Genomic DNA, 115,343 nt, shown 5'->3' with positions numbered 1-115,343 from the left:
AAACAATCTAGGTTAGAAAAAATTAGTCCAATGATATTGCAAGGTGTAGGCCTACATGATAAATATAAAAACTGTTAAGACAATATAAAATGAAATTTAATAATGTACTAGAAAGTATAGGAAACACGCCAGTTGTAAAACTTAGTAAAATGTTTCCTGAAACAAATGTTTGGTTAAAATTAGAAAAAGCCAACCCAGGAGGTAGTATCAAAGATCGTATCGCTTTAGCTATGATAGAAGACGCCGAGGAAAAGGGGTTAATCAATAAAAACACCGATATTATTGAACCCACCTCTGGTAATACAGGTATTGGTTTAGCTATGGTAGCAGCGGTAAAAGGTTTAAAACTTACACTTGTTATGCCAGAATCTATGTCTGTTGAAAGAAGACGATTAATGGCAGCTTATGGAGCTAATTTAGTATTAACTCCTAAAGAGCAAGGCTTGGGCGGAACCATTGAAAAAGCTAATGAACTGGTTGCTAACAATACCAATGCATGGATGCCATCTCAATTTACCAATAAGGCAAATCCGGAAATTCACATTAGAACAACAGCTCAAGAGGTTTTAACTGACTTTCCTGATGGGTTAGATTACTTAATCACAGGAGTTGGAACTGGAGGCCATATAACGGGTATGGCTAAAGTTTTAAAAGATAAAATGCCCGATTTAAAAGTATTTGCTGTAGAACCAGACGATTCTCCAATAATTTCTGGTGGCGAACCAGGGCCTCACCCAATTCAGGGTATTGGACCAGGTTTTTTCCCTGAGGTTTTTGATGTTGACTTAATTGATGGCGCAGTAAGAATTACTAAAGAAGAAGCTTTTGCCGAAGTACAAAATATAGCCAAGACTGAAGGTATACTAGTTGGAATTTCTAGTGGTGCTTCTTTAGCTGCTGTTAGAAAGAAACTAACAGACATTGATTCGGATGCAACAGTTCTAACAATGAACTACGACACAGGAGAACGTTACTTATCTATTGAAGGTTTGTTATAACAACAATACTAAATTCATAAAAAAAGGCTTCATTTAAAATGAAGCCTTTTTTATATCTCTATATTTCCGCTAATTTATTTAGCTGGAGCATTTAATTTATTACTCATCTCCATTGAAATAGCAGAACGGTCAAATTTAATTTTACCAGACATAGTTTCAATGACACAACTATTGTCTTTTTCATTTAACTCTAAAACCTTACCGTGCATTCCGCTTTTAGTAATAATTCTATCCCCTTTTTTAAGTTCGGCTGCAAATTTCTTTTCTTTTTTAGCACGCTTCATTTGTGGAGCAATCATAAAGAAATAAATAACCACAAACATTAAAATAAATGGCATAAAAGCCCCTAATCCACCTTCTCCCATTACTGTACTGGTTTGTTTTGAGCATTTGGATCTTTTACAAATGCTTTAATTTTTACTAATTCTTTTCCTTTTTCTGTATTAGCTGTTACTGTGATGGTTTTAGACACTGTACTAGAACCACTACCATTGTAGGTAACAGTAAATTCTCCAGAGCCTCCTACTGCTAAAGGCTTTCTACTCCAGTCTTGAGGAACTGTACAACCGCAAGTACTTTTTATATCCGTAATAACTAATGGTGCATCTCCAACGTTTTTATATTTAAACACAGTAGAAACACTTTTCCCTTTTTCTATCTCTCCAAAATCGTGCTCTGTTTTATCAAACTCAAGAACAGGAAATTTAGAAGCATCTGCATCTCTTTTAGCCGCTGCTGCAATATTAGCTTCATCTATTTTTTGGGCTGCATTTTCTTTACAAGAAGTAAATGCTATTAAGCACATTGCACTTAAACCTAAAACTATTTTCTTCATTTTATTAGTTATTTATCTATTTAAAGTGTAAAAATAATAATTATTTAATCTATTAAAAACTTTTAAAGAACTCTTAACTATAAATTACATAAGACCTCTTCCAATCTTATTTAATGTGCCGTTAGCAGTATATTCCTTAACAAGCTTATCTAGAATTCCATTTATAAAAATACTGCTTTTTGGCGTGGAGTATTCTTTAGCTATTTCTAAGTATTCGTTAATAGTTACTTTAACTGGTATTGAAGGGAAATTTTGTAACTCATTTATAGCCATTTGAAGAAGGATATAATCTATATCTGCAATTCTCTCAGCATCCCAGTTTTTAGTCTTTTTATCTATTTCTGTATTTAAAGCAGATCTGTTTAAAAGGGTTTTCTTAAACAAATCTATAGCAAATTGCTTATCCTCTTCTTCTTTAAATAATTTTGGAGTAAAGTGTGTTTCATCAGTAGTTTGTTTTACCTTCCTAAGCAGTTTTAGAATTGTGGTATTTACAGTTGGTAAATCATCTAACCACGTTAAATTCTTGTCCTCAATATAATCATATAACTTATCATTAGGAGCAATAATTTCTTTGTAAATATCTATAACAAACGCCTTGTCTTCTTTAAAATCTGATACCCTTGTTTGCATGTACTCTTTATAGATATCACTATTTAAAATATCTTTAAAGATAATTTCAATATATTCTGTATCTAATTCCCAATTATTAATCTTATACAAATCTAAATGGTCTTTTAACCTTAAGTTATCGGCCAAGACTTTTAATAATTGATTATTTACAAACTTCTTATTTGGGTCCTTGTCTTCTTTAGTGGCAAGGTGCTTCTTTTGTTTCTTTTGAAGATCTACATCTGCTCTTTTCTTAACCTCTAGTAGTAAAGAAATTAACAGCAAATACAAATTGTACATGTTATTAATACTAAATAGTAAAAACTTCTGATCTTTACTAAAATCATCACTTTCGCCTCCTTTATAGGCGTACAAAGTTTGCATAACTTTTACACGAATATGTCTTCTATTTAGCATAATTACAAAGAACTTAAATTAAGTTATAGTAAAGTGTTTACTGTTTATTACGCTGCAAAAATAATATTATTTTGAAAAGAATCTTCATTTTTAATTTTTATTATTTCATTAAAATTTTGGGCTATTTTTAACAATATCAAAACGCTTCAAATCACCATTTATAGTTTAATATAGCTTATATTTGCTTTCTTGTTTCCTTATTATAGATGAAAGAACTAAAACACCTAAACAAATATTTTTCTAAGTATAAAACGCATCTTATTATAGGTGGAATTATTACAGTTGCAGCTAGGATATTTTTACTTTATACGCCTAGGTATGTTAAGAGGATTTTTGTTGCAATTGAAAGATATGACGAAGCTAAAATAACAAGTGATGTATTTAAAACTGAGCTAACACAAGCTATTATTTGGATAATAGGAGCTGCTTTAATAGCTGGTGTACTTACCTTTTTTATGCGTCAAACCATTATAAATGTATCGAGATATATAGAGTTTGATCTTAAAAACGAAATCTACGAACAGTATCAAAAATTGTCTTTAAACTTTTATAAAAACAATAGAACTGGCGATTTAATGAACCGCATTACAGAGGATGTTGGTAGAGTAAGAATGTATGCCGGTCCTGCTATAATGTACAGTATTAATACTGTTGCACTATTTGTTGTGGCATTAATTTATATGTTTAAGGCTGCGCCTACTTTAGCTATGTACACTATTCTTCCATTACCAATTCTTTCGGTAATTATATATAAGCTTAGTAGAGAAATTCACAATAGGAGTACTATTGTGCAAGAGTATTTATCTAAGCTCTCTACGTTTACGCAAGAATCGTTTAGTGGAATCTCTGTAATTAAAGCTTATGGTATAGAAGGACAAACATCGTCAAATTTTAATTCATTAGCATTAGAAAGTAAAGAGAAACAAGTAAACCTTGCTAAAGTACAGGCTTGGTTTTTTCCTATGATGATTTTACTCATAGGAACAAGTAATCTTTTGGTTATTTACTTTGGAGGTATGCAATATATCAATGGAGAAATAGAAAGTATAGGTACCATTGCAGAATTTATAATTTATGTAAATATGCTCACATGGCCAGTGGCTACAGTGGGTTGGGTTACATCTATAGTTCAACAAGCCGAAGCCTCGCAAAAACGTATCAATCAGTTTTTAAAATTAGAACCTGAAATTAAAAACACAGTTGAAACGGCAACCGAAATTACTGGAGATATAACCTTCACTAATGTTTCGTTTACCTATGATGATACGAACATTCAGGCACTAAAAGGCGTAAGCTTTAATGTTAAGCAAGGAGAAACTTTAGCCATTTTAGGTAAAACTGGTTCTGGTAAATCAACGATATTAGACTTAATTGGGAGGCTATACGATATTGATAGTGGTGCAATTGCAATAAATGATACCAACATTGAAAAACATAATCTATATACCCTGAGAGATAATATCGGCTATGTGCCGCAGGATGCTTTTTTGTTTTCAGATTCCATTAAAAACAACATTAAATTCGGGAAAGAAGACGCTACAGATGAGGATGTTATTGAAGCTGCTAAAAACGCTCAGGTTCATAAAAACATCAAGAAATTTAGTAATGGTTATGATACCGTATTAGGGGAACGTGGTATTACACTTTCTGGTGGACAAAAGCAACGTGTTTCAATTGCAAGAGCAATTATAAAATCTCCTAAAATTCTTTTATTTGATGACTGTCTTTCTGCGGTTGATACGGAAACCGAAGAGAAAATCCTTAAAAACCTCAACAAAATCTCTAAAGGAAAAACATCAATAATTGTAAGCCATAGAGTTTCTTCTGCTAAAAATGCAACTAAAATTATTGTTTTAGACGATGGTAAAATTGTTCAAGAAGGCACACATGAAAGCCTTATAAACCAAGATGGATACTATAAAGATTTATATTTAAAACAGATAAGTGAAGGCTCTTCTAAGTAGTCTAAAAATCAATAATTTATATTAATTTTTATTAAAAAAATTGCAGTAAAACCGAACATTTCAAAAAGAAAGTTCATAAAATGTTGGTTAGTAACGGTTTTTTTTAGATTTTTGATACACAAACTATAATTTAAATAAATTTCTATTTAACCATGAATAATAATGATATGATGGAGCGAGAAGAGATATTTTCGAAAGTATTGAGAGCTGGTAGACGCACATATTTCTTTGACGTGAGGGCTACTAAAGCAGATGATTATTACTTAACTATTACGGAAAGTAAAAAGTTTACAAATGACGATGGATCTTTTCACTACAAAAAGCACAAAATATACATTTACAAGGAAGACTTCTCTGAGTTTAAAAGTATTCTAGGTGAAATGACAGATTATATTATAGAACAAAAAGGTGACGAAGTTATTAGCGAACGTCATCAAAAGGATTTTAAGAAAGAATATAACAACGATTATTCTTCTGCTAAGTCTGAAACTGAAGACACACTTAAAACTACCGAAAGTTTTACAGACGTAGATTTTGATGATATTTAATCACTTCTACCCTTACTAAATAATTAAGAGCAGCGTTTTTCGCTGCTTTTTTTATTCATTTAAGATACTACTGTCCCATTTTTAATCTTTTTCTCTGGGTTTAGAAGTATAACGTCATTTCCTTGAACTGCTCCTAAAACTAAACATTCACTCATAAACTTAGCTATTTGTTTTTTAGGAAAGTTTACCACTGCCAATACCTGCTTATTAAGTAATTTATCCTTGTTATAAAGCGTAGTGATTTGTGCCGAAGTTTTTCTAATTCCTAATTCTCCAAAATCAATTATTAATTTATAAGCCGGATTTCTGGCTTCAGGAAAGTCTTTTACTTCAATAATAGTTCCTATTCTTATGTCTACTTTAGTAAAATCCTCAAAAGTTATTGCAGTGTTCATTTTTTAAAAATATAAATATTTACGAACTTTGACTAAACAAAATATTATGGCAAGAACACCTTCAAACATGCTACCGTTAGGAACTACGGCTCCAGACTTTTCTTTACTAGACACCATTTCTGGCGCTTTTAAAGCCCTAAACGATATTAAAGGTGAAAAAGGAACCGTTGTAATGTTTATATGCAATCATTGCCCTTTTGTAATTCATGTAAATTCTGAAATTGTAGCCTTAGCCAATAGTTATTCTGAAAAAGGCATCGGGTTTGCTGCTATTTCAAGTAATGATGTTGTGAACTATCCACAAGATAGTCCCGAAAAAATGACAATTCACGCTAAGACTCAAGGTTATCCTTTTCCATATCTATATGATGAGACACAAGAAGTCGCAAAGGCTTATGATGCAGCATGTACGCCAGATTTTTACCTTTTTAATTCTGAAAATAAATTAGTTTACAGGGGGCAGTTAGATGATTCCAGACCAGGAAATGATAAACCTTTAAATGGCGAAGATTTAAGAAATGCCTTAGACCATGTTGTTGAAGGTAAGGAAAATAAAGCATTACAAAAGCCAAGTATTGGGTGTAATATTAAGTGGAAATCTTAGTTTAACTTAAGCTGATACATCCCTACATCCTGCCATTTCCCAAATTTTAGTCCTACCTCACTAAGGTGCGCTACCTTTTTAAAGCCTAGTTTCTCATGTAACTTTTCACTGGCTGTATTAGGTAATGTAAGTGCCCCCAGGGCTATATGATAATTTTGTGTCTTAAGTTCTGCTATTAATTCCTCATACAACTTGGTTCCAATCCCCTTACCATGTGCATTATTTGCTACATAAACCGTAAGCTCTACTGTATTTTTATAAGCTGGTTTTGGTCTAAACTTACTGCCGTAAGCAAAACCTGAAAGCTTACCTTCATCTTCATACACTAAAAAAGGAAATTCAGAATTTATTCGAGTTACCTTATCCGAGAATGTTTCAAAAGACAACGCTACATCATCGAATGTGGCAACAGAATTTAGCACGTAATAATTATAGATATCCAAGAGTTCTTGGATATCTTTCTCTTGAAAAGCCCTAATCATAGTTTATAACCAACCATTTTCTTTAAGTACATTTTCTATATGTGCATAATGATGATTACTATGCCAAGCATAATTTCCAATATTATAAGACAACTGCACTTCGGAATTAGTTTCTGGATGTATAAACCCCTTGTTTAAATCATCATCAGATAACTTCTTAAGTAAATTAACTAACTTATAGTGAATTGCCTTTATATGTTCTAAGGACATCTGGATGGGATCTGTTTTACTATCTTCCAATTCTGCCCATAGTTTTTCGTCATAGGCTTTTATTAAAGGTTTATCTTCTGTTAAAGCCCATTTAAAACGCGTGTAACTATGATGGTGACTATCTGAAACATGATGAACAGTTTGCCTAACCGTCCAACCACCTGGTCTATAAGGGGTATCTAATTGTTCTTTAGTAAGATGCTTTACCAGAGCTTCAAACTTTATTGGAAAATGTTCCAAGGTAGTAATCCAGTTATTTATATCTTTCTTTGTAACTGGAGATGGACATTCAAATTGCCCAATAGGATACTTTAATTTTTCTAAGTCGCTTTCTTTCAAAACAGTATATTCTTTAGTTTGTTAACTAAATATATACTTTAAATTATACTTAAACAACTTCTTCAGAATTGCTTTTGGCAGAATTAATGGCTTCGTAAAGAGAAGTAAACTTTTTTATCTTATTCTTAAAAAACAAACGTTCAAATGTTGTATTTAGGTTTCCTTGATTGGTATTAGTAACCACGTAATACCCCTTAAGCCCATAATTAAACTTAAAGAACTTTAGCCAATCTTGAGGTGTTACAGAATACGAGTTAATTCTATTAGATATATAAATTATATTGGTGCCATCGGTACCCAAATAACAAGAGATATCTTCTACTATCTGTTTAGCATGCTCATCCCATGTAAAATTAATACCGCCTTTTATTTCGGAAATAACTATTCCTTTAAACACATATACATCACCAAAGGCGTAATTAAGTTCTTTAATAACCTCTTTATAAAACTCGGTATCTTTTACTCTAATCATAGTTCACAAGTTATATTTTACCAAAGAGTTTTGGAAAAAATATCGACTAAACATAGTTTTAAATCTATAACACAAAAGCAAAAAAAAAGCACTCTAATTAAAGAGTGCTCTATCCTTTTATTATAGAAGAATTTATTACTTCACATTCATTAATTCTACATCAAAAATTAATGTAGCATTTGGTGGAATTACACCACCAGCACCTCTGCTTCCGTACCCTAAATTACTTGGTATTACTAAACGTGCCTTATCTCCAACCTTTAATAATTGGATACCTTCATCCCAACCAGGAATTACTTGTCCAACACCTAATGGAAAATCTATAGGTTGGTTTCTTTTGTATGAAGAATCAAAAACAGTTCCGTCAGATAGTTGACCTTTGTAATGTACTGAAACTGTTTGGCCCTTTTCGGCTTTTACACCATCTCCGTTTTGAATGATTTGATATCTTAGTCCACTATCAGTTTTTTCAAATCCAGCGGCTAATTTATCCAATTCAGCTTCTGCTTTTGCCTTTTCTTCTGCAACTCTCTTTTCTCTGGCTCCTTCAAATGTTCTAAAAGCTTCAATAGCATTAAAACCTTCAGCTTCTGCACCAACTCTAACTATTTCTAAGCTTTCAATTGCATCACCCTGAGCAATTGCATCAACAACATCTTGTCCTTCTTTAACTTTTCCAAAAACGGTATGATTACCATCTAACCATGATGTTTCTACATGAGTAATAAAGAATTGACTCCCGTTAGTACCAGGGCCTGCATTAGCCATAGATAAAACTCCTGGACCGTCATGCTTTAAATCTGGGTGAAACTCATCATCAAATTGGTAACCTGGATTTCCGGTACCAGTACCTTGAGGACAACCACCTTGAATCATAAAATCTGGAATAACTCTGTGAAATTTTAATCCATCATAATAAGGTGTTCCTTGAGGTTTTGCTGAGTTCTCTAAATTACCTTCAGCTAAAGCTACAAAGTTACCTACTGTACCTGGAGTTTTTTGATACTCTAGAGCAACTAATATTTCACCTTTTGTTGTATTGAATTTTGCGTATAAACCGTCTTGCATTGTTCTGTTTTTTAAGAAAGTGCAAAGATAGACTTAAAAGTTATAAGTGAAAAGTTTAAGAGAAGGAATTACTAATTAGCAACTTCGCTTATAAACTTAATTCTGTATAAACGCAATTCTTCTTCGTCATAATCACCATCAAACTCATCTATAGCGTCATTTATACCATCAGATTCAGATTCCATAAAGTACTCATGAATTTCTTCTTGTTGATCTTCATCTAAAATCTCATCAATCCAATAACTAATGTTTAATTTCGTCCCGGAATAAACAATAGCTTCCATCTGTTTAATGAAATCTTCCATTTCTAAACCTTTTGCAGAAGCAATATCATCTAAAGGTAATTTTCTATCAATATTTTGAATGATATAAAGCTTGTTTGCAGAATTAGTTCCAGTAGATTTTACCACCAAATCATCTGGTCTTACAATATCATTTTCTTCAACATATTTGGCAATGAGGGCTACAAAATCCTTACCATACTTTTTAGCTTTACCTTCTCCAACACCGTGTACATTTCCTAACTCAGATAAAGAAACAGGATATTTTAGTGCCATATCTTCTAGAGACGGATCTTGAAAAATCACAAATGGAGGTACTCCTAATTTCTTTGCATTCTTCTTACGCAAATCTTTAAGCATACCCATTAAATTTTCATCAGCCGCAGCTCCACCTCCTTTGGCTGCTGTAATTATGTTTCCATCTTCTTGTTCCGAATCATAAACATGATCTTCTGCCATCATAAATGAAGATGGTTTCTTTATAAAATCCTGTCCTCCATCGGTTAAATTAATTACACCATATGTTTCAATATCTTTTTTAAGATACCCTGCAACTAATACCTGCCTTAAAAGCGCCATCCAATACGTCTTCTCTTTGCTTTTTCCTCTTCCAAAGAAAGGTCGCTCATTGGTTTTATGAGAATTAATCATAGCGTTTTCAACACCAACAATAACGCTTACAAGGTCTTTAGATTTATACTTTTGGTTAGTATCTCTAATGGTTTCCAATAATACTACTACATCATCCTGAGATTCTACTTTCTTTTTGGGATGCCTAACATTATCATCCATATCGCCTCCCTCTCCTGTCTCAACATCAAACTCCTCTCCAAAATAATGTAAAATGAATTTTCTTCTTGATATTGAAGTTTCAGCAAAAGCAACAACTTCCTGCAATAAAGCATGTCCTATTTCCTGTTCAGCAACAGGTTTTCCAGACATAAATTTCTCTAACTTTTCTATGTCTTTATAAGAGTAGAATGCTAAACAATGCCCTTCTCCTCCATCTCGTCCAGCTCGCCCGGTTTCTTGATAATAACTTTCTATACTCTTGGGTATATCATGGTGAATTACAAACCTAACATCTGGCTTATCTATTCCCATACCAAATGCTATTGTGGCCACTACAACATCAATATCTTCCATTAGGAACATATCTTGATGGCTAGATCTTGATTTTGCATCTAAACCTGCGTGATAAGGCACCGCTTTAATACCATTAACCTGTAGAACTTGAGCTAATTCTTCAACACGTTTTCTACTTAGACAATAGACAATGCCAGATTTACCTTCATTCTGTTTTACAAACCTAATGATATCGGCATCTACATTCTTAGTCTTTGGTCTTACTTCGTAGTATAAATTTGGTCTGTTAAAGGATGCTTTAAATGTATTAGCCCCAGTAATTCCCAAGTTTTTAATTATATCTTCTTGAACTTTAGGAGTTGCCGTTGCAGTTAAACCAATAATTGGAATGCCTTCTCCAATTCTTGCTATAATATGCCTTAGATTTCTGTATTCTGGTCTAAAATCATGCCCCCATTCACTTATACAATGGGCTTCATCAATAGCCATGAATGAGATTTTAACTGACTTTAAAAAATCTACATTTTCGTCTTTGGTTAAAGACTCTGGAGCTACATATAGTAGTTTAGTAACTCCATTAATTATATCTTCCTTTACACGTTTAACTTCTGTTTTATTTAAAGATGAATTTAAAACGTGAGCAATACCTTCTTCATTAGAGACTCCTCTTATAGCGTCTACTTGATTCTTCATTAAAGCAATTAATGGCGACACAACAATTGCGGTACCTTCTTGCATTAAGGCAGGTAATTGATAACAGAGCGATTTACCTCCCCCTGTTGGCATAATTACAAATGTATGATTACCTGATAAAATACTTTCAACAACATCTTCTTGCAACCCTTTGAATTTATTAAATCCAAAATACTTTTTTAGCGCAGAATGTAAGTCATTTTTTGCTATCAACATGAATTAATTAAAATTTATTAACTACCCAAAATACTTATAAACCTTCAAAAAATTGAACAATTTAAAATAGTATTTTAAAGAACCCTCATATTTTTTTTCGTTAGTTTTGTAACGAGAAACCAAAATACAATAAAATTTAAATTTGAATACCTTTAAAGATAATAAATTCTTTAAAAGCATCAACTAAAAACATATAAATTTTGAATAGCGAGAAATCTATTATAAAAATTGCTAAACAAACAATTGAAGAGGAAAGTAAAGCAATTTTTAATCTCTCAAATTTGATTACAGAAGATTTTGAAGCATCTGTAAAACTTATATATAATTCTAAAGGACGGGTTATTATAACTGGCATAGGAAAAAGTGCTATTATTGCCCAAAAGATTGTAGCTACTTTTAACTCTACTGGCACGCCTGCTATATTTATGCATGCGGCTGATGCCATTCATGGAGACTTAGGCTTAATTTTAAAGGACGATGTGGTTATTTGTATTTCTAAAAGTGGTAATACCCCAGAAATAAAGGTTTTAGTTCCTTTAATAAAAAATGCAAACAATAAAATGATTGCTATTACTGGGAATAAAGATTCCTTTTTGGGCCAGCAAGTAGATTATGTTTTAAATGCGTTTGTTGAAAAAGAAGCTTGCCCGAATAATTTGGCTCCAACAACAAGTACTACGGCTCAATTAGTTGTTGGTGATGCTTTAGCTGTTTGTTTATTGGAAATGCGTGGTTTTTCTAGTAATGATTTTGCTAAATACCATCCTGGAGGTTCATTAGGAAAAAAACTGTATCTAAGAGTTCAAGATATTTCTTCGGTTAATGAAAAACCTCAGGTGTTTTTAGATACTAATGTAAAAGATGTTATTGTTGAAATATCAAAAAAACGATTGGGTGTAACCGCTGTTGTTGAAAATAAAGAAATTGTGGGTATTATAACCGATGGTGACATAAGGCGTATGTTAAGTGATACAATAGATTTTTCTACTTTAACAGCAAAAGATATAATGGGTAAAACTCCCAAACGCGTGAGTGCCGACACTATGGCTGTTGATGCCCTTGATATTATGGAAACTAATGGAATTTCGCAATTGCTAGTTGAAGAAAATGGAAAATATGCAGGTGTGGTACATCTACATGATTTAATAAAAGAAGGCATTATATAATGGCAAAAAAGAATATTAACGAGATGTCTTTTTTAGATCATCTTGAGGATTTAAGGTGGCATTTAATTAGAATTTGTGCAGCCGTAATGATTGTAGCCACTTTGGCTTTTATTTTTAGTAGATTCATTTTTCAATCCATAATTTTCGCGCCTATAGACATGAGTTTTCCAACTTATGAGTTACTGTGTAGAGCAGCAACCTATATTGGGGTAGAAACTACATTCTGTAACGAAGAGATACCTATGATCATTCAAAACAGAACCATGGCAGGCCAATTTTCTGCTGATGTATGGACAGCTATTTTAGGAGGCTTTATCATTTCCTTTCCTTATGTTATTTATCAACTTTGGAAATTTATTAGTCCTGGTTTACATGATAACGAAAGAAGACATTCAAAAGGGTTTATCATTATTTCATCCATCTTATTCTTTTTAGGGGTTCTATTTGGTTATTATATTGTAACACCATTATCCATTAACTTTTTGGCCAATTATAATGTGGCCGATGTAGTAGATAATCAGATTGATATTAGCTCTTATATAGCCCTGGTAAGATCATCTGTTTTAGCTTCTGGATTAATTTTTGAGCTACCAATTATAATTTATTTCTTAACTAAAATAGGCCTTGCAACACCAGAAGGACTTAGAAAATATAGAAAATATGCTTTGGTTATAGTTTTAATTCTTTCTGCTATAATTACGCCTCCGGATATAGCAAGTCAGGTTATTGTAGCTATTCCAATTTTAATCTTGTATCAGGTAAGTATATACATTTCTAAAATTGTTGTTAAAAACGAAAGAAAAAAACAAGCTGCAAAAGCCTAGTGCTTTAAAGCCAATAATTAATTAAATTTTACGTTATTGCAAGTATGATTTTAAGAGCTGAAAATTTAATGAAGTCCTATAACGGACGAAAAGTAGTAAAAGGCGTGTCTTTAGAAGTAAACCAAGGGGAAATCGTTGGTTTATTAGGACCTAATGGCGCTGGGAAAACTACGTCTTTCTACATGATTGTTGGTTTTGTAAAACCTAATGGTGGAAATATTTTTTTAGACAACACTGAAATCACTAATTACCCCATGTACAAACGTGCTCAAAATGGTATAGGGTATTTAGCACAAGAAGCTTCTGTTTTTAGAAAACTAAGTATAGAAGATAATATATTAAGCGTTCTACAACTTACAAAACTAAGTAAAAAGGAACAGCACCATAAAATGGAATCTCTTATTGAAGAGTTCGGTTTAGGACATATTAGAAAAAACCGTGGTGATTTATTATCTGGTGGTGAACGCAGACGTACTGAAATTGCCCGTGCGCTTGCTACAGATCCTAATTTTATTTTGTTAGATGAACCTTTTGCTGGTGTAGACCCTGTTGCTGTTGAAGATATACAGCGAATTGTGGCACAGTTAACAAAAAAGAACATTGGGATTTTAATCACGGACCACAACGTGCAAGAAACACTTGCCATTACAGACAGAACCTACCTTATGTTTGAAGGTGGAATTCTAAAACACGGTATTCCTGAAGATTTAGCCAATGATGAAATGGTGCGTAAAGTTTATTTAGGTCAAAACTTTGAGCTGCGTAAAAAGAAGATTAGGGACTAAAACCCAAGACTACATTCTTCTACTATTCAAAAAATTCTAGTCTTATATAGAATTCTTCTCTTTTAGAGCATTGCCTCTATCTCTACACATTTTACAAAAGAGGTTTTTATCTATACCTTTTATACATTGCTATTTAATTAGAAATGTTTTAATAGCTATTAGTTTGGTGAAGTGGTCTATGTTTTAAATTAAAGAGTTGTTCTTTAAAATCATGAATTCAATTATTTATTCATATCTTTATGATATCATTTTAATATCATTTTAAATTTCAAATATCATGAAAGAAGAAAAAATCATTACACCCGTAGATGGATACTTAATACTCTTTGTCTTCATATTATTAATAATTCTGGGAGGTATAGTATTGGCAATGCAAAATCCAATAGGGGTTTTTATGATAATCTTTGCAGTTATCTTAGTAAAAGGATTTGTTATGGTTCAACCAAACAATTCAAGAGTTTTAGTCCTTTTTGGAAAATATGTAGGTACAATTAATAAAAACGGATTTTATTGGGTAAATCCATTTTTCACGAAAAAGAAAGTTTCTCTTAGAGCCAGTAATTTTGATAGTGAGCGGTTAAAAGTAAATGATAAGTTGGGTAATCCAATTATGATAAGTACCATTTTGGTTTGGCGGGTTAAAAACACATATAAAGCTGCATTTGACGTTGATAATTTCGAAAACTTTGTACGAGTACAAACCGATGCCGCCGTTCGAAAACTAGCCAGTATGTATCCATACGATAATTTTGCAGATGAAGGACATGAAGAAGATATTACCCTCCGCTCTAGTGTAAATGAGGTTAGCGAAGCACTTGAAAAAGAAATTCAAGAACGCCTGTCTATAGCTGGTATAGAAGTTTTAGAAGCTAGAATTGGCTATTTAGCCTACGCCCAAGAAATAGCAAATGCCATGTTAAAACGTCAACAAGCTACAGCTATAGTTGCTGCAAGACATAAAATAGTTCAAGGTGCTGTGAGCATGGTAGAAATGGCTCTAGAAGAATTAAATAAAAAAGATGTTGTTGATTTAGATGAAGAACGAAAAGCCGCTATGGTTAGTAATTTAATGGTCATTTTGTGTGGAGACAAAGAAGCTTCTCCCGTATTAAATACTGGTACTTTAAATCAATAAATAATACATTTGCACTTAAATTTATAATCAAATGGCCAAAAAAAAAGCTTTTGCATTGCGCATAAATGAAGATATGCTTAAAGCAATTGAAAAATGGGCTGCGGATGAATTCCGCAGCACTAATGGTCAAATTGAATGGATGTTAAATGAAAGCCTAAAAAAGTCTAAGCGATCTCCCAAGAAAAAATCAGAAGAATAAAACTTTATCTTTCGAATCATTAATTCTTCTTAGAAAGAAAAATGGTTTTAAAACCTTTCACTAAAATTAAAGTCACTATTCCAACTAATAATCCAACAATAAAATCTCTTAGGATAGAAGGTAGGGTCTCTAGAAAATGATGTAAATATTCTATATTATGGACAAAAATACCACCTGCCACTAAAATAAGTGCTATGGTGCCAATTACGGCTAAACTTTTTATCACCAAAGGTAAAGCTCTAACCAAAAAGTTACCCAATAAAGCTAAAACACCCTTTCCATTTGAGCTTAGTCTTATTAATCTATAACCAAAATCATCCATCCTTACTATTAATGCCACAATCCCATAAACACCTACAGTAGCAATAATACAGACTATTGATACTACGAGCACTTGAAATAAAATGGGCTTTTCTAAAACAGTACCTAAGGCAATTATTACTATTTCAACGGACAAGATAAAATCTGTGAAAATAGCAGATTTTATTTTCTTTTTTTCAGCTTCTCTCTGCTCTTCTTCGCTTAATGTTTTATCGGCATAAACATGATTTGGAGACGCTTCTTTTCGGTGAAAGAAAAACTCATATATTTTCTCTACACCTTCATAAGCTAAATACAATCCGCCTAAAACTAATGCAATTGTAACTGCAATAGGCAAAAATGCACTTAACAAGAATGCAATGGGCAAAATAATAAGTTTGTTCAGAGCAGAACCTTTAGTAATTGCCCATAAAACAGGCAACTCTCTGGACGCAACAAAACCAGTAGCTTTCTCTGCATTAACGGCTAAATCATCTCCTAAAATACCTGCTGTTTTCTTTGTAGAAATCTTACTCATAGCAACGACATCATCCATTAGAACAGCAATATCATCTAGTAGTGCAAAAAAACCTGAAGCCATAAATTTTATTTAGAAGTTAAATTGTCTAAAACAGACATAATTATATATAGTAATATTACCAAAGGAATAGCTGCAAACTTAAGAACAACAAGCAATACTACACATAGAATTATAAAAATATATCGTGTTGCATTTTCTTTAAATCCCCATGTTTTAAACTTTAAAGCAAACAACTTTATCCCAGAATTTAGTAGCCAACAACTCAAAATTGTTACACCAATTAAGAACCATTTATTTAAAATAATAGTATTTATGCTATCATTATTTTGAAACTCTAAAATTAAAGGTAAAGAAACAATTAGTAAGGTATTTGCTGGTGTTGGCAATCCTTTAAAATAGGTTTGTTGTTCCGTATCAACATTAAATTTTGCTAACCTATAAGCCGAAGCTAAGGTTATTGCAAGTCCCAACACTGGTAATATTAGAAATTTACCTCCTATCCACATCATAGTTTCGGTCCTTTCATAAAAGGAGCCAGAGGATTCAGAGTATACATTTATAGACAGGTGTAATAATTTATACATTACAATCCCAGGAACTAAACCACTGGTAACAACATCGGCCAAAGAATCTAATTGTAAGCCGACTTCACTTTGAACATTTAACTTCCTAGCTGCAAATCCGTCAAAAAAATCGAAAAATATACCAAGAAACACGAAGTAAGCTGCTAAAATTAACTCGTCATTTACTGCGAGAATAACAGCAATACTTCCACATAATAGGTTTAAAAGTGTAAGTGCGTTTGGTATGTATCGCTTCATATAAATTCTTATAATTTTTGTAAAAATAACAAACAAATTGAGTCATAGACAAGGAATAAACAATATCTATTATTTTTTACAGTTTATAGGGTTATATTTGTATAAAAATAATTGCTTTTGAAGGCTTACTTAACAACCTTTATTTGTTTTACATCATTGCTAGTTTTTGGTCAGGCTACTAGAAAATATTCTAACGAATTTATGAATATTGGGGTGGATGCTGCTGCGTTGGGTATGAGTGGTGCCGTAACTTCTCATACAGGAGATGTTAATTCTGGTTATTGGAATCCTGCTGGACTTTTAGCTCTAGAAGACAATCAATTAGCCTTAATGCATTCCAGCTATTTTGCAAATATTGCAAATTACGACTATGCTGCCTATGCCATGCCTATAGACGATAGAAGCGCAATGAGTATCTCTTTAATTCGTTTTGCGGTCGATGATATTTTAAATACTACGCAGTTAATTGATGATCAGGGTAATATTAATTACGACAGAATTAGTCTTTTCTCTACCGCAGATTATGGCCTAACATTTTCTTATGCTAGAAAACTACCCGTACAAGGTTTAAATTATGGAGTTAATGCCAAGGTCATTAGAAGAGTTATTGGTGATTTTGCTTCCTCTTGGGGCTTTGGTATTGATGCTGCCATTCAATTTGAAACTGAAAATAACTGGAAATTTGGTATAATGGCTCGAGATATTACAACAACCTTTAACGCTTGGGCTATAGATGAAGGTGAATTTGAAACTATTAGAGATGCTGTTGAAGGACAAAATCAAGAGTTACCAGAAAACACAGAAATTACAATACCTAAACTTCAAATTGGGCTTTCTAAAAAATTCAACTTTAATTATGACTATACGCTTTTAGCTGCGGCCAACTTAAATGTTCGTTTTGAAGAAAATAACGATATTATTTCTACTTCGTTTGCTAGTATAAACCCTGCTTTGGGTTTAGAATTTGGATATATAGATATGGTTTACCTACGCGCAGGTATGGGTAACTTTCAAAATGAATTACAACTAGATAATACAGAGCAGTTAACCTTTCAGCCAAGTTTTGGAGTTGGTTTTAAATACAGTGGTATTCAAATAGATTACGCATTTACGGATATTGGAGATCAAAGTGTAGCTTTATATTCCAATGTATTTTCTTTAAAACTAGATTTTAGTATTTTTAGGTAATGGCAAAACAACTATTCTTACTTCTTTTTATTTGTTCATCGTTAGCATTTTCTCAACAACTGACACTTTCTGACACTGCTGAAATAAGTGTACTCACTGTTGGACCGGGAAATTCTCTAAATGATGCTTTTGGGCATAGTGCTTTTAGAATTAAAGACCCAAACAATGGTTTAGATATTGTTTACGGTTATGGAGAATACGATTTTGATGCGCCTAATTTTTACTTAAAATTTGCTCAAGGCAAATTAAATTATTTAGTAAGTAGAGATAAGTTTAGTAGATTCTATCAAATTTATGTTTACTACAACAGAACGGTTAAAGAACAAGTTTTAGATTTATCGCAAAGCGAAAAACAAAATCTTTATAATTACCTAGTTAATAATTATAAGCCCGAAAATCGTGGGTATTTATATGAGTTCTTTTTTGATAATTGTGCCACAAGAATTAAGGATGTTGCAAATATCTCTACTGGAGAAAATATTGTATATAACCTTCCAAAGAATTATAAAGAAAAAACCTTTAGGTCTTTAATTTATGATAATGTTGATAAAAACACCTGGGGAAGTTTTGGAATAGATGTGGCCTTAGGCTCTGTTATAGATAGAAATGCGCTTCCTGAAGAGCAAATGTTTTTGCCAGAAAACATTTTTAAATTCTTTGAAGTTGCAAAACACAAGTTAACAGACAAACCTTTGGTTAAAGCTAATTTCATCATTTACGAGCAGAAGCCAACTGTAGCGGTTAATTCATTTTTTACTAGTCCATTATTTGTTATTGGTTTAGTCGCCTTATTTATTCTTTTTATCACCTATAAAGACTTTAAAAAGGGTAAGAGGAGTAAATGGCTAGATGCTGCTTTATTTACAATTACTGGCTTAATAGGTATCTTAATTTTATTGCTTTGGTTTGCAACAGACCATACTGGAACGCATCAAAACTATAACTTGCTTTGGGCCTTTGCCCTGAATATTTTAATGATAGGACAAACTCTAAAAACTAAGACAAAATCTTGGTTTGCTAAATACTTAAAGTTCTTAGTAATTATGCTGTGTTTGTTAACAATGCATTGGATAATTGGAGTTCAGATATTTGCTATTGGATTAATTCCTTTACTTCTTGCATTACTTATTAGGTACCTTTACCTTATTAAACATTATTCTACTATCAATAGTCAATAGTCAATAGTCAATAGTCAATAGTCAATAGTCAATTTAACTATTGCCCTCTAAAGAAGATTACGGTACTCAGTGTTTTAAATAGAATATTAATATCTAATAAAAAGCCACGATGTTTTATATAAAACAAGTCATATTGCAGTTTTCTTAAGCTATCGTCTACAGATGAGCCATATCTTGTTTTAACCTGAGCCCATCCTGTTAGTCCTGGTTTTACAACGTGTCTGGTCTCATAAAATGGGAGCATTTTAGATAATTCTTTAACAAAATAAGGACGCTCTGGCCTAGGTCCTATAAGACTCATTTCGCCTTTTAAGATGTTAATAAACTGAGGAATTTCATCTAATCTGGTATTTCTCATAAACTTGCCGAATGGTGTAATTCTAACATCGTTCTTTTGTGCCCAAGTAATACCATCTTTTTCGGCATTTTTCACCATAGTTCTAAACTTAACTATTCTAAACACCTTACTACTTTTACCTATTCGCTCTTGGGTATAAAATAAAGGGCCTCTATTGGCAAGTAAATTACCAAGTAAAACAAAAGGAAGAAGCGCCACACCAATTAGTAAGCCTAAAATTGAAAATATAACATCAAATAAACGATGAAAAAACAGGTATAACTTATTTTGATTACTTCTACTAAATGGAAAATATCTATAAAAGTCCTTTCCGATATACTGAATTGGAATACGTTGTGTTAGGTCTTCATAAACATGGGTGTATTCTTTAATTGGAATACCTTCTTCTAATAGAGAAATAAGAGCATAGTGAATTTCGTAGGAGATAGATTCCGAAGTGTAACTTGAAACTACAATTTCAGAAACCTTTTGATCTCTTACTATTTCTTTAAGTTGTTTAGGAGTATACTCTTCTACACCATTAAAGTTTATGTTTTCCTCATTTTCTTTTTTACTGTTAATAAAGCCTACTACCTTATAATTGGGATCGGCAGAACTAAACGCTTCCATTATAGCTTCAACTGTAGAAACCTCTCCAACAATAAGTGCTTTTTTATAGAATCTTGCAGAAACAATAAAGGTGATGTAGCATAAACGCCATAATACCAATGCAAACAAAATAGAGAAATAGAAATATAAGATTTGAAGTCTATTATCTGGTAATACTGGCGTGAAGTAAGGTGTTAAAAAATAGAATAAAACTGTTGTTGAAACGGTAAAAACTATACTTGTTGTAATCTTGTCTATTTTACTTGATTTTTGCAAATCATACATTTCAAAAATAGATCCGAAAATTATGATATACAGAATGAGGACAAATACCCATTTCCAATTCTCTTGATTTATTGTAAAGTAATCAAAATCGAAAGTATTCCCCACAAAATACAATACCGAGAGAATGGAAAGAATATCAAAAATACGTAAGAGTACTTTACGTTCAGATAAGTTAAAATGGATACTATTTCTAGCCACTTTTAGTTGGGTAAAATTTGTTGGTAAATATAAAAAGTTTAAACTAGACTAGCATTAAGATAATACTTTCAACCATTCTTTTTTAACTATGTTCCAATCAAAATTCTCAACCTTATTTTTAGCATTTTTTGTTATTTTGATGGTCATATCTTTATCTTCGATAAGCTTTTTAATAGCTAAAACAAAAGCTTCAACATTATTGGGTTCCACTAAAACCCCATCAACTTTGTTATTAATTAAATACGGAATTCCTCCAACGTTAGTTGATATTACAGGCAACCCAAGTGCCATTGCCTCAATAACGCTAACTGGTGTATTGTCTACATTTGTGGTATTAATAAAAATATTATAGTCATTAGATAGTTCTATCCATTCTTGCTTTTCTAATTTCCCCGTAAAAGTAACTTTTACATTAAGCTTATCAGCTAAAGCTTTAGTTTCTATTAAACTTCCATCTTTATCAGGTCCAACCATACACAACTCAGCTTCATAACCTTCATTTTTCAAATCTGACACTATTTCTATGGCTAAACCCGGATTATAGATTTTTGAAAATGATCTCACCCATAATAATCTTATATCTTTAATACTCCTTTCTTGATAAATATAATTATTGATTTCAATGGTGTTTGGAATAAAAACTAAGTTATGAACCCCTTCTTCTTTAAACTTTGTAAATAGATACTTTGATGGTGCCACATTTATGAAAGCGTTTCGAAATAGTTTTTTTGAAAGTTTTGGAGATTTCCTCAATCTTTTAGGTAAGTCTCCTCCGTGTAAAATTGGCACGTATCTCAAATTTAAAAGTTTACACAATCTACCACAAACATAGGCGTAGTAAAAGTTTAGAGTGCTATAGGTATCGATTAAAACATAATCTGTAGTTTTCCTATTTATAATTATATGCCATAGCATATCTGCTAAGCGTATTATTTTATTGCTTTTTGAAGAAGCAGTTTTCACATAAAATCCTTCTCCTTTAAAGTATCTACTTAACGTATCTATTGTAGAGACGGTCTTATTTTCTCCCTCTAATTTATTACCTATATAAAGTAGATTTTTCATTAATTATGTGACAATAATATTATAAACTATTGTATTACTTTTTAACCAATCCTAATTTTCTTCTTGGAATGTCGTATTTAATATTTAGTAGTGTTAAACCATAAACAAAAGCCGGTGCAGCAATACGCATTGCTGAATGGTTTATTGTTAAAATCCAGAATATATAAAACGAAAAGAAAAAGATATTTGATCTATTTCTTATTCTAAAAATTAAAGGATTTATTAGTAAAATGAGAAAAGCCAAAATACCTAAAGAACCATGTTCTGCTATAATTCTACCAATTTCATTATGAGAAGCTGCTATTACACCGGTCTCGTTAAAACGAATTTCCTTTACCTTTCCTACACCAATACCAAATAATGGATTGTTGCTAAAAGCATTTAACTCAAAAAACAATAACTCCGCTCTTCCGGTTGTAACGTCTTCCTTTGTTCTTCCTGCGGCATCTTGATTGGCGTAACGTTTATCAATCATACCACTTGTTTGTGTGGAACTATAAATCCATGTAAACAAAACAATTCCCAAAAAGAACAACAACGCCCCTTTAATATGGAACTTCCTTTTCATATTAACCTTCATATAATAAAAAAGCAAAAAGGCTAAAATCATTACTACTCCAGTTATTACACCTCCTCTACTAAAAGTGACTATGGCTCTAAACCCTATTAAACCTAGAACAAATAAATCTATAAGTTTTGGAATTATACCTTCTTTAGACATAAAAAAACGAGAGGCCAATGCAAACATTCCCAATCCTAAAACCGTTGCTACTTGATTAGGTCCAAATCCGCCAGAGGTTGCAAAGTTTGAAGCTGTACTGGTTACAAACGCTCCCACGTCTGGCGTATACAAAAACAAGTAAACCGTCATACTAATTAATGGTAATAAGAAGCCCACCAGAATTATCTTTAACTGCGTAAAACTCACCGTCTTTTGATAACAATACATGGCTACTATCCCTAAACAAATAGGGCCACTTAAATTAAAAGCAATGGCCTTTCTAATATTAGTTTCAAAACCCATTTGGGATACTGCAACAAAAACACTTGGGATGAGTAGAATTATATAGAGTACATAAAGTATTGCCTTATTATTAAAATTTCCAGACGATAAACCAATTAAAGAATAGAGAATTACTAAATACTTGCTAGCTTCATAGAAAAAGGTTCCGTTATTCATTCTTAAAAACACCTCTGCGCCAACAATATAGGCACAAGAAAACAGAACATAAAACACCTTTTTATTTCCAGAAGCTCGCAATATTTTTATGCCCAAAAACGTAGATATAAAAACAAAATAAACCAAAGCCAAAGGTTTAACGGCAAAAACCATTACCCCAAAAAACATATGAAATATTAAAAGTTTATAATATAGATTTAACTTCATTTAAGGTGAAGTTTATAAATGTTTATTAATTCTTTAATTATGGCTTCTTCAGAAAAAGAAGTATTAACTTTATGGAATAAATTAAGTCCCAAAGATAATCTTAGTTCTGGTGATTTTATAATTTTTATAATGTTCGATTTCAATGCTTCATGATTTTGTTTCTCCACAACATAACCTTCCTTTTCATTTGAAACAACTTTTAAACAATCACCAACATTAGTAACAACAACGGGTAACTTAGCAAATCCATATTCTAACAAGGCTATGGGTAATCCTTCAGATTTTGACGATAGTACAGCTATATCAGCCTGATTTAAAACATGAGTAACATCTGGTATACCTCCATAGAAAAACACCTTATTATTTAATCTTAGCTCACGAACAAGTACTTTTATGGCATCACTATACGGATCATTAAAATCTTTGCCTACACAGTGCAACGTCCAATCATTGTGATCTTTTATAATTTCAGCGAAAGCTCTTAACAAGGTTTCATGATCTTTTTGAGGTCGCAAATTAGCCAAATGCATAATACGTTTACCTCTATTTCCTTTTAAAGTTGTTATTGGGATATTATTTGATGGTATTGCAAAATTCGGAATATAATCTACATCTTTACATTTTAGCTTTTCTTTCCCCCAGTTTTTCAACCTTTCGTTTACGCATAAAACATGATTAAATTGGGATGAAAACCGTATTAAAACTTTAGCTTTTCTTTGATTAATAAACTCATTATTACCATAATGATCATGCCAAATAATTTTAATTCTTGGATAGACAAACTTTAGTAAAACAGCCATAAAAAAGGAGCTAGAATGTGCATGAATTATACTAATCTTTTCCTTTTTAACAAGTTTTTTAAGTGTAACTAGCGCTTTAAAATCAATAGTTTTCTTCTTTTCTAGAAATGCGTATTTAACCTGGGATTTTAAACTTTTTTTTAATATTCCTTCTTTTCTTGTAGCGCATAAAACAGACACTTCTATTCTACTAGATAAAGCATTAGCAATATTTACGGCAACACGTTCTGTACCTCCCGTATCCAAAGAATCTACTAATTGAAGTACTCTCATTTCTTAACGATTAATTTTTTAATCTCAAATTCAAAGGCATTTAGAGTATACTGTTTAGACCAGTTTTCTCCTAATAACGCTATCTCTTTTAAATCTTTGGTTTTTAAATACTGTAATATAGTATTGACTGCACTTTCGTATTCTGGTTCAATTAAAACACCTCTTTTCCCAAAATCTAGCATAAAAGGTACGCAAGATATTTGCGTTGCGATAGGTATTGCCCCAAAAAACATGGCTTCTGCTATAACTTTAGGCCAACCTTCGGATTTTGATGGTAATATCAAAAAATGAGCTTTTTGTATAGCTTTCTTTATGTCTTCTTTCGATTTATTACCCTGTAAAATTATGTTATTACTAAGATTATTTTTAACTATATAGTCTTGTAACTCTAGTTTTAAAATTCCTTCTCCATAAATATTAAAACATATTGAAATACCTTTTTTTAAAAGCTCTTGTACAATTTTTATTGCTAACAAAGGGCGTTTGCCTTCCACTAAACTACCTACAAACATAAAATTTAGAGTAGCCGAATAGTCTCTCATTAAAGAAGGTCTAATTTCGTCTTTGGAATAAGTGGCGGTAAAAAATGGTTTTATATTTTTTGACTGATTCTTCCATTTACCATAAACCAAAACAGTCATATTTTTAGTTAACAATCTATTACTTAAGAGCCATTTTTGAAATCTATAACTAAACGGTTGCTTAGCATTTGGATCCCAATTCCCTGCATACTTTGTTGTCTTTATTTTTGAAGGAAATAAAACCTGGACCAAACATCCCAATAAACCAATGTTCCCGGGACATCTTAAATGTATGTGATCCGCTTTTTTACATGCTCTAAATACTTTGAATAGTATTTTGGGGGTCCACAAAACACTTTTAATACTATTGGAAAATGACGTAAAATTTAAGCCCTTTACAGATACCACTTTTGGTTGCTTATTAAAAGGAGAAATCAATAATTTAGCATTATACCTTGTTGGGGAAACAATAGTAAATTCGTCAACATACTTGCACCAAATGTTCATTTCCCTAACATATGGATCATAAGCTACATACTTAGAATCTTGCAGCAAGGTTGGCGCATTAGTGATTACCAAAAACCGCATTAAATATAATCTTTAGAGGTGTTGTTATTAATAACTACTGCTGGTACACCAGCTACTGTAACATCATCTTTAATGGAGTTTACCAATAAAGAATTACCGGCTATCACGCAATTATCTCCAACATTGATTTTCCCCGCAACAACCGCATTAGCTCCTATGTATACATTATTACCAATAGTAGGTACGCCTCTTTCATCTCCTCTACCACTAACACCTATAGTAACTCCTTGCGAAACATTGCAGTTGTTTCCAATAACCGCCTTTGCATTAATTATAATACCTCCAAAGTGGCCAATATAGAAATGAGAACCAATTTTGGCTGAATAAGGCAATGAAATGCCTGTGAGTATTTCTATTAGTTTTTGCCAAACTAAACAGATAACCAACAATATGTGCTTAACAATTGGAATTTTAAGTGTATAGCAGCTATGTGCTATTCTATGTTGAAAAATGGCCCAAAATCCTTGTGTAAAAAAAATAATAGAGATAAAGTTACCTCCATATTTTTTATACTTAGAATAATCTTGCCTAATCTTTTTAAACATAGGTCAAATTTATAATTTAATTTTCGGACTATTAAAAATAACAGAAAACCAACCAACTACTCTACCGATACTTTCTGTAAAGGCCATCTTCCTACTTTTGGAATTTTTAGTCAATATATTTGTAAATCGTATTGCTGTAAGCAAAAAAGCAGTTGCATTCCATTTTATTCGTGCCTTAAAACTTGGGGTTTTATCTTTAACTCTCCAAATATACCAACCATTTCTCACTACCATTTTGCCATATTTAAACTGATTAGGTCTTCCTGCAGCATCATGAAAGTGTGCCAGTCTAGCAGCGGTATTTACAAAAAGCTTGCCTCGTTTAGCAAGGCGTAATGAGAAATCAGCATCTTCATACAAACCGTAACCTTCAAAATAAGTTGAAAATTGAAGTGCATTAAAAACCTCTTTTTTGTAACTAGAGACACCTCCCATTATTAATTCTACTTCATAAGTTTTTCCCGAAGGTGGTAAGAATCCAATGGATCTTCCATGGGAAAATGAGGGTAAAAACCCTGGGTTAGCATCTGGCAATAGCCCAAACTTACGTCTTAACTTAAATCTAGATGGCTCTTTTCTCATCCATCCGTCATAATAAAAATTAGATGGCTTATTGCTCCCATCAGATTTCGTCCAATCTACTTCATTAGTTATATACCCTCCTACAGCTAAGGCATTCTTATGGACTTTATAAGTTGAAATTAATTCTTTAAAGTAATTCTGTTCTAAGATGATATCATCATCTAAAAAGCAGACAATTTCTGTTAATGCATCCACTTTCTTAAGTCCAAAATTTCTTTGTTTGGTTAAGCCCCGGTTAATGGTTTCTACCTTAAAATATTTAAGATTACTAAAATTGTTTTCCCCTAATACCTGTTCTGTTTTTTTATTTGTAGAGCCGTCAATAATAAGAATCTCATTTGGGTATAAAGATTGATTCTTAACTGACTTCAACAATTTTAAAAGAGGCTCTGGCCTCATATATGTACAAATAATTAATGAAAATCTCATCCTATTTATATCTTGGACCTAAAGCTATTAAACGCTGAGCATATTTTAAAGATTTCGAAAATTGATATTGCTTATATGGCAGTTTTAATAAACGTATTGGCAACGTCTTTTTATCTTTTTTAAATAAGTAAATAAAAAAATGTTTGTTTCTCCATTCTTTTATTTGCTCCTTTTTGTAATGTTTTAAAATACCATAAGTAATAGTTGGACTTGGAACAGGGGTTACAAACTTAACTGGTTTATCTAACTCCCATGGTTGCTTTTTTCGTTTTTTCCCAGTAATTTTAGATTGTTGTCCCCAAAATCGATAGCCTCCTTGTGGTGGTTTTAAATGTAAATTTGGCGAAAACGGATTATACATTATCACATGACCTGATTTTAGAATACGTAGACCAAAATCTGAATCCTCTCCATAACCACCATCAAAATTTATGTCATTTCCAATAAGCTCTTCCACTAAACTACGTTTAACAATAGAATTAGCATTACTAAAGGCTTGAGAAACGCCTCCTTTCCATCGTGTTTCTCCTAACTCCTCCAATCTAAGTTTAAGATCACTTAAATCTTGAGATTGATTAGTGGCCATAATATCTAATCCATTGGCTGCATCCGCATTATATGTTTGTAAAAATCTCAAATGGTTTTCTACAAAATCCGGTAAAATTCTAATATCATCATCTGCAAAAATGATATAATCTCCTGTGCACAGATTTACAGCCTCATTCCTAGCCCTACAGCTACCTTTACTTGTTTGCCATTTTACCTTAATGTCAAATTTAAAGTTTTGTTTTTGATAGTATTTCGAATCACGTTCATCTTCAGGTGTAGCATCTACAATTACAGCTTCCTTTATTAGATAACTTTGTTCGTTATGGTCTTGCAATAATAACTCTGTAAACTTTTGACGTTTCATTGTAGGAATTACAAGACTAACCGTTGGTTTAGAATTAAGAGGCTCCAAATCTCTTAAAGACACATTTAACTTAGCACCTCCCCTAATACCACCTAGTTTAGCAGTGGCAGCCTTTAATGCTTTAAATTCCCTTAAAAATTTGAAAACACCTTGTCTTAAGAGCATATAATGGCTATGGTGCTTTTTAAAGTTTTTTAGATAAAAATAATATCTATCTTTCGGAGATACTTTTAAATTGGCTAGTTCCTCATTAGCAAAAAGACCTTTCACATAAAGAGGAATTCCTCCCTGATAACGCAATAGATTAAAACCAAAGTCTAAACCAGAGAGCATTATATTTTCATAATTAAAAATTGAATCTTTTAACAGATTCCACACTTGCTTTCTAACTACGAAGGCATTGATATTAATACGCCAATTAACGCAAATATCTTGGTCAAAATCATTTAAAAACCACCAGTAAATAGCAGTCTGATACTTTATATCCTGAAAACAGTTTTTTAAGCCTTGTTCTACAGAACTATGCCAAATATCACCTGGAGTATCCACTAATCCTTCCAACATTTCTAAATTAGGATTGCCTGTATATAGCAATACTTCTTTAGATTGCGTTACGTATTCTTTTAAAACCAATTTCAGATTAGACATTGTTTACTAAAGTTTTGTAAAAATCAATATTTTTTTGAGCTATAACTTCTAAATCAAACATCTTTTTCACTTTAACACTTGCCGCTTCTCCCAAGTTGTTTTGTAAAGTAACATCATTTAAGATATTTACAATTGCTTTTGAAAAAGCCTTATAATCCCTAGGATCTACCAGGATTCCCTCTTTTGTATTGGTTATCATCTCACCTGCCCACCCAATATTTGAGGCTACAATTGCCTTTTTCATGGCCATAGCCTCCAACCAAGAAACCGGAAGTGCCTCTGCAAAAGACGGAAATATGCACACGCTGGCCCTGTTAATATAGTTCTTAATTTCAGTGTAAGGCACCTGCCCTCTATACTGAACTTGAGGTTTCGCATTAGTACTAAACCTATCCCTCATTAATTGCCAGGTCGAAGCTTTGCCTGTTTTTATATCTGATGCATCTTTACCCACTAAGATAAGTTGCACATTCGGTAAAACTTTATGTACCTCGTTAAATATTTGTGGTATTTCTAAAACGCCCTTTTTCCGTATTAATGTGCCAAAGTATAGGATACAATTGTTCTCTTCTGTCTCATTTGGATTAAATAGTTTTATATCTATTGCATTGGGGATCACATTAAATGTTAAATTTAAGTTGAATACCTTACTTGTTAATTGCCCAACAAACTTGCTTACTGCTATAACACCATCAGCTCTTCTTAACGCTAACTTTTCTAAAAACTTATTTTTGAATTTAACTGGTCTATTATCCAAATGACAAAAATAGGCATCACTGCCATGTAACTTTATGATTAAAGGGCTTTTTACGTTTAAAAAAGACGTAAACCCCGTCCAATCTGGTGCTTCAACAATATCTATTTTACCTGTAATATAAAGATCGTTAATTAAGCGTTCTACTTTTTTTTGTGTTAGGAAAAGCGAAAAACCTTTGAACTTAACATTCTTTACCTTGAAAATAGTTAAGCCTTTTTCCTGAATCACCTCATCTCTGTCTTGTCCATAAACAATTACAATTACACTATGGTTTAGTAGTATTAACCCTTTAGATAGATTAAAAATACTAGCACCTATACCTGCTGATGGCAACGTTTTTTCATGAGGAAATTCTGGTGTTAAAAAGGCTACTTTCATGAAAACGCTTTTTTTAACGAACTAATACTCCTATTTTTTTTAAAAAATTCTAGATTTATCAGTACACCTAAAAACAAAAGTGTTACTCCGTAAATAGCGTTAAATCTTAATCCTGTATATGTATAAATAGACATAACTACTTGTCCAATTATAACACTTAAAATCACCAAACAAATACGACCCCTTGAGCCTTTCCAGTTTTTTCTTATAGTTAATAAATATACAGCTTGTATAAACACAAAGAGATAAAAAAGTCTAAAAGGAATTCCTAAATTATCCAAAAATGTATTTTTTTCTTTCATTGGAAAAGGGTTAAAATTGGATCTCAGTTTAACATAGATAATAGAGAATTTTTCTTTGATAGATAACGATTTTATATAGTTCCAAGTGCTTTCCTTTAATAATTCACTTCTATCTAATACACTTAAAGGTTTTAAAGCCTTTTCATTATAACCCATTCTTTTTAAATTCAAACTTTCATCGGCTAAATCACCATCAACATTATTGAATTCTAAAGCTACCTTATCATTCCAACCTTTTGAAAAAACGGCTCCTTGAGATGCCGTTAAATAAAAACCTTTATGAAACGTTTGTAAATTTCTCATTGGCCATAGGACAAATAGCCCTATAAATAGAAATGCATGTAGAAAAACTCTAACCTTGTTTAATTTTAAGTTAGTAATCCCGTAGAAAAATAATACGGCAATTACAAAAAATACGCTGACTGGATGAGACAAAACCGAAAGAAACCCCAGAATTATAATAAGAGAGCTGAGATACTTATTTTTATTAAATACAATAAAACTTACGGAAAATAAAAGCACCAAAACAGCTGTAATACTTTCAGACAAAAAAGTTATTGAATATTTAATGTATTGAGGTTCCATGAATATTATAAAAAAAGGAATTAATTGCAAACCTGAAACCTTAAAAAACTTTCTAAAGATATTGATAGACAGTATAATTAAAACAAATTCGAGAAACGATTTAAACAACATCAAAGTGAATACATCATCAGTTAAAAGATAAAAAAGACTCAGAATAAACGGCCACAACGGAGATCGCCATGTTGCCCTCTCTGATGGAGTTTTTGAACTATTGTCTGAATACGTTCCGAATTTTTTTAAATTTTTAGCAATTACTAAAAAATGAGTTTCATCTCCACTATTGAAAACCTTTTGCTTAGTGTATTGATTGGCACTATGTGCTTTAAATATATAATAGCATTTAGGTGTTAAAACAACAATAAAGCAAATAACCAAAATTATATTTTTTTTAAAAAACATATTATTTAAAAAACCTATATTTTACAATACAATAAATTGCTCTAATACCATCTTTCCATCCTATTTTTTTTCCTTCGTCATAAGTTCTTCCATAGTAACTTATGCCTACTTCATAGATTCTAATATTTTTAATCCTGGCTATTTTTGCGGTTACCTCAGGTTCAAACCCAAAACGTTTTTCATTTAGCTTTAATGATTTTAAATGTTCTGCTCTGAACATTTTGTAACATGTTTCCATATCCGTTAAGTTCAAATTAGTCATCATATTGCTTAAAAATGTTAAAAACTGATTTCCTATGCTATGCCAAAAAAACAAAATTCGATGTGGTTTACTTCCTTTAAATCTACTACCATATACTACATCGGCAGTTCCCTCGAAAATAGGTTTTAACAAATCATTATAGTCTAAGGGGTCATATTCTAAATCGGCATCTTGAATTACAATAAAATTACCTTTTGATTCTTTTATACCCCTATGTAATGCAGCTCCTTTTCCTTGGTTTTTTTTTTGTTCAAAAAGTTTTATATCAATATTATCATGCCTATTAATGTATTCTCTAATAACTGAAGAAGTATTATCTTTGCTAAAATCATTTACGATAATCAATTCCTTGTCAATTCCCCCTATTAAATTTACTTTTAATATTTTATCCAATATTAAGTGAATTGTTTTTTCTTCATTGAAAACAGGGATAATTATAGATAATACCTGTATCTTTTTATTCATAATTTTAAGTACTTAAAAGTTCGAAATAGCTTTCAACCATTTTATCAATTGAAAATTCATTCTTAATTAAATTTCTTGTATTTTCAATAATATACTTTTCACCTGTCATAATAGAAATAAGCAAAGTAGACAATTCTTTAGGTCTATCTACTTCAAAAATGTACCCGTTCTCACCATGTTTTACCGCTTCTTCGTTACCCCCAACATTAGTGGTTATCACTGGAACATTGGCCGCTAGACTTTCTAAAATTGATAAACTAAAACACTCCATATGAGTAGGTTGCAACATGTAATCGTAAAGACAATAGAGTTCATTAAGATTTGAAACACTTCCTTTAAAATTAAAGATAGTTTCTAATTTAAATTGGCTAACCTTTTTCTTTAATTCAGCTTCATATGGTCCTTCTCCGTAAATATCTATTCTAAGATTTTCCTTTATAGTATCTGAAAGTAGATTTACAGCATCTATTAAATCTTGTATACCTTTTGAAACTCTTAAATGAGAGACCACCAAAAACTTTGGGTTAGTCTTGTTTCTAATTGTATTTTGTTCAATATCATCTATAATAACACCATTATAAATTACAAATGCTTTATTTCTTAAACCACTACCAAAATCCTTAAGAATTTCATTGGTTGTATATTCGGAAACACCAATGAATTTATCTATGTGTTTGGCATAAATTAATCCTTTGAGTCTTTTTTTAAATCTTTTCTTTAAGGGATATCCCTTTAGAGGTCTTGGATTATGGTCTACTGCAATAATGTAAGCACCTGTTTCTTTTTTTAATTGGCAATAAAAGGACGTACATAACTCAATAAAATGTGTAAACACTGTTACATATTTTCCTTTAATCTTATTTATTACGAAGGTTTCAAAAGTTATTTCAATATCTGGAGAAATAATATTTAAACTTGAATAGTCTCCATGATATGAAGTGTTTGGAAAAAACCAGTCGATCTCAACATTATTTTCTTTACATTTTTTGTTAAATGCCCAGAAAAAATGATCCATACCTCCTACTCGTTCAGGGAGTAATTTATAATTACATATTACCGCTACTCTATTAGCCAATCGTACTCGTTTTTATAGCGTTTACAATTCTCTCGCCCGTTTTCGATAACTCTCCAGTAATTAAAACTTTTAACAATTCATGTTGCTCCTTAAGTTTAGCATTTGGATTTGTTAAGAGTTCATTTATTTTTTCTATAAGCTGATTGGCATCTTTTACGACATTAACAGCTCCGCTTTTAACAACCTGATTATAATGTCTGTATTCTAAATATTTCTGATCATCATACAATCCGTTTTTTGCGTTTCCAAAAACGGGGTTGATTACGGGTTTATCAAAAAACATAGCATCTAAACTCATCGTCGAGCACATGTTTATCATTACATCTGAATAGGCTAAAATACTTCTTAAATCTGACACATCTTCCACCTCCGGTACTCGCTGCGACCATATTTCTTGATGCTTATTTCTGGCTAACTTCCATTTAGGATAGTTCCATTGTATAAAAGGATATTCTTCCTTTAAGGCTTCAAATCTGGTTGGTTCTTCCGCTGGGGATGTCCTAACAATAAAATTAACACCTTTAGTTATTTTTTTTGATGCCATAGCCTCTGCAATAGTTCTAACATACAATGCATCATTTTTACTTGTTGAAACATCTCCACAACTGTAACAAATTGTCTTGTAGTTATCACTTAAACTAAACTTTTTATTAAAATGAGCTTTACTATCATTATATCTATCTAGTACATAAGGCTCAAACTGAGGTGTTCCCACAACCTTTACTTGTGCCGCCTTCACGCTACTATAAAATTCAAGTAACTCTTCTTTCATTAAATTGCTCCAAACAAAATAATAATCAAAATCTCCTGCCATTCTTCCCTTAGAAGCTAAATTATCCCAGCTAAATATAAAAGATGCAGATGGTATATCTAATTTTTTTGATGCATATATTAAAGGCGCTATAAAAGCAGGTCTTTGGTGCGTAAAATAAATAATATCTGGTTTGTATTTTTCTAATTTAGCCAGATAACGTTTAACAACACTATTACTTTGTAAACTTGTTTCTTGTAGTTTTTGGTATTTACTTATGAATTTCTCAGAATAAAAATAACGCGTCCAAATGAAAATCAGCTTAATTAAAATAGCCCTTTTAGAGTTTCCTTTTGGGTAATTTCTTTTAAGGTTAGCTCTAATTCCAAAATTATTCTTCTTGTGGTTTTGTAAATGAGCTACTTCTTTTAACTTTCTATAAAACCATGTTTTTCCTGACTCTCTATGATCTTCCAATTCTTCAAAAGAACAATTTTTAGCCAAAAAACCATCATAACAGGATTTCGGCAAAGCCGAAAAAATAATAACTTCTTCAAAGTTTTTAATGGCCTCTTTTAAAAAATCACTTAGAACATAATTTTTAAAGCCAACACCATCGGTAATAACTAGAACTAACTTATTCATAGGTTTAGTAAATTATTATACTCTTCAGAACTTAAAAAAGCTTCTGCTTTTTTCCAATCTTCAATGGTATCGATGTTAATTGTAGAATTATAGGGTGATTTTACATATGCCAAATTATTGCCATAAAGAGAGTTTTTCTCTAATAACACTTCAGCTTTTGTGATGTATATTAATCCATCTCTATGATACATATTAGGCAAATCCTGACGTCTAGAAATGATTGTTTTTTCTCCTGTTACCAATTCTAATTGGCCTCTTTGGTTTTCTTTAAAGACCCAATGTGGATTATATTCGGCTGGTACATTTTGAACAGATACCAATGCATCACATCCTGAATTTTCAAACTTGTCTATAGCGTCATCAATAAACTTTCCCGTTTTAAATGGACTTGTTACCTGTAATAGACAAACAGCATCAAAATTATTCCCAATTCCTTTATAAAATTTTAAAGCATGTTGAATAACTCCAAGTGTTGGCGAAGTATCTTCTGCTAGATGTCTTGGTCTTACAAAAGGCACATCTACTTTTAATTCTTTAGCAATATTAATAATATTACTATCGTCTGAGCTTAAAATTAGATGATCTAACTTTTTAGAATTTTTAGCTGCTTCAACTGTATATTGCAATAATGGTTTACCGTTAAGCTTTTTAATATTCTTTCCCGGAACAGATTTTGAACCTCCTCTTGCCGGTATGAGTCCTAATATTCGCATTAATATGAAATAGTTTTATGAAAACGTAATTCAACTTCAGCTAAAATATCTGCAATTTTTTCACCTGAGTTTCCTTTTCCATAAATTGCATCACTTATAATTGGTCTTTTCTGTTTTACCCTATCTACGATAGCTTTTTCAATGGCTTCTTCTTCATAAGACACATCTATAACATTTACACCCCTTGCTCTTCCGTGCTGACGTGTACCTATATTAACAACAGGTACTCCTAAATAAGCACATTCTCTTATGCCAACACTAGAATTCCCAACCAAACATTGACTATTTATTAGTAACCTAAGAAAATCTTCTGGCAACATATTTTTAAAAAAATGAATGTTCCTAGGTTTATGAATTTCTCTATAAGATCTTATGCCATTTGAAGTGCCATCGGCTCCTGCATCTACGTTTGGCCAAAACCAAAACGTTGGAATTCCAAGTTTATGAACAGCTCTTAAAGTAGATAATACACTTTCCTTTGCTTTTGTATATTCCGTAGTTACTGGATGTTGCATCACCACAATATAACCATTCTGCCAGTTAATATTACTTCCTACGCCTCCATATTTTTCAATGGGATTAAAGTTTAATTTTGGCGTTTGATTTACTTTAAACGCTATATCTATTGATGGGCAACCTGTGTTAAAAACGTAATCTTTATCTTCTCCAAGTTTTAAAACTCGTTCCTTTGCATCTTCTGAAGCGACTAAATGAATATCAGCTAATTTGGTATTTGCATGTCTTACTTTTTCATCAATATTACCTGTTACCTCTCCTCCTTGAATATGAATTAAAGGTATATTTTGATATGAGGCAGCTATTGATGTTGCCAAGGTCTCAAACCTATCTGCAATTGTAACTACAGCATCTGGTTTTAAATTATAAAATGTATTGGCCAACTCCATAACTCCAAGGCCAGTGGTTTTTGCCATTGAGGTTTTGTTTTCACCTTCTAATACCATAAATACTTTGGCATCAATTTTAAAACCATCGCTTTCAATATAATCAACCGCATTACCATAACGTCCTAAAAGAGCAGAACCTGCTACAACTAATTGTAACTGTAATTTCGGGTGTTCTTTTATGGCCTTTAAAGCCGTTTTTATTCTGCTATATGAAGGTCTGGCAGTAATAACCACACAAATTTTTCTCATACTCATTTAATGTCCTCTATATTTAAAAACTCCCATTGTTTAATGACTCTGGTTGTTTCTTTTCCTATAACATCTTGAAATTTTGAGGCCGATATTCCTTTATTTGCAGGTTTTTTTGCTTCTAAATCTGAAAATTCTATAATATGCCCCTTATCTAAATTTTTATTAATAGCTAAAGATTTTTCAAAAATAGCTTTTAAATCCTTAAACTCTGAATTATCCGACTTATCAATTGGATTATTTAAAGCCTGTTCAAAATTTCTAACCGATTTTACCAATAAGGCTATTTCTGGCATTGTTAAAGACGAGGACACATCCGGACCAAACATTTCTTTATTAAATACCGCATGAAATTCTAAGATTTCTGCACCCATAGCAACTGCTGTAATTCCAGTTCCTATTTGTGCCGAATGATCTGAAAAACCAACTGGCACGTTATACCTTTCTTTTAATTCTGATATTACATTCAAACCATACTCCTCTGGAAGGGTAGGATAAGAGGTAGTACATTGCAGTATAGAAAAATTTGCCCCTTTAGACGTTAAGAAATTTACGGCTTCATCCAATTCTTTATATGAACTCATTCCAGAAGAAAGGATTATAGGCTTTCCTGTTTGCGCTATCTTTTCTAACAACAACAAATTATTTACCTCACCCGAACCTATTTTATAACTAGAAACGCCTACTTCTTCTAATACATCTACAGCTGCATTACTAAAAGGAGAACTCATAAATTCTAAGCCTACGTCATCACAATGCTGTTTTAACTCATGCCATTGACTTAAAGTAAATTCCATTCTTTTCCAGTAGTCAAAACGTGTTTTATCTTGTTTAGAAAACTTTACTCTAAATGGCTCATAAATACTACTCTCAGCATCTGCAATATGTGTTTGAAACTTTATTGTATTTACTCCTGTTTTAGCCAAGGCATCAATATAACTATGGGCCATACCTAAACTACCATCATGTGCCTGAGCTATTTCGGCTATAATTTTAACTTTCATAGAAATTCCTTGTTTACACAAAATTGGTTTCAAAAATAATATAAACCTTAATCCCCAAAATCCAAAAGATAAAAATAATACATCTGTTATTAACGAGAACTTTTATGTTAGACATTTTCATAATTATTTCATTAAGAAATCTAAAGTTGTTTGCAATCTATTTTTCTAAATAAACACTAAGACAACACACTTTTTTACAAAACTCAGTAACCACAAATTATATTATTTTCTTCAAATACTTTCCAAGTTTAATTTCAACCTTTTGTGTATATAAAATACTTAAACCAACAAATAGAATAATTAACACAAGAACGAAAAACAGCGAGCTACTAAAGAAATTACCATATTTAGCAATTAACACAACCCCAATTACCTCATGAATTAAATATAAAAAATACGACGCACCGCCTATTTTTAAAAGTATTGGTTTTTTAAAAAAATTTAGGAGTTTAGGTCTGTATATTAGAAGTAAAAATAATATTTGACATACTACCATAGATAAAATTCTTATTCTATCGAACCAAAACACATAGCATTGTAGAAAAAACATAGCCAAAACACAAACCAAAATATATTTTTTGAACTCGCCTTTATATAATAAGTAATAAAACACACCATAACAAAACAATGGTAATGATTTAGTTAAGTTGAACAATTCAAAGACGGATTTTAGTTTAAGAAAAAAATATATGCTGGAAGTACCTAAACTGTTAATAAAAGCTCCCAAAAATGTAAAGGAAACTGATGCTAAAAAAAATATTTTCAAAAAATTAGATTTGAAAATAAAATATATAAAACTAATAAAAAAGTAAAATTGAACTTCATGCCACAAACTCCAATAACTTCCGTTTATATAGTCAAATTCAATTTTTCTGTTAAACAGTGTTGACAGTAATTCGGGCTGTACGAAAGTTATACTTGCAAAAATATTTTTTACCAAATGTGCATGAGGAAATATCTTTTCGGCATCAAAGAGCAGTACAAAAACAAAAGTTATAAGCGTAGCTATTACCATAGAAGGTAGTAACCTTATCAATCTATTTTTCCAAAAAATTTTAAAAGATGTTGTATTGTTGAGGGAATAAAAAATAACAAACCCGCTAATGATAAAAAAAAAGTGAACACCTAATCTACCAAACCAAAAATAATCATATGAATTTTCATATGGATATATGTTTGTCCATCTAGAAAAAAAATGAAATAGCATTACCATTATGATGGCAATGGCTCTAAAACCATCTAAAACCTCAATTCTTTTCTTTTTCATATCTACTAAAAACTCTAATTTATTTTCCTGGTAAAGGAAGTGCCCGCTTCTTACTTAGAGTATTATTAGTCACTGGTTGTCTGTGGTATAATAAAACCCTTGGAAATCTTATAAAAAAAACAGATACCGTTGCTATATAGGTTTTAAAAAAATTGTAATCTACAACTGCATACTTTATAAAGTTCCTTGCAAAAAGCTTTAGTATGCTCTTAAGAGGGTACCTATAGTAAACCAAAAAATAAAATCCAGAATTTCTTAACTGCCTACCAAACCTAAAGTAATTGTTTCCTTGTTTTTTTCTTATATCTCTATCTACCCTATGATTAACAGAAATGGTACTTGTATACAAAATATCATAGCCATTATTAATAACTTCTAATGAAACACATGTTTCTTCACCATAAATATCCATCCAAACAGGAAAACCTTTTGTTGAATCATAAACATTTTTTCTTATGGCAAATCCACAACCAACAAACTCACTACATAAATACTCTTGATGTTCTATATCTTCTTTTAAAGCGTCTATATCAGATTTAAAGACACCCCTTATTTCTTTAAATGCAATAACTCCTACTTTTCCGTTTCTTTTAAAAACGTCTTTTACCTTTTCAATAAAATTTTGTTGTAAAGGATGTGCATCATCATCTAGTCCAATTAACAACTCTCCAGAAGCTAGTTTATACAATTCATTTCTTGCTCTAGAAGCTCCAACATTTTCACTAGATAACTGCCATAAAACCCACGGATACTTTTCCTTAAGGTCTATTGAGTTATCTGTACAACCATCTAAAAACACAAGTAACTCATTCTTTTCCTTATTAATAAGAGTCTCTAGAATAGAAATCGTTTTATCTAATTCTAATTTCCTGTCTTTAGAGACTATTAAAATAGAAGCCTCAATCATTTTATGATACTTTTTAAAATTTTTATTTTATCAGAAAAATGAACATTATTAAGTACTAATAACCAAACACTTAAAGAACTCTTAGTTATTCCTGAATTAACCCAAGTTCTTAATATACTTCTTAAACATCTATATTCTAAAATCTTTAGCTCATCTTTACTTAATTCTTTAGCAGCATGAACATTTAACACATTAAACATTTTAATAAGAGTTAGAATATTTTCTTTTAGCTTTTTTTTTGAAATTGATGCTGAATTGTAATAGGTATCATAAATAAAATTTGAATTAATACTAATATTAAAACTTTGCCAATACTTTGCAATAACTTTAGACCTTTCTCTTAAATGCTTCTCTCTATTCTCTTGCGCTCTGTGATTACTATTTTCTACTATTCTATACTTCATTAAAAAGTCAGGCAAATTAACTACTTCTCCTAGTTTGATTATTCTAGTCCATAAATCCCAATCCTCACAAGTATCGATACTCTCGCTATACCACATTTTATTTTCTCTCAAAAAAGAAGATCTAAATACAACCGAGGAATGCCCAAAACAAGCCGAAAACAATAGGTTATATTTAATTTCTAAACTATCAGTAGGATAAACCCAAGGAGATGGATTATTCATTACATTTAAGTCCTTTAACCAATACCCTTGTGTACCGCATAGGGCAATATTGGTGTTGGAATCTAAAAAAGAAATTTGTTTTTCAAATCTATTTGAGTAACACCAATCGTCTGCATCCATTCTGGCTATATACTCATATTGATTTACTAATAACTTTAACCCTTTATTTAAAGTGGCTGCAAGACCAAGGTTTTTTGAATTTCTTATATATTTAACTCTGTTATCATCAATATTTTTAACAAATTGTTCTGTGCTATCTGTTGAACAATCATCTATAACAAATAATTCAAATTCTTTAAAAGATTGGTCTAAAATAGCACTAATAGATTCTCCAAGAAAATGAACTGAATTATAAGTAGGTAATATTACCGCTAATCTATTCATTAAACACTGTTAGTTATTCATTAAAATTATCAATTACTTCTTTTAAATACTTTTCTGAGAGGTAATAATCCAAATCATCTCTATTTAATAAAAGATTATCCGGGTTATTCTTCCATAAAAAATATAATTCTTCTATAATATTGGCAATCTTAGCTACATCATCAATCTCAGCCACATAGGGGTAATCAGGTCCTAATAAGCGTCTAACTTCACTTTCAAAAGGAGATAAAGACATTATCTTTTTATTAGCGGAAACACAATGCGGAAACTTGCCTGGTAAAAATGGGCTAATATCAGACTTAGTTTCAAGAATAATATTAACAGAGACCATCATTTGAATAGCATAAACATCATTAAAGGGAACAGTTTTGTCTACAACAATTAATTCTGGCATCTCTTCATGAAAAGCGCTTAACATATTCGAAAAACGCGTTGTATTACCTATTAAAATTAATTGAACATCATCTCTATATTCAGGATATTTTTGAAAAAACAACAATAAGCCCTTTAACAAGCCTTCTGGATTTCTTGCATTTAAAAGTCCTCCTGCATGTAATAAGGTAAACCTATTAGTATCTAAAAAATCAGGAAGTTTAATTTTTTCTGTATTCAATTCAAATTGTTGATGTGGTATAATCACACCATTTCTATTACAATTATCAAAAAATTGCCCCATCCATTCTTTTAGCAACAAGCTTGGAAATATGGTATACTTGGCATTTGTGGTAACTTCCTTAAAAAAGGCTTCTTTTATTTTATACCCAGGCTCTTTAAATCTGTACGGTTGCGGGTAATAAGAAAAAGGAAATGGATCATGTATGTATGCTAACCACTTATCATGTAATGCTGTTATTTTGTTTATGGCGTAATGAGGTCTATAACTAGCTGCTTTACTTAAAGTTAAAACATGGTCTACCTCAGAAAAGTTAATATTTTTTATCGCCGATATAATACTATTTACATCATTAAAATAAGTAAAAGAGAAGCCGAACAATGGCTCTAGTCGTTTTGCCAAATTAACCTTAAGATATCTTTGTATTAATCTTTGAATCCGGCTTAGCACAAATAAAAAGCTGTTACGTATTTCAGGAATTGCTATGCACTCAATATCCTTTAGATGAATATCTTTTCTTGTATAATGGAGTACAGTTAGTCTAATACCAAGCTTAGAGAGGCTTCTTATTAATGCAACTCTTCCCTTTGATGCGCTACTATCATTAACATCAATAGATTCAACTATCACTAATATATGTTTTTGTTTTTTAAACATAATATTAACTCATGTTGCTAATCAAAATATCAACGATGCGCTTAGCACTTTTACCATCCCATTTTTCAGGTATCTTTCCTTCTTTCCATCCCTCATTAAACAATTTATTTAAGTACAATTTAATACGCTCCGATTTGGTTCCTACTAGTTCATTTGTTCCAATTGTTACCGTTTCAGGCCTTTCGGTACTATTTCTAACAGTTATGCAAGGTACTCCCATGACTGTTGTTTCCTCGGTGATACCACCAGAATCTGTAATTACAACTTTGGCGTATTTAGTAAGGTAATTAAACTCTAAATACCCTAAGGGAGGTATTGTATAGAGCCTGTCATAATTAATATTAAGTTGATTTAGAGTTTTAAGTGTTCTTGGGTGAACAGGAAATACAACGGGTAATCCATTTGAATTTTCACAAACAGTATCTATTATTGCTTTTAAACTATTTTCTGCATCTACATTAGAAGGCCTATGCATTGTAAGTAATACATAACTTTTTTCTTGTAAATTTAAATCTGCCCAAACCTTGGGAGGTTTAAAGCTTGACATGAATTTATTAAGTGTATCAATCATAACATTTCCAACAAAATAAATATTAGATTCGTTAATACCCTCTTTAATCAAATTTTCTGAAGCTGTTTTAGTTGTTGTAAAATAATAGTCTGTAAGACTATCTGTTACAATTCTATTAATTTCTTCGGGCATGGCCAAATCTCCAGATCGTATTCCTGCTTCAACATGTATAACCTTAACTTGAGCTTTTTTTGCCACAATAGCACAAGCCATTGTTGAGTTTACATCACCTACTACAAGACATAAATCTGGTTTTTCTGTTTTTAATAGATTCTCATAACTTATCATTATTGCAGCTGTTTGGCTTGCTTGAGACCCGCTACCAACTTCAAAATTTAGATCAGGTTTAGGAATATTTAACTCTTCAAAAAATTGAAGACTCATGTTTTTATCGTAGTGTTGGCCAGTATGAATCAGCCTATAGTTAATTTCATACCCATCAGCCTTTTTACTCTTTATAGCATCAATAATAGGTGCTATTTTTATAAAATTTGGACGAGCTCCCGCAATAATATCAATATTCATATACTAGGTGTTGCTTGAATTAATACATCCAATAAAAACGTATTACTTACAAGCATTTTATTTTTTATTATCCCAAAAATGCAATTAAATCATTTTTAAAACAATTATAATGTTAATTTAAAATTTTAGAATCATTGCTTAAGTAAAAAATAAGTTTCATTAGGTGACAATACCAATTTATTTTTACCAATTCTGACGCCAATCTATATCTTGTTTCACTATCTTAGCTGGATTACCCATTATTATAGTATTGGTGGTATTAAAATTGCCAGAAACTATGCTTCCCAAACCTACCAAGTTAGTAGAAGACAACTTTGTTCCTGGTGCAAATCTAGAAGCCGAACCAATATAAACATTGTTTTCAATTTTGATGGACAAGTCTTTTGTTGCAGTTTTGGTATGAATTGATCCATGTGTCCAAAACTGAGAATCTCTACCAGCTACCCAGGTATTATTACCCAAAGCTATATTATTATATAAATCAAAAAAATGATTATTAATTATTCTTGAATTTTCTCCAATGGAAAACTCTCCGTTTCCTAAAAAAAGATTCCCAGAAAAAATTTTAGTGTTAGCTCCTATTTTTAGACTTTTACATGAAAATGTATTCCTGTTTCCTATTGATACATTATCTCCAATCGAAACATCTTTGCAATTAATAATTGCCCTACCAATTTTTACATTACTTCCTATTTCATAACTAAATAACCTTTTTAAAAGATATATCTTCAATGAATTTATGGGAAGGTATTTAATAAACCTTAAAACTAGTCCTTTAATGTTCATTGCTGTACTTCTTTTTTAAACGTAAATACATTTTAACGAATGGTCCCAAATTGTACAATAAACTTAGTTTTAACTTATCTTTACTTTTTAACTGCGATTGGCTAATTAGGTGGTTCAATAAATTCCTATTTTTCATTGAAAATGACTTCCAAACAAAATATTTCTGCAATGAGGGAGATAACATTAACATAGTGTTCAAATTACTAATTATTAATTTGCTAGCCTCTATTTTGGAATTAACCCTAACTGTATTCCCTTGGTAAAACTCTCCAGTATTTGATTTTTGATGTTTACGCCCATAAAACAATGTTTTACTTATTGAAACACCTTCAAATCCTTGACTTAAAATCCTTGAATACAATTCCCATTCTTCGGCATACATTAATGTTTCCACAAATCTGTTATTTTCGAAACAATTCTTTCTCCACATTACTGCACAAGAATTAAAAGGCAACTCATTAGTAATTAATTTACCCACATCATTTTTTTTTATGTAAAAGGTTTCATATTCCTTAGATAAATCAAAATCATAATTAAATTCTTCAAAAAAAACGGAACGCTTATACCTGCAAAAAGCCATATTGCTATTTGAGAGTTCTGAAACACAAATCTCTAAATTTTGGGGATGTACAATGTCATCATCATCAAAAAAAATTATAAAGTTTCCTTGTGCCAAATCCAAACCATAATTTCTACACCCTGGTAAACCTTTTAAATACTTATCTGTTCTTTTTAAATAGGTAAACCTTGAATCATCATTTAATAAAGGAACGAGTACTTCTTCTGTGTTATCTGATCCTCCATCGTCAATAATTATGCACTCCCAATCATTAAACGTTTGATTTTGAATTGAATTTAATGACTCTAATATAAAGTGCTCTCTATTATAAGTAGCCATTATTATGGATACTACTGGCTTTACTTTCATTTTAAAAGTTTTTTTACCCATCTCAAAGGCTTTAATATGGTATAACCTATTCTATACTCCAACCTAAGAGTGTTTTTTGTTTTTTCATGTTCTTCTCTTTCTATTCTGGATAAAAGATGCTTTACAAAACCTTCAAAATGTTCTATATATAGTTCTTTATGTTTTATGTATATATAAGTTAGTAAGTCATATTTATTCCTGTTAGCTTTTGATGTTGTAGAATTTTGCCTTTTTCTATAATTAAACAAAGATTCTTTTAGAACAAAAGCTTCCCCGCCTCTTGCTAATAATCTTATGTAGAACTCCCAGTCTTCAAAACCACGTCTCATCATTTCATCATACCCTTCAACATAACTCCAATCACTTTTCTTAAACATAGCGCTTCCCATAGCTACATTTTTTTTTAAAACATCTTTTAAAGTTCCTCCAGATGGTTTGAATACACCTTTTCTTTTATTTTCATAAATTAAATTAGAGTAACAGGTCACTAATTTTACACGACTATAATCTAAAAATGTATTCACTGCTTTTTCGCAAAAAGTGGGTTCAAAATAATCATCGCTATCAAGTACCAAAATATATACTCCCTTAGCTTCTTCTATACCAATATTTCTTGCTGTACTTTGCCCTTTGTTCTCCTGGGTAATTAGTTGATTTATTTTAGACTCTAATTTTTTTAAGACTAACTTCGTTTCTGCATTAGAACCATCATCTACAATAATAATTTCCTTGTTGCTATAAGTTTGATTAATGACAGAGTCTATAGCTTGCTCAATATATTCAACATCATTATAGCAAGGCACAATTATTGACAATAAAGGTTCTTTATTCATTAGCTATACTATAAGTTTGGTTATAAAGTATATTCCATGTTTCATCTATTTCTTTTTTGGCGTAACACTCCTTAATAAACCTAGATGCATTAACACTCATTTTGTATAAAACATCAGGAGTATTAATGAGATACTTAATCTTATCTGCCATACCATTATAATCAAATTCTTCACAAAGATAACCAGTAGTATTTTCTTTAATTGTGTATGGTATCCCTCCCGTATTAAAAGCAACTACTGGTAAACCACAAGCCTGAGCTTCAATAGTTGCTAAACCTTGTGTTTCCGCTCTACCTCCTTCTAAAGAAATTGAAGGAAACAGAAATAAATTATTTTCCCAAAACAACTGTCTAATTTCAGACTGAGATTTTATTCCGACTAACTCCACGAGGTGTTCAATATTGTTATCTTTGACAAATTTTAACAGCGCTTTGCGTTCTTCTCCTTCTCCAACAATAGTTAAAAAAACATTACACCCCATTTCATTAAGTCTTAAAATAGCTTTAAGGGCATAAATATGACCTTTAACTTCGGCTAATCTACCTACAGAAATTATTTTAAATGTTTTATTTACCTTCTTTTCTCTTTGCTTGGAATAAAAGAAATCTGTATTTACACTTATAGGAATAGTCTTTATTTTTTTAGAATTACAACCAATAGCTTCAATTTGTTTTGCTAAATAAGGTGTGTTCGCAATAACAGTATTTGCTACATTGAATAAATCTTTGTAATAATTATGATTCTCAATATACCCGTTAATTGGGAAAAAAGCATCATGTCCATGAAAGGAGACCATAATTTTTCCTTTTAAAACACCTATTCTTTTTAATATATCTAAAGGATGTTTGTTAGTTCCATATTGAATATGAAAAATTTCTGTATCCTTCAATTTTGAGAAAAAACAAAACTGGTACAACCACGTTAAACTAAACTCATTCTGAATTCTGTGGTATTCTAAAATTTTTAACAGATTAAAAACATTAATGAACAGTAAATAGACCCATTTTAATAATCTAAAAACTTTATTCTTTGGAATCCTATAGTCTTCCGTGATAATTTTCTCACAAAGACCATATTTTTCGATTATACTTTCTTGCCTGCTTTTCTTAACAGGTAAAAGATTTTTCACCAATATTTGAACATGAAATCCCAAACTAATTGCTGTAACTACTTGAGTAGTTATAAAAGTTTCTGAAAAACGAGGATATTCTTGTATTTTGAAAATAATGTTTTTCACTTAATTGCTAAGTTAAATATTACCATTCTTTTAATAAATACAAATTTATTGCTTAATCTACACTTATTTTCATTCAGTTAAAAACAGACTCTATACTTAAATAGCATAAACGACTTTAAGATGAGTTTAAGACTTTCTGTAAAGGTACTTTTATAAGAAAGCATACTTCTTAATTTTAGATATTCAAAAAGAGCTCTAAAGGAAAAACTATTTCTTTTTAAGAGATAGTTTTTTAAGAGTTTTTTTTCGACATTACTAAAATAAATTGATACTCCTTCTTTTTTGAAAAAACCATTGTTCCTAATGAGAAATTCATTTTTAAAATCTAAATATTGTTTCACATCCGAGAAACTTCTTTGCTCTTGCCTATAAATCTCAACTAAATTTTCTTCATGATATAGAGGCAGATCTTTATAAACATATTTAATTAATTTAATACGTGTTTTTATTGCGCTTTCATTTTGTTGCATTCTCCTAACAGCCGACACCTGAGAAGTATGTTTTCTATATTCTAAATATACCTTCTGTAAATTATGAAGTTTCCCAAATGTCATTAACTCAACCCATAAATCATAATCTTCTGCTGGCTCTCTTTCTTTATTGTATTGTATCTTATGTTCTCTAATAACTGAACTTCTCATCATTACAGAGGGGTGTGCCATAGAGTTCCCACTAAGCATTGCCAGCTTAATATCCCCATCATATTCCGGCAAACCAATAGTAGTCTCCGTATTGAGATACTTAAAAATGGTTCCACAGGCAACAACATCTTCGTTATTTTCTAAAAAATCTACTTGTGCTTTAAACCTATTTAATAAACTAACATCGTCTCCATCCATTCTAGCAATATACTTGCCATTCACTAATTGTAATGCATAGTTTAAGCTATTGGTATACCCAGTATTCTTTGGTTTTTCAATAAATATAATACGTTTATCATCAAACCCCTTTATAATGTCCTTAGTTTTATCAGTAGAACAATCATCTATAATTAATAATTCAAAATCCGTAAATGTTTGGTTTAAAATACTATTAACAGATGCTTCAATGTACATTTCGCAATTGTAAACAGGCATAACAACAGAGACCATAGGTTTTTTTTCCATTATATATACGCTTTGTTTAAACCAATTGTTAATTCGCCGGATTCTAAAAGAAAGAATCCATAGGATTTTAAAATATCATAAATTGATTCCCGAATATCATACTCATCATGTATTTCTATGGCCAATATTTTTGTTTTGTTTAAAAAAGAGGTATCATTTTCTTTATTAAATATAAAGCGTTCAGCTCCTTCAATATCAATTTTCAATAGGGATATAACCTCTATATGATTTTCCTGTATAATTTCATCTATAGTTATTCCTTCAATTTCTCCTTTGGAGTTCTCTATTGTTTCTATGGACCAATCTTTACCATCTCTGAAACCATTAGATATATTATAATTAACACCTTTTTTATGACTTAATGCTTTACTATAAATCTTAACATTTGTAAGGTTATTTAGTTCAAACACATTAGTCCTAAAAATGTTAACGTTTTCTGGCGAAGGTTCCACAGCATAAGTGTACATTTTTTTTGAATTTATATGCTTGTTAAGATATAATGTAGTATAACCGACATTGGCCCCTGAATCAATAACTATTAGTCTTTCGGAATTACTAAAATTGAGGTTTATTAGCGTAGATACTATTCCAAACTCTTCGAAATTAAAAATCTGTCTAAAAACACTATAATCGCTATGAAGATGATCTCGTACTTTTAGCTTAATTCCATGTTTTGTAATTATATCATAAATGTTATTTTCATAATTGAAAGTAGCTATTTCAGAATTCTTCTCTAGAAATCCTTTAAATTTTTCTTCAGGAGGTCTATTATCTGGAAAAAAAAATCTGTAAATCTTTCTCAGTTTTTTAAGGTTACTCATTTCTATTTTTTATTGAAAATCCATATGTATTATACGGCCCGAATTTTAGTATTTTAACACTTGTAAATCTGCATAAAAGGACTTACAGCTATTCAACTAAATTTATATTCATTAAAGACCAGTATTACCTTGTAACATCAAAATCATTTCTTTTTGAAACTTAAATAATTTGAATCCGAAATTCTATTTGATACAACGCTATTTATTACTTCTTTGGTTTTTAATCTTTTGAATTTATTGATAAATAATCTATACCTACTAATTTTAAAAATTAATAAACTTAAAATTGCCTTACGTAATAAATAAAATTTAAAATATCTGAGTTTTTTATAGTCCTCAGAATTAACATTAGCATATTTTACATAAATTTTATTCAAAAATTGTTGATAATATTTCTCGGAACCGGGTTTTCCTTCTGCATAATTGTTATTTTCACTATCATGATAAATTAGGGCACTTGGAATTATACCTATTTTAAACCCATGGTATTGAACTCGTTGACAATAATTATCATCTTCTCCATACATAAAAAAAAGTGGATCAAAACCTCCTACAATAGAAAATACCTTTTTAGGAATGAACCATGCTGCTGCATTAATAAACCTTACATCATATATGTTTTTCGAAAATTTCTTTGTGACTAAATCTGAAATAAGCGGAGACATATGTGTAACTTTTTGAAAACTATAATCTAAGGCATCACCTCTTCCATTAAAATGAATTGGAGAAATAATACCGAAATTCAAATTGTTTTTATACGCTAAAACCATTTTTTTTATACAATCTACTTGAGTATAAACATCTTGATTAAGTAAAAAAACAGCATCAGCTCCAATTTCTAAGGCATAATTTATTCCAACATTATTAGCTTGTCCAAAACCTAAATTATTCTTCTGAGCAAAAAGTTTTACCATAGGGTAATTTTCTTTAACAAAACTTAATGTTTCATCTTTTGAGTTATTGTCAACAATAACAACATCACATTGTTCAGTTATACACTGCAAACATCCATTTAACCATTTTATACCATTATAAGTAACAATTACAGCTACTACTTTCATAATTAATATTTTAGGCTAGTTAAAATTTTCTGTAAACTTCTCATATCAGCAATATCTATCCATAATCGAGAATTCTCACCATTTAACGCATCTAATAAGCTACCAAAATCGAATAGATAAACATTAAATCCTTTTTTCAAAATTCTTTTTTGAAGTATTCTTCCAGGGCACCCCATGGCCACCACAACAACCTGAAAATTATTTTTCTTCATGTTTAAAAGCTCAATTAAATCATTTTCAATTCTATCAATTTCATCATAAGAATTTGAAACAGGTGTTTTTACATGTATTTCTCCAAATAGTTTTTTAACTATTTCAATTTTTACTTTCTCATTTCCTACAAAAATTGGGTTATATGTTTTTAAAAATCTCAAAAACTCCATACAATTATCTTGATCGAACGTTGATAAATAATGTAAAGCTACTGGAGTATAAATTGTTTCAAGATTGAAATATTTATGAGTTACTGCCAAGTAATTAAGAGCATTTTGGTCACTAATCAAGTGCATATCTTCTTGCATTCCCTTTTCAAATCCAAATAGTTTTGAATGAATGGCTAGGGCTTTATGTAATTCCCCTATATTTAAGCTAAAGGCCTGTTTCATTTCCTTTGCAATTTTGGGGTTAGCCTTATGAAGTATATCATCTAATCCTCTCATTAAATATATATCTCCATCTCCAAATCTTAAATATGCACCTCTCTTTTCTTCCCTTATGGTTCTCTTTATATCATTAAGTGTCTCTAAAGAAGTTTTTATTTTTACACTTTTCAAGAAATACTTGTGCATTTTATCTGTTATCTTAGGCCATTTGCTTTTAGTTCTATATAACCCCAAAAGACTTAAAAATCTTTTTATTTGTTTTTTAATTAAGACCATTTGGAACTCAAGAAAGTTTTTGGTGACCAAATCGATGTATATTCAAATCCTGTAGAAAGAATGTCGTGTTCCGAAATTTTAAAACTAATAGCTTTGTTCCAATTATCAAAATTATCATCTCCCGGAACATGCAATACAAATCGAAAGGTATATTCACCTGGAATTAAAGCTTTCGTGTCAATTATACATTCAATAGAATCTGTCTTATTCGAATAATAAACATTATTCATTTTACCACTTGAACATATTGCTTGATCTTCATCAAATTTGTCTTTAATAAACCAAACTACCGAATAATCTCTAATTTCACTGCTATCTGGAATAATGGATAAACACAGTTTAACCGATTCTCCTGCTTTAAAAATACTTTGTACTTTTCCATTAACATCATGTAACGCGCATCTGGCGATTTTTGGCCCTGTAGTATTGGGATAATCTTGTCTGCTTTTAGGATTCTCAAATGAAAGGTTTAAACTTTTGCTAAAATAAAATTCTACAGCTTCTTCTGTAGTTCCCCTATATGCAATAGTTCCATTATGCAATACAATAGAATTTGAACACAACTTTTTAACTGTGGCCATATTATGGCTAACAAACAAAACAGTTCGTCCTTCCCCCTCACTAATATCCTGCATTTTCCCAATAGCTTTTTTTTGAAATTCGGCATCTCCTACAGCTAAAACTTCATCTACAACTAAAATATCAGGTTCTAAATGTGCGGCTACAGAAAAGGCCAATCTTACAGTCATACCAGAGGAATATCTTTTTACCGGAGTATCAATATAAAGTTCACAGCCTGAAAAGGTTATTATATCCTTGATTTTAGAGCTGATTTCTGCTTTTGTCATTCCTAAAATTGCACCATTTAAATATATATTTTCACGACCAGTCATTTCCGGATGAAACCCTGTACCTACTTCTAGTAATGAAGCTATGCGTCCTTTAGTTTTTATTTCTCCTTTGGTTGGACTTGTAACTCTTGAAAGTATCTTTAATAATGTAGATTTACCTGCTCCATTTTTTCCAATAATACCTAAAACCTCTCCTCTTTTAACTTCAAAACTTATATCCTTTAAAGCCCAAACGTAATCTGACTTTCCTTTAGAACTTCGATCATTGGTCTCTCCTATTTTCAAATAAGGATCTTCTTTCCCTCTAATTCTATTCCACCATCTATTTAAATCATGACTGATTGTACCAGTACCAACTACTCCTAGTCTATATTGTTTAGATATGTTTTCCGCCTTTAATATAATTTCTGCCATTACTAAACCGTATCTATAAAACTTTTTTCAGTTCTGTTAAAAACCGCTAAACCGAATAAAAATGTAACTATACTAATTAATAGAGTATAATTAAAACCAATCCAATTAATACTACCTGTATTTAAAAACATTATTCTAAATCCTTCAATTATCTGAGTCATTGGGTTATACTCCACAAAGGGTACCACCCAATCAGGAAATTTTAACCGAGCCTCAGAAACAGGATAAGGCACAGCCGAAATATACATTAACAGCTGTACACCAAAACCTACCACAACTGTTAAATCCCTATACTTAGTTGTCATTGAAGAAATAATCATTCCAAAACCTAGACCTAACAACGCCATCATTGAAACATATATAGGGAAGAGAAAAATACTTTTACTCAAACTTAAAGGTTTTCCTTGAAAAACGTAAAACATATAGAACCCAATAAAAATTCCCATCTGTATTCCAAACTTAAGTAAATTAGAAATAGTTACTGATAAAGGTACTATGGCTCTTGGAAAGTATACTTTACCAAAAATGTTTTGATTTTTAGTAAAGGTACCCGAAGTACCTGTTAAACATTCTTTAAAATAATTCCAAGCAGTAATACCTGCAAGATTAAATAGAAAAGGAGGGATTTCTTTTGTATCTACCTGCCCAAGGTTATTAAAAATAAGAGTAAAAATAATTGATGTAAATAGGGGTTGAATAATATACCAAATTGGCCCCAGAAGTGTTTGCTTGTAAACCGTTATAATATCTCGTTTCACAAACAAAAAAAGCAAGTCTTTGTACCTCCAAATCTCTTTAAAGTTGAGATTTAACGCCCTATTATCAGATGAAATGATATAAAGCCATTCGCTGGGTGTTCTTTTCCTTAACAACTATTCTAAACTTAAATTTTAAATTTACATTTTACCCTTAGAAAAAACTGATTTCAGTCTTTGCAGCACACCTGATTTCTTAGATGTATTTTCAAGATATCCATTAGCATAGTTTCCATACCCATAGCCATAACCGTAACCATAGCCATAACCAGTTTTATGGTCATACCCATTGTATACAATACTCACATTACTAACCTGCTTAGTTTTATACTTTTCATTAATAACATTGAGCATCTCCTTTTTAGTGTACCCTTGCCTTACGACATATAATGATACATCGGCAAAATCTATAAGTTCTAAAGCATCAGAAACAAGACCTAATGGCGGTGTATCTAAAATTATGTATTCATACTGGGTTCTCAAGTTATTTATAAGGTCTCTTAATTTTTCTCCTATTAAAAGTTCTGAAGGGTTTGGAGGAATTGGTCCGGAAAGAATAACATCTAAGTTTTCTACTTCTGTATCTACTAAAACCTCTTCTAAAGATTTCTGACCTATTAGATAATTTACTATACCGACTTCGTTTTTGATATTAAAATCTCCAAATATTTTGGGTTTTCTCAAATCTAAACCAAGTAGTATTGTTTTTTTACCACTTAAAGCAAAAACCGTTGCCACATTAATAGAGCAAAATGTTTTTCCCTCACCGCTTACCGATGATGTTACTAAAACCGTTTTTGATCCTCCTACATCTTTTTGTTTATAGAAAAATTGTAATCCAGAACGAATAGCTCTAAACGATTCTGAAACCGTAGATTTAGGTGTTCTATGCACCACCAAATTGTTATCCAGTGTATTTTTTCCAATGACACCTATTAAGGGAATATTTGTTAGTTTTTCTATGTCTAAGGGAGAATTTATCTTTCTATCTAGTATCGTCACAAAAAACGCCAACAATACAGGAATTAAAAATGCAACAAAAACCACAAAAACATACCTAATATTTAGGTTTCTACTAATTACCTGAGCTCCTGTATTCTTTGCCGAATCTACAACTACAATATCAGAAACATTGGAGGCCTTTATAATCTCAGCCTCACCTCTTTTTGCTAAAAACACATTATAAGTTTGTTCACTTAAAGTATACTGCCTTTGTATTGTGATTAATCTTTGCTGTTCTTCGGGCAAAGTAGTAAATTGATTATTTACACTTTGAATATTTCTATTAACATATTCTAAATTCTTATTCAGAATATTTTTTGCTGAACTAATGTTTTCTAAAAGTACATTTTTTAAACCTTCTATTTGCCTATCCAAATCATCAAAAACAGAGGCATTACTCCTAACCGAGTATTGAAGCTTAGATTTTTCTACCGATAACTCATTAATTCGAGATACATTCCCAACAATATTTCCATCGGAAATACCAGCAACAGAAGGAGCAGGGATATCTGTAAACGAATCACTCGACTGCAAATATTGTTCAAGGTTATTATAATAATTTAATTGCTGTTTAACAGCCTGTTTTTCATCTTCAAACTTTAAAAGCTTTTCACTTAAAACTTCATTTTCACTATCAAGGTTATAAACTTTATTCTTTCGTCTAAAGTCATTTAAATCTTTAGCATTTTCAGATAACTCCCCTTTAACTCTAGATATTTGCTCATCTATAAATGCCAATGCTTTTGTAGCATACAAATTCTTTCTATCCAATTGATCTTCTTTAAGAACGGTTACGATCATATTTAGATAGTCTACTATCTTTTGTTTATTCTTATCAATTAAGAATATATCTAATATAGGAGTTCCTTTAGAATTAGAAACACTGGTTCTTGCTCTATAACTTGCTACAACACTATCAAAACTGCTAAACTGCAAATAGTACTCGTCTCCTGGATTAAATCCCCTTGCCTCATTTAACACGATCTTACCACTTAAAAATGGCAAATCTACCTGTTCTCCAAAAGCATAAGTTTTATTAAACATACCCATTGAGACCCCCACACTACTAATGCCTTTTGTTAGGTAGTTTTGGACTGAAGCACGTTCTCCCATAAATTCTACCTCAACACTATAAGTATTTGCATCTATACATGTTATCTTAATAGGTGTATTGATAAGCTGCGGTTTGTTGAAATCATGAATAAATCTAAATGGTGAAGCATTATAGATATCTTGTTTTCTAAATTCGCCTTGAACTAAATAACTTTTATATAAACCTAAACGTTCTACTACCTTCTCATGATGAGATCTAGATTTTAGGGTCACAATCATGGTTTGCACCTTGGCCGTTACACCTCCCCAATTAAATGTTAAACTAGCGTTTGAAGTAAATAACGGGTTACTATCATCTTCAATAGATATCTTAGTACCTAGTCTATATGAGAACTCCTCTCTTACGTTTTTATAATGTACATAATAACAACCTATGGCCAAAAGAATTAAAAACCACTTCCAATAGCTTAAGGCTTTAAATAAAAATTTTTTAATATCGAAAGCGGCCGTAGATGAAGAGGAAGAAGTAGACTCTAATATATCAAATTCATCATCCATAGTAAGACTATAAGTTTTTAACTAAAAAATAAGTTGATACCAAAACTGAGAATATCGATGCCACTGTAGTAATGGTTTGAGAAGCTGTTTCCCCTGCCCCTAAAGCCTTACGTTTTAATGGCTTCACCATTATAATATCATTTGGTTGAATATAATAATAAGGCGATTTCATTGCCGTTATATCGGTTAAATCAATATGGTGTATTTTCTGTCCATCGGGATATTGCCTTATAACCAAAACATCTGTTCTATCACCTGTAACCTTAATATCACCAGCATTTGCAATAGCATCTATAATATTAACTCTATCTTGAAAAAGTGTGTGCACACCTGCACTTATCTCTCCTACCGTGCTATATCTTAAACCCGCCATTTTAACAGTTACAAAAATCTGCGCTGTTTCTTTGAAATATTGTTTTAAGAGCTCTTCTTTTACTTTAGCTTCTATTTCTTGAACCGTATAGCCCAACACTTGTAATTTACCGAGAATAGGAAATTTGATATCACCATGCATATCAACTGTAAAACCATTAAAATATAAACCACTGTTACCGCCTTGGTTTTGGTTTGTATTTTCTTGAGACACTGGATTGAAAATATTTACCAATTCTTCATCTAGTGCTTTTACATTTATATATAAAATATCATTAACCTGAACTCTGTATGGTTTTGAAAGCTCTCTAATTTGAAGGGAGTCACTGGCTATCGTGCCTTTTTCTTGCAGATACACAACATCTTTATTCGTAATGCAAGAACTTAATAATAAGCTAAATAAAATACAATATAACCAAAAATTAGGTTTCATGAAACGGGGTTTGAATTAGACAAATATAGCCTTTCAACGGGAATAATAAAACTTGAATCGGATTTTATAGTTTTTTGCCCGTTATTTGCAAAAAAGAGCCTTTATGAATTATTTAACTGTAGAAAACATATCGAAATCTTACGGCGAAGTTGTACTTTTTGAAAATCTGTCGTTTAGCATTCATAAAGATCAAAAAATTGCATTTGTAGCCAAAAATGGTACTGGAAAAACCTCTATTTTAAAAATTCTTTCTGGTGAAGATGAAGCTGATGCTGGCAATGTAATTTATAGAAAGGATATTAAAGTTTCGTTTCTATCACAAGACCCTCAGTTTGATGATAATTTAACCGTTGAAGAAACCATTTTTGCAAGTGATAACCCTATTCTAAAAATTATTCACAATTACGAACAAGCACTATTACATCCAGACGATACTGAAGCTTATCAAAAAGCTTTTGATGATATGGAACATCATGGTGCATGGGATTTTGAGACACAGTACAAACAAATCCTTTTTAAACTAAAGCTTGAAAATTTAGAACAAAAGGTAAAATTGTTGTCTGGTGGACAAAAAAAACGTTTATCTCTTGCCAACGCGCTTATTAATAAACCTGATTTGTTAATTCTTGATGAGCCAACCAACCATTTAGATTTAGAAATGATTGAATGGCTAGAAGCTTTTTTTGCCAAAGAAAACATAACACTCTTTATGGTAACGCATGACCGTTATTTTCTTGAGCGCGTATGTAATGAGATTATAGAATTGGATGGGGGTGAGTTATACAGTTACAAGGGCAATTATTCGTATTACTTAGAGAAGAAAGAAGAACGTAAAGAACGAGAAGCTATAGAAGCTGGGAAAACCCAACAACTCTTTAAAAAGGAATTAGAATGGATGCGCAGACAGCCTAAAGCGCGTACCACAAAATCTAAGTCTAGAATTGACGATTTCTTTGAAATTAAACATAAAGCACACCAGCGTAGAAAAGAATACCAAGTTCAATTAGAACTTAATATGGAACGCCTGGGAAGTAAAATTTTAGAATTTCATAAGGTTTCTAAGGCCTTTGAGGATAAAGTCATTTTAAACAGTTTCGATTATACATTTAAAAGAGGAGAGCGTGTTGGTATAATTGGAAAAAATGGTACAGGAAAATCTACCTTTTTGAATATTTTAACGCAAACAGCTCAACCAGATGGTGGTAAAGTGGTTAAAGGTGAAACGGTAAAGTTTGGTTATTACACACAAAACGGGATTACCATAAAACCAGAGCAGAAAGTTATTGATGTTATTAAGGAGTTTGGTGACTATATCCCATTAAAAAAAGGACGCCAAATTAGTGCGCAACAGCTTTTAGAACGTTTTCTTTTCAGTAGAAAAAAACAATACGACTTTGTTGAAAAATTAAGTGGTGGTGAACGCAAACGCCTCTATCTATGTACGGTGTTAATTCAGAATCCTAATTTTTTAATTTTGGATGAGCCTACAAACGACTTAGATATTGTAACCCTTAATGTTCTTGAAAGCTTTTTGCTAGATTTTCCTGGATGTATTATCGTAGTGTCTCACGACCGCTATTTTATGGATAAAATTGTGGATCACCTTTTTGTTTTTAAGGGCGAAGGTGTTATAGACGATTTCCCTGGAAATTACTCAGACTACAGAGCTTATGAAGATAGTCAACCGGTAATTTCTAAAGCTACTGAAGATAAAAAAGACAAAACCTCTTGGAAAGAAAATAAGGCCAGTAAACTTAGTCACAACGAAGAAAAAGAACTTAAGAACATAGAAAGCAAACTGAAGTCTTTAGCCTATGACAAAAAACAACTTGAAGATAAATTCTTAAATCCAGAATTAACGCAAGATGAGATTAATTCACTTTCTGAAGAATTACAAGGTATAATAGATACCATTGAAGCTAAAGAAGAGCGTTGGTTTGAGTTGTCTGAGAAGTTAGAAGGTTAACTTCTCGATACATCTCGATGTAAAATCGAGACACTCGATGTGACAAACCCGACATATAAATAACAAGACCTCAGTTCTAGTGAAATTCTAAAGTATGAAGAATTTAATAGCGAGAACAAATTAAGATATGTTTTATCAAATATTTCAATATGTAAAATTTCTTTTAAAGTCCACCAACCAACATGGTGTACACTCGCCGTTTGTGTATGATTTAGTAACTAAGTGTTTTTATGACCGAACTCGCTATCCAGAATACTTCAAAATCAAGGATTTCATTACACGTCTAAAAAGAGTCAAACTAAAACTTGATGTTACCGATTTTGGAGCAGGAAGTAAAAAGCTAAACACTGAACAACGAAAAGTTTCTAATATTGCAAAAGTTTCAGGTACCACGGTAAAAAGAGCCAAACTTCTTTTTAGAGTCGTAAAATACTTTGAATTCCAATCTATTTTAGAATTAGGGACTTCTTTAGGCTTTTCCTCTCAAGCAATGAGCAAAGGAAATCCTGATGCAAAAATTGACACTATTGAGGGTTGTCCTAATATTTCGAAATACACAAAAAAACATTTTCAAATGTTATGCTTAGATAACATTAACGTTATTACAGGAAATATTGACGAAAAACTTGAAGATTTATCTTCGAAAACATATGACTTAGTATTCTTTGATGGTAATCATCAAAAAGCACCTACTTTATACTACTTTGAAACCCTTTTACCAACTGCACACAACGACACAGTTTTTATCTTTGACGATATCTATTGGTCTAAAGACATGACCGAGGCTTGGGACATTATAAAACATCATCCTAAAGTTAGCATAACTATTGATACGTTTTATTGGGGTTTTGTGTTTTTTAGAAAGGAACAAGCTAAAGAACATTTTTTAATTAGGGTTTAATAACTTTATTTACAAACCCCTTTAAAAAGTAGGTAGTAGTTGCCCTCACATCTGTTTTAATACCGATTTCACCTGCAACATCTTAGAAAATAAAAAAACAAAGGAGTACACTTTAGAAAGAAGTAAACTCCTTCTCTTTTGCCTTTTCCCTTTATAAACTTTAAATTTGAAATATGCGAACACCATGGACTTTAATAGCGTTTATAATAGGTTTTGCATTTGTTCTTTGGAACAATAAAAGATTTAAGAAAAATTTGAAAAAGAAAGATGAAGATTTACACAAAAACAGGAGATAAAGGCACCACCGCTCTATTTGGAGGTACCCGTGTTGCAAAACACCATATTCGAATAGAAAGCTACGGCACAGTAGATGAACTCAACTCCTATATAGGATTAATTAGAGATCAAGACATTAATTCACTGTACAAAGACATGCTTATAAAAGTGCAACATGAGTTATTTACCGTTGGAGCCGTTTTAGCAACAGATCCTGAAAAGGCCATTTTAAAAAACGGCAAAGAACGTTTGAATATCAATAAAATTTCGGATAAGGAAATTGCACTATTAGAACAGGAAATGGATACTATGAACGCGGCGTTACCTCCAATGACGCACTTTGTATTACCTGGAGGGCATCAAACTGTGTCATTCTGTCACATAGCACGTTGTGTATGCCGTAGAGCCGAGCGTTTAGCTACTGCTCTTAATGAGACCGAACCTATTGAAACCAATGTTTTAAAGTACTTAAACCGTCTTTCTGACTACCTTTTTGTATTGGCACGAAAGTTGACACACGATTTACAAGCAAATGAGGTAAAGTGGATGCCCGAGAAGCATTAGGCTTAAGACAGTAGTTACCAATTTAAACACTGTATACTGCTTACTAAAATCCGTAACCCCATTTTGCTGTGAGTATTAACCTTGCATAATAATTGCTTTAAATGTTTGTTACTCAAAGAAAAACGCTCTTTTAATTATTGGTTAAATAATTTACATTTTTCTTGCACGTTTAAACGAAAAAATTATTTTTGCAAAAAAATAAACCCAAAAGAAATGTATTGGACTTTAGAACTAGCATCTTATTTAAGTGATGCACCATGGCCGGCTACTAAAGATGAATTAATAGATTACGCTATTAGAACCGGTGCTCCTCTAGAAGTTGTTGAAAACTTACAGTCTATTGAAGACGAAGGAGATTCTTATGATTCTATTGAAGAAATCTGGTCTGATTATCCAACAGATGAAGACTATCTGTGGAATGAAGATGAATATTAAATAAAATCATGCAGCATAGATTAAAAAGTCTCTAAAAGAGGCTTTTTTTTATTTTAATACCTGCAAAAAACAACATAACATAATGTATCTTTGATTGCTTGTTAAAGCTATAATAAAAAAGATAATTTATGTCATTCAGAGCAAAGCGAAGAATATCTGATACCAAAACAGATTCTTCATTGTCATTCAGAATGACAAGAAATATATAAAACAAAATATATGAGTTTTTTAAATTCTGTCTTAAAAGTTTTTGTTGGAGACAAATCTAAACAAGACGTTAAGGCTATTACACCAATTGTTGACAAAGTAAAATCTTTTGAACCTGCTTTAGAAGGTTTATCTCATGATGAGCTTAGAAATAAAACTGTAGAGTTTAAAGCTAAAATTGCTGAAGCTTGCAAAGAACTAAACGATAAAATTGCTGCACTTACTGAAGAAGCTGAAAATACAGAAGATATTGACAAACGCGAGGACATTTATCAAGACATTGATAAATTACATGATGATGTATATGCTAAAACAGAAGATGTTTTAAACGATATCTTACCAGAAGCCTTTGCTGTTGTAAAAGAAACTGCTAAACGTTTTGTACACAATACTGCCATTACAGTAGCTGCCACAGAATTTGATAGAGTGGTGTCTGGCGAAAAACCATACGTTACTCTTGAAGGTGATAACGCAACTTGGGCTAATTCTTGGGATGCGGCTGGTAAGCCAATTACTTGGGACATGATTCATTATGATGTTCAGTTAATTGGTGGTATTGCCATGCACCAAGGGAAAATTGCAGAGATGCAAACAGGTGAAGGTAAAACACTTGTGGCTACCTTACCTGTTTACTTAAATGCCTTAGCTGGTAAAGGGGTACACCTTGTAACTGTAAATGATTACTTAGCCAAACGTGATAGCGCGTGGATGGCACCTATTTTTGAGTTCCATGGTTTAAGTGTAGACTGTATAGATTACCACCAACCAAATTCTGATGCACGTAGAAAAGCCTACAACGCAGATATTACCTATGGTACCAACAACGAATTTGGTTTTGATTACTTACGTGATAATATGGCGCATGCGCCAGAAGATTTGGTGCAACGTCCGCACCACTACGCTATTGTAGATGAAGTAGATTCTGTATTAGTTGATGATGCCCGTACACCATTAATTATTTCTGGTCCAATACCAAAGGGAGATCATCATGAGTTTAACGAACTTAAACCTAAGGTAGATAATATTGTTAGCGTTCAACGTAAATATTTAACTGGTGTTTTAGCAGAAGCTAAAAAACTGATTAAAGACGGTGATACAAAAGAAGGTGGTTTTAAATTACTACGTGTATACCGCGGTATTCCTAAAAATAAAGCACTTATTAAGTTTTTAAGTGAAGAAGGCATCAAGCAGTTACTTCAAAAAACTGAAAACTTCTATATGCAGGACAACAACCGTGAAATGCATAAGATTGATGAGGAGCTGTACTACGTAATTGACGAAAAAAACAATCAAGTAGAATTAACAGATAAAGGTGTTGAATATATTTCTGGGAAAGATGATCCGAACTTCTTCATTATGCCAGAAATAGGAATGGAAATAGACCGTATTGAAAAACAAGGACTGTCTGCCGAAGAAGAAGCAACACTTAAAGAAGATTTATATAAAGAATTCGGTGTTAAGTCGGAACGTATCCACACCCTAAACCAGTTATTAAAGGCTTACGCTTTATTTGAAAAGGACACACAGTATGTTGTGATGGATAATAAAGTAATGATTGTAGATGAGCAGACAGGTCGTATTATGGATGGCCGTCGTTATTCGGATGGTTTACACCAAGCCATTGAAGCTAAAGAAAATGTAAAAATTGAAGACGCTACACAAACATTCGCTACGGTAACGCTTCAAAATTACTTTAGAATGTACCGTAAATTATCTGGTATGACAGGTACAGCGGTAACAGAAGCTGGTGAGTTCTGGGAAATCTACAAATTGGATGTGGTAGAAATTCCAACCAACAAACCAATTGCACGTGATGATAGAGAAGATTTAGTATATAAAACTAAACGTGAAAAATACAATGCGGTTATTGATGAAGTAACCGAATTATCTAAAGCTGGTAGACCTGTATTAATTGGTACAACTTCAGTAGAGATTTCTGAGTTGCTAGGAAAAATGTTAAGCATTAGAAAAATACCGCATAACGTATTAAATGCAAAACAACATAAGAAAGAAGCAGAAATTGTAGACCAAGCAGGTAGAAGCGGTCAAGTAACAATTGCTACCAATATGGCAGGTCGTGGTACCGATATTAAATTATCAGATGAAGTAAAAGCAGCAGGTGGTTTAGCTATTGTGGGTACAGAGCGCCATGACTCACGTCGTGTAGACCGTCAGTTACGTGGTCGTGCTGGTCGTCAAGGAGATGTTGGTAGTTCGCAATTTTATGTGTCTTTAGAAGATAATTTAATGCGTTTATTTGGTAGTGAGCGTATTGCTAAAATGATGGACAAAATGGGATTAAAGGAAGGCGAAGTAATTCAGCATTCTATGATTTCTAAGTCTATTGAGCGTGCACAGAAAAAAGTAGAAGAAAATAATTTTGGTGTTCGTAAGCGTTTGTTAGAGTATGATGACGTTATGAATGCACAACGTGAGGTAGTTTACAAACGTCGTTACAATGCACTAAATGGAGAGCGTTTACGTGTAGATTTAGCCAACATGATTTTTGATACTTCCGAGGGCATTGCACAAACCAATAAAGGAGCTAATGATTATAAGAACTTTGAGTTCGAATTAATTAGATACTTCTCAATGAGTTCTCCAATTTCTGAGGAAGAATTTGGAAAACTATCCGAACAAGAGATTACCTCTAAAATTTATAAAGCAGCGTTTGAACATTATCGTGAAAAAATGGAACGCAATGCAGAAATTGCTTTCCCTGTAATTAAAAACGTTTATGAAAATCAGCGTGACAAATACAAACGTATTGTAGTACCATTTACAGATGGTGTAAAAAGTTTAAATGTTGTTACAGATTTAGAAAAGGCTTACGAATCTAATGGTAAGCAATTAATAACAGACTTTGAAAAGAACATTGCTCTGGCCATTATTGATGATGCTTGGAAAACGCATTTACGTAAAATGGACGAGTTAAAGCAATCTGTTCAGTTGGCAGTTCATGAGCAAAAAGATCCTTTATTAATTTATAAGTTTGAAGCTTTTGAGTTGTTCAAAACCATGATAGACCAAGTAAATAAAGATGTAATTTCGTTCTTATTTAAAGGAGAATTGCCTCAAGAAACTCAAAGTAATATTCAAGAAGCTAGAGCAAGAAAACAAGAAAAAGTACAAACTTCTAAAGAAGAAATACCAAACCTTGATGAGCGTTCTGCTCAAAGCAGAGCTGCCGGAAATACGCAACAGCAACAGATTGTAGAAACCATTGTGCGCGATAAACCAAAAATTGGACGTAATGATCGTGTTACCATTAAACATGTTATGAATGGTGAAAACAAAACGCTTAAATACAAACAAGCTGAACCTTTAATTGCTAAAGGTGACTGGGTTTTGGTTGAGGATTAATTCCATTCCTGTGAAAAACAGGAATCTCATACATATAAAAAAAGCTCTAATAATTTTTCTGTTGGAGCTTTTTTTATTTTGTTTCCGTGATTGACCTTAAACAAAAGCTAGAAGGATATCAATTTTTCTTCAAAGCTTTAATAACGCTCCTAATAGCAAAAACAACATTCTGAATTTCTTTTCTATCAAAAGTATTTTCCTCTATATAAAATAACATCTCAATTCCTTTATCCAAACATTCAACGAACTCCTCTGAAGAGATACAACTGGTATCAACTAACTCGGATAGGCATTCTAGTTTTTCTTTGTTTAGCATTTGAATATAAATGATTATTTCAAATGTAGTAAAATATTTTCAAATAACTACTAATTAGTAGTAACTTATTAATAGTGAACTTAATTTCTTTACTCTCATGGATAAACCAAAAGAAATTAAGAAGCTTGCTAAACGAATAAAGTCTTTAAGAATTGAAAAAGGCTATAGTAGCTATGAAAACTTTGCATTTGAAAACGGAATACATAGAGCTCAATATGGCAGATATGAAACTGGAACGGACTTACAATATACGAGCCTGGTTAAAATTGCAAGGGCTTTCGATATGACCCTTGAAGAATTCTTTAGTGAAGGATTTGATTAAAAAGAGCATTGTATTGCAAAAAAATAATATGAGAAAATTAGCAATATTAACATTCCAATCACTAGATGGAATAATGCAAGCTCCGAGTGATCCAAAAGAGGATACATCTGGAGCGTTCACAAAAGGAGGCTGGGCTCAAGATTGGTGGAATGAAGTAATGGAACAAGTGATGCGCGAAGCAATGTCAGTTCCTTATGACCTTCTTCTTGGACGACATACTTACGAAATATTTGCGTCACATTTTCCAAATGCCAACAAAGATAATCCTGTGGCCCAAAAGCTCAACAATGCTATAAAGTATGTCGTAGCCTCTAGCAAAAGTCCATTGGAATGGGAAAACACAATATACCTCAACAAAGATTTTACATCTGAAATAATTGAATTAAAAAAGCAAGATGGTCCATTATTACAGGTTCACGGAAGCTGGGAACTCATTCAAGAATTACTGAAACAAAACCTTGTGGACGAGCTACGTCTTTGGACCTTTCCGGTAATTGTTGGTTCGGGAAAGCGACTGTTATCAGAAGGTACAAAATTCAAAAAACTATCACTTATTAAATCCGAAACATGCAAGAACGGCGCAATAATGTCAATTTACAAACCGATTAAAACCATTGATAATTAACCTTAAGCATATAAAAGTAAAGCATAAGGCAAAGGTTAGTTTAAAACCGAAGATTTACAAATAGAAACCCGCTATTACTAATTGCGGAGACCGTTTTACATAAACTGTAAAAAAGCCATTTCGACAAAAAAATGAACCAAATATACCAATAATCTAACCTCATTTATTATAGCATTGTAAAAAAAAGGACATGATATTAGATTATAAAACCATAGACTTGTTCGGTAAAATGCTTTTTGAGACAATCGTTCTTAAACCACCTTTCAAAAAGCCAAATCCTATGCCCAATGAAGCCTGCTTTTTATATATCATGAAAGGTGAGTACGAATCCATATCAGAATATGAAAAGGTAAAAATAGAAACTGAAGAATCACTACTAATGAAGTGTGGTAATTATACGAGTAGAATGCTTTCTTCAAAGACTTCAGACACTTACCAAGCCTTGGCTGTACATTTTTACCCTGAAGTCTTACTAAAAATTTACGAGAATAAATTACCAGATTTTCTAAAAGAACAAACTTCTACTACGGTTGGAATGACCAAGTTAAATAGTGATCAATTAATTCATAAATATATTCAAGGCATCCTATTTTATTTCAACAACCCTAATCTCGTTAATGATGAAATTTTAATTTTAAAACTTAAAGAAATCATCCTTCTATTGAACCAAACAAAAAGTGCTCCTGCCATACGTTCTGTGCTTTCTAATCTATTTAGCCCTAGTTCTTATTCGTTTCGTGAAATCATTGAAGCACATTACTATTCTAATGCAACAGTTGAAGAACTTGCGCAATTAAATAACCAAAGCCTTTCAACTTTTAAAAGGGAATTCAAAAAAATCTACAAAGTATCTCCCGCAACATATTTAAGACAAAAAAAACTTGATAAAGCGCTTGAATTGCTAAACGCTACAGATTTAAGAGCAACAGACATTGCCTATGAATGTGGGTTTACAAACGTTTCGCATTTTTCCAAAACATTTAAGCATCGTTATGGAGTTTCTCCATCGGCTTATAAAATGAACGTTTTAGACAAATCTTTGAACTAACCATAAAACAGGTCCTTCTTACTTCACTTCATCTTTGCACTAGTAATCAAAAAATTTGTAAAGATGAAAACAATACTAGTTACAGGTTCAAGTAATGGATTTGGTTATTTGACTGTTTTAACTCTTGCTCGAAAAGGCTATAACGTTTGGGCAACAATGCGTGATAGTAATGGAAAAAACAAATCGAAAAAAGAAGAATTAGAAACCCTTGCATCTAACGAGAATATCTCAATTACAGTAGCTGAATTAGATGTAACAAGTAATAATTCCATTTATCACTTAATGGACAAAATTAGTACTGAGGCACAAAATGGTATTGACGTATTAATTAATAATGCTGGGGTAATGTACGTTGGTATTACAGAGGCCTATAGTTTAGAACAAGCTCAAGAGCAATTTGATACCAATTTTTTTGGTGTTATTCGTACTACAAAGGCTTTTCTCCCTCTGTTAAAAAAATCTTCAGATGGAATGATTATAAACATTTCATCTCTTGCAGGACGTTTGGTATTTCCTTATTTCGGGATTTATTGTGCCAGCAAGTTTGCATTAGAAGCTTATTCTGAAGCTCTTTCATATGAATTAAAACCATTTGGAGTGGATATTTCCATTATAGAACCTGGTCCTTATCCGTCTGGATTACTTTTTAGTGGACCAAAAGAAGATGACCTTAGTACATTGAACACCTATGGAGAAATGTCTAGTGTTCCCAAAACAATGCTAGAAAATTTTGAACAGTTTTACAAAAGTGACAATGCTCCAGATCCACAAGAAATACCAAATGCCGTCATATCTCTAATAGAAAAGCAAAAAGGTAATAGACCATTACGTCAAGCAGTCGGTATAGATTACAATACCAATGAACTAAACGAAAAAACAAATCCAATTCAAAAAAGTCTAATTAAAGATGCCTTACAAATGGAGCATCTTCTTTAAACCCTAAATTATGAAGTATTTAAAAGTTATTACAAGTATTGCTTTAGTAACAACGTTATTCTACGCTTACAATTCAATAGCACAAAACTCTAATATTAACTCAAAAAACAAAAATAAAATGGAAACACAAAACGAAGAGATCGTAAACGTGGCACTTATATATTTAAAAGAAAGTGAAAAAGCTCGTTTTGAAGAATACAAAAAAAAAGGTGGTGCAATTCTTGAAAAATACGGCGGTAAAATAGAACGTATTATTCAGCCAAAAATGTTAGCAAAAGGAAATTTAGAACTTCCAGATGAGATTCATTTTGCCTCATATCCAAGCATTGAGGTATTCAATAAATTTAATGAAGATCCAGAATTTGTAAAAATTAGGAATGAGTATGCCGTTCCCGCCATAAAAGATATATCAATCTTTACTAGTAGAAACACCGATTTCGAGTTTAAAAAAGAAACTGGAGATAAAACCAAAACATATGGCGTGGCTCTAATTTATTTTAACAACGGACAAAAGTATGCAAAGCTATTTGAGGAATACCATGACAAAGTCTGTACAATAATGCCTGAATTCGGAACACACTTTGAACGTTTTATTGCGCCTTTTCAATCAAAAGGAAACATAAAACAACCTGATGAAATTCATCGTTTCTATTTCGACTCTATGGAAGGGTTACAGGAAATGGAAACAGATGAACGAATGAAATCCTTATTTCCTAAAAGAGATGCTTCTTTAAAAAACCTGTACTTCTTTATAGGTGAAGCTAGCTTATAAACATTTATTAGAAATTGAAATAAGCCAGCACAAAACAATGTGTCTAAGTAATAGCGGTTTGAGTGAAAGCTCTAACCGTTTTTCATTTAATTAAAGTATATTGTATTATGAAAATAGCTGAGTAAAAAGCGTTACTTGTCATACACGAACACCTTAGCTGCAAACTCAAAGAACACTTCTAGTTAAACATGCAAACTTTACTTCAAGAAATAAGCAAAAGATGTTTTTTAAGCCCTGAACTTCAAACAAGAATTCAGACCCATTTTAAAGAAAAACACTTTAAAAAAGGCGAAAAAATACAGGTTCAAGGGGGTAAAGCCAATTACCTCTATTTTATAAAAAAAGGAATTTTACATAATTATTACTATCACGATGGTAAGCAAATATCCTCCTGGTTTTATAACGAAAACCACTTTATAACCTCTTGGTATAGTTTTTATACACAAAAATCTAGCTTTGAAGAAATTGATTGTCTTGAAGATTGCATTTTATATGGAATAAGCTATAAAAAGTACCAAACATTAATTGCTGATTTTCCTTCTTTCGGGAATTTTGCAAGACTGCTTGCTGAAGAAATGCTCGCGTTTATTGATGAGTTTTCAAAAGGTTGGTCTTTTCTTAGTGCCAAAGAAAAATACAGTTTATTACAACAGTATTTTCCAAACGTTGAACAACGCGTAAATCTTGGTTACATCGCTTCTTTTTTGGGGATTTCTCAAGAAACGCTTAGTAGAATTAGAAAATAGATTTTGATATAGGTCAAAAAATCCTTCTAAATCCTTTCTCACTTTTGTAGTAAACATTTTAAATATGAAAAATTCAACATTAGTATTTCGAAGTTTAGCGGTTATAATCTTTATTGCTGGTACAGCGCATTTAGTAGGTTATACTTCGCAAAGTCATGACTTAAATTATAGAAATAATGGCACCTATGAAACGCCTTTGAATAATCGAGAAAAACTATCTTCAGAAGAAAATAATGCAAATACTGTTTCCCTAGAATATTCTGAAACCGATTATATCATTGGCAAGTGGAAAGTTAATTACAATAGTGATGATTTTAAAGGTGCTATAATCTACAGTTTAAAAAAAGAAGGAGATATTTATAACGCCTATTCTTACGAGTATCAAGATGAAAAGGGCTATGCAGAAAAAGCCGAAAATGTAAAAACCTTAACCATCAAAACCTTTGATGGCTATAAAGGTAAAGGCATATATAGATTTGAATATGAAGGCGAGCAACATCAAGTAGATTGCAGTATTGATATGGTTGATGAAAACACCTTTAAATTAAGCTACGATTATTACGGTTATGCCGACGTAGAAACTTGGAAAAGACAATAGCCATGATTGAATTTTTATCAAAAAAGTTAGATTGGATTGATGTGCACTATGTGTTTTATATCCTTAACGATTTAAGTTTACTATACATAATCATTCCATTTTTTGTGTTGGAACTCATAAGATATACCTATCTAAAAAAGCTAAGTAAAAATTTAATTTTAGACAGCGTAGCAAACATCCTAACCTTTGGAGGTTTTTTTCTAATTGAAATAATCCTAGGACTTTTAGCCATAACTAAAGTGTATTTTTGGGTTTACGATAATTTTAGTTTACCGCATTTAGAACTAAATTGGATAACCATTATCACCTGCATTTTACTGGCAGATTTCGCCTATTACTGGGAACACCGAATGATGCACAGAATAGGTATTGGCTGGGCTACACATACGGTTCATCATAGTTCTGAACATTTTAATATGTCGGTTGCCTATAGGTTTGGGCCATTAGATGCTATTATGCCCATTTTGTTTTCGCTACCTATTGTTATTCTTGGTTATGACCCAATTTTGGTACTGCTATGCGAAGTTTTTGTACAGGTTTTCCAAACCTTATTACACACCGAAATTATTGGTAAACTTACCAAACCCATTGAGTTTATTTTTAACACACCATCGCATCATCGTGTGCATCATGGTTCTAACAGACAATATTGGGATAAAAATTATGCGGGCATCTTAATTATTTGGGATAGAATATTAGGCACTTTTGAACCTGAAGTTGAAAAAGTACGTTACGGTATTTCGGAACCTTTAAACAGTACTAACCCCATAAAAGTATTCTTTCACGGTATTTCTCGCCTATTTAGAAAATTGAAAAAAGTAAATGGTTTTAAAAACAAGTTTTTGGTATGTATTAAACCACCCGATTGGATGCCAAACAAGTAAGTATCAATAACAAAATGTCATGAAAATTAATTCAAATAACATCATATTCGCCGATTTATCAACATACACACCAAAAAAGAGTATGCAGTTTTATGAACGTGTTTTTGGGTGGAACTATTACGAAAGCGATAATTATTATTCTGCCTTTATAGGTAATAAACAAGTAACAGGTCTATATGAAACCCCCGAAAGGTTTAAGCAAATGCGAATGCCTCATTTTTGGATGACATATATTCAGGTGAATGACATTAATACTTGTGTGAAAAATGCAAAAGCTTTAGGCGGTATTATAGAACTTGAGCAAACCATAGGTAGTTTTGGAAAAGTAGCGCTAATTAGAGACCCAAAGGGCACAGGTTTCACAGTTTACGAAGGAGAATATTTGAAATCGACAAAAACAGAAAAAGAAATAAATACATTAATTTGGAATGAGCTTCACGTTTCTAACCTAACAACTGTTATTCCATTTTATGAAGGTATTTTTAATTGGAGATTTCAATCTGAGAGCAATGGCCTTTTTAATATTTATACTGCAGAACAAGAACACATAGCAGATGCCTTAGAAGTTAAGAATGAATATAAAGGCAAGTATGAATATTGGGCTTGTGTTTTTGGAGTTTCTAACCTTGACGAAACCTCAGAAAAAATATTAAAAAACGAAGGCAATTTGATTCTAGACGAAGGCAACAGAAGATTATTCACGGATAATTCTGGACAAGCATTTTTCTATATAAAAGACATTAAAGGTAGATCATGACACAAAACGAGTTTATAAATTAAGCTGTATTTTGGGGATTTCATACTAAACTCATAGTCCAGGCTATTCTTGTGTCTTCTAATAAACAAATTTCGAATTGATAAAACTACTGACAATAACGCTTTGTTTAATTTTAGTTTCATGTGGAATTAAAAAGAATCAATCTCAATATGACACAATTCGTGTTGATAAAGAATTAAATAGTCATTTATTTAATTCAACTGAATTTATGCTCAATCCATTGACTTTGAAAACGGAATCTGGATATGACAATCTTCCTGACTCAACTCAATATTTAATAAAATCTAACGCAATTGTAAATAACGATAGTTTGAGATTAATGAGATTTGCAGAACTAAAACGAATTGACTCTGATACTCTTGAATTGAAAATATTTGAAACCAATCCAGCATACAGCCAAAATTTGACAATAAAAATAGTTAATAATCAATTTAAGTCTGATTTTAAATTTTGGATGTCAGGACCTCCCTTAGACGCGAAAATTAAAAGATTGGAACAGAAGTTAATTGTAAAATCAATTCCTAAGGAAAGAGGAGAAATGATTTTTGGAAGATTTCATTTTAGAGGAATTTGTGAGTCTGACTGTAACGGCAAAGTCGAAATTAAAGGTGATTTCAAAGCAACATTAGAGTAAAAAAATGTTAGTTAATAAAGTTTAAAATAACTGTTCGGTTTTACCCCGTTAGTAAAACCCACAACATTTCGTTTTGTTTCTTTTCAACTTTTATGGTTTTAGTTAGGTATATAACTAATCCCGCGCGGACTTTTCCCTGTAAGCAAGCCAATTCTTCGTTTTTTACTAAAAACCATTTTTTTCTTACTAACCAACAGGCCTTTGTTGGTTCTATCTTTGTATTAGAATTAAATTATATAATAAAAAAAAGAAAAAATGATACATACTAATGCACTCGCACAGGCTCGTGCGCTAACTTTACCTTCTCGTGAAGCGATGCTTCTAAGAGAAGCCTCTGTTTCCGACTTTTGGAACAATAACAAAAAATTACTTGAGGATGCTTGGACAGAATGGGAAATAGAAAACAAAAAGAATCTATTGGTTCCTGATGAAACCCTATTAGATCCACGTTTAAGACAAGCTATTAAAGATGCATGGGAAAATCCAGAAAAAGAAAATGCCGTTGCTGATTTATGGGAAGAAGTTATTCCTGGAGTTTATACTGCACAATTTTTTGATGTAGAGCGTTTGGCTGAATTCCGTAAGTATTTAGAAGCGGTAGCAAATTCTCAAATTCCTGCACGCCCACCTTATGGTATCCAATTAAATCGCCATGGATTCATGCTAGATGAGCGTTCAGAAGGACATCTTGCAGCACCAAATTTTCAGGCGTTTTACAACGATATCATGAACCGTTATATGCGCCCGATTGCACGCTTACTTCTTGGAACTTACGGCTATGACAACCAAACATTTGGTTTCTCTATTCAATATAATCCGGATAAGGACAAGGATTTGAAACCGCATACAGATGCTTCCGCAGCTACTTTAAATATCAACATTAACTTACCTGATGAGGAATTTACAGGCTCACAAGTTGATTTTTATGATAAAGCTACAGGGAAAACTGTACAGACTATTTTTGAACCTGGCAAAGCTATGATTCATCGCGGTAATGTTCCACATGCTACACACCCTATTACCAGCGGACAACGTAGTAATTTGGTAGTATGGTTGTATGGAGACCGTATGCAAGTACCAAGAGGTGGTGCCAGTAGTTATGGAAATTTTGGTGGTGCTCAAACACAAGCAGATACACCAGAAAATGTTACAGCTAGTGAGCGTTGGAGTGTTCCTGATAGCCCAAAAGATACATTTGCACCATTTTAGAAGTAAGTTTATTAAAACTGAGATTGTTTGCAAAAACACGTTACAAATGCAGTAGCAGATTAATACGACATTGAGATTAGCAATAATCCTTTTAGAACATGCAATCTGCTACTGTTTGAGTAACATACAATTTTATAAATGCAAAATATAACTAGGATCGGGACAATTTTGCTTGTAAAACTCTAGATTCTGTTTTGCACAAACACCAGGGTAATCGCCTAAATTTCCTTGTAAATCTCTAATGATTTGAAAATGTAAATGTGGTGGATAATTACCATTTACAGCAGCATCTCCTAATGATCCTATTTGTTCACCTTGTTCAAAGATTTGTCCCACTTTTAAAGTATCTATAGATTCCAGACTTAAATGTCCGTAAAGGGTATAAAACGTAATATGTTCCACATTATGTTCTAGAATTATTGTTGGGCCATAATCACCATAATTGGTGTTATTTTTAAAGCTATGTACTTTCGCATTTAAAGGTGCGTAAATAGGTGTTTTAGCTTCACACCATAAATCTATTGCAATATGAATATTGCGCTCTTCTTTTGCTTGTTTATTAAAATGAGTGCTCCTTTTATAAATGTTTCGAACTTCTAAATAGCCGCCGTAAGCTACTTTAGCATTATGATTGGCTATATGATTATTGACAAATGCCCCTAACTTCTCTGCTGAAGCGACATCAATTTCATTTAGAGACTCATTTGAATCAGATAAATCTATTGGAACATAACTTGATAAAGGCATTGCTTTATCTAACACATAAAGCGGTTTTGGGTCTAGGCCTTTTAGAAACTCTATGAAGTTTGTTGATTGCATTCCTTTAGCATTGTTGATGCATCCCAATCATGACGAAACAATCCAACAGATGCACCAATATTTGATTTTCTAATTTACGACTTCACCGTAAAGATCGAAATCTTCGGCTTCATTAATTTTAACTGTTGTAAATTCACCTGTTTTTAAATAAGTAGAAGATGCATCTATTAATACCTCGTTATCAACATCTGGCGAATCAAATTCTGTTCTACCAACAAAGTAATTACCTTCCTTTCTATCAATAACCACCTTAAAGGTCTGCCCTATTTTCCCTTGATTCAATTCCCAAGAGATTTGAGATTGAATATCCATAATTTCATTTGCTCGAGCTATTTTAACATCTTGAGGTACATCATCTTCTAAAGCATAAGCACCTGTATTTTCTTCATGAGAATAAGTAAAACAGCCTAAACGTTCAAAACGCATCTCTTTAACCCATGCTTTAAGTAATTGAAAATCGGCTTCTGTCTCACCAGGATAACCAACTATTAATGTGGTTCTAATTGTCATTTCAGGCACCAAGGCTCTAAAGTCATTTATCAATTTTGTTGTCTTTGCTTTAGTAGTACCACGTTTCATACTCTTTAAAATGGAATCAGAAATATGTTGTAATGGAATATCTAAGTAATTACAGATTTTAGGTTCACGTTTCATAACGTCTAACACATCCATAGGAAATCCTGTTGGGAAGGCATAATGTAATCTAATCCATTCAATACCCTCAACTTTTACCAAAGCTTCGAGTAATTCTGCCAAGTTTCGTTTTTTATATAAATCTAAACCATAATAGGTTAAATCTTGCGCAATTAAAATCAACTCTTTAACTCCTCCTGCGGCAAGTTTTTCTGCTTCAGTAACTAAATCTTCAATTGGCGTACTTCTATGTTTACCGCGCATAATAGGAATAGCGCAGAAACTACATGGTCTATCGCACCCCTCAGCTATCTTTAAATACGCATAGTTTTTTGGTGTAGTAGTTAAACGTTCACCTATAAGTTCATGCTTATAATCGGCTCCAAGAACTTTTAACAAACCTGGTAATTCTGTTGTACCAAAATATTGGTCTACATTTGGAATTTCTTTTTGTAAATCTGGCTTATATCTTTCTGATAAGCATCCTGTAACGAAAACCTTATCTACATCACCCTCTTCCTTCTTTTGAACAAATTCTAAAATAGTATTAACACTTTCTTCTTTAGCATTATTTATAAAGCCACAAGTATTTATAACTACAATATTGCCTTCTTCCTCATGAACAACATCCTTTCCACTAGCTTTTAGCTGCCCCATTAACACCTCACTATCGTAAACATTCTTACTACAACCAAGGGTTACAACATTAATCTTGTTTTTCTTTAGAGTCTTTGTTCTCATTACCAAATTTAAATATGAGCGCAAAGATAAGGAATGATTTAGGATATCTTGGTATTGTTATTTATCCTCTATAAGGAATTTTAAAAGATACCCTTAAGGATAACCATTAAGATTTTTTTTCAATTAAACCTTTGCTATATTTGATAGTCCTAATTCCAAAATCTACATTATGAAAACCTCTGTTACTATGTTGCTACTGGTATTTCTTTTTTGCATAAGTTGTTCTTCTGCAGATGTTATAAATGATACTGAGCCACCTGAATCGGGTATCTACTTTCCTCCTTTTGGTTCTAGTACATGGGAGGCACGTTCGCTTTCCGATTTAGGATGGAATAACAATGAACTTCAACCTTTGTTAGACTATCTAGAAGACCAAAACACCAAAAGTTTCATGATTTTACATGATGGAAAAATTGTTGTTGAAGCGTATATGAATGGACATGATGCCAACAAATTATGGTATTGGGCAAGTGCTGGTAAAACATTAACAACTGCTCTTTCTGGTATTGCACAAGAAGAAGGTCTAATAGATATCAATACCAAAGTATCGGATTATTTAGGCACAGGATGGACTAGTGCCTCTTTAGAAAAAGAGAATCTTATTACATGTAAACACCTATTATCTATGAATTCTGGTTTAGATGATAGTACTAATGGGGTTGAGCCAGAAGATTTGGAATACATGGCCGACGCAGGAACACGTTGGGCTTACCATAATGTATATAAAAAAATGCAGGATGTTTTGGCCGAGGCCAGCAACAGTACGTTTAAAAATTATTTCAACACTAAATTGAGAGATAAAATTGGTATGACCAGTACAAAAGGAGGGTGGTTACAACTTAATGATTTTAATGTGTATTGGAGTGATACCCGAAGTATGGCTCGTTTTGGATTACTTATATACGCTAATGGAAAGTGGAATAGTGAGCAAATTATTCCTGAAGCTTTTTTGAACGAAGCCACTAATACATCTCAAGATATCAATAAATCTTATGGTTACCTCTGGTGGTTAAATGGGAAGTCATCTTTTCATCTACCAGGAAGTCAATTAAAGTTTAGCGGCGCTTTAGTTCCTAATGCACCAGATGATATGTTTGCTGCCTTAGGTAAAAATGATCAAAAGATTTATGTTGTACCAAGTAAAAAACTTGTGGTTATTAGAATGGGAGAAGCTGCCGATAGTGAAACTTTTGCACTTTCTAGTTTTGATAATGATTTATGGGAAATGATTAACGAACTTATTGACTAATCACATAAATAAGTTTAAAAAAATCCCCAGCTTAGAATACTGGGGACATTTCTAGTTGATATTATAAGCATCTAAACGTCTAATGATTGATGGTTTATCACTGCTAACAAAGGATTGCGTATCGTATATTAACCCATAACCATCGGCATAATAGTACTTATCTTCTGCTGGTAATAATTGATTATCTGGGTCTTTTGCATATCTTTTAGATGATATACAATTAAACTTTCCAGATTCAACATTAATCTCTTCAGTGCCATTTTCTAATACTTCGTAAATATTTCCCCAATTATTTTCTTGTACTAAACGCTCTTCATAGTTTACATAAGTATGTTTTATTTCTCCATCACTATTAATTAAATATCCCAAAGAATCTCTTAAGAATTGAAAATGCTCTCCATTTGGATTACAAAATGTAATGTTAGCTTCATTTCCTGAAGTAAATCGTCTAACTTTATAAAAAGTCTCACCTTTTATAGTTTGTTTACTTACTACACTAATAGAGTCTACTACAGAGGTTTCTTCGTAGGTAACATTAGTCTCATTTAGTTTGTAGTTTTTGTACACCCAAGAATTACCTACGGTAAGCGCATAAAAATTAGTATCATTAGCATTATCAGAACTCTGATTTGATGAACATGAAAAAAGCAGTATTGAAATGCTTAAAATGGAAAGAGTTGTTTTCATAAGAAGTTTTTATTAGTTAAAATCTATCTTTTAACGATAAGAGCCTTCTTATGTTTTAAAAACAGTGATTAAGAAATTGTTAATTTAAAAATATTAACTATTTAAAGAAAGAGTCTACAAATTCAAACTTATTAAACACTTGTAAATCTTCTATCCCCTCACCTACACCTATATATTTTACAGGGATTTTAAACTGATCTGAAATACCTATTACCACACCGCCTTTTGCTGTTCCATCCAATTTGGTCACAGCTAAGGAGGTTACTTCTGTAGCTGCGGTAAACTGTTTGGCTTGCTCAAAAGCATTTTGCCCTGTAGAACCATCTAATACTAGCAATACATCATTAGGCGTATCTGGAACAACTTTTTGCATAACACGTTTTACCTTTGTCAACTCATTCATTAAGTTGACTTTATTATGCAACCTACCCGCAGTGTCAATTATTACAACATCAGCATCTTGAGTTACGGCACTTTGTAAAGTATCAAAAGCTACTGACGCAGGATCACTACCCATACTTTGTTTAACAATTGGTACATCTACTCTATCTGCCCAAACTTGTAATTGGTCAATAGCTGCTGCCCTAAACGTATCTCCAGCGCCTAATACTACTTTTAACCCTTGTTTTTTAAACTGGTTTGCAAGTTTACCTATTGTTGTAGTTTTTCCAACACCATTAACGCCTACTACCATAATTACATATGGTTTCTTATCCTTTGGTATAGTAAATTCAGTTTCTTCTCCTACATTTGTTTCACTTAACAAACCTGCAATTTCTTCTCGTAGAATTTTATTTAATTCATCTGTTCCAAGATATTTATCTTTAGCAACACGTTCTTCAATACGCTCAATAATTTTCAAGGTAGTATTTACCCCAACATCACTACTAACCAAAACTTCCTCTAAATTATCTAAAACCTCATCATCTACCTTTGATTTCCCAGCAACAGCTTTACTAAGCTTACCCAAAAAACTAGTTTTAGACTTTTCTAAACCTTTATCTAATGTTTCTTTTTTTTCTGAAGAGAATATTTTTTTAAAAAAACTCATTTACCTTATACGTTTATGCGTTGATTTATCTGTTTAGATAACATCTAAACATTTTTTAAATATGTGTTAGGGTTGGTGCCTCTCTTGGAACTGCTTCAAAAGCCTATTTACTATTAATAAAAAACTTTTCCTAAAGACCCTCCCATTAAAAAAGTTATTGCAATTTCTTTACCACAAATTTTTACTGCCATTTTAGCAGTAACTTCTCGTATTCGCGAGAAAGACAATTTCAAGAGATTCCTTAAAACCAATGTTTTAAGGAGTTTTCTTTCGAGCCAAATATAAACATAAAAAAACTGCTTTCTAAAAAAGAAAGCAGTTTCTATATTTTAAAGAAAAGCTTGTGTTTACTTTTTATTTAAAAAGTCATTTACTTGGTCTGGAGCCATAATAGACTCAACAAACATATAAGCTCCTGTTTTAGGCGACTTTACCATTTTGATGGCTTTAGTTAACCTTTTTGATCCTGTTTGTAACGATGCTACTGCTTTCTTTGCCATGACTTATTATTTTATCTCTTTATGAACTGTCATACGCTTAAGGATAGGATTAAATTTTTTAATCTCCATTCTATCTGGCGTATTTTTTTTATTTTTTGTTGTAATGTATCTAGAAGTTCCTGGTTGTCCAGAAGCTTTGTGCTCAGTACATTCTAAAATTACCTGAATTCTGTTGCCTTTCTTTGCCATTGTTATAATATTTTTGTCATTTCCGCGCAGGCGGAAATCTCATCCTATTTTACAGCTATTATTTTAAAAATCCTTTAGCTTTAGCTTCTTTAATTGCTGCAGAAATTCCTATTTTGTTGATAGTTTTTAATGCAGATGTAGAAACTTTTAAAGTTACCCACTTATCTTCTTCTGGAATGTAAAAACGTTTCTTAACTAAGTTAGCATTGAATCTACGCTTAGTTCTATTTAATGCGTGTGACACGTTGTTTCCAACCATTGCCTTCTTCCCTGTAAGTTCACAAACTCTTGACATTATATATAACTTTAAAATTTTGTTGCTTAAAATCGAGGTGCAAATATACAAAATATTTAGATTGTAGCAATCTAAATATTATCTATTTTTAAAAATTTCTTTTAGGAGCATTTCGAGAGCCTTGTTAACAGCTCTATTTACAACTTTTACCCTGTGATTTCCTAAACTAAACATTTCGGAGTACACCTTAGTTTTAGTAGCTATTGCAATATAAACTGTTCCTATTTCTGCATCGGAATCTCCTTTTGTTGGTCCTGCGTTTCCTGTAGTAGCTACCGCATAATCGGAGTTAAACAATTTCAAAGCATTAGCTGCCATAGCTTCTACAACTTCATGACTAACTACTGAATATTTATCTATTAACGCCTTAGAAACTCCTAAAACATTTACTTTAGATTCTGTTGAGTACGTAACTACGCCTCCATTAAAATAAGCCGAGGCTCCCGAATTTTTAGTAAACTGTTCAGCTAAATTTCCTCCGGTACAACTTTCTGCAATGGCCAAAGTCTTTCCAATTTTTGGTAATTGTTTGGCAATAATAATTTCAGCCGAACCATCTTCATCTTCAAAACCGAAGAATTCATCTTTGATTAATGGCAGTACTTTATCTACCTCTGCATCTACCCTAGCTTTTAACTCATTTTCATTAAAACCTTTAGAAGACAAACGCAATCTCATTTTACCTAAATTAGGCAGATAGGCCAGTTTCATATCTTCCGGTAGAGCATCTTCCCAATCCTCTATTCTTGCTGCTAATGCGCTTTCCCCCAAACCATAAACCAACATGGTTTTATGAATGATATGCGGACAGTTATATTTTTCTTTTAGATTTGGAACCACCTCATTAGATACTAAGGTACTCATTTCATAAGGCACACCGGGAAGTGAGATAAAGGTTTTTTCTCCTTTATTGAACCACATCCCCGGAGCAGTTCCTAATTTATTCATTAATACTTTAGACTTTGAAGGAACTAAAGCCTGATCTTTATTTACCTGAAGTAATTTCCCGCCTACATGTTTGCGCCAGAGGTCTTCAATATTTTTCAGCACATCGTCATTTCTTACCAAGGTGTCATCAAAATATTCTGCAATGGTTTTTTTTGTAATATCGTCTTTTGTTGGTCCTAAACCACCAGTTAAAATAACAATATCTACAAGTTCCTCCGCTTCCTTTAGCGCTTTGAGAATATGCGCTCTATCGTCTTGTATAGACGTTATTTCAAAGACCGAAATACCTATTCTATTAAGTTGTTTTGCAATAAAAGCAGAATTGGAGTCAATTACTTGCCCTATAAGAAGTTCATCACCAATGGTAATTATTTGGGCTTGCATTATAAATTAAAATCCTCCTTTATTTCGGCAAGGGCGTTTTCTACCGCCGTTGCAACAATTTGTAATTGTGCTGTAATATCCTCTCCTTCTTTAGTAAACTTACCCCAATCTTGCACTTCAATTAATGTATCTAAAACACCTAGTTCAAATAAATCTACTGTAGGTTTCATTTTATGCGCAGCTTGATATGTTTCTTGATAGTTTACATCGGCAACTCCTTGCTTTAAACGTTCTAAATCTGGTCCCATTTCTTCAATGAAAGCTTCTGCTAAAGTTGCAATAAAATCTTGATCGTTATCCGCTAATTCGCGTACGCGTTCTAATTTGTAATGTTGTTCCATTATTTAATTGATATTGAAAACATTTCTCTGTTTTCTATAAATCCTTTTAGTTTATCGTTGGGTTTTACAATGCCAACGCCAGCTGGCGTGCCCGTAAATATAATATCTCCAATCTTTAAAGTAAAATATTTTGAAACATATTCTATTATTTCATCAATTTTCCAAAGCATTAGGGAAGTATTTCCTTTTTGTACAATTTCTTGGTTCTTTTTTAGAGAAAAATCTACTGCATTAATATCTTCAAACTCGTTTTTTGGTATCCATTTACCAACAACGGCAGATCCATCAAAGGCTTTTGCCTTTTCCCATGGTAATCCTTTTTCCTTTAACTTTCGTTGCAAATCTCTTGCCGTAAAGTCTATTCCTAAACCAATTTCACTGTAGTATTTATGGGCAAACTTTTTGTCTATATATTTTCCTATTCTATTTATTTTCACCAAAACCTCTACTTCGTAATGGATTTCATTTGAAAAATCTGGAATAAAAAAGGGTTGTTTTTTAAGTAGAATTGCGGAATCTGGTTTTTGAAAAATTACAGGTTCAAGTGGCTTCTCATTTTCCAACTCTTCAATATGCTCTGTATAATTTCTACCAATACAAATTAATTTCATCTCCTTTAAGCTTAAAGAACAAAGACCATTTTACTCAATGAAACAAGACGTGTAACATGAATTCTTATCCTTATTCTAGATTCTTTTTTCTTAATTAAAAGAGTTTATTATTAAAACCTCTTAATTTTATATTAGTCAATACTTTTTTTGTGTAGAGCGGGAAATCGGCATTCAATACCCAACCGAAATAACCTGGTTCTGAAGCTAAAACATCTTCAACTTTCTTTCCTTTATGTTTTCCAAATGAAAAACATTCTTCACCTTCTTTATTAAATACAATGAAACCGGCAAAATCTGCAAACTGTTTTCTAGAACTAAACTCAGCCAAAAACTTAGTATTATTTTCAACTTCATCATACCTTTCTATTTGGGCTTTTAGAACTTCGTAGGCAGCTTTAGTATCTGCTTCTGCACTATGAGCCCCTTCAAGATTTTTATCACAATAGAATTTATAGGCCGCACTTAAGGTACGTTGTTCCATTTTATGAAAAATGGTTTGCACATCAATAGCTAAACGGTTTTTCATATCGAAATCTATATCTGCTCGCAACATTTCTTCCGCCAATAAAGGAATATCAAATCTATTGGAATTAAAGCCTCCCAAATCTGAATCTTTAATCAAATTGTAAACTTCTTTAGCCAATTCCTTAAATGTAGGTTTGTTTGCCACATCTTCATTGGAGATACCATGAATAGCAGTAATATCTTCTGGGATTTGTATTTCTGGATTCACCAACCAAGTTTTAGTTTCTTCTTTTCCATTAGGATACACCTTAAGTATAGATATTTCTACTATTCTATCTTTTGAAATATTAACACCTGTAGTTTCTAAATCGAAAAAGCAAATAGGCTTCGTAAGATTGAGTTGCATATACGTTTATATTAATTTTAGTATTTAAGCCGCTGCTTGCAAAAATAAAAAAACCCAACCACATTAGTGATTGGGTTTTTACACATTTATTTTTAAATTTTAGATTTCTCTATTTACGTCCCAAGCTTCTAAATAGTCTTTAACCGCTTTTACAAACATACCTCCCAAAGCGCCATTAACAACTCTATGATCGTATGAATGCGATAAGAACATTTTGTATCTAATACCAATAAAGTCTCCTTCTGGAGTTTCTATTACCGCTGGAACCTTTCGAATTGCTCCTAAAGCTAAAATACCTACTTGTGGTTGGTTTATAATTGGTGTCCCCATGATACTTCCAAATGATCCAACGTTTGTAACGGTATAAGTTCCGCCTTGAATATCATCCGGATTCAAACTATTTATCCTTGCTCGGTTGGCTAAATCATTTACTTTTTTGGCCATACCAACCAAATTAAGTTGATCTGCATTTTTAATTACTGGAACAATTAAATTCCCATCTGGTAAGGCAGTAGCCATACCTAAATTAATATCTTTCTTCTTTATTATAGTATCTCCTTGAACAGAAATATTCATCATTGGGAAATCCCGTAATGCCTTTGCAATTACTTCCATAAAAATTGGGGTAAAGGTTAATTTCTCACCTTCACGCTTCTGGAAATCGTTTTTAACTTTATTTCGCCAATTCCAAACATTAGTTACATCTGCTTCGATGAAACTTTGTACATGAGCTGATGTCTGGATAGACTCTTTCATGTGATGTGCTATGAGTTTACCCATTCGAGACATTTCAATAATCTCGTCTTCACCACTTGAAACAATAGGAGCAACAGCTTCAGGCTTTTGTTGCTCTTTCTTTCCCCCTACTGGTTCTACCTCCTTTTGCATTGTTTTAGGCGCTACAGGCTGAGTGCCTCTTTTCTCTAAATACCCTAAAATATCATTTTTGGTAACTCTACCCTCTTTTCCTGTTCCAGGGATGGCATCTAACTCCTCTTGATTAATACCTTCTTTCTTTGCAATGTTTTTAACCAAAGGCGAATAAAATCTATCACCGCTAGCTATTACAGGAGCCACTGTTTCTTTAGCAATAGTAAAAGATTGCTCTATATGCTCAACGGCTTCTTCTTTAACATCTGTGTTCGTTTCTTGTTCTGGAATAGTCGCGTCTCCATCTACTTCAATAACAGCAATTACCTGTCCTACTTGAACTACGTCATCTACTTCAAAAAAACGTTCAACCAAAACACCCTCTACTTCACTGGGAACTTCACTATCAACTTTATCTGTCGCTATTTCAACAATAGGCTCGTCCATTTCTATATTTTCTCCAACCTCTTTTAACCAAGAAGTAATTGTAGCTTCCGCCACACTTTCTCCCATTTTTGGTAGTTTAAGTTCAAACCTTGCCATATTTTTATTGTAATAGTTGTTTTTTTGTTTTCGCTTGCAAAATTACTAAAAAAATAGTGATTTATTTAAAAATTCAATAATTAAAAACACTAGAATTCTATTATCTCCCCTCTACTTATTGCCGTATCACTTCCTAATATAAAACTAGCTTTATTTGGTAAAATTTTGAAAGTCAAACTATTATTTTTAGAATACTTCTCTATAGATGAAATTATTTCTTTATGCGTTAATACATTTGCGTCAAAAATAAGTTCATCCGACTTTTCAAAATTACTAATCTCTTTTTCTAAAAAAATATTATTTAATAATTTAGATTGTAACTTTTCATTATGCCTTTTTGATAGCAATATGTACCTATTAATCTTTTTGACTGAACGTTTTGGAATTTTTCTAAAAAAATAAGCCATTTGAATACCGAACCATACTAGAGCATCAAACAATAAATTTTGCCTAAAATGTTTCTTATAAAAAATTTGCATGGCACCATAAAACCGTTTTGCATATAGCCTATCTTTTAAAGTGCTTTCTCCCTTAAAATGTAGAATGCTAGTTTTTCCGTAATAGTAGTTTTGATATCCCTCTTTAAGAAGTTTAAAAGATAAATCGATATCCTCACCATACATAAAATAATCTTCATCAAACCCTCCAACCTCATCATATACCTTCTTTTTCATCAACATAAAAGCTCCAACCAAAACATCTATTTCACCTTCTTCGTTTTCTTCTAAATGATTTGCGTAATACAACTTAGAATTACCCATCATTTTTTTAAATGAGGCTTTTATTACAGGAACATTTCGTTTACTTTCTGGCAAAAACCTCCCTACACCATCAATCAATTTACATCCAACAGCCCCCAATTTACTTCTACTTTCACAAGATTTCAAAAGATTTATAAAAACATCTTCGGGAACAACAGTATCTGGATTTAAAATGCAAATGTACTCCCCTTTTGCTTGTCTAACACCTATATTATTTCCCTTAGAAAAACCGTAGTTCTCTTTATTCTGAATAAGTGTTACTTCTGGAAAAAAGGTTCTCACCATTTGGCAACTATCATCTTCTGAATTGTTATCAACTACAATTATTTCCGCGTCAATTTGATGTATTGCCGCCTGCACACTTTTTAAACATAACTCTAAAAAGTACCTTACATTATAATTAAGTATGATTACTGAAAGCTTCAAACGAGAGACTAAGATTTTAAAGAAGATTCAAACGGAATTCTATTAACAATACTCCTTCCTAAAGTAATTTCATCTGCATACTCTAATTCATCACCAACGGATATACCTCTGGCTATAGTGGATGTTTCAATATTGTATTCCTGAATTTGCTTGTAAATATAAAAATTTGTTGTATCTCCCTCCATAGTAGAACTTAATGCAAAAATAAGCTCCTTAACCTTTCCTTCTTTTACCTTATTTACTAAGGTTTCAATATTTAAATCATGTGGTCCTATACCATCCATTGGCGATATTTTACCTCCTAAAACATGGTATAAGCCTTTGTAAGAGCTAGTACTTTCAATAGCCATAACATCTCTAATATCTTCTACCACACAAACAATTTCTTCATTTCGGTTATTAGACGAGCATATCTCACAAAGCTCATTATCACTAATATTATGACATGATTTACAGAATTTAATTTCATTACGCATTGTTTGCAAAGCTTCTGCTAAAGCCAACGTCTGTTCCTTTGGTTGTCGAAGCATATGCAACACCAACCTAAGTGCAGTTCTTTTACCCACACCTGGTAGCTGAGACATTTCATTTACAGCTTTTTCGAGCAATTTTGAAGAAAATTCCATAATCGCGAAATTACAATATATTATTAATTTCAATAGTACAGATTTTACCTTCTTTTGAACAGATTTTGGCTTTTGAAGCTATTAATTTGTATTTTGAAAACCTAACCCAGCTTATATGACTGCTACTCAAATACTTCTGTTAATTGCCGCATATTTTATTGTGTTAATATTAATTTCTTATGTAACAGGAAAAGAAGATAGTAACGATGCCTTTTTTAAGGCAAACAAATCTGCTCCTTGGTATTTGGTGGCTTTTGGTATGATAGGTGCATCTTTATCTGGTGTCACATTTATTTCTGTTCCAGGAGCGGTAGAGGCGAAACAATTTGGGTATTTACAGGTTGTTTTTGGGTACTTTTTCGGGTACTTAATAATAGCCTATGTTTTGCTCCCCATATATTATAAGCTTAATCTAACATCTATTTATACCTACTTAAGGGATAGGTTTGGCAATGTAAGTTATAAAACTGGGGCTACTGCATTTTTAGTATCTAGAATTGTTGGTGCAGCTTTCAGGCTATTTTTGGTTGCTAAAGTTTTACAACTTCTTGTTTTTAATCAATTTAATATTCCTTTCACAATAACCGTTATAATTACTATTGCCCTTATTTGGCTTTATACCTTTAGAGGAGGTATAAAAACTATTATTTTCACCGATACTCTACAGACTTTGTTTATGTTAATCTCTGTAGTAGTTACCATTGTATTCTTAGCGTCTGCAATGGACTTAAATACTTTTTCTGAGGTGTACACAAGTGTTTCAGAAAGCCCTATGAGCAAAGTATTTTTCTTTGATGATTTTAATGATTCTCAATACTTTATTAAAAGCTTTTTGGCTGGTATGTTTATTACCATAACTATGACTGGCTTAGATCAGGATATGATGCAAAAAAACCTAACTTGTAAAAACTTAAAAGAAGCTCAAAAAAACATGATCTCTTTTAGTGTTGTACTTATTTTTGTAAACATTCTGTTTTTAGTCTTAGGTCTGCTACTAACGCAATATGCCAGCCAACATGGCATTAGCGCTAAAAAAGATGATTTATTCCCAACCATTGCTATGCTGCCAGAAATTGGAATACTTACGTCTTCTTTCTTTTTACTTGGCCTTATTGCAGCAGCATATTCTAGTGCAGATTCGGCATTAACCTCATTAACTACATCATTTTGTATTGATATTATAGAATTAGACAAAAAGCCTTTTAATGCTCAAAAAAGAATTAGAAAACAAGTACATATTCTCGTAAGCCTTGTTTTAATTGTAGTTATTATACTTTTTGATGCCATATTTAAAGATGTATCTGTAATATGGGAATTATTCAAGGCTGCAGGTTACACTTATGGACCATTATTAGGTTTATTTGCACTAGGTATTTTTACAAAAAGGCAACTAAAAGATAAACTTGTTTGGGTAATAGCTCTGGTTGCTCCTATATTGTCTTACTTTTTGAATACGTATTCTGTTGATTTGCTTAACGGTTATCAAATTGGCTTTGAAATTTTGATAATTAACGGCATACTCACCTATTTAGGTTTAATACTGATTAGTAGAAAGCAAAACTAGGGTGCAGGAAGCCTCAAAAGCAATGTTATGTCCTTTCAAAATGCCATACAATTCCGGGTTTTCGGTGCCTGGATTAAATATTACACGTTTTGGTTTTAAAGACACTATATAATCGTAATACGCCTTTTGTCTTTTGGGATTTAAATATAAGGTAACCGTATGAATGTCTTCATATGGTAATAATTCTGTGTCAATTGTAACACCTTCAACTTCTCCTTTTCTCAATCCAAAAGCAACTGTTTCAACTTTTTTTGCTACTAATCTTTGTACGGCATAATTGGAATATCTATTTGGTTTTAAAGAAGTTCCGAGAACAAGAGTCTTTTTATCCATTTGTTAAAATGTTGTTAAGGTTAAAAAAAATGGTAACATAATGCGTTCTTTCGCGTCTTAAACGTAACTGAAATCAATCAATCAAAAAACATCAAAATGAAAAACGTATTTTTCATGTGCTTTTTATTTCTTTCAATTATAGTAAAAGCGCATACAGATCCTGTTACTAATGCTGATAATAGAGGATCAATTACAGGAACCGTTTTAGACGCAAAGTTAAAACAACCCTTACCTTATGTAAACGTAATTATTAAAAACAGTAAAAACGAAACTATTACTGGGGGTATCACCCTAGATGATGGTACTTTTAGTGTAGATAAGGTTACCGAAGGCGATGTTGTAGTTAGTATTCAATATATTGGATATAAAACGTATACTAAAAATGTTACTATAGGTAAAGGCAATTACAAGGTAAAACTTGGTAACATCTATTTAGAAGAGGAAGCAGAAAGTTTAGATGCTGTTACAGTAATTGCGGAAACCTCAACGATTCAACAAAAAGTTGATAGAAAGGTAATTACTATTGGTAAAGATCTTGCTGCTACAGGTACAGCTTCTCAATTAATGGTAGGGATTCCTTCTGTTAATGTAGATGCCCAAACTGGTGAAATTAGCATGCGTGGTAACCAAAATGTTCGCGTAATGGTAGATGGAAAGTTGTCAAACATCCCAACAGCGCAGTTACTAAAGCAAATTCCTTCTACCGCTATTAAATCTATTGAGTTAATCACTAATCCTTCAGCTAAATACAATCCTGAGGGAATGAGTGGGATTATCAACATTGTATTGCATAAGAATACTATGGTAGGATTTAATGGTAACTTTAATGTTGGTTTAAGTCATGAGATAGAAGCAAAATTTAATAGCTCCTTAAACATGAACTACCGAAATGGTAAATTTAATGCTTATGGTAGCTACAGTAATAATATTTCTAAAAACAGAAATAGAGGTTTTGTAAACAGACCAGAAAATAACTCTGAACAAATATTTAGATTCTTAGACAAAAGAGATAATCACCAGTTTAAAGTTGGGTTAGACTTTTACCTAAATGATAAGAATACTATTTCTGTATTTACAAATCAGAACCTTTCTGAAAATAGTACTATAGGTAGTACAAAGGCTATTTTTAATGATAATATGGCTTTTAATCAGAACCAAATATTTACAAATACTGGCGATAATACCTCTCAGCAATACAACTTCGATTATAAGTTAGAATTTGCTAAGGAAGGTGAAAACATAGAACTAGAGGTAGACCATAATATTTATGAAGGTGAAAACCCAGTATTTTTTGACCAAATAGAAGGACCTCTTAGAGATTACACAGACTTTAACGAAACAGATAGAGAAAGGACTACGATTAACTTAGATTATGTAAATCCTTTATCCGATAATGCTAAGTTAGAAGTTGGGTTACAAGCAAGATTATTTAACACCGAAATCAGATATGCTTCTACTGGAGATTCTTTTACAGAAGCCGGAACTTTAGAACCGACACCAAGTACAGATTTTGATTATTCTAGAGATATTTATTCTGCTTATGTAAACTTTAACAAGAAAATTGATAAATGGACATACCAGGTAGGGCTTAGAGCCGAAAGTGTAAATGTTGAAACATTAGCTTTACAAGAAAATGTGACAACTAATGTTGTAACTGAATTACCTTTTGATAATGATTACATACAAGTTTACCCTTCTTTATTCATTACTTATACTCCATCTGAGAAAAACTCTTATCAATTTAGCTATAGCCGAAGAGTAGATAGACCAGGAATAGGACAAGTAAACCCTATAAAAGAATGGAGTACACCATTAATTTCTTCCTTTGGTAATCAAGATTTAGTTCCTCAGTTTACGAACTCTGTTGAAGTTAATTACACAAGAAATTTAAAAGACAGAAAAGGGAGTATTACTGCTGGCGTTTTCTATAGAGCAATTTCTGATGAAATAAACAGAGCCTTATTTATTGATAGAAGTGATGTTACATCGGGCCGTGTAATTTTAACACACGATAACTTTGATAATACTTCTGCTTATGGGTTCGAATTATCTACAAACTACAGACCTACCAAATGGTGGTTTATAAATGGAAGTTTCGATTTATATTCTCAGACTCAAAAAGGTATTGCTGAAAACATTAGAGATGGTGTTCTTATTGAAGATGCTACGGTAGCTGATATTGAAACTAATACAACAGAAGTAGATAACGTTGCTTGGAACTTTAGAATGTTCAACAACTTTAGCGTAAGCAAAAAATTAACGTTCACCGCGTTCGGATTCTACAGAGGAAAAAACAAAAACTTACAGTTTGATGTTAAGCCAATGTACTTTATAAACCTAGGCATGCGTTATAGTTTCTTAGAAAATAATAGAGCAACATTTGCGTTTAACTTAAACGACGTTTTTGATACCCAAAGGTTTGGTTTTAACGGTAGAAGACCATTTGTTCAAAATGGTGAATTTAACTGGGAGAGCAACACTTGGAACGTGAGTTTAAACTATAGATTTGGTGGAGGAAAATACCGTGCTAAATCTAGAAAAAGAAGAGATAATGACGAAAAATCGGGAGGTGGAGGCTTCCTATAAAATAACCCATTTAGTAGCCTGCATAATAATTTGATGGTTAGTGTTAAGTAAGGCTATTGAATAAGAAACCCCAGAGTTTATGCAACTTTGGGGTTTTGTTTTTTAAGAAATTAAAAAAAAATTTAAGCAGTACACAATAAGCACAATAATTTTACGTTAAACGAAGTATACAATCTAACACCACGAAGAATTAGTTATTTGAGTTAGTCAGTCATACAATAAAAATTTCGTAAAAAAGATTAGTATTAAAAGGAAAAATCCGAATTTCTTAGTTTCGGATTTTTCTTTTTATGTTAAAAAAAGTTAAATACTAATTCGTATTGCAATAAAATTTAGTTTTTAACGTCTAATAATATAAGATTCTTCACTTTAGTGTTAGTTGGGAATTGATTGATAGCTGAACAACCCTGAAATTAAATTACTTAGTTTCAGGGTTTATTTATATTACCATTTCATAATTACACTACCCCAAGTAAAGCCACTCCCAAAGGCAGCTAATACCACAGTATCTCCGTCCTTAATTTTGCCTTCTTCCCAAGCCTCAGTTAACGCAATAATTACAGATGCAGCTGTAGTGTTTCCATATTTTTGAATATTGTTAAAGACTTGATCATCTCGCAAACCAAACTTCCTTTGTACAAACTGAGAAATACGTAAGTTGGCCTGATGTGGAATTAACATATCAATATCTTCTTTCTGTAAATTGTTTGCTTGCAGCCCTTCTATAATAGCTTCGCTAAAACGAACCACGGCGTGTTTAAACACAAATTGTCCGTTCATATAAGGATAGTACGATGTGTCTTCAGGATCATTAGCCTCTAAAATCTCTGGCACCCATTTCTTAATATTGGGACCTAAAACCGTTAATTCTTCGGCATATTTACCTTCAGAATGTAAATGTGATGACAAAACACCTTTACTGTTATCTTCCGTTCTAGACATTACAGCAGCTCCCGCCCCATCACCAAAAATTACAGAAACACCTCTACCCCTTGTAGTTTTATCTAAACCACCAGAATGGTATTCAGAACCAATAACCAATACATTTTTATACATACCAGTTTTTATAAACTGATCTGCTACAGACACCGCATATACAAATCCAGAACATTGATTTCTTATATCTAAAGCGCCAACTGTAGGCATGTCTAACATATCTTGAATTTGAACGCCACAACCAGGAAAATAGTAATCGGGGCTTAAGGTAGCAAACACAATAAAATCTATTTCATCCTTAGTTAGTCCTGCACGTTCTATGGCAATCCTAGCAGCCTTTGCACCCATTGTGGCAGATGTATCCTCACTCCCTTTTTCAATCCAACGTCTTTCCTTAATACCAGTACGCTCCTGGATCCATTCGTCATTAGTGTCCATCATTTTAGACAGATCATCATTTGTTACTACATTTTCTGGCACATATTTACCAAGACCTATTATTTTAGAATTGTACATATCACATACTTTTTAGTACAAACCAAATTACAAAATATAATTCTCAAATTCCAAAATCTAAATTCCAAAAACCAAAACATACTGGAATTTGCTCTTTTGAATTTTACAATTTACTTCCCTATCCGAAAAAAGTTGTGTCAGTTTGTCACATTTTAAGGCTTGGTATTTTTTTTGAATGTAGACCAACAAGAATTAAAACTTATAATTAATAAGATTCCCGTCTACACGGGAATGACAAATAAATTTATTTATCATGACAAAAGGAAGTATTAATGTATCGGTAGAAAATATCTTTCCGTTAATTAAGAAATTCTTATACAGTGACCACGAAATCTTTTTACGTGAGTTAATTAGTAATGCCACAGATGCTACATTAAAATTAAAACACCTTACAAATATTGGTGAAGCTAAAGTAGAATATGGCACCCCTCAAATTGAAATTAAAATAGATAAAGATGCCAAAAAGCTACATATTATAGACCAAGGTTTAGGTATGACTGCAGAGGAGGTTGAGAAATATATTAACCAAGTAGCATTTTCTGGAGCTGAAGAATTTTTAGATAAATATAAAGACTCAGCAAAAGATTCTGGCATCATAGGTCATTTTGGATTAGGATTCTATTCTGCGTTTATGGTAGCAGATAAAGTAGAAATCATTACCAAATCTTTTAAAGATGAACCAGCAGCACATTGGACTTGTGACGGCTCTCCAGAATTTACTTTAGAACCAAATGATAAAGCCGAAAGAGGTACTGAAATCATTCTACATATTTCTGAAGGTGAAGAAGAATTCTTAGAAGAAAGTAGAATTAGAGAGCTACTTACTAAGTACAATAAGTTTATGCCAGTGCCAATTAAATTTGGAACCAAGGAAATCAATGATCCTGAGCACGAACCAGCAACTATTACCGATGATGAGGGTAAAGAAACTAAAGAACCTCATAGAAAAATAACTGTTGATGACATTATCAACAACCCAAACCCAGCTTGGACTAAGCAACCTTCTGAATTAGAAGATGAAGATTACAGTAACTTCTATCGTGAGTTGTACCCAATGCAGTTTGAAGAGCCGTTATTTAACATTCACTTAAATGTTGATTATCCTTTCAACCTAACGGGAATTTTATATTTCCCAAAAATGACGAACGATTTAAACGTTCAAAAAGATCGCATTCAATTATACCAAAATCAAGTATTTGTAACAGATAACGTTGAAGGTATTGTTCCAGAATTCTTAACCATGTTACGTGGGGTTATTGATTCTCCTGATATTCCTTTGAACGTATCGCGTTCTTATTTGCAAGCTGATGGCGCAGTTAAAAAGATTTCGTCTTACATTACTAGAAAAGTAGCTGATAAATTAAAGTCTCTATTTAATAATAACCGTGAAGATTTTGAGGCAAAGTGGAACGATATTAAAGTAGTAATTGAATACGGAATGCTTTCTGAAGAAAAATTCTTTGAAAAAGCAGATGCTTTTGCGCTTTATCCAACAGTTGATGAAAAGTACTTTACCTACGAAGAGCTATACAATAAAATTAAAGCAAACCAAACGGATAAAGATGACAAGTTAGTAATCCTTTATGCTTCAGATAAAGATGAACAACATAGTTACATAGAGGCAGCTAAAGCAAAAGGTTACGAAGTATTGTTATTAGATTCTCCAATTGTATCTCACTTAATTCAAAAGTTAGAAACTTCAAAAGAGAATATTTCTTTTGCTCGAGTTGATGGTGATCATATTAATAATCTTATCAAAAAAGATGACACTACTATTTCTAAGTTAGATGAAGACCAAACAAAAGCTTTAGACGAATTATTAAAAGAGCTAATTCCATCTGAAAAATTTACTGTACAATTAGAAGCTATGGATAGCGATGCTTCTCCTTTCATTATTACACAGCCAGAGTTTATGCGTAGAATGAAAGAAATGCAAGCAACAGGAGGCGGAGGTATGAACATGTTCGGTAACATGCCAGAAATGTACAACTTGGTAGTTAATACTAATCATGAATTAGTAAGTGAAATATTGAATACAAAAACCAAAAAGAAACAAGAACGTTTAATAAACCAAAGTTTGGATTTAGCTAGATTATCACAAGGTTTATTAAAAGGTGAAGAATTAACAAACTTCATTAAACGTAGCTACGATATGATCAAGTAATTTATTTGTCATATTGAACTTGTTTCAATATTTATGATATTAAAACCACTTTGCTTATGCAGAGTGGTTTTTTTATTAAAATGAAGTTTAACAATTCCCCTACCACATTCTTACTATTTATCTAATTATTTGGTCATTACGTTAACGGTTCCGTAAAATTTTCAAATTAATTATATCTCTTGTTAACATCTCAGTTTCAGTAAACGGAACTAACCTTAAGTTACTGTAATCTCAGAGCTCATAGCAGGTTATGTATTACCTCAACTATTTCGAGAATCATGTCTATGTGCTCAGTCTAAATTAAGCAGCCATTACACCAGAGCTCAAAAAACAGTTATGTTTGTTACTATGAGCACATTACACATCACGCTTTTAGTCTTAATTTATGCCAAATGAATAAAAACAGAATCGTTCTAATAGATGCCTTAAGAGGTATTGCTCTTGCTGGAATTTTACTGCTACATCATATTGAACATTTTGGTATTTATTTAAAACCTACCTATACAATACCATGGCTTAAAACCCTGGATAAATGGGTTTGGGACACACTTTTCTTATTGTTTTCGGGGAAATCCTTTGCGCTTTTTTCCTTATTATTTGGTCTTAGTTATTGGATACTGTATAGTAATAGAAAAGCTGCTGGAGACCGTTACTTTTTTAGACATATCTGGCGTATGGTTTTACTACTAGGTTTCGCTCTAATTCACATGATATTCCAAGGAGGTGAAATCCTTTCTAAATATGCTATTTTTGGACTAACCCTAATTATAATTCCCTTTCTAAAAAATAGGACTTTACTATTTTTAAGCCTTTTACTTTTATTAGATCCTCTAAGAATATATGGTTTAATATGTCACTTTATCGAAGGCGCTGTAATTAATTTTAAGGTACCTTATCCAAAAGCCAAAACACAAGAAATTTTAACTACAGGAACTTTCTGGGATGTATTGGAATACAATTTTACAATGGGTTGGAAACGCTCCTATGTATGGTATATAAATGCCGGGAGAATGTTTACCATTCCCGGACTTTTCTTTTTAGGTGCCTACCTTAGTAAGACAAAAGCATTCACTCAAAAATCTTTAAAATTCTGGTATAGCGTGTTATGCTTTAGTAGTGTAATCTGGTTGCTCACTGGTCTTGGAACCCGATTAGGAGAACTAACTAATACACCTAATTTTATTAAAACCTTAAATGCTTTATTAGATACTTATACTAAGTTCGCCATTATGCTATTCGTGGTATCTTTAATTGTAATTCTATGGAGACAACATAAGGGGCAGGTTTGGATTTCAAGATTTGCAACGTTTGGTAGAATGGGATTAACAAATTACATTCTAATTGCGGTAATTGGAACCTTTATGTATTATGGTTGGGGACTTGGTCTTTATAGATACTGCGGTTCAGCCCTCACTTTGTGTATTGCCATTGTAATTTTGATACTTCAAATGAGATTTTCTTCTTGGTGGCTTAAACACCATACATATGGACCTTTAGAGAAATTATGGCGAAAACTTACTTGGATTAAATTTAAAAAATTAACTTAGTAAGACATTCAAAAACCTAAATGCCATGGGAATGAAAGGTCCAATGCCCAGTTATGATACTATTGATGATTACATAAAAAATCAATCTGCTGAGGCTCAAAAAATCTTAAGTGAGTTAAGAAACATTATTATGGAAGCTGCTCCCGATGCAACTGAAGTCATAAATTATAAAATTCCTTCCTTTACTTTAGTTCCCAAGGGAAAAAAAGAGCAACAAATTATGATGGCTGCATATGCGAAATTTGTGAGCTTCTACCCTTTTCCAACTACACTTAAGAAATTCTCTAAAGAGTTAAAAAATTACAAATTAGGAAAAGGAACTGTTCAATTTCCTTTTAACGAACCTTTACCAAAAGAACTAATTTTAAAAATGGTAAGATTCAGAAAAGAAGAAATTGAAAAAACATGGAGCTAAACACTTATAGCTGCCTTGGATCAAGTAAACATTTAAATTCGTTAGTTTTTTTTATTGTAATAGGCCTTTACACTAGTATATTTACGCCTAAAAATCTATTATGAAACATTTTACTAAAGTAATTGCTCTATTTTTAATTATCTCATCATGTTCTACCGATAATGGCGGAATTAAAGACTACAGAGAAGAAAATGACCAAGAAATTCAGGATTATATTACTGCGAATAACTTAAATGCTTTGAGCAGTAATACTGGTTTATATTATGTAATTGATGAACCAGGAACAGGAGCGCAGCCAACAACAACTAGTGACGTAACGGTAGCTTACAAAGGTTACTTTACAAACGGACAAGTGTTTGATGAAAGTGATGACTTAGGTATTTCTTTTAATTTACAACAGGTTATTACCGGATGGACAGAAGGTATTACCTATTTTAAAGAAGGAGGAAGCGGAATGTTGTTAATTCCTTCTCACTTAGCTTATGGCAATCTTGGTAGGGGAAACATTCCTGGAGGTGCCGTTTTAATATTTGATATTAACCTAATTACAGTAAATTAATAACTACTTTAAAATTTTAATACACAACAAACCACTTTGTCTTTGCAGAGTGGTTTGTTGTTTATGACAGCTAAACTAATTTTTTACAACTAAATCGAAAAAATTTCTTACTCACAAGAATTTTACGTAAATTATTCATTATAAAGCTTTTAAAGTGAATACCGATAATTCCATAAGTAAAGAAATATTTAAAGACCTTTCTTTTTCTAATGAAGAAAATGGAATTATTAACGCGGTATTTTTTAAAGAAATTTTACGGAAAGGAGACCAATTGATTAAGACAGGAGATAATGTTGATGTACAATATTATGTTATTGAAGGCTGCCTAAGATCTTACCATATAGATGCTCAAGGAAGGGAATTTACAGTACAATTTGCTATTAAAGATTGGTGGATGAGTGATTATACTGCCTTCTTTTCTTCATCTAAGGCCATAATGAATATTGAAGCAATACAAGATTCTGTTGTTTATAAAATAACAGATTTAGACAAAGAATTTCTTTATTCCAATATCCCAAAAATTGAATCTTTTTTTAGAAAAAAATTAGAAAGAGCTTTCAGCGCATTTCAAAAAAGAATCCTATCGGAATTATCCTTAACAGCAAAAGAACGCTATATAAATTTTCTTAAATCATACCCAGATATTGAAAAATCCATAAAGAACTATCATATAGCTTCATTTTTAGGTATCACAACAGAAAGTTTGAGTAGAATTAGAAAAGAACTTTAACATAATTAATTCATTTCTTATCATACATCAATTTTTAATACGTCAATCCATTATATCTTTGCCTCCCTTAAAGATTATATATAGATAAAGTTTATATGTAGGTTAATAGCTAGAAACGCGTGATATAATCACGCGTTTTTTCTTTCCATCTCCCATAGCAAAATAGATTAGTTGATAAAATAGGAAGTATCACATAGTTGTATATACAACCCTATGTTTTATATTTGTAACGTGGATAGAACAAAAACATACCCGAATATTAAGGAAGATTTTAATCCTAAAGACTGCATTTCTGGCAAAGTAATGCGTTGTAATAGGATTATTGCTAATGTTTTCAGACAGTATTTGGCTCCATTTAATATTACTGACAGTCAATTAAGTATGTTATTTGTATTATCTAAAGTAAAGACGTGTAATCAGAAAACAATATCGGATATTTTATTCCTAGAGAAATCCACTGTTCATAGAAACATTAACAGGCTGGTGCAAACCAATATAGTTACAGTACTTGGCACAAAGGAATTGGAACTTACAGATAATGGTTGGCAATTGCTTAATGACATTATGCCTGCTTGGGAAAAAGCTATGGAGGAAATTAAAGAAACTATTGGGTCTGATGGTGTTAATGCACTAAATGTACTAACATCAAAACTAGAGCATTAAAAAAATTTCAATCAATAGTTGTATATACAACTTAAAACTATATTTATGTTAAAACTAGCTTATACAGTCCTATTCCTAACACTATGGTTAATAATCCTTTATGTTTACAATGTTAACGCCAAAAAATTAAGCTTAGCGTCATTTCTCAGAAAGAAATACATGCTTGTAGCCACTGGTATACTTGGTATTTGGCTCATCTTTCAAATAGCATTGCACAATACTGGTTTCTATTATGACCTCACTTTACCTCCAAGAATTCCATTAGTAATGATCTTACCGCTTATAACGTTTACAATAGTTTTTACGCGTGTTCATAGGAGCAATAAGATTTTACAAGTTATACCCATATATGTGCCTATTGCCTTTCAAAGTTTTAGGGCATGCATTGAATCCTTGTTTTATGCTACCTTTTTACAAGGCATACTTCCAATACAAGTAACATTTGCAGGAGCTAATTACGATATTCTTTTAGGTATTTCAGCAATTTTTGTGTCTATATATACAGCAAAAAACACGCATCCTAATAAAAGGTTTCTTTTATTCTGGAATGTATTGGGGATATGTATTGTTTTATTTGCAGCTTTCACATTTATATCTTCATTCTATTTCCCCGAAATTTGGGGGCAAACCAACTCCAAAATATCACTAGAATTTAATCAATTTCCGTACTTATTATTACCTGCATTTATAATGCCTTCCGCCATATTTATGCACGTGCTATCAATTACACAATTACTACAAAATAAACAAAACTAACTCATCATAAATTCCATTTAACAAACTTAAGCCAAAAACTAACCAGATATTTTAGGACTAAGATATTTAGCGAAAAGTAACTATCTTGTCAGGACTAATTTGTCTTCAATGAACAACGACTATAATAATCCAGCTTTTAAAAAACTCCTTCAAAAGCTTCAAGAAGAGAGCTGGCAATTAGAGCTTTTAATATCTGGTTTTGCCATTTTTGGACTTTTTACAGCTTATGAACCGCTTTCCGTAAGTGCCATGGAGGCAAAAAATGCGCAGCAGATATACAAATTTATTATAAGTATTGTTGCTCTTATTTCATGTGCCATATTAATATTCAACTTACTACTTCATGTCCTTTTAAGAGGTTTATGGATTGGTGCTCTTGGTTTAAGATATGTTTCTGGAGACATAGATTATGATAGTTTAAATTATAGCAGAAGGTTTACCAAATATTTAAAAATTAAAGTTGGTTCTTTTGATAAATACATTGGCATTCTAGAAAACTACTGTAGCATTATTTTTGCCATTTCGTTTTTACTCATTTTTTATGTTCTGGCTCTCACTTTCACAATTATCGTTATTGCTTTAATTGGTAATTATATAATAGGCAATGATGCATTACCATCTTGGATATCTAAAGGTGTTGGTATTGTACTAATGCTTTTTGTAACCTTTGGTGCGTTACTTACCTTTTTTGATTCAATTACCCAAGGATTACTCAAGAAAAAAAATTGGATTTCCAAAGTATACTTTCCTATTTACTGGGTTTTTAGCTTTATTACATTATCCTTTCTGTACAGACCCATTATCTATAATTTTTTAGATAATAAATTTGGAAAGCGACTAAGTGCTTTTTTAGTCCCTCTTTTTATCTTACTTTTTTTTGCAACAAGTTTTAAGTATAATAATTCCAACTATTTTAATGGTGATTTACGTTCCACTACTTTTACTTTGAATAATCATAACTACGAGGATCTGTTTGACGAAAAACTAGAAGAAATTAACAGAGTATTTATCCAATCGAAAGTAATTTCAGATCCTTACATTAAGGTTTTCGTTAAATACGACGATAACATAGAAGATAGAATGTTTTACTATAATCCAGGACTAAAACCTAAAAAAGATATTAGAGGTATTAAGTCCGATATACAAATTAGTAATAATTGGATTAGTAGTGGTAAAAAAGACAGTTTACAAAACGCCTATGTAAAAACATTTAACAGCATATACTTTATCTCAATTGATACCTTAAAATTAAACACTGAATTCTTAGTTGGAAAAACGAAAAAAGGAACCCTTGGTTTTGAAACCTATTTAGGAACTTCAAGTCTATCTGAGGGAAAACATATTCTCAATTTAAAACGCTACCGTATTAAAGAAAAAGACACCGCAATACTTACGATTGCAAGAATTCCTTTCTGGTATTATAAAAACTAGCAAATACTGCTTATTTACCTTCAAGCATTAATAAAAAATCAAATAGAAAAACACCCCTGACATAAAACGACACTACCGCTTTTAAATTTGCATATAAGTTTAATCAATAAAATTATTATCAAATGAAAAATGCAATTAGCTGGTTTGAAATTCCCGTAACTAATTATGAAAGAGCAAAATCTTTTTATTCAACAGTTTTAGATTCTGAAATTGAAGATCATCCAATGCCAGAGCAAAATGTTAAGTATGGTATGTTTGCTCATGACAATGAAGCAGAGGGTGTTGGTGGAGGATTAATAGAAGGAGAGGGTCAAAAACCAACTAGCGACGGTCCTACTATTTACCTCAATGGCGGGGACAATTTAGCTACACCACTTAGTAAAGTAGAAGATGCTGGTGGTAAAATTATTATGCCTAAAACGGCAATAGGAGAAAATGGCTTTATGGCTCAATTTATTGATACAGAAGGTAACAGAATTGCATTACATTCTTGGAACTAATTTTTACCTTTCATCAATAATAAAAACCGAACATGAGTTAAAACACAATCAAAAACAAAGTGATAGCGAATTGTAAACCGGTTCGCTATCTTTGTTACTATGTCTCAATTACCAAGACTCATATCAATTCTTACTTTATTAAGATCTAAAAGGCTCTTAACGGCCACAGAATTGGCAAATAAATACAATGTAAGTATTCGTACTATTTATAGAGACATCAGAAAACTAGAAGAAGCTGGTATACCAGTAACTACAATAGAAGGCAGAGGTTACTCCCTAATGGAAGGTTATCAAGTTTCTCCTGTTCAGTTTACCGAAAAAGAAGCTAATGCTTTAATCACAGCGCAACATTTGGTGAGCCAGACTAAAGACGCCTCGTTTGCTAAAGATTTTCGAGAGGCACTTATTAAAATAAAATCTGTTTTTAGAACTTCTGTACAAGAAAAAATTGAACGCTTAGAAAGCAATATAAGAGTTTTTGATTTCGACTATGAAGACTTTTCAAGTAACGCGCTTTCTGATATTCAATTGGCAATAACCAATTTAAATTTTGTTGAGATTAACTACCAAAAAGCCGACGATCCTAATATTTCATTTAGAAAAATTGAACCTTATGCCTTTTATTCTATGAATAACAAATGGATATTGATAGCTTGGTGTCATTTAAGAAATGAGTTTAGAGCCTTTAGAATTGATAGAATTAAGCACTTCAAAATCCTTCACCAAAAATTTGAAGATAGGCAGTTTAACCTCCAAGCGTATTTTCAAACCTGTCCTTATAAAGAATAATTAATTTTAAAAACGTTTTTAATCGAAAGATTTTTCATCTAATTTAGTCTCTTAAAAGCTAATTTATTATGAAAAACCTCTTAATCCTTATTCTTCTATGTTCTTCATTGAACATATCCTCTCAATCCACCCCAAAAGAGTTATTAGATAGTTTCTTTTCAACATATGCAGAAAGTCCTGAAAAAGCTGTAAGAGATTTATATGCCACCAATAAATGGACAAAAGTCAAAAAAGATAATATTGAAAAAGTAGTTCAAACCATTAATAGTCTTACTGAAGATTTTATGGGAAAGTATTATGGCAATGAACTTATAATAACAAAGAAACTATCTCAAAGTTTTGCACTTTACTCGTATATGATTAAATATGATCGCCAGCCACTAAGATTTATTTTTAAATTTTATAAACCTAATGATAAATGGATGTTATTTGCGTTTTCCTTTGATGATGATTTAGATGATGAAATTAAAGAAGCTGCCAAACTACAAAACTTAAATTTTGACAAAAACTAATGAAAATAATTTCAACTAATACTGCTAAACCAACTACTATCACTTGGAATGGTAAAGAAGTCGTTACAGGTATTTACAAAAAACCAACAGATTCTCCCATTTATTTAGGAAAATCTGATGTAAGGCATGATACGGTAACAGACCGTAAACATCATGGAGGTGAATTTAAAGCGTGTTACTTATTTTCAAAAGATCATTATGACTATTGGAAAGACCTTTATCCTAATTTAGAATGGAATTGGGGTATGTTTGGTGAAAACTTAACTGTAGAAGGGTTAAATGAAGAGCAAATTCACATTGGTGATATTTATAAAGTTGGCGATGCACTAGTACAAATAACACAACCCAGAGAACCCTGCTATAAATTTGGCTATAAATTTGGCTCTCAAGATGCTTTAAAACAGTTTATAGATCATGGATATTCAGGAACTTATGTTAGGGTATTAGAAGAAGGTAATGTGAAAATTGGAGATGAATTTGAACTCGTTGAAAAACGTAAAAACAGTCTCTCAACCAGAGCATTTTTCAATCTACTATTTTCAAAAAACAAAGATGAAAATCTCATTAAAATGATTGAAAACAATGATGCTATTCCCCAAAAAAAACGTGATAAACTAAAGGCTTTCGTTGAAAAAAATAAATAGAAAAAAGCTATCCAATACTTTTTCATTTAAAAAACTGTTATATATTTAGAAAATTTTAAAAAAATAATAGTACTATTTTACATTTTACTCTCTAATAATACATGGATTTTACAAACCCTCTAGTTTATGGTGTACCCTGCTTTTTAGGGCTTATTTTAGTTGAACTTACCTATAGTAAAACCCATAATAAAAAAGAACTTTACGAGTGGAAAGATTTAGGGTCTAGCCTTTTTATGGGGCTAGGATCGGCAATTTTAGCACCACTTTTAAAAACCATATCTGCTATAGTAATTTTTAATATAGTTTATGACTTATTTAATCCTTTGGTAGATGGTGTAAGAACCAACATAATGGGTTACCAGTCTTTTGGATATGCCTGGTATATTTGGTTGGCCTGCCAATTGCTTGATGATTTTGCTTATTACTGGTTTCACAGACAAAACCATATGGTACGTTTCCTTTGGGCTGCCCATATTGTGCATCATTCTTCAGATAATTTTAACTTAGGAACGGCTGTAAGGAATGGTTGGTTTACAATTTTATACAAACCATTTTTCTACATGTGGATTCCTGCTATAGGATTTCCTCCGGAAATGGTGGTTGTCTGTTTAGGTATAGAGGCACTTTGGCAATTTCAGCTGCATTCTGTATATATTCCTAAATTAGGTTTTATAGAAAAAATAATGAACACGCACACCATGCATCAAGTTCATCATGCTAGAAACCTAGAATATATGGACAAGAACCATGGTGGTTTTTTGAATATTTTTGACAAGATATTTGGTACTTGGAAAGAACTAGATGATAATATTGATATTGAATATGGTGTTACCAAACCGCCAAACTCTTTTAATCCCTTTGTTATTTTAACACATGAGTATAGAGACATTTGGCGCGATATGAAAAAAAGCCCTAACTGGTATCATAAATTCATGTATGCTTTTGGTCCTCCAGGTTGGAGTCATGATGGTAGTACTTTAACTATTAAACAAATGCGACAAGCTATTGCCAATGGTCATATACCAGCAGTTTCAGCAAAGTGATGAAACAGTCTATTAAGCGTATTATTGAACAGCTGGGTTTATTACCTCATCCAGAAGGTGGTTATTATAAAGAAACTTATAGAAGCAATGGTATTATAACTAATACCAACCTAAATGATTCTTTCTCTGGTGATAGAAATTACTCTACAGGAATATACTTCCTATTAACATCCAATACGTTTTCAGCATTTCACAGAATAAATCAGGATGAAATGTGGCATTTTTATAAAGGCTCTCCTTTAAAACTACATATTATTTCGGAAACGGGAACGTATTCTGAAGTAATAATTGGTAATGACGTATTGAATAACCAAACGCCACAATTTACAGTAAAGGCAAGAGATTGGTTTGCTGCCGAAGTTATTGATAATGGCGATTATTCCTTAGTTGGATGTACGGTTTCACCAGGGTTTGACTTTAGAGATTTTAACCTTCCAAAACGAGAAATGCTGATATCAAAATTTCCGGAGCATACAGCAATTATTTCTAAACTCACCAGAGTCTAGCCTTAGACTTTTAATTGTGCATTGAAATAGTTTTTCAAAAAAGGAACTTGAATGGCAAACATAACTCCAAACAAGACAACGGCATAAATAAAAGTATTAGATAATGATAGTGAAGGGAGCTTCCCTACTAAATCAATATTTAAAATGTTGGACAAATCAATAGACTCAAACCAAGAACTAGTATTTATGGAGCCACTACTAAGTCCAATACATACAATAAATAAAACAGTAGACAGCGCAGTTAACAACCATCCTTTTGTTGAAATAAGAGGTTTATAAGTAGTTGTTGACGTTTCTAATTTAGAAATTTGAGACATTACAGAAGCGGTAAAATCAATCGAAGGCCTATCAATAGAAGCATTCTTAAATACTTCTTTACTCAATTCATCTAAATATTTATCAGTCTTATCCATATTGCTCAATTATTTCTTTTTCTAATCGTTTCTCTAAAATTTTAGCCAGTTTTTTTCTACTTCTAAACAACTTAACTTTAACATTATTTGGTGTTAAATTCATTGCTTTGGCTATTTCATCTAAAGTTTGGTCGTTATAGTAGAATAAAGTTAATAAAAAGCTATCATCTGGAGGTAGCAGATTAATGCAATGTTTAATAGCCTCTTCTTTTTCCTTATTTTCTATAGACGTTAGGGCATTATTTATGGTTTTTACTTCATGTTCGGTGTACTCATCTATTGCCACATTGTTCAAATACTTTTTGTTTTTCTTTATCCTGTCTAAACTTGTATTATATGCAATTTTATATACCCAAGTAGAGAATTTAGAATCGCCCTTAAATTTAGATAATGATTTATACATTTTAACAAAGGTATCTTGGGCAACTTCTTCTGCCTCTTCCCTATTCTTAAGCATTCTTAACGTTAGTGTATAAACCATATCTTTATATCTATTAACTAACATGGCAAAAGCATTGCTGTTGCCATTTAATGTTTGGTTGATATAATCTTGATCGTTAGTGGTCATTTTAATGGTAGGACGACCCAAACTTATTTTAGGTTACAGAAAAAAAATAAAAAAAAGTTGTAACCTAAATAAAAAAGGTATCGTCATAATTACAAACACATTAAATTAATCAATTAAAAACAAACAATTATGGGTTCAGAATTAATTATTATACCAATTATATTTGGTGCTATTTTTGGGGTATTTTACTTATACTTTTCCACCAGAAATAAAGAACGATTAGCTTTAATAGAAAAAGGTGCAGACGCCAGCATTTTTGTTAAAGGCAGAAAAAGCACCGCTCCTATTTGGAAAGTGTTAATTCTAAATATGTCTTTATTATTAATGGGAATAGGTGTTGGAATATTTTTAGGATCTATATTACAAACCTATACAACACTAGATGAAGATGCCGTTATACCAGGATGCATTTTCTTAATGGCTGGGGTAGGCTTATTCGTTGGATTTAATATGACTAAAAATTTAGATAAGGAATAATAATCATCAATCAAAAAACTTAAAACCGCTTTTCTTTAAAGGCGGTTTTTTTATTCTATCGGAAAATCAAAATAAGTTTTGGGAAATGGCTCATTATTTAGCGTAAAATGCCACCATTCTTTGGCATAACCTCTAAAGCCATGTTTTAGCATTACTTTTTGTAAAAGCATTCTGTTGGCTTTCTGCTCTTTTGTAACCTTATCATAATTTACCCAAGACTGTTCTCCAAAAAAATCGAACATACTTCCCATGTCTATAGGCACACCTGTGTTTCCATCTACAATGGTTAAATCTACAGTACTTCCCCTACTGTGTCCAGATCTAGAGGCTATATATTCTTCTTTAAACAAGTTTTCCTTTTTAACATCCGGATAAAACTTGTGTTTATTTATTGTATCGTTTAAATTTCGAGCCCAACCCATAAAATGGTTTACAGCCGTTTGAGGTCTATAGCCATCAAAAACTTTTAAGCATAAATTACGACGCTGCAAATCCTCATGTACCGATTTTAAGGCAATCGCTGCTTTCCTAGTAAGAATTAATTTGTTGGAATGGTACCCGTTAACTTTAGTCCCTAAAAAATTGTTTGTTCCATAATACTTTAGTTGAACTTCCAAATCTGGAATTATTTCTTCCACATAGACAAACCCTTCTGGTAATTGGGAAAAACACAAGTTTACAACGCTAAGAAAAAGGATTTTAACTGCTAATTTCATTATCAGCTAATTTAAATAAAATTTGTTGTAAATAATTGGACACAAAAAAACCGAGTTCCCTCAAACCCGGTTCTTTTTTAATTTGCTTTTTTATTACGAAGTAGATTTAGGGTCTCTATATCAACTAACATAATGCAAATATTAATTAATTAATCCATTGAACTAAAAAGTATGTTATTTAGTACACTTCAAAGGTAAACTTATCTCTGAATAAAAACGATAAAAAACATTATAAATCGATGAAATGCATTTATTTTTAACATTTAAAGTTCAAACATCGATAATATCGGCTAAAATACACAAACCTCATTTAGAAATACCCTATTTCCTTTCCTTACAAAAACTAAAAAAGCATCTTGAAGAAGATGCTTTTTTCTAACTAACTAACCAAAAATATGAATTTAAATTACCAAGTTTAAAGTACCACTCAATAAACTTTTATAATTTACTTTATAAGTATCAAGCATCGTGCCAAACTCCAAAAACCTATACTTTTATTTTCCCTATATTGTGATTTTAAACCATTATTTTTTAATTTAATGAATAATCAACCCATATTTACAGATGACACTATAGTTTTTGGATTATTAATGCTAATGCTAGCCCTTGTATTCTATACATCGTCAAAAAAAACTGGTGCTTGGGCTAAATTCTACAGCTTTATTCCAGCTCTTCTAATGTGCTATTTATTACCAGCAATATTAAATTCGGTTGGACTAATATCTCCAGAACACTCAAAGGTTTATACCATTGCAAAAAATTATCTCTTACCAGCTGCAATAGTTTTAATGACTCTAAGTTTAGATTTAAAATCTGTTTTTAATCTTGGCCCCAAAGCTTTAATTATGTTTTTCACTGGTACTGTAGGTATTATTATTGGAGGGCCAATAGCTATTTTACTCGTATCAACGTTTAGTCCAGATACTGTTGGTGGCGCTGGACCGGATGCTGTTTGGCGTGGTCTTTCTACTGTAGCAGGAAGTTGGATTGGAGGTGGAGCTAACCAAACCGCCATGTATGAAATCTTTAAATACAATCCAGAAAAATTTGGCTCCATGATTTTAGTTGATATCGTTGTTGCCCAAATTTGGATGGCACTCTTGTTATTTGGTATTGGTAAAAAAGAAAAAATAGACCGTTGGCTAAAAGCTGATAATACAGCAATTGAAGAGTTAAAACAAAAAGTAATTACTTATGAAAAGAGTGTCGCTAAAAATCCAAACTTAACAGATTACATGATAATGTTTGGGGTTGCATTCTTTGCAGTTGGGATTTCTCATTTTGGTTCCCGAAACATTTCAAATTTCTTAACTGGTTTTGAGGCGTTTAATGATAAGACATCGGCTTTAGCATCATTCACATCAACTTTTTTCTGGATGATAACGATTGCTACTATTATAGGAATCATACTTTCATTTACTAAAGCAAAAAAATATGAAGGCGCTGGTGCTAGTAAATTAGGAAGTGTATTTATTTATATTCTTGTAGCAAGTATAGGTATGAAAATGGATTTAGCATCTATATTTGAAAACCCAGGTTTGTTAATCGTGGGCTTAATTTGGATGGCTATTCATGTTATCTTGTTAATAGTTGTGGCAAAATTAATAAAAGCCCCTTACTTCTTTTTAGCTGTAGGGAGTAAGGCTAATGTAGGAGGTGCTGCCTCTGCCCCTGTTGTAGCTGCTGCTTTTCATCCCTCATTAGCTACTGTAGGTGTATTACTGGCTGTTGTTGGGTATGCAATTGGTACTTTTTCAGCATTATTCTGTGCTAGCTTAATGGAAATGGCATCAACTATGTAACCTTTAAAAAAATTAAAATATATTTGCCCTCAAACAAATTTTTTAAATGAAAAAAGTATTAGTATTTCTATTAGCTTTAATAGCTATTTCTTGCGGAAAAGAACAACGCGATTTAGTGGTAAAAACCAACGTTAAGGGACTAAAAAAAGGCACCGTATATCTAAAAAAAGCAAAAGATACAGTTCTAGTTACGGTAGACTCTATAGTTGTTAATGGTACGCCTCAATTTGAACTTTATAGTGATTTAGATTCTCCAGAGGTTTTTTTCTTATACTTAGACAAGAACAGTAAAATTGAAGATAGAATTACTTTTTTTGCAGATAAAGGTGTCACCGAAATAAATACTACAGTTAAAAATTTTGCTTTTGATGCTAAGATTAAAGGAAGCGAACAACAGAAGGTCTTAGAGGAATATTTAGCCGTATTATCAAAATTAAACAATAAAAATCTTGACCTTATAAAGGAAAATTTTGAAGCACAGAAAGCTGGAGATACTGCAAAAATTAACCAAATTGAGAAACAATATAAAGCATCTATTAGACGCAAGTACCTATATACAGTAAATTTTGCTGTTAATCATAGCAATAGTGAGGTGGCCCCTTATTTAGCCTTAACAGAAGCTTACAATGCAAACATTAATTTGCTAGACACTATAAACAATGCTTTAACTCCTAAAGTAAAAACATCTAAATACGGGAAAGCTTTAGATAAATTTATTAAGGACATAAAAGAAGAGAGTAAAACTGAAGATTAAACCTTAATAACAATATAAAAGCAAAGCCTTTCAAAATTGAAAGGCTTTTTTTGTGTTGAGCCGATAGAGGGACTCGAACCCACGACCTGCTGATTACAAATCAGCTGCTCTAGCCAGCTGAGCTATATCGGCGTTTTTAACGGGTGCAAATATAAAAGCAATTTTATAATTTACAACACCCTAATTAAAAAATTTTTAAAGTTTATTAAGTTTATCTAAAAGAGATTTTCCTTTGTCCTCTAACTCAGCACTTATGGTCTTAAAATGAGCTTTAACATTTTCTACGTTTTTTGCATTTACTTTAGCAATTAAGTCATCAAATGTTTGAATTGCCTCATCAATAATGGCCTCACTTCCTTCTGTACCCTTATCTGTGTTTTCCATTTCCCATACATAAACTTCTTCAATAATATCTCCTAAAACATTATTAATATCCTTCTTTAAGTTTCTTTTATTCGCCATTTTAAATAGGTTTTTATTTAATTAAATATAAGTAAATATTTCAACAAAAAACTTATTTCCCAGAATAGGATACAAAGTTTCTTGGTGTTTCGTAAAGTGTAATTTCTAAATCTAAATTCGACTCAATTTTTGGTCTTACTTTGTTATAGATAACCACAACAATGTTTTCTGCTGTAGGATTTAAATCTTTAAACTCAGGAACTTCTAAGTTTAAATTTTTATGATCAAAAGCGTCTTCTACTTCTTCTTTTATAATCTCCTTTAGTAGTTTCATATCCACTACATAACCTGTTTCTGGATCAATTTCTCCAGTAACACTAACTATAAGTTCGTAGTTATGTCCATGAAAATACGGATTGCTACATTTATCAAAAATCAGTTCATTTTTTTCATCGCTCCAATCCTTTCTATAAAGTCTGTGCGCCGCATTAAAATGCGCTTTTCTACTAACTGTTACTCTCATTGGCAGATAGATTAATATGTTCGTAGAATTTATCAAAAATTACCTTAAACCACTCAGTATATGAATTGGGATTTAAGCTAATATCAACTTTTACAGCTTCTAATGGCATCCATTTCCAACTTGCAACTTCATCTTCATTAATTACAGGTTCTCCATTGTATTTACCTAAAAGTACATGATCATATTCGTGTTCGGTTAAACCGTTGTCAAAAGGCGCTTTGTACATAAATGAAATAGATTCTTGCAGTTCTGTTACAAATCCCATTTCTTCTTGAAGACGGCGCTTACCAGCTTCAATATTACTTTCTCCATTGCGCTGATGACTACAGCATGTATTAGTCCAAAGGCCTGGTGAATGATACTTATCTAATGCCCGTTGTTGCAACATTAACTCGTTATTATCATTGAATACGAATACAGAAAATGCTCTGTGAAGTATAGCTTTTTCATGAGCTTCCATTTTAGGCATTAAACCAATTTGCTCATCATTTTCGTTTACAAGAATTACTTTTTCTTCTTCCATAGTACAACAAAAATACAAACAAAATTAAACTTGTTTCATAAAGTTTATTTAAATAAAAAAGCACTTAAAAATTTAAGTGCTTTTTCCCTCTATAAATAATGAAGAACGCTACATTTTTAAAATAATGAATTCCGATCTTCTGTTAAGTTGATGTTCTCCTTCTGTACAAGTAACACCATCTTTACAATTATTAATAAGTTGTGTTTCTCCAAAGCCTTGTGCGCTTTCTATCCTTTTGGCTTCAACGCCTTGACTAACAATATAATCTCTAGTAGATTTTGCCCGTCTATCGGATAAATCTAAATTGTAACTGTGAGAATTTCGAGAATCTGTATGAGATTCAATTCTAATTACCATACTTGGATATTGTTTCATTAGTAAGACAACTTTGTTGAGCTCAATAGAGGCATCATTTCGTATATAAGATTTATCTAAATCAAAATATATAATCCCAATTTTAATTTTTAAAAGACCGTCTTCCTCTACAATTAAAGGACTTAACGTTTCTAATCCTAAAGGAACTATAGTTTCTCCAGATTCATCTAAGGTTTTAACTGGTTTATCCTTTTTTGCATACCCTGTCTTTAATGCAATAACATTGTACTTAGTATCACAGTTTAACGCTTGTTTGAATTTGTAAGCTCCGTTTATATCGGATTGTGTGCTCTCCAATTCCTCACCACCTGCAACTAAAAGCATCTTTACATTGGATAAACGTTCTCCTGTTAGAGCGTTTGACACATAGCCTTTTATTATTTGATCACAATCTGGTTCTGGTAGTCTTACAAAAGAATAAATATCATCATCTCCCTTACCTTCTACTCTGTTGGAACAAACAAACCCTTTGTTTTCGTTTTCTTTTATAATGAATCCGAAATCATCCATTTTACTGTTTAATGGAGCTCCTAAATTCTTTGGATTAGCAAATTCTCCGTCTATAATTTTACTTTCATAAACATCTAATCCTCCTAATCCTAAATGACCATCTGAAGCTAAGTAAAGTACATTATCTGTAATGTATGGAAACATTTCTCTACCCGCAGTGTTTACCTTATCTCCAAGATTTCTTGGTTTGGAATATCCGCTTTCTAAAATATCGACAACAAAAATATCTGTAGCACCAATGCTACCAGGCATATCTGAAACAAAATAAAGTAATTTACCATCTGAACTTACCGATGGATGCCCAACAGAGTAATCTTCACTATTAAAAGGCAACTCATTGACGTTTTGCCAAGCAAGTTCTCCATCTTCATTTTTTAGCAATTCTGCACTATAAAGTTTTAGGTGATTTGTGCCTTTATTGTCTCTTCCCAAATCTCCGTTATAATTGTTTCTAGTAAAATATACTTTTGTTTCATCTGGAGAAAATGCCAACGTAGCTTCATGATACCTAGTATTTAATTCCTCTGAAAACTCACCTAATTTTCTAAGATCAGATTCTATTTCATTTAAACGACCAATGTACATGTTCAAAAAGGGTTGTTCGTTCCAATGGTAGATTCTGGTATGAAATGTTGAAGAATCTACAGCCGAAGAATACACTAATTCATTTTTATAATATTGTGCTCCAAAGTCTGAATACTTCGTATTAGTAGATACATTTTTTAGTATAAATCTTGGCTCAATATCTAAAACATCTTCTACAGTAAGCTCTTCTTGATTTAAAAGCTCGGATCTGTCATCTTTATCTTTTGTTCTTTTAGCAAATTCTTTCATCCAGCGCTTTGCATCTCTATATTTCTCTATACCTTCTAAAGTATGCGCGTATCTAAAAATATATTCTGGTTCTACACTAGAGAAAAATTCAGATACCAACTTATCATACCATTTATAGGCGTTGTGCATATCTGTATTAAAGAAATAGGCATCTCCTGTTCTCTTTAGCAGTCTTTTGTATTCTGCTTCGTTAAAGGTGCTTTTATTTTGTAAAGCTCTTAAATGTGTTTCATATAACACAGCCGCCTCTTTATACCATAATTTGTCAAATAATTTATCTGCTTTCTTTGTTCCACTTTGGGCGTATCCCAAACCAGACAAACACAATACTGTAATTATTAATACTTTTTTCATAATAGTTAGGGATTAAAAGAAACGAGGTGATTTTAATTGTTTTTCTTTAGATTTTAATTCAAAACGCAGCATGATTTCATGTGTTCCGGTATTAAAATTTTGAAGTTCCGTGGTTGTATAGTCGTAGGCATAACCTACCATTAGTTTAGGACCTAATTGCAACCCAACTAAACCACTTACAGAATCGTCCCAACGATAGGCAACTCCTAATCGCAATGTTTCATTAAATAAGAAATTGGCAGATACATCGGCTATAACTGGCGCCCCAACAACGAACTTTCCTAAAAATGCAGGTTTAAATTTAACTGTTGGACTTAAATCGAACACCTTACCAGCTATGAAAAAATAATGCAATCGTTCTGCAGCAATGGCATCTTGTATTTCATCATAATGATTATCTGTTAAAAAATTTGGGACTGATAAACCAACGTAAGTATCTTCATTGTGCCAATAGATTCCGGCTCCTATTGTTGCCAAAAACTTATTATTGATATCTTGAAAAATTGCTTCTCCTTGTTGTTGTTGATATTCAGGAGTAAAATCTACATCGAGCATTCTTCCTCCTCCTTTTATTCCGAAGGACAATCTACTATCATTGTTTAAATGAACGGTATATGAAAAGTTAGCATCAAAGAAAAACTCGTTTGATGGTCCTACTTTATCATTTACTATTGAAAAGCCTAAACCAACATTTTTGCCAACCGGAGACTCAATACTAAACGTTTGAGTCTCTGGTGCGCCGTCTAATCCCACCCATTGGGTTCTATGCAAACCAGTTACAGATAAATGGCCTCTGGAACCTGCATATGCAGAATTTACGGTTAAGGTATTAAACATATAATCTGTAAACTGAGGGTCTTGTTGTCCATAACTAGCAAGAGCTAATAATAGACCTAGTACTAAGGTACTTAATGATACGCCTTGTTTTGCGTTCTTATCTGTATGTATATATTTTGAGAACATCTTATTATCTTTTTTATCCTTTATTATCTTACTAAGTATAACCATCCTGATTTCTGTTTAGAGCCATCCCCTAAGTCTAGAACATAATAATATGTTCCTACAGGTAGCTTTTCGTTCTTATTTAGAACAGATCGTCCGTTAGACACACCATCAAATGTATTGTCATAACCTTCTTTGGTGTAAACTAGATTACCCCATCTGTTATAAATCTTTAATGTATTATTCGGATAATTGTTTATACAATCTATGTAGAACACTTCATTCATACCGTTTCCATTCGGCGAGAATTCTTTATAAATTGTTAAACACTGAGGATCAATTGTAGCGGTATCTGAATCGTTATTCTCATTAGAATCTATTTGATCTAACGCTTGTAAAGATGCTGTATTAACATAATCATTTACGTCTAATACCGTTACTGTAATTTCTAAGGTCTCTGTTAAACCAGCTGCAACTAAAGGCACCTGCCATACACTGGTATCTGTATTATAAGTTCCTGAAGAAGCCGTAGCTGATTCAAAACCATATCCTTGAGGCAGCACATCTAATATTTCTACCGATGTTGCATCAATACCTCCTAAATTTGATGCGGATATGGTAAATGTTATTACATCCGCAATACTTGGGTTGGCATCGCTTACTGCTTTAACAATCTCAATATCTACTGTTGGCGTATTTATTTGCGCACTGTCTTCATCATCTTCACTTTGATCACCATTGTCATTATTGGGTGTACTATCTGGATCATATTGATCTGCTGCAATAATTTCAGCAACATTTAAATACTCACCTTCTACTAGTGTTGGCATGTTAACCGTTGCTTGATAGGTAATTGTTAAACCTGTGAGTGGTACGGTTAAATTATTCCATATGATTTCATCATCGTCAATAAATCCGCTATTACTAATATTTGTTACATTGCTATATCCAATAGGTATAACATCTTCAATTGCTACTCCTGTTGCTTGGTTAGCTCCAGCATTATCAATTTGAATAGTAAAGGTTATAACCTCTCCTACATTAGCGTCAATATTACTAACCGATTTTGTTAAACTTAAATCTGCAGTCTCAGTTAAAATTAGAATACCAGATTCATCATCTTCACTCTGATCCCCATCATCATTATTTGGTGAACTATCGGGATCAACAACATCACTGCCTGTAATTTCTGCTACATTAAAGTATTCTCCGCTTGCTCCTGTTGGCTCATTTATTAATACATCTATAAATAAGATTTGTGAGCTTCCGCTTTGAATAGTTCCAACATTCCAAACACCTGTACCTTCGTTATAGATTCCTGATGTTGCACTGTATAATATGAAATCGAATCCTACAGGTAATACATCTGTTACTTCTACTCCTGTTGCAGCATCTGGCCCGTCATTAGTTACTGTAATTTGGAAGGTGATTTCTTGACCAACATTTGGTGTTACATCACTATCTACTACAGTTTTCTCTAATGATAAATCTGCCATAGCAACCACTGGTGTAACTAATACATTATCTTCATCATCTTCACTTTGATCTCCATCATCATTATTTGGCGCAGAATCATTATCCAATACATCTGAAGCTGTTACTTCAGCAATATTTAAATAATTTCCTGTTCCATTTACTAGTACGTCTATTAGTAAGGTCTCTGTAGCACCATTGGCCACAGTTCCTACATCCCATACACCTGTGTTTTCATCATAGGTTCCAGAAGTTGAACTGAATAATAAGAAATCAAATCCTGATGGTAGTAAGTCTGTCACTTCAACATTCGTAGCATGCTCAGGTCCATCGTTGGTTATGGTCACTATAAAGGTGATTTCTGTTCCAACTTGCGGATTTAAGTCTCCATCTACAACGTCTTTAGTTAAAGATAAATCTGCAACTGAAGCTATTGGAGTTACCACTTCATTATCTTCATCATCTTCACTTTGGTCTCCATCATCGTTGTTCGGTGTAGAATCTGGATCTAAAATATCGGAAGCTGTTACCTGAGCTACATTTACATAGTCTCCCGAAGCATTTACAAGCACATCAATTAATAATGTTTCTGATTCTCCTGAGTTAATACTTCCAACAGTCCAAAGTCCTGTTGTTTCATTATAAGTTCCAGACGTTGAACTAAATAATATGAAGTCGTATCCTGATGGTAATAGGTCCACTACTTCAACACCTGTTGCGGTTTGAGGCCCGTCATTAGTTACGGTTATTTGGAATGTTATTTCTGTTCCAACCAATGGTGAAGTATCTCCATCAACAACCACTTTGTTTAAAGAAAGATCTGCCATTGGTGTAACTGGTGTTACCACCTCACTATCTTCATCATCTTCACTTTGATCTCCATCATCGTTGTTCGGCGTAGAATCTTGATCTAAAATATCGGAAGCTGTTACTTCGGCAACATTTACATAATTTCCGGTAGGATTCACAAGTACATCAACTAGTAATGTCTCTGTACCTCCATTAGCTATAGTTCCAACATTCCAAACCCCTGTATTTTCATCATAAGTACCGGAGGTAGAACTAAATAAAATAAAGTCATATCCTGATGGCAACAGGTCTGTTATTTGTACTCCTGTTGCATCTTGTGGACCATCATTAGTCACCGTAATTTCAAAGGTAATTTCAGTTCCTGTTAACGGTGAAGTATCTCCATCAACAACTACTTTGTTTAACGAAAGATCAGCCATTGGTGTAACTGGTGCTACTACAGCATTATCTTCATCGTCTTCACTCTGATCACCATCATCATTATTTGGGGTAGAATCAATATCATAAACATCTGAAGCGGTAACCTCTGCAATGTTTAAGTAATCACCCGTACCATTAACTAATACATCTATTAGTAAAGACTCATATTCTCCTGCTCCAATGCTTCCAACTGACCAAACGCCTGTGGTTTCGTCATATAAACCAGCTGTTGAACTATACAATATGAAGTCATACCCTGATGGTAATAAATCTACTACTTCAACACCCGTTGCTGCTTGAGGCCCATCATTAAATACTCTAATTTCAAAGGTAATTTCAGAACCTATTAGAGGTGTTGTATCACCGTCTACCACAAACTTAGTTAATGATAAATCAGCTTGAGCCGGTACAATGGTTAATGCATCTTCATCATCATCATCTCCATTACTATCTCCATCTTCAT

At 32.1% G+C, this 115,343-nt stretch carries 118 protein-coding genes and 1 tRNA gene (1 of these 119 running past the window's edge); 48 read left to right on the top strand and 71 right to left on the bottom strand.

What is annotated here, in order from left to right:
- On the top strand, positions 1–78 hold the end of the coding sequence (locus FUA24_RS17915) for a YdeI/OmpD-associated family protein (protein ID WP_148544442.1). Its footprint begins 522 nt before the window's first position; 78 of the gene's 600 nt are visible here — the last part of the coding sequence; its start codon lies off the left edge, out of view; its stop codon occupies positions 76–78.
- 11 nt (positions 79–89) lie between these two features.
- Complete coding sequence (gene cysK / locus FUA24_RS17910) at positions 90–998, top strand: cysteine synthase A (protein WP_148544441.1); 909 nt, start codon at positions 90–92, stop codon at positions 996–998.
- 74 nt (positions 999–1,072) lie between these two features.
- Here the strand turns inward: cysK and yajC are convergent, their stop codons facing one another.
- The 3 genes from yajC to nusB form a co-directional block, all read right to left on the bottom strand.
- Positions 1,073–1,363: a preprotein translocase subunit YajC gene (gene yajC, locus FUA24_RS17905; protein WP_148544440.1), complete on the bottom strand. Its 291-nt coding sequence runs from the start codon at positions 1,361–1,363 to the stop codon at positions 1,073–1,075.
- Positions 1,363–1,833 (bottom strand): DUF1573 domain-containing protein, encoded by a 471-nt coding sequence (locus FUA24_RS17900; RefSeq protein WP_148544439.1) that lies wholly within the window; start codon positions 1,831–1,833, stop codon positions 1,363–1,365. The genes yajC and FUA24_RS17900 overlap by 1 nt, the downstream gene beginning before the upstream one ends.
- Positions 1,834–1,917: 84 nt before the next feature.
- Positions 1,918–2,862: a transcription antitermination factor NusB gene (gene nusB, locus FUA24_RS17895; protein WP_246147087.1), complete on the bottom strand. Its 945-nt coding sequence runs from the start codon at positions 2,860–2,862 to the stop codon at positions 1,918–1,920.
- A 206-nt stretch (positions 2,863–3,068) separates the two neighbouring features.
- On the opposite strand from nusB, the gene FUA24_RS17890 reads away from it, so the two are divergent.
- Both FUA24_RS17890 and FUA24_RS17885 read left to right on the top strand, forming a co-directional pair.
- Entirely contained in the window at positions 3,069–4,826 is a 1,758-nt protein-coding gene (locus tag FUA24_RS17890; protein ID WP_148544438.1) for an ABC transporter ATP-binding protein, read from the top strand.
- 152 nt (positions 4,827–4,978) lie between these two features.
- Complete coding sequence (locus FUA24_RS17885; protein ID WP_148544437.1) at positions 4,979–5,374, top strand: PUR family DNA/RNA-binding protein; 396 nt, start codon at positions 4,979–4,981, stop codon at positions 5,372–5,374.
- Positions 5,375–5,433: 59 nt separating this feature from the next.
- On the opposite strand, the gene FUA24_RS17880 is transcribed toward FUA24_RS17885, so the two are convergent.
- Positions 5,434–5,769 carry a tRNA-binding protein gene (locus FUA24_RS17880; protein ID WP_148544436.1) on the bottom strand — a complete coding sequence of 112 codons (336 nt, stop codon included), beginning with the start codon at positions 5,767–5,769 and terminating at the stop codon, positions 5,434–5,436.
- A 46-nt stretch (positions 5,770–5,815) separates the two neighbouring features.
- Between FUA24_RS17880 and FUA24_RS17875 the strand changes: the two genes are divergently transcribed.
- Positions 5,816–6,373, top strand: coding sequence for a thioredoxin family protein (locus FUA24_RS17875; protein ID WP_148544435.1), 558 nt, complete (start codon positions 5,816–5,818; stop codon positions 6,371–6,373).
- Here the strand turns inward: FUA24_RS17875 and FUA24_RS17870 are convergent.
- The 5 genes from FUA24_RS17870 to FUA24_RS17850 all read right to left on the bottom strand — a co-directional run bounded on the left by FUA24_RS17870 (position 6,370) and on the right by FUA24_RS17850 (position 11,220).
- Positions 6,370–6,855 carry a GNAT family N-acetyltransferase gene (locus FUA24_RS17870; protein WP_148544434.1) on the bottom strand — a complete coding sequence of 162 codons (486 nt, stop codon included), beginning with the start codon at positions 6,853–6,855 and terminating at the stop codon, positions 6,370–6,372. The two genes, FUA24_RS17875 and FUA24_RS17870, sit on opposite strands and share 4 nt — an antisense overlap.
- A 3-nt stretch (positions 6,856–6,858) precedes the next feature.
- Positions 6,859–7,404: a YfiT family bacillithiol transferase gene (locus FUA24_RS17865; protein ID WP_148544433.1), complete on the bottom strand. Its 546-nt coding sequence runs from the start codon at positions 7,402–7,404 to the stop codon at positions 6,859–6,861.
- A 49-nt stretch (positions 7,405–7,453) separates the two neighbouring features.
- On the bottom strand, positions 7,454–7,876 hold the full coding sequence (locus tag FUA24_RS17860) for a hypothetical protein (RefSeq protein ID WP_148544432.1): 423 nt from the start codon (positions 7,874–7,876) through the stop codon (positions 7,454–7,456).
- A gap of 135 nt (positions 7,877–8,011) precedes the next feature.
- Complete coding sequence (locus FUA24_RS17855; RefSeq protein ID WP_148544431.1) at positions 8,012–8,944, bottom strand: peptidylprolyl isomerase; 933 nt, start codon at positions 8,942–8,944, stop codon at positions 8,012–8,014.
- 71 nt (positions 8,945–9,015) lie between these two features.
- The gene (locus tag FUA24_RS17850; protein ID WP_148544430.1) at positions 9,016–11,220 is read right to left on the bottom strand and encodes an ATP-dependent DNA helicase RecQ; all 2,205 of its coding nucleotides are present in this window, start codon (positions 11,218–11,220) and stop codon (positions 9,016–9,018) included.
- A 200-nt stretch (positions 11,221–11,420) separates the two neighbouring features.
- On the opposite strand from FUA24_RS17850, the gene FUA24_RS17845 reads away from it, so the two are divergent.
- The 5 genes from FUA24_RS17845 (at position 11,421) to FUA24_RS17825 (ending at position 15,329) form a co-directional block, all read left to right on the top strand.
- On the top strand, positions 11,421–12,386 hold the full coding sequence (locus FUA24_RS17845; RefSeq protein WP_148544429.1) for a KpsF/GutQ family sugar-phosphate isomerase: 966 nt from the start codon (positions 11,421–11,423) through the stop codon (positions 12,384–12,386).
- Positions 12,386–13,210, top strand: a complete 825-nt coding sequence (gene tatC / locus FUA24_RS17840) for a twin-arginine translocase subunit TatC (RefSeq protein WP_148544428.1) — start codon at positions 12,386–12,388, stop codon at positions 13,208–13,210. Before FUA24_RS17845 ends, tatC begins: the two co-directional genes overlap by 1 nt.
- Before the next feature lie 44 nt (positions 13,211–13,254).
- Positions 13,255–13,995, top strand: a complete 741-nt coding sequence (gene lptB, locus FUA24_RS17835) for an LPS export ABC transporter ATP-binding protein (RefSeq protein WP_148544427.1) — start codon at positions 13,255–13,257, stop codon at positions 13,993–13,995.
- Between the two features lie 277 nt (positions 13,996–14,272).
- A complete protein-coding gene (locus FUA24_RS17830) occupies positions 14,273–15,130 on the top strand; it encodes an SPFH domain-containing protein (RefSeq protein WP_148544426.1) in 858 nt (285 codons plus the stop codon).
- Between the two features lie 31 nt (positions 15,131–15,161).
- Positions 15,162–15,329, top strand: coding sequence for an Arc family DNA-binding protein (locus tag FUA24_RS17825; RefSeq protein ID WP_148544425.1), 168 nt, complete (start codon positions 15,162–15,164; stop codon positions 15,327–15,329).
- A 19-nt stretch (positions 15,330–15,348) separates the two neighbouring features.
- Here the strand turns inward: FUA24_RS17825 and FUA24_RS17820 are convergent, their stop codons facing one another.
- Together FUA24_RS17820 and FUA24_RS17815 are read right to left on the bottom strand one after the other, a co-directional pair.
- Positions 15,349–16,230 carry a DUF808 domain-containing protein gene (locus FUA24_RS17820; protein ID WP_148544424.1) on the bottom strand — a complete coding sequence of 294 codons (882 nt, stop codon included), beginning with the start codon at positions 16,228–16,230 and terminating at the stop codon, positions 15,349–15,351.
- 5 nt (positions 16,231–16,235) lie between these two features.
- On the bottom strand, positions 16,236–16,991 hold the full coding sequence (locus tag FUA24_RS17815) for a CDP-alcohol phosphatidyltransferase family protein (protein WP_148544423.1): 756 nt from the start codon (positions 16,989–16,991) through the stop codon (positions 16,236–16,238).
- A 117-nt stretch (positions 16,992–17,108) separates the two neighbouring features.
- Between FUA24_RS17815 and FUA24_RS17810 the strand changes: the two genes are divergently transcribed.
- Together FUA24_RS17810 and FUA24_RS17805 are read left to right on the top strand one after the other, a co-directional pair.
- Positions 17,109–18,179 (top strand): putative type IX sorting system protein PorV2, encoded by a 1,071-nt coding sequence (locus FUA24_RS17810; RefSeq protein WP_394344214.1) that lies wholly within the window; start codon positions 17,109–17,111, stop codon positions 18,177–18,179.
- Positions 18,179–19,357, top strand: coding sequence for a lipoprotein N-acyltransferase Lnb domain-containing protein (locus FUA24_RS17805; protein WP_148544422.1), 1,179 nt, complete (start codon positions 18,179–18,181; stop codon positions 19,355–19,357). Before FUA24_RS17810 ends, FUA24_RS17805 begins: the two co-directional genes overlap by 1 nt.
- A gap of 37 nt (positions 19,358–19,394) precedes the next feature.
- Here the strand turns inward: FUA24_RS17805 and FUA24_RS17800 are convergent, their stop codons facing one another.
- The 33 genes from FUA24_RS17800 to FUA24_RS17640 all read right to left on the bottom strand — a co-directional run bounded on the left by FUA24_RS17800 (position 19,395) and on the right by FUA24_RS17640 (position 55,665).
- Positions 19,395–20,786: a sugar transferase gene (locus tag FUA24_RS17800; RefSeq protein WP_148544421.1), complete on the bottom strand. Its 1,392-nt coding sequence runs from the start codon at positions 20,784–20,786 to the stop codon at positions 19,395–19,397.
- A 54-nt stretch (positions 20,787–20,840) separates the two neighbouring features.
- Positions 20,841–21,851, bottom strand: a complete 1,011-nt coding sequence (locus FUA24_RS17795) for a glycosyltransferase family 4 protein (RefSeq protein WP_148544420.1) — start codon at positions 21,849–21,851, stop codon at positions 20,841–20,843.
- A gap of 34 nt (positions 21,852–21,885) precedes the next feature.
- Complete coding sequence (locus tag FUA24_RS17790) at positions 21,886–23,238, bottom strand: O-antigen ligase family protein (RefSeq protein WP_246147085.1); 1,353 nt, start codon at positions 23,236–23,238, stop codon at positions 21,886–21,888.
- Positions 23,235–24,311, bottom strand: coding sequence for a glycosyltransferase family 4 protein (locus FUA24_RS17785; protein WP_148544419.1), 1,077 nt, complete (start codon positions 24,309–24,311; stop codon positions 23,235–23,237). Before FUA24_RS17785 ends, FUA24_RS17790 begins: the two co-directional genes overlap by 4 nt.
- On the bottom strand, positions 24,308–25,420 hold the full coding sequence (locus FUA24_RS17780; protein WP_148544418.1) for a glycosyltransferase: 1,113 nt from the start codon (positions 25,418–25,420) through the stop codon (positions 24,308–24,310). Before FUA24_RS17780 ends, FUA24_RS17785 begins: the two co-directional genes overlap by 4 nt.
- On the bottom strand, positions 25,420–25,965 hold the full coding sequence (locus FUA24_RS17775; protein WP_148544417.1) for a serine O-acetyltransferase: 546 nt from the start codon (positions 25,963–25,965) through the stop codon (positions 25,420–25,422). The genes FUA24_RS17780 and FUA24_RS17775 overlap by 1 nt, the downstream gene beginning before the upstream one ends.
- Positions 25,966–25,974: 9 nt before the next feature.
- On the bottom strand, positions 25,975–26,976 hold the full coding sequence (locus FUA24_RS17770) for a glycosyltransferase family 2 protein (protein ID WP_148544416.1): 1,002 nt from the start codon (positions 26,974–26,976) through the stop codon (positions 25,975–25,977).
- Position 26,977: 1 nt separating this feature from the next.
- Entirely contained in the window at positions 26,978–28,537 is a 1,560-nt protein-coding gene (locus FUA24_RS17765; RefSeq protein WP_148544415.1) for a glycosyltransferase family 2 protein, read from the bottom strand.
- Positions 28,530–29,672: a glycosyltransferase family 4 protein gene (locus FUA24_RS17760; RefSeq protein ID WP_148544414.1), complete on the bottom strand. Its 1,143-nt coding sequence runs from the start codon at positions 29,670–29,672 to the stop codon at positions 28,530–28,532. The genes FUA24_RS17765 and FUA24_RS17760 overlap by 8 nt, the downstream gene beginning before the upstream one ends.
- Positions 29,669–30,277 (bottom strand): hypothetical protein, encoded by a 609-nt coding sequence (locus FUA24_RS17755; protein ID WP_148544413.1) that lies wholly within the window; start codon positions 30,275–30,277, stop codon positions 29,669–29,671. The genes FUA24_RS17760 and FUA24_RS17755 overlap by 4 nt, the downstream gene beginning before the upstream one ends.
- Before the next feature lie 682 nt (positions 30,278–30,959).
- Positions 30,960–31,685 carry a glycosyltransferase family 2 protein gene (locus FUA24_RS17750; RefSeq protein ID WP_148544412.1) on the bottom strand — a complete coding sequence of 242 codons (726 nt, stop codon included), beginning with the start codon at positions 31,683–31,685 and terminating at the stop codon, positions 30,960–30,962.
- Positions 31,686–31,689: 4 nt separating this feature from the next.
- A complete protein-coding gene (locus FUA24_RS17745) occupies positions 31,690–32,760 on the bottom strand; it encodes a glycosyltransferase family 4 protein (protein WP_246147083.1) in 1,071 nt (356 codons plus the stop codon).
- A complete protein-coding gene (locus FUA24_RS17740) occupies positions 32,753–34,156 on the bottom strand; it encodes a glycosyltransferase family protein (protein WP_148544411.1) in 1,404 nt (467 codons plus the stop codon). The genes FUA24_RS17745 and FUA24_RS17740 overlap by 8 nt, the downstream gene beginning before the upstream one ends.
- Entirely contained in the window at positions 34,153–34,869 is a 717-nt protein-coding gene (locus tag FUA24_RS17735) for an acylneuraminate cytidylyltransferase family protein (protein ID WP_148544410.1), read from the bottom strand. Before FUA24_RS17735 ends, FUA24_RS17740 begins: the two co-directional genes overlap by 4 nt.
- Positions 34,869–36,029 carry a UDP-N-acetylglucosamine 2-epimerase gene (neuC, locus tag FUA24_RS17730; protein ID WP_148544409.1) on the bottom strand — a complete coding sequence of 387 codons (1,161 nt, stop codon included), beginning with the start codon at positions 36,027–36,029 and terminating at the stop codon, positions 34,869–34,871. Before neuC ends, FUA24_RS17735 begins: the two co-directional genes overlap by 1 nt.
- Positions 36,026–37,027, bottom strand: a complete 1,002-nt coding sequence (locus FUA24_RS17725) for an N-acetylneuraminate synthase family protein (RefSeq protein WP_148544408.1) — start codon at positions 37,025–37,027, stop codon at positions 36,026–36,028. The genes neuC and FUA24_RS17725 overlap by 4 nt, the downstream gene beginning before the upstream one ends.
- A gap of 217 nt (positions 37,028–37,244) precedes the next feature.
- Positions 37,245–38,294, bottom strand: coding sequence for an acyltransferase family protein (locus tag FUA24_RS26135; protein ID WP_148544407.1), 1,050 nt, complete (start codon positions 38,292–38,294; stop codon positions 37,245–37,247).
- Positions 38,295–38,313: 19 nt separating this feature from the next.
- Entirely contained in the window at positions 38,314–39,201 is an 888-nt protein-coding gene (locus FUA24_RS17715) for a glycosyltransferase family 2 protein (RefSeq protein WP_148544406.1), read from the bottom strand.
- Positions 39,198–40,211, bottom strand: coding sequence for a glycosyltransferase family 2 protein (locus FUA24_RS17710; protein ID WP_148544405.1), 1,014 nt, complete (start codon positions 40,209–40,211; stop codon positions 39,198–39,200). The genes FUA24_RS17715 and FUA24_RS17710 overlap by 4 nt, the downstream gene beginning before the upstream one ends.
- A 13-nt stretch (positions 40,212–40,224) precedes the next feature.
- Entirely contained in the window at positions 40,225–41,454 is a 1,230-nt protein-coding gene (locus FUA24_RS17705) for a glycosyltransferase family protein (protein ID WP_187388322.1), read from the bottom strand.
- A gap of 31 nt (positions 41,455–41,485) precedes the next feature.
- Positions 41,486–42,577 (bottom strand): non-hydrolyzing UDP-N-acetylglucosamine 2-epimerase, encoded by a 1,092-nt coding sequence (gene wecB / locus FUA24_RS17700; protein ID WP_148544403.1) that lies wholly within the window; start codon positions 42,575–42,577, stop codon positions 41,486–41,488.
- 183 nt (positions 42,578–42,760) lie between these two features.
- The gene (locus FUA24_RS17695) at positions 42,761–43,309 is read right to left on the bottom strand and encodes an acyltransferase (protein WP_148544402.1); all 549 of its coding nucleotides are present in this window, start codon (positions 43,307–43,309) and stop codon (positions 42,761–42,763) included.
- Positions 43,310–43,352: 43 nt separating this feature from the next.
- Complete coding sequence (locus tag FUA24_RS17690; RefSeq protein WP_148544401.1) at positions 43,353–44,291, bottom strand: glycosyltransferase family 2 protein; 939 nt, start codon at positions 44,289–44,291, stop codon at positions 43,353–43,355.
- The gene (locus tag FUA24_RS17685) at positions 44,288–45,124 is read right to left on the bottom strand and encodes a glycosyltransferase family A protein (RefSeq protein WP_148544400.1); all 837 of its coding nucleotides are present in this window, start codon (positions 45,122–45,124) and stop codon (positions 44,288–44,290) included. Before FUA24_RS17685 ends, FUA24_RS17690 begins: the two co-directional genes overlap by 4 nt.
- Positions 45,117–46,361, bottom strand: coding sequence for a glycosyltransferase (locus FUA24_RS17680; protein ID WP_148544399.1), 1,245 nt, complete (start codon positions 46,359–46,361; stop codon positions 45,117–45,119). Before FUA24_RS17680 ends, FUA24_RS17685 begins: the two co-directional genes overlap by 8 nt.
- Before the next feature lie 77 nt (positions 46,362–46,438).
- Complete coding sequence (locus tag FUA24_RS17675; RefSeq protein WP_148544398.1) at positions 46,439–47,467, bottom strand: glycosyltransferase family 2 protein; 1,029 nt, start codon at positions 47,465–47,467, stop codon at positions 46,439–46,441.
- Positions 47,467–48,288, bottom strand: a complete 822-nt coding sequence (locus FUA24_RS17670) for an FkbM family methyltransferase (RefSeq protein WP_148544397.1) — start codon at positions 48,286–48,288, stop codon at positions 47,467–47,469. The genes FUA24_RS17675 and FUA24_RS17670 overlap by 1 nt, the downstream gene beginning before the upstream one ends.
- 143 nt (positions 48,289–48,431) lie before the next feature.
- Positions 48,432–49,349, bottom strand: coding sequence for a glycosyltransferase family 2 protein (locus FUA24_RS17665; protein ID WP_148544396.1), 918 nt, complete (start codon positions 49,347–49,349; stop codon positions 48,432–48,434).
- A 2-nt stretch (positions 49,350–49,351) separates the two neighbouring features.
- Complete coding sequence (locus FUA24_RS17660; RefSeq protein ID WP_187388320.1) at positions 49,352–50,122, bottom strand: GT-D fold domain-containing glycosyltransferase; 771 nt, start codon at positions 50,120–50,122, stop codon at positions 49,352–49,354.
- Between the two features lie 95 nt (positions 50,123–50,217).
- Positions 50,218–51,492 (bottom strand): ABC transporter ATP-binding protein, encoded by a 1,275-nt coding sequence (locus FUA24_RS17655; RefSeq protein WP_148544394.1) that lies wholly within the window; start codon positions 51,490–51,492, stop codon positions 50,218–50,220.
- Positions 51,493–51,494: 2 nt separating this feature from the next.
- On the bottom strand, positions 51,495–52,364 hold the full coding sequence (locus FUA24_RS17650; protein ID WP_148544393.1) for an ABC transporter permease: 870 nt from the start codon (positions 52,362–52,364) through the stop codon (positions 51,495–51,497).
- 24 nt (positions 52,365–52,388) lie between these two features.
- The gene (locus FUA24_RS17645) at positions 52,389–54,860 is read right to left on the bottom strand and encodes a GumC family protein (protein ID WP_148544392.1); all 2,472 of its coding nucleotides are present in this window, start codon (positions 54,858–54,860) and stop codon (positions 52,389–52,391) included.
- Positions 54,861–54,867: 7 nt separating this feature from the next.
- Positions 54,868–55,665: a polysaccharide biosynthesis/export family protein gene (locus FUA24_RS17640; RefSeq protein WP_148544391.1), complete on the bottom strand. Its 798-nt coding sequence runs from the start codon at positions 55,663–55,665 to the stop codon at positions 54,868–54,870.
- A gap of 103 nt (positions 55,666–55,768) precedes the next feature.
- On the opposite strand from FUA24_RS17640, the gene FUA24_RS17635 reads away from it, so the two are divergent.
- From FUA24_RS17635 to secA, 5 genes are all read left to right on the top strand, one after another.
- Positions 55,769–57,631, top strand: a complete 1,863-nt coding sequence (locus FUA24_RS17635) for an ABC-F family ATP-binding cassette domain-containing protein (RefSeq protein ID WP_148544390.1) — start codon at positions 55,769–55,771, stop codon at positions 57,629–57,631.
- A 127-nt stretch (positions 57,632–57,758) separates the two neighbouring features.
- Positions 57,759–58,532, top strand: coding sequence for an O-methyltransferase (locus FUA24_RS17630; protein WP_148544389.1), 774 nt, complete (start codon positions 57,759–57,761; stop codon positions 58,530–58,532).
- Between the two features lie 267 nt (positions 58,533–58,799).
- Entirely contained in the window at positions 58,800–59,372 is a 573-nt protein-coding gene (locus tag FUA24_RS17625) for a cob(I)yrinic acid a,c-diamide adenosyltransferase (protein ID WP_148544388.1), read from the top strand.
- A gap of 213 nt (positions 59,373–59,585) precedes the next feature.
- Positions 59,586–59,807: a DUF2795 domain-containing protein gene (locus FUA24_RS17620; RefSeq protein ID WP_019387375.1), complete on the top strand. Its 222-nt coding sequence runs from the start codon at positions 59,586–59,588 to the stop codon at positions 59,805–59,807.
- A 219-nt stretch (positions 59,808–60,026) separates the two neighbouring features.
- Positions 60,027–63,377 carry a preprotein translocase subunit SecA gene (gene secA, locus FUA24_RS17615; protein WP_148544387.1) on the top strand — a complete coding sequence of 1,117 codons (3,351 nt, stop codon included), beginning with the start codon at positions 60,027–60,029 and terminating at the stop codon, positions 63,375–63,377.
- A gap of 118 nt (positions 63,378–63,495) precedes the next feature.
- Here the strand turns inward: secA and FUA24_RS17610 are convergent, their stop codons facing one another.
- Positions 63,496–63,693: a hypothetical protein gene (locus tag FUA24_RS17610; protein WP_148544386.1), complete on the bottom strand. Its 198-nt coding sequence runs from the start codon at positions 63,691–63,693 to the stop codon at positions 63,496–63,498.
- A gap of 97 nt (positions 63,694–63,790) precedes the next feature.
- Between FUA24_RS17610 and FUA24_RS17605 the strand changes: the two genes are divergently transcribed.
- The 11 genes from FUA24_RS17605 to FUA24_RS17555 all read left to right on the top strand — a co-directional run bounded on the left by FUA24_RS17605 (position 63,791) and on the right by FUA24_RS17555 (position 72,245).
- A complete protein-coding gene (locus FUA24_RS17605; RefSeq protein WP_148544385.1) occupies positions 63,791–64,015 on the top strand; it encodes a helix-turn-helix domain-containing protein in 225 nt (74 codons plus the stop codon).
- A 28-nt stretch (positions 64,016–64,043) separates the two neighbouring features.
- Positions 64,044–64,640, top strand: a complete 597-nt coding sequence (locus tag FUA24_RS17600; protein ID WP_148544384.1) for a dihydrofolate reductase family protein — start codon at positions 64,044–64,046, stop codon at positions 64,638–64,640.
- A 190-nt stretch (positions 64,641–64,830) separates the two neighbouring features.
- Positions 64,831–65,688 (top strand): helix-turn-helix domain-containing protein, encoded by an 858-nt coding sequence (locus FUA24_RS17595; protein ID WP_148544383.1) that lies wholly within the window; start codon positions 64,831–64,833, stop codon positions 65,686–65,688.
- A gap of 63 nt (positions 65,689–65,751) precedes the next feature.
- Entirely contained in the window at positions 65,752–66,624 is an 873-nt protein-coding gene (locus FUA24_RS17590; protein ID WP_148544382.1) for an SDR family oxidoreductase, read from the top strand.
- Positions 66,625–66,634: 10 nt separating this feature from the next.
- Complete coding sequence (locus FUA24_RS17585; protein WP_148544381.1) at positions 66,635–67,396, top strand: DUF1330 domain-containing protein; 762 nt, start codon at positions 66,635–66,637, stop codon at positions 67,394–67,396.
- A 188-nt stretch (positions 67,397–67,584) separates the two neighbouring features.
- Positions 67,585–68,142: a Crp/Fnr family transcriptional regulator gene (locus tag FUA24_RS17580; protein ID WP_148544380.1), complete on the top strand. Its 558-nt coding sequence runs from the start codon at positions 67,585–67,587 to the stop codon at positions 68,140–68,142.
- A gap of 64 nt (positions 68,143–68,206) precedes the next feature.
- Complete coding sequence (locus FUA24_RS17575) at positions 68,207–68,740, top strand: hypothetical protein (protein ID WP_148544379.1); 534 nt, start codon at positions 68,207–68,209, stop codon at positions 68,738–68,740.
- Positions 68,741–68,742: 2 nt separating this feature from the next.
- Positions 68,743–69,624 (top strand): sterol desaturase family protein, encoded by an 882-nt coding sequence (locus FUA24_RS17570; protein WP_148544378.1) that lies wholly within the window; start codon positions 68,743–68,745, stop codon positions 69,622–69,624.
- A gap of 19 nt (positions 69,625–69,643) precedes the next feature.
- Entirely contained in the window at positions 69,644–70,381 is a 738-nt protein-coding gene (locus FUA24_RS17565; RefSeq protein WP_148544377.1) for a VOC family protein, read from the top strand.
- Between the two features lie 97 nt (positions 70,382–70,478).
- Positions 70,479–71,036: a hypothetical protein gene (locus FUA24_RS17560; RefSeq protein WP_148544376.1), complete on the top strand. Its 558-nt coding sequence runs from the start codon at positions 70,479–70,481 to the stop codon at positions 71,034–71,036.
- Between the two features lie 255 nt (positions 71,037–71,291).
- On the top strand, positions 71,292–72,245 hold the full coding sequence (locus FUA24_RS17555; RefSeq protein WP_148544375.1) for a 2OG-Fe(II) oxygenase: 954 nt from the start codon (positions 71,292–71,294) through the stop codon (positions 72,243–72,245).
- Positions 72,246–72,377: 132 nt separating this feature from the next.
- Here FUA24_RS17555 and FUA24_RS17550 read toward each other — a convergent pair whose 3' ends face one another.
- Positions 72,378–73,064 carry a peptidoglycan DD-metalloendopeptidase family protein gene (locus tag FUA24_RS17550; protein WP_148544374.1) on the bottom strand — a complete coding sequence of 229 codons (687 nt, stop codon included), beginning with the start codon at positions 73,062–73,064 and terminating at the stop codon, positions 72,378–72,380.
- 69 nt (positions 73,065–73,133) lie between these two features.
- Positions 73,134–74,438, bottom strand: a complete 1,305-nt coding sequence (rimO, locus tag FUA24_RS17545) for a 30S ribosomal protein S12 methylthiotransferase RimO (RefSeq protein ID WP_148544373.1) — start codon at positions 74,436–74,438, stop codon at positions 73,134–73,136.
- Between the two features lie 169 nt (positions 74,439–74,607).
- On the opposite strand from rimO, the gene FUA24_RS17540 reads away from it, so the two are divergent.
- Entirely contained in the window at positions 74,608–75,687 is a 1,080-nt protein-coding gene (locus FUA24_RS17540; protein ID WP_148544372.1) for a serine hydrolase domain-containing protein, read from the top strand.
- Between the two features lie 51 nt (positions 75,688–75,738).
- Here the strand turns inward: FUA24_RS17540 and FUA24_RS17535 are convergent, their stop codons facing one another.
- The 12 genes from FUA24_RS17535 to recR all read right to left on the bottom strand — a co-directional run bounded on the left by FUA24_RS17535 (position 75,739) and on the right by recR (position 84,790).
- The gene (locus FUA24_RS17535; RefSeq protein ID WP_148544371.1) at positions 75,739–76,374 is read right to left on the bottom strand and encodes a hypothetical protein; all 636 of its coding nucleotides are present in this window, start codon (positions 76,372–76,374) and stop codon (positions 75,739–75,741) included.
- Between the two features lie 97 nt (positions 76,375–76,471).
- A complete protein-coding gene (gene ftsY / locus FUA24_RS17530; RefSeq protein WP_148544370.1) occupies positions 76,472–77,425 on the bottom strand; it encodes a signal recognition particle-docking protein FtsY in 954 nt (317 codons plus the stop codon).
- Positions 77,426–77,772: 347 nt separating this feature from the next.
- Positions 77,773–77,925, bottom strand: a complete 153-nt coding sequence (locus tag FUA24_RS17525) for a DUF4295 domain-containing protein (protein WP_076697604.1) — start codon at positions 77,923–77,925, stop codon at positions 77,773–77,775.
- Between the two features lie 6 nt (positions 77,926–77,931).
- Positions 77,932–78,114 carry a 50S ribosomal protein L33 gene (gene rpmG / locus FUA24_RS17520; RefSeq protein WP_008271040.1) on the bottom strand — a complete coding sequence of 61 codons (183 nt, stop codon included), beginning with the start codon at positions 78,112–78,114 and terminating at the stop codon, positions 77,932–77,934.
- 58 nt (positions 78,115–78,172) lie between these two features.
- Positions 78,173–78,409: a 50S ribosomal protein L28 gene (gene rpmB, locus FUA24_RS17515; RefSeq protein WP_148544369.1), complete on the bottom strand. Its 237-nt coding sequence runs from the start codon at positions 78,407–78,409 to the stop codon at positions 78,173–78,175.
- A gap of 78 nt (positions 78,410–78,487) precedes the next feature.
- Positions 78,488–79,741 (bottom strand): competence/damage-inducible protein A, encoded by a 1,254-nt coding sequence (locus tag FUA24_RS17510; RefSeq protein WP_148544368.1) that lies wholly within the window; start codon positions 79,739–79,741, stop codon positions 78,488–78,490.
- Complete coding sequence (locus tag FUA24_RS17505) at positions 79,741–80,082, bottom strand: Hpt domain-containing protein (protein WP_148544367.1); 342 nt, start codon at positions 80,080–80,082, stop codon at positions 79,741–79,743. The genes FUA24_RS17510 and FUA24_RS17505 overlap by 1 nt, the downstream gene beginning before the upstream one ends.
- Entirely contained in the window at positions 80,082–80,693 is a 612-nt protein-coding gene (locus tag FUA24_RS17500) for a fumarylacetoacetate hydrolase family protein (RefSeq protein ID WP_148544366.1), read from the bottom strand. Before FUA24_RS17500 ends, FUA24_RS17505 begins: the two co-directional genes overlap by 1 nt.
- Before the next feature lie 94 nt (positions 80,694–80,787).
- Positions 80,788–81,564, bottom strand: a complete 777-nt coding sequence (locus FUA24_RS17495; protein WP_148544365.1) for a 3'-5' exonuclease — start codon at positions 81,562–81,564, stop codon at positions 80,788–80,790.
- Positions 81,565–81,663: 99 nt separating this feature from the next.
- Positions 81,664–82,977, bottom strand: coding sequence for a dihydrolipoamide acetyltransferase family protein (locus FUA24_RS17490; protein ID WP_148544364.1), 1,314 nt, complete (start codon positions 82,975–82,977; stop codon positions 81,664–81,666).
- 89 nt (positions 82,978–83,066) lie between these two features.
- Complete coding sequence (locus FUA24_RS17485; RefSeq protein ID WP_148544363.1) at positions 83,067–84,164, bottom strand: glycosyltransferase family 2 protein; 1,098 nt, start codon at positions 84,162–84,164, stop codon at positions 83,067–83,069.
- A gap of 8 nt (positions 84,165–84,172) precedes the next feature.
- Positions 84,173–84,790, bottom strand: coding sequence for a recombination mediator RecR (recR, locus tag FUA24_RS17480; RefSeq protein ID WP_148544362.1), 618 nt, complete (start codon positions 84,788–84,790; stop codon positions 84,173–84,175).
- Between the two features lie 115 nt (positions 84,791–84,905).
- On the opposite strand from recR, the gene FUA24_RS17475 reads away from it, so the two are divergent.
- Entirely contained in the window at positions 84,906–86,354 is a 1,449-nt protein-coding gene (locus tag FUA24_RS17475) for a sodium:solute symporter (protein WP_148544361.1), read from the top strand.
- On the opposite strand, the gene FUA24_RS17470 is transcribed toward FUA24_RS17475, so the two are convergent.
- Entirely contained in the window at positions 86,325–86,687 is a 363-nt protein-coding gene (locus tag FUA24_RS17470; protein WP_148544360.1) for a CoA-binding protein, read from the bottom strand. The genes FUA24_RS17475 and FUA24_RS17470 overlap by 30 nt on opposite strands.
- 96 nt (positions 86,688–86,783) lie before the next feature.
- Between FUA24_RS17470 and FUA24_RS17465 the strand changes: the two genes are divergently transcribed.
- Entirely contained in the window at positions 86,784–89,273 is a 2,490-nt protein-coding gene (locus tag FUA24_RS17465) for an outer membrane beta-barrel protein (RefSeq protein WP_148544359.1), read from the top strand.
- 444 nt (positions 89,274–89,717) lie between these two features.
- Here the strand turns inward: FUA24_RS17465 and FUA24_RS17460 are convergent, their stop codons facing one another.
- Complete coding sequence (locus FUA24_RS17460) at positions 89,718–90,725, bottom strand: 3-oxoacyl-ACP synthase III family protein (RefSeq protein ID WP_148544358.1); 1,008 nt, start codon at positions 90,723–90,725, stop codon at positions 89,718–89,720.
- A gap of 253 nt (positions 90,726–90,978) precedes the next feature.
- Between FUA24_RS17460 and htpG the strand changes: the two genes are divergently transcribed.
- The 14 genes from htpG to FUA24_RS17390 all read left to right on the top strand — a co-directional run bounded on the left by htpG (position 90,979) and on the right by FUA24_RS17390 (position 102,984).
- The gene (htpG, locus tag FUA24_RS17455; protein ID WP_148544357.1) at positions 90,979–92,889 is read left to right on the top strand and encodes a molecular chaperone HtpG; all 1,911 of its coding nucleotides are present in this window, start codon (positions 90,979–90,981) and stop codon (positions 92,887–92,889) included.
- A gap of 392 nt (positions 92,890–93,281) precedes the next feature.
- Positions 93,282–94,436: a DUF418 domain-containing protein gene (locus FUA24_RS17450; RefSeq protein ID WP_148544356.1), complete on the top strand. Its 1,155-nt coding sequence runs from the start codon at positions 93,282–93,284 to the stop codon at positions 94,434–94,436.
- A gap of 25 nt (positions 94,437–94,461) precedes the next feature.
- Positions 94,462–94,851 (top strand): iron chaperone, encoded by a 390-nt coding sequence (locus FUA24_RS17445; protein ID WP_148544355.1) that lies wholly within the window; start codon positions 94,462–94,464, stop codon positions 94,849–94,851.
- A gap of 100 nt (positions 94,852–94,951) precedes the next feature.
- Positions 94,952–95,410, top strand: a complete 459-nt coding sequence (locus tag FUA24_RS17440; RefSeq protein WP_148544354.1) for an FKBP-type peptidyl-prolyl cis-trans isomerase — start codon at positions 94,952–94,954, stop codon at positions 95,408–95,410.
- Between the two features lie 154 nt (positions 95,411–95,564).
- On the top strand, positions 95,565–96,140 hold the full coding sequence (locus FUA24_RS17435) for a Crp/Fnr family transcriptional regulator (protein ID WP_148544353.1): 576 nt from the start codon (positions 95,565–95,567) through the stop codon (positions 96,138–96,140).
- Positions 96,141–96,371: 231 nt separating this feature from the next.
- Positions 96,372–96,803, top strand: coding sequence for a MarR family winged helix-turn-helix transcriptional regulator (locus tag FUA24_RS17430; RefSeq protein ID WP_148544352.1), 432 nt, complete (start codon positions 96,372–96,374; stop codon positions 96,801–96,803).
- 45 nt (positions 96,804–96,848) lie between these two features.
- Entirely contained in the window at positions 96,849–97,559 is a 711-nt protein-coding gene (locus FUA24_RS17425) for a hypothetical protein (protein ID WP_148544351.1), read from the top strand.
- A gap of 108 nt (positions 97,560–97,667) precedes the next feature.
- Complete coding sequence (locus tag FUA24_RS17420) at positions 97,668–98,990, top strand: hypothetical protein (protein ID WP_148544350.1); 1,323 nt, start codon at positions 97,668–97,670, stop codon at positions 98,988–98,990.
- Between the two features lie 122 nt (positions 98,991–99,112).
- Positions 99,113–99,490, top strand: coding sequence for a VOC family protein (locus FUA24_RS17415; RefSeq protein WP_148544349.1), 378 nt, complete (start codon positions 99,113–99,115; stop codon positions 99,488–99,490).
- A gap of 99 nt (positions 99,491–99,589) precedes the next feature.
- Entirely contained in the window at positions 99,590–100,279 is a 690-nt protein-coding gene (locus FUA24_RS17410) for a helix-turn-helix transcriptional regulator (protein WP_148544348.1), read from the top strand.
- A gap of 68 nt (positions 100,280–100,347) precedes the next feature.
- Positions 100,348–100,791, top strand: a complete 444-nt coding sequence (locus tag FUA24_RS17405; protein WP_148544347.1) for a hypothetical protein — start codon at positions 100,348–100,350, stop codon at positions 100,789–100,791.
- Positions 100,791–101,435 (top strand): MOSC domain-containing protein, encoded by a 645-nt coding sequence (locus tag FUA24_RS17400; RefSeq protein WP_148544346.1) that lies wholly within the window; start codon positions 100,791–100,793, stop codon positions 101,433–101,435. The genes FUA24_RS17405 and FUA24_RS17400 overlap by 1 nt, the downstream gene beginning before the upstream one ends.
- A 101-nt stretch (positions 101,436–101,536) precedes the next feature.
- Entirely contained in the window at positions 101,537–102,478 is a 942-nt protein-coding gene (locus FUA24_RS17395) for a sterol desaturase family protein (RefSeq protein WP_148544345.1), read from the top strand.
- On the top strand, positions 102,478–102,984 hold the full coding sequence (locus tag FUA24_RS17390; protein WP_148544344.1) for a cupin domain-containing protein: 507 nt from the start codon (positions 102,478–102,480) through the stop codon (positions 102,982–102,984). Before FUA24_RS17395 ends, FUA24_RS17390 begins: the two co-directional genes overlap by 1 nt.
- 2 nt (positions 102,985–102,986) lie before the next feature.
- Here the strand turns inward: FUA24_RS17390 and FUA24_RS17385 are convergent, their stop codons facing one another.
- Both FUA24_RS17385 and FUA24_RS17380 read right to left on the bottom strand, forming a co-directional pair.
- The gene (locus tag FUA24_RS17385) at positions 102,987–103,397 is read right to left on the bottom strand and encodes a hypothetical protein (protein WP_148544343.1); all 411 of its coding nucleotides are present in this window, start codon (positions 103,395–103,397) and stop codon (positions 102,987–102,989) included.
- Positions 103,390–103,965, bottom strand: coding sequence for an RNA polymerase sigma factor (locus FUA24_RS17380; protein WP_148544342.1), 576 nt, complete (start codon positions 103,963–103,965; stop codon positions 103,390–103,392). Before FUA24_RS17380 ends, FUA24_RS17385 begins: the two co-directional genes overlap by 8 nt.
- Positions 103,966–104,094: 129 nt before the next feature.
- Between FUA24_RS17380 and FUA24_RS17375 the strand changes: the two genes are divergently transcribed.
- Positions 104,095–104,442, top strand: a complete 348-nt coding sequence (locus FUA24_RS17375) for a DUF6249 domain-containing protein (protein WP_148544341.1) — start codon at positions 104,095–104,097, stop codon at positions 104,440–104,442.
- A 50-nt stretch (positions 104,443–104,492) separates the two neighbouring features.
- Here the strand turns inward: FUA24_RS17375 and FUA24_RS17370 are convergent, their stop codons facing one another.
- A complete protein-coding gene (locus FUA24_RS17370) occupies positions 104,493–105,158 on the bottom strand; it encodes a M15 family metallopeptidase (protein ID WP_148544340.1) in 666 nt (221 codons plus the stop codon).
- A 539-nt stretch (positions 105,159–105,697) separates the two neighbouring features.
- Here FUA24_RS17370 and FUA24_RS17365 point away from each other — a divergent pair.
- On the top strand, positions 105,698–106,960 hold the full coding sequence (locus tag FUA24_RS17365) for a DUF819 family protein (RefSeq protein ID WP_148544339.1): 1,263 nt from the start codon (positions 105,698–105,700) through the stop codon (positions 106,958–106,960).
- A 46-nt stretch (positions 106,961–107,006) separates the two neighbouring features.
- Entirely contained in the window at positions 107,007–107,714 is a 708-nt protein-coding gene (locus FUA24_RS17360; RefSeq protein ID WP_148544338.1) for a DUF4369 domain-containing protein, read from the top strand.
- Positions 107,715–107,772: 58 nt separating this feature from the next.
- Here the strand turns inward: FUA24_RS17360 and FUA24_RS17355 are convergent.
- The 7 genes from FUA24_RS17355 to FUA24_RS17325 form a co-directional block, all read right to left on the bottom strand.
- Positions 107,773–107,846, bottom strand: a tRNA-Thr gene (locus FUA24_RS17355).
- Between the two features lie 63 nt (positions 107,847–107,909).
- Complete coding sequence (locus FUA24_RS17350; RefSeq protein WP_148544337.1) at positions 107,910–108,176, bottom strand: hypothetical protein; 267 nt, start codon at positions 108,174–108,176, stop codon at positions 107,910–107,912.
- A 52-nt stretch (positions 108,177–108,228) separates the two neighbouring features.
- Positions 108,229–108,639 (bottom strand): 6-pyruvoyl trahydropterin synthase family protein, encoded by a 411-nt coding sequence (locus tag FUA24_RS17345; protein WP_148544336.1) that lies wholly within the window; start codon positions 108,637–108,639, stop codon positions 108,229–108,231.
- On the bottom strand, positions 108,623–109,162 hold the full coding sequence (idi, locus tag FUA24_RS17340; RefSeq protein WP_148544335.1) for an isopentenyl-diphosphate Delta-isomerase: 540 nt from the start codon (positions 109,160–109,162) through the stop codon (positions 108,623–108,625). Before idi ends, FUA24_RS17345 begins: the two co-directional genes overlap by 17 nt.
- A gap of 108 nt (positions 109,163–109,270) precedes the next feature.
- A complete protein-coding gene (locus tag FUA24_RS17335; protein WP_148544334.1) occupies positions 109,271–111,235 on the bottom strand; it encodes an OmpA family protein in 1,965 nt (654 codons plus the stop codon).
- A gap of 12 nt (positions 111,236–111,247) precedes the next feature.
- The gene (locus FUA24_RS17330) at positions 111,248–112,198 is read right to left on the bottom strand and encodes a PorP/SprF family type IX secretion system membrane protein (protein WP_148544333.1); all 951 of its coding nucleotides are present in this window, start codon (positions 112,196–112,198) and stop codon (positions 111,248–111,250) included.
- 23 nt (positions 112,199–112,221) lie between these two features.
- Positions 112,222–115,343, bottom strand: a 3,122-nt coding sequence (locus FUA24_RS17325; RefSeq protein WP_148544332.1) for a T9SS type B sorting domain-containing protein, incomplete at its 5' end; no start/stop codon positions are given.

The organism is Seonamhaeicola marinus, assembly GCF_008085455.1.
Note: the sequence above shows the minus strand (reverse complement) of the source record. Positions and strands in the feature narration are given on the sequence as shown.

Excerpts from the sequence above, each read along its gene's own strand:
- cysK (WP_148544441.1), top strand. The coding sequence starts at position 90 with ATGAAATTTAATAATGTACTAGAAAGTATAGGAAACACGCCAGTTGTA.
- yajC (WP_148544440.1), bottom strand. The coding sequence starts at position 1,363 with ATGGGAGAAGGTGGATTAGGGGCTTTTATGCCATTTATTTTAATGTTT.
- FUA24_RS17900 (WP_148544439.1), bottom strand. The coding sequence starts at position 1,833 with ATGAAGAAAATAGTTTTAGGTTTAAGTGCAATGTGCTTAATAGCATTT.
- nusB (WP_246147087.1), bottom strand. The coding sequence starts at position 2,862 with ATGCTAAATAGAAGACATATTCGTGTAAAAGTTATGCAAACTTTGTAC.
- FUA24_RS17890 (WP_148544438.1), top strand. The coding sequence starts at position 3,069 with ATGAAAGAACTAAAACACCTAAACAAATATTTTTCTAAGTATAAAACG.
- FUA24_RS17885 (WP_148544437.1), top strand. The coding sequence starts at position 4,979 with ATGAATAATAATGATATGATGGAGCGAGAAGAGATATTTTCGAAAGTA.
- FUA24_RS17880 (WP_148544436.1), bottom strand. The coding sequence starts at position 5,769 with ATGAACACTGCAATAACTTTTGAGGATTTTACTAAAGTAGACATAAGA.
- FUA24_RS17875 (WP_148544435.1), top strand. The coding sequence starts at position 5,816 with ATGGCAAGAACACCTTCAAACATGCTACCGTTAGGAACTACGGCTCCA.
- FUA24_RS17870 (WP_148544434.1), bottom strand. The coding sequence starts at position 6,855 with ATGATTAGGGCTTTTCAAGAGAAAGATATCCAAGAACTCTTGGATATC.
- FUA24_RS17860 (WP_148544432.1), bottom strand. The coding sequence starts at position 7,876 with ATGATTAGAGTAAAAGATACCGAGTTTTATAAAGAGGTTATTAAAGAA.
- FUA24_RS17855 (WP_148544431.1), bottom strand. The coding sequence starts at position 8,944 with ATGCAAGACGGTTTATACGCAAAATTCAATACAACAAAAGGTGAAATA.
- FUA24_RS17850 (WP_148544430.1), bottom strand. The coding sequence starts at position 11,220 with ATGTTGATAGCAAAAAATGACTTACATTCTGCGCTAAAAAAGTATTTT.
- tatC (WP_148544428.1), top strand. The coding sequence starts at position 12,386 with ATGGCAAAAAAGAATATTAACGAGATGTCTTTTTTAGATCATCTTGAG.
- lptB (WP_148544427.1), top strand. The coding sequence starts at position 13,255 with ATGATTTTAAGAGCTGAAAATTTAATGAAGTCCTATAACGGACGAAAA.
- FUA24_RS17830 (WP_148544426.1), top strand. The coding sequence starts at position 14,273 with ATGAAAGAAGAAAAAATCATTACACCCGTAGATGGATACTTAATACTC.
- FUA24_RS17825 (WP_148544425.1), top strand. The coding sequence starts at position 15,162 with ATGGCCAAAAAAAAAGCTTTTGCATTGCGCATAAATGAAGATATGCTT.
- FUA24_RS17820 (WP_148544424.1), bottom strand. The coding sequence starts at position 16,230 with ATGGCTTCAGGTTTTTTTGCACTACTAGATGATATTGCTGTTCTAATG.
- FUA24_RS17815 (WP_148544423.1), bottom strand. The coding sequence starts at position 16,991 with ATGAAGCGATACATACCAAACGCACTTACACTTTTAAACCTATTATGT.
- FUA24_RS17805 (WP_148544422.1), top strand. The coding sequence starts at position 18,179 with ATGGCAAAACAACTATTCTTACTTCTTTTTATTTGTTCATCGTTAGCA.
- FUA24_RS17795 (WP_148544420.1), bottom strand. The coding sequence starts at position 21,851 with ATGAAAAATCTACTTTATATAGGTAATAAATTAGAGGGAGAAAATAAG.
- FUA24_RS17790 (WP_246147085.1), bottom strand. The coding sequence starts at position 23,238 with ATGAAGTTAAATCTATATTATAAACTTTTAATATTTCATATGTTTTTT.
- FUA24_RS17785 (WP_148544419.1), bottom strand. The coding sequence starts at position 24,311 with ATGAGAGTACTTCAATTAGTAGATTCTTTGGATACGGGAGGTACAGAA.
- FUA24_RS17780 (WP_148544418.1), bottom strand. The coding sequence starts at position 25,420 with ATGCGGTTTTTGGTAATCACTAATGCGCCAACCTTGCTGCAAGATTCT.
- FUA24_RS17775 (WP_148544417.1), bottom strand. The coding sequence starts at position 25,965 with ATGTTTAAAAAGATTAGGCAAGATTATTCTAAGTATAAAAAATATGGA.
- FUA24_RS17770 (WP_148544416.1), bottom strand. The coding sequence starts at position 26,976 with ATGAGATTTTCATTAATTATTTGTACATATATGAGGCCAGAGCCTCTT.
- FUA24_RS17765 (WP_148544415.1), bottom strand. The coding sequence starts at position 28,537 with ATGTCTAATCTGAAATTGGTTTTAAAAGAATACGTAACGCAATCTAAA.
- FUA24_RS17760 (WP_148544414.1), bottom strand. The coding sequence starts at position 29,672 with ATGAAAGTAGCCTTTTTAACACCAGAATTTCCTCATGAAAAAACGTTG.
- FUA24_RS17755 (WP_148544413.1), bottom strand. The coding sequence starts at position 30,277 with ATGAGAAATTTACAAACGTTTCATAAAGGTTTTTATTTAACGGCATCT.
- FUA24_RS17750 (WP_148544412.1), bottom strand. The coding sequence starts at position 31,685 with ATGAATAAAAAGATACAGGTATTATCTATAATTATCCCTGTTTTCAAT.
- FUA24_RS17740 (WP_148544411.1), bottom strand. The coding sequence starts at position 34,156 with ATGAATAAGTTAGTTCTAGTTATTACCGATGGTGTTGGCTTTAAAAAT.
- FUA24_RS17735 (WP_148544410.1), bottom strand. The coding sequence starts at position 34,869 with ATGCGAATATTAGGACTCATACCGGCAAGAGGAGGTTCAAAATCTGTT.
- neuC (WP_148544409.1), bottom strand. The coding sequence starts at position 36,029 with ATGAGTATGAGAAAAATTTGTGTGGTTATTACTGCCAGACCTTCATAT.
- FUA24_RS17725 (WP_148544408.1), bottom strand. The coding sequence starts at position 37,027 with ATGAAAGTTAAAATTATAGCCGAAATAGCTCAGGCACATGATGGTAGT.
- FUA24_RS26135 (WP_148544407.1), bottom strand. The coding sequence starts at position 38,294 with ATGAAAAAGAAAAGAATTGAGGTTTTAGATGGTTTTAGAGCCATTGCC.
- FUA24_RS17715 (WP_148544406.1), bottom strand. The coding sequence starts at position 39,201 with ATGATTGAGGCTTCTATTTTAATAGTCTCTAAAGACAGGAAATTAGAA.
- FUA24_RS17710 (WP_148544405.1), bottom strand. The coding sequence starts at position 40,211 with ATGAATAGATTAGCGGTAATATTACCTACTTATAATTCAGTTCATTTT.
- wecB (WP_148544403.1), bottom strand. The coding sequence starts at position 42,577 with ATGAATATTGATATTATTGCGGGAGCTCGTCCAAATTTTATAAAAATA.
- FUA24_RS17690 (WP_148544401.1), bottom strand. The coding sequence starts at position 44,291 with ATGAAAGTAAAGCCAGTAGTATCCATAATAATGGCTACTTATAATAGA.
- FUA24_RS17685 (WP_148544400.1), bottom strand. The coding sequence starts at position 45,124 with ATGAATAAAGAACCTTTATTGTCAATAATTGTGCCTTGCTATAATGAT.
- FUA24_RS17675 (WP_148544398.1), bottom strand. The coding sequence starts at position 47,467 with ATGGAAAAAAAACCTATGGTCTCTGTTGTTATGCCTGTTTACAATTGC.
- FUA24_RS17670 (WP_148544397.1), bottom strand. The coding sequence starts at position 48,288 with ATGAGTAACCTTAAAAAACTGAGAAAGATTTACAGATTTTTTTTTCCA.
- FUA24_RS17665 (WP_148544396.1), bottom strand. The coding sequence starts at position 49,349 with ATGAAAGTAGTAGCTGTAATTGTTACTTATAATGGTATAAAATGGTTA.
- FUA24_RS17655 (WP_148544394.1), bottom strand. The coding sequence starts at position 51,492 with ATGGCAGAAATTATATTAAAGGCGGAAAACATATCTAAACAATATAGA.
- FUA24_RS17645 (WP_148544392.1), bottom strand. The coding sequence starts at position 54,860 with ATGGATGATGAATTTGATATATTAGAGTCTACTTCTTCCTCTTCATCT.
- FUA24_RS17640 (WP_148544391.1), bottom strand. The coding sequence starts at position 55,665 with ATGAAACCTAATTTTTGGTTATATTGTATTTTATTTAGCTTATTATTA.
- FUA24_RS17635 (WP_148544390.1), top strand. The coding sequence starts at position 55,769 with ATGAATTATTTAACTGTAGAAAACATATCGAAATCTTACGGCGAAGTT.
- FUA24_RS17630 (WP_148544389.1), top strand. The coding sequence starts at position 57,759 with ATGTTTTATCAAATATTTCAATATGTAAAATTTCTTTTAAAGTCCACC.
- FUA24_RS17625 (WP_148544388.1), top strand. The coding sequence starts at position 58,800 with ATGAAGATTTACACAAAAACAGGAGATAAAGGCACCACCGCTCTATTT.
- FUA24_RS17620 (WP_019387375.1), top strand. The coding sequence starts at position 59,586 with ATGTATTGGACTTTAGAACTAGCATCTTATTTAAGTGATGCACCATGG.
- secA (WP_148544387.1), top strand. The coding sequence starts at position 60,027 with ATGAGTTTTTTAAATTCTGTCTTAAAAGTTTTTGTTGGAGACAAATCT.
- FUA24_RS17610 (WP_148544386.1), bottom strand. The coding sequence starts at position 63,693 with ATGCTAAACAAAGAAAAACTAGAATGCCTATCCGAGTTAGTTGATACC.
- FUA24_RS17605 (WP_148544385.1), top strand. The coding sequence starts at position 63,791 with ATGGATAAACCAAAAGAAATTAAGAAGCTTGCTAAACGAATAAAGTCT.
- FUA24_RS17600 (WP_148544384.1), top strand. The coding sequence starts at position 64,044 with ATGAGAAAATTAGCAATATTAACATTCCAATCACTAGATGGAATAATG.
- FUA24_RS17595 (WP_148544383.1), top strand. The coding sequence starts at position 64,831 with ATGATATTAGATTATAAAACCATAGACTTGTTCGGTAAAATGCTTTTT.
- FUA24_RS17590 (WP_148544382.1), top strand. The coding sequence starts at position 65,752 with ATGAAAACAATACTAGTTACAGGTTCAAGTAATGGATTTGGTTATTTG.
- FUA24_RS17585 (WP_148544381.1), top strand. The coding sequence starts at position 66,635 with ATGAAGTATTTAAAAGTTATTACAAGTATTGCTTTAGTAACAACGTTA.
- FUA24_RS17580 (WP_148544380.1), top strand. The coding sequence starts at position 67,585 with ATGCAAACTTTACTTCAAGAAATAAGCAAAAGATGTTTTTTAAGCCCT.
- FUA24_RS17575 (WP_148544379.1), top strand. The coding sequence starts at position 68,207 with ATGAAAAATTCAACATTAGTATTTCGAAGTTTAGCGGTTATAATCTTT.
- FUA24_RS17570 (WP_148544378.1), top strand. The coding sequence starts at position 68,743 with ATGATTGAATTTTTATCAAAAAAGTTAGATTGGATTGATGTGCACTAT.
- FUA24_RS17565 (WP_148544377.1), top strand. The coding sequence starts at position 69,644 with ATGAAAATTAATTCAAATAACATCATATTCGCCGATTTATCAACATAC.
- FUA24_RS17555 (WP_148544375.1), top strand. The coding sequence starts at position 71,292 with ATGATACATACTAATGCACTCGCACAGGCTCGTGCGCTAACTTTACCT.
- FUA24_RS17550 (WP_148544374.1), bottom strand. The coding sequence starts at position 73,064 with ATGCAATCAACAAACTTCATAGAGTTTCTAAAAGGCCTAGACCCAAAA.
- rimO (WP_148544373.1), bottom strand. The coding sequence starts at position 74,438 with ATGAGAACAAAGACTCTAAAGAAAAACAAGATTAATGTTGTAACCCTT.
- FUA24_RS17540 (WP_148544372.1), top strand. The coding sequence starts at position 74,608 with ATGAAAACCTCTGTTACTATGTTGCTACTGGTATTTCTTTTTTGCATA.
- FUA24_RS17535 (WP_148544371.1), bottom strand. The coding sequence starts at position 76,374 with ATGAAAACAACTCTTTCCATTTTAAGCATTTCAATACTGCTTTTTTCA.
- ftsY (WP_148544370.1), bottom strand. The coding sequence starts at position 77,425 with ATGAGTTTTTTTAAAAAAATATTCTCTTCAGAAAAAAAAGAAACATTA.
- FUA24_RS17525 (WP_076697604.1), bottom strand. The coding sequence starts at position 77,925 with ATGGCAAAGAAAGCAGTAGCATCGTTACAAACAGGATCAAAAAGGTTA.
- rpmG (WP_008271040.1), bottom strand. The coding sequence starts at position 78,114 with ATGGCAAAGAAAGGCAACAGAATTCAGGTAATTTTAGAATGTACTGAG.
- rpmB (WP_148544369.1), bottom strand. The coding sequence starts at position 78,409 with ATGTCAAGAGTTTGTGAACTTACAGGGAAGAAGGCAATGGTTGGAAAC.
- FUA24_RS17510 (WP_148544368.1), bottom strand. The coding sequence starts at position 79,741 with ATGCAAGCCCAAATAATTACCATTGGTGATGAACTTCTTATAGGGCAA.
- FUA24_RS17505 (WP_148544367.1), bottom strand. The coding sequence starts at position 80,082 with ATGGAACAACATTACAAATTAGAACGCGTACGCGAATTAGCGGATAAC.
- FUA24_RS17500 (WP_148544366.1), bottom strand. The coding sequence starts at position 80,693 with ATGAAATTAATTTGTATTGGTAGAAATTATACAGAGCATATTGAAGAG.
- FUA24_RS17495 (WP_148544365.1), bottom strand. The coding sequence starts at position 81,564 with ATGCAACTCAATCTTACGAAGCCTATTTGCTTTTTCGATTTAGAAACT.
- FUA24_RS17490 (WP_148544364.1), bottom strand. The coding sequence starts at position 82,977 with ATGGCAAGGTTTGAACTTAAACTACCAAAAATGGGAGAAAGTGTGGCG.
- recR (WP_148544362.1), bottom strand. The coding sequence starts at position 84,790 with ATGGAATTTTCTTCAAAATTGCTCGAAAAAGCTGTAAATGAAATGTCT.
- FUA24_RS17475 (WP_148544361.1), top strand. The coding sequence starts at position 84,906 with ATGACTGCTACTCAAATACTTCTGTTAATTGCCGCATATTTTATTGTG.
- FUA24_RS17470 (WP_148544360.1), bottom strand. The coding sequence starts at position 86,687 with ATGGATAAAAAGACTCTTGTTCTCGGAACTTCTTTAAAACCAAATAGA.
- FUA24_RS17465 (WP_148544359.1), top strand. The coding sequence starts at position 86,784 with ATGAAAAACGTATTTTTCATGTGCTTTTTATTTCTTTCAATTATAGTA.
- FUA24_RS17460 (WP_148544358.1), bottom strand. The coding sequence starts at position 90,725 with ATGTACAATTCTAAAATAATAGGTCTTGGTAAATATGTGCCAGAAAAT.
- htpG (WP_148544357.1), top strand. The coding sequence starts at position 90,979 with ATGACAAAAGGAAGTATTAATGTATCGGTAGAAAATATCTTTCCGTTA.
- FUA24_RS17450 (WP_148544356.1), top strand. The coding sequence starts at position 93,282 with ATGAATAAAAACAGAATCGTTCTAATAGATGCCTTAAGAGGTATTGCT.
- FUA24_RS17445 (WP_148544355.1), top strand. The coding sequence starts at position 94,462 with ATGGGAATGAAAGGTCCAATGCCCAGTTATGATACTATTGATGATTAC.
- FUA24_RS17440 (WP_148544354.1), top strand. The coding sequence starts at position 94,952 with ATGAAACATTTTACTAAAGTAATTGCTCTATTTTTAATTATCTCATCA.
- FUA24_RS17425 (WP_148544351.1), top strand. The coding sequence starts at position 96,849 with ATGTTAAAACTAGCTTATACAGTCCTATTCCTAACACTATGGTTAATA.
- FUA24_RS17420 (WP_148544350.1), top strand. The coding sequence starts at position 97,668 with ATGAACAACGACTATAATAATCCAGCTTTTAAAAAACTCCTTCAAAAG.
- FUA24_RS17415 (WP_148544349.1), top strand. The coding sequence starts at position 99,113 with ATGAAAAATGCAATTAGCTGGTTTGAAATTCCCGTAACTAATTATGAA.
- FUA24_RS17410 (WP_148544348.1), top strand. The coding sequence starts at position 99,590 with ATGTCTCAATTACCAAGACTCATATCAATTCTTACTTTATTAAGATCT.
- FUA24_RS17405 (WP_148544347.1), top strand. The coding sequence starts at position 100,348 with ATGAAAAACCTCTTAATCCTTATTCTTCTATGTTCTTCATTGAACATA.
- FUA24_RS17400 (WP_148544346.1), top strand. The coding sequence starts at position 100,791 with ATGAAAATAATTTCAACTAATACTGCTAAACCAACTACTATCACTTGG.
- FUA24_RS17395 (WP_148544345.1), top strand. The coding sequence starts at position 101,537 with ATGGATTTTACAAACCCTCTAGTTTATGGTGTACCCTGCTTTTTAGGG.
- FUA24_RS17390 (WP_148544344.1), top strand. The coding sequence starts at position 102,478 with ATGAAACAGTCTATTAAGCGTATTATTGAACAGCTGGGTTTATTACCT.
- FUA24_RS17385 (WP_148544343.1), bottom strand. The coding sequence starts at position 103,397 with ATGGATAAGACTGATAAATATTTAGATGAATTGAGTAAAGAAGTATTT.
- FUA24_RS17380 (WP_148544342.1), bottom strand. The coding sequence starts at position 103,965 with ATGACCACTAACGATCAAGATTATATCAACCAAACATTAAATGGCAAC.
- FUA24_RS17375 (WP_148544341.1), top strand. The coding sequence starts at position 104,095 with ATGGGTTCAGAATTAATTATTATACCAATTATATTTGGTGCTATTTTT.
- FUA24_RS17370 (WP_148544340.1), bottom strand. The coding sequence starts at position 105,158 with ATGAAATTAGCAGTTAAAATCCTTTTTCTTAGCGTTGTAAACTTGTGT.
- FUA24_RS17365 (WP_148544339.1), top strand. The coding sequence starts at position 105,698 with ATGAATAATCAACCCATATTTACAGATGACACTATAGTTTTTGGATTA.
- FUA24_RS17360 (WP_148544338.1), top strand. The coding sequence starts at position 107,007 with ATGAAAAAAGTATTAGTATTTCTATTAGCTTTAATAGCTATTTCTTGC.
- FUA24_RS17350 (WP_148544337.1), bottom strand. The coding sequence starts at position 108,176 with ATGGCGAATAAAAGAAACTTAAAGAAGGATATTAATAATGTTTTAGGA.
- FUA24_RS17345 (WP_148544336.1), bottom strand. The coding sequence starts at position 108,639 with ATGAGAGTAACAGTTAGTAGAAAAGCGCATTTTAATGCGGCGCACAGA.
- idi (WP_148544335.1), bottom strand. The coding sequence starts at position 109,162 with ATGGAAGAAGAAAAAGTAATTCTTGTAAACGAAAATGATGAGCAAATT.
- FUA24_RS17335 (WP_148544334.1), bottom strand. The coding sequence starts at position 111,235 with ATGAAAAAAGTATTAATAATTACAGTATTGTGTTTGTCTGGTTTGGGA.
- FUA24_RS17330 (WP_148544333.1), bottom strand. The coding sequence starts at position 112,198 with ATGTTCTCAAAATATATACATACAGATAAGAACGCAAAACAAGGCGTA.